Origin of the sequence: Streptomyces sp. NPDC045470, from assembly GCF_040646595.1 — a bacterium.
GTDB lineage: Bacteria > Actinomycetota > Actinomycetes > Streptomycetales > Streptomycetaceae > Streptomyces.
Genome location: NZ_JBEZAN010000011.1, coordinates 1 through 115343 on the forward strand (window position 1 = coordinate 1; position 115343 = coordinate 115343).

The window sequence follows — 115343 nt, forward strand, 5'->3', positions numbered from 1 at the left end:
GTCGGATACGCCCGCCGACCGGTCATCCCCGCCTCCCCGAAGTGCAGGAACTACCAAGTCACCTGCCCTGAACGGGGCTTCTCAGACACCCTCTAGAAGGCATCCTCGTCATGGACGACGGATCATCGCGCTGCGGTCCTTCATCGTCGTAACGGCCGTGCCCGTCGGCTTCATCATGCTCCCGCCCCTGTGGACTGCCCTGCGTGTGGCTCAAGGACATGGCCCGCGAACAAGGCCTGACGCCGGCCGGACCGTCGCCGACCGCTACGGAGTTGGCCCCTCCGACGGCGGGCGGGGGCAAAGAGCCCCGCCGGTCGCTGTCCGGCCGGTTCAGGACACGGCCCCGGCCTTCATGAAAGGATCCTTCGTGCTGCTGCAACCAGGATGCGGGGAGGAACCCACGGATATGCGGAACCTGATTGGACAAGCGTTTTCGGAACTTGGGCAGGCGCTCTTCGGCATCGTTCTGTTCCTCTGGTGGGTGGGCGGTCCCGGGGTGACAGCGATCGTCTGGAGTCAGGGTGAGAAGACTCTGGCGTTGCAGTTCTTCGCCATGTGGGCGGTCGTCACGGCTCTGTACATCGCCGTACGCATGGTGATACGCCGAGCCCGCCGCAGGTGATCCCATCCGGCGCAGATGCCGTTGAAATGCCAGTCAGCCCCGGCGACGAGCCCGGAATCGAGTTCCTCGGGGCGTTGACGGCCCGAGCCGCCAGGCCTCACGTGTGAACGGTCACGTCCGCGCTACGAGGGCTGCGCGGTGGCCTTCGGGGCTTCCGGCGGCTACGGTACATCCGGTCACTTCGGCGGCGCCCGGCCCGGTGGCCGCCCAGCGCACCAGGCGTGCGACGGTGTTCGGCGTGCCCTCGAAGATGGCTTCCACATCGCCGTTGTGCATATTGCGGACCCATCCGGTCACGCCAGTCTGCTCTGCTGACAATGGATCACCGGCTGGGCTTCACAGTCTCTCGTCGTAGCCGAGCATCACCGCCCACACCAGGCCCGGGCATCAGCGCGCAACCCTTAACCGCGGTGGGTGGCGAGAGAGCCCGGCGACTGGCCCTCCTCCGAAAGAGCCTCGCACTCGACCGACTGAGCATCAGTGCTCAGTGCGACCGGGCCACCCACCGTACCGGAGAGGTACGGCCTCGCATACAAGGGCAGCCATCTGGTCCAGTCGTCGTACGTCGGGAAGACGGCTACCCAGCCCGAGCATCTATTGCGCGTTCCGTGGCAGCCGCCGACTCGGCGAGTGCACGCACGACGAGCAGCGCCGTCCCCTCGTCACCAATGCCCGTCGCCCCCGCCTGCTCCACGATCAACGCAGCGGCCATCTCCGCCGTGGCACGCGCCATCCGGTACTCGCCCAAGACCAGGTCTCGTCCGACGATCTCGATGACGTTGACGAGTCCGGGGACGATGTCGTACAGGGTCTCGCCATCGGCCCACAGCGCTTCTCGTTCTCTCGGTTCTTCGGTCATGATGAGATCTTCTCAAGGACCACGGGGGTGCACGAACCTGCCGACTAGGCCGTCTGACCTGCGCGCTCAACCGTGCGAGTCATCTCGCGGGGGACCTTGAAGCCGTTGTTCTCCCGGTAGTGCGGGGCGCCGTCGTGGGAGTCGGGCTCCACGTTGCCGCGTGCGGGGGTGAGGACGGACAGCGTGGGCGAGAAGCTCGGGCCGGAGCCGGTGCGCTGCTGGCCGCAGGCGGACAGGGCCAAGACGGCGCCCGCAGCAAGGGAACGGGACCGGGATCTGTGCATGAGGAGGACTCTGCCACGGCATCACCACGGGCAACGCCGGCGCCGGGCTGGACTGCGGTGGCGGGCGAGATGATCCGAGCGGTGGCGAGGGCGGTCACTACGGCGGGGCAGCGGCCGCCGACAGGGGCCACACGGAAGGCCGGGCCGGAGGCCATCTGCTCGCGTACCGCGGAAGGGCCTGGGCCGTCAGCATCCCGGCCCCTGAACCTCGCACCCCTCGGTCCAGGTCTTGCGCACGCGCTCGCGTCCGTCTGCCTCCTTGATCAACCGGATCACCACGCGCAGGTCGGATCCATACAACCCGGCCCACTCCGTATACCGAGTGCTGGCGGTCCGCGGGACGTACACTCACTCCTCGCCGCACCACAAGAGGACGGTGACCATGGCGCGTTGCGGTCGGTGCCTCGGTGCCGGCTGTTCTGTTCCTCCGCGCCCGTGGCTACTGTCGCCTGCCTCATCGGGAGCTACCGGAATGGCAGGAGTGACCCATGACGGATGGACAGCACGGACACCGGGACCCGGCCGGGAGAGCGGCCCAGGGCCCCGGCCGCAGGCAGGTGTTGCGGTACGGAGCGGCCACGGCGGGTGTCCTGGGCGTTGCGGCGCTTCCCGACGCCGTGCCGGCGGTCGCGGCCGGGCGCCGCCAGGGCTGGTCGGTGGCCGTACTGGGCGCCGGCGTCGGCGGGCTGACCGCCGCACACGAACTGGCCGAGCGCGGCTTCCAGGTGACGGTGTACGAGCGCAAGGCGCTGGGCGGCAAGGCGCGCAGCATCCCCGTACCCGGCACCGGCACCGGCGGGCGGCGTGACCTGCCGGGCGAGCACGGGCACCGCGGGGTGTTCGGCTTCTACCACAACCTCCCGGACACCCTGCGGCGCATCCCGTACCCGGGCAACGTCCACGGCGTCCACGACAACCTCACCTCCGTTCCCTGGATCGCCTTCGCCCGCGACGACGGACGGGCCGACCTGCCGATCCCCACCACTCCGTTCGAGGGGCGGACGCTCGACGTGGACGCCCTGCGGCGCATGCTGGTCGGTGCCGTGCAGCAGCTCTTCCATCTGCCGTTACACGAGGCCGCCTTCTTCGCCCGCCAACTGGCCATCCTGATGACCAGCAGCAGGGAGCGCGCGTTCGGGCAGTGGGAACACGTCAAGTGGCTGGATTTCCTCGCCGTCGAAGGCAAGTCCACGGAGTACGAGAAGCTGTTCGGCGGCGGCGCCCAGGTCATCCAGGCGCTCAAACCCGAGGACGCCAGCAGCCGCACCTGCGGGCAGGGTGTGGAGGCGATCCTCTTCTCCCTGCTCCAGCGCGGTACGGACGGCCCCTCCAACAGGATCTTCAACGGTCCGACCAGCGAGGCGTGGATCGACCCGTGGGCGCGGCATCTGCGCAGCCTCGGGGTGCGCTTCGCGATGGACCACACCGTGGACGCCCTTGAGCTGAGCGGCGGGCGTATCACGGCGGCCCGCGCCGCCACGCCCGCCGGTCCGGTCCGTATCGAGGCGGACTGGTTCGTGGCGGCCGTACCGGCCGAACGCGCGCGGGCGCTGTGGAGCGCGCCGATCCGCGCGGCGGACCGGCGGCTCGCCGGCATGGACCGCCTGCGTACCACGTGGTCGCACGGCATCCAGTACTTCCTGCGCCGTCCCGTCCCGGTGGTGCAGGGGCACGTGGCGTACATCGACTCGCCCTGGTCGCTGGTGTCGGTCAGCCAGTCACAGTTCTGGCGGAGCGACTTCCCGCGCACCTGGGGCGACGGGCAGGCGCGGGACTCGTTCTCCGTCGTGGTCTCCGACTGGGACGCCCCGGGCGCCCTGTACGGCAAGCCCGCCAAGCGGTGCACCCGCCAGGAGATCGCGGCCGAGGTGTGGGCGCAGATGAAGGCGGCCCTGGAGGACACCGGGCGCACCTACCTGCCGGACGACGTCCTGCACTCGTGGTTCCTTGACCCGGCCGTCTCCGGGACCGGCGGGCCCGAACCGGCCAACGACGAGCCGTACCTGCTCAACGACGCCGGGTCCTGGGAGCACCGCCCCGACGCGGCGACCGCGATCCCGAATCTGTTCCTGGCCGCCGACTACGTGCGGACGTACAGCAATGTCGACTTCACGTCGATGGAGACCGCGAACGAGGCCGGTCGGCGTGCCGCGAACGCGCTACTGGACGCCGCCGGCTCGGACGCCGGCCGCGTCCGGCTGTTCGCCGGGTACCGGCCGCCGGAGTTCGAGGCGGCCAAACTGCTGGACGCGACCCGTTACCGGCTCGGCCTGCCGCACATTCTGGACACTCCATGGCCGTTGCCGTAACGGCGCCGACGTTGGCCTCTCGTGGCCCGCCCCCAGAGCTCGCCGCGGCTGTCCGTATCGGGGACGGGCCCGTCAGCGCAGGCGGCCGAGCTGGCTCACGCTGATGCGAACCTGCTGATCACTGATCTCGTAGAGGCGGTTGATACCGACGTGGATGCGCAGGACGTCGGTGCTGCCGAACGCGCCCTCGGGCCTCGGCTCGTCGGCGAGGCGGTCGGCGGTGGTCGACGGCGATGAAACCCTGCCGTACGCACCGCGGGTCGGTCCTTGGCGAACCGCTCCGCCTGGGCGAGGGCCTCGGACTCCCAGATGATCTTGCAGCTCACGCCTCGGCGCCGCCGAAGACGAGGCGGTACGCCTCATCGTGGGGCGCCGGCGTTCTCGCCGCGGGCCTCGCGGGCGCGGTGGGCGGCCAGCGCCCGCATCTCCTGCCGGGCCAGCGCGTCGGCGGGGCTGACCAGTATGGCGATGGCCATGAACGTGCAGTCGCCACGCGGCGCGCCATCCTGACCGCGGCCGCCGAGGTGAGCATCGAGCGCGGGTACGGCGGCGCGTCCGTCTCGCAGATCACCGCCCGGGCCGGCGTGGCGGCCGGGGCGGTGTACTTCCACTTCCGCAGCAAGGAAGGCATTGCTCACAGCCTGCTCGGCCTCGACCTCCTGGAGGGCCTGCCCCCGCACCGCGGCCCAGCTCTGCAGGAGTGGTTCGATCTCGCTCTGCTGGGCCCGCCTCCTCGATGCCGACCGAAGGACCGGGCTGCGTCGTACCTGGCCGCGCTCGCCGACAGCCAGGGCGGCTGGACGTCGCCCTGGCCCGCCTGGCGAGCCACGGCGGCCCGCCCGTTGCACGCCGCCGCCGGGGAGGGCGAGCTCCAGGCGCACGTGCGGCCCGACGCCGTCACCGAGGGCTGCGGCCGCAAGGGGGGAACAGCAGGGAAGGGCGGGCAGCAGTCTGCGGCGGTTCAGGGTGAGCCCAGGCCATGTCTGACAGGAAAGGTAGACTTTTCCGGACAAACTAGTGACTCTTGGGGGCAAATGAAGAGCCGTGCCGCCTGCATGTCGGTGGTGGGTGCCCTGGCCCTGGGTGGGTGTGCCGATTCGGGGCAGCCCCTGAAATTCGGCGAGCAGGCGACCGTCGCCGGGGACCGGACTGGTTCCGTCGGAGTGACCGTGGTGCGTGTGGACAAGGGCACTCACACCGGCCTCTCCCGGCTCAAGGGTGCCTGGAAGTTCAAGCGAACGACTCCGCACTACCTCCGTTTCCAACTCACGAAGACGGCCGAAGGGAACGACAATGACGAGACCTCGCATTTCGATGTCTGAAGCGACGGCAAGCAGTTGCAGGATGCGAATCCTGTGGGAGTCCATCCAGGCCGAGCACCACCAGTGGCCCTGTAGTCCACGGACCGAACCGCGCAAGTGGGGCGGCAGGCGCTCACCCAGGCCGAGCGGCCGCTGCATGAATGTGCAGGCACGGCGAACAACAACCTGGCTACGTCAGGCTGCTGGCTGGCGCAGGATCGGAAGATGCGCCTTCAAGCATGCAGCGGGGGTGGCCACGCTCAGGAGCACATAGCGCCACGTTGCGACCCCGCGTGTTATCGATCATAGGGGTTGACGATGCGCGCCCTCCTGCCAGCGGGCCTTCGCGGAGAAGGGACGAACGGCCCGGTCTGGCGCGTTGCTGCGCCAAGCCGTCACCAAGCGGGGAACGCGAGCCCCGGCTGGCCGGGCCGATCGTGCGCCGGTCTGCGGCTCGGGGGGACTGTAGGCCCCGAGGCAGCAGCGGAGCCGGCACATGGCCGAGCGGCGGGTACCGGCTTCGCACGCAGGGCGGCCTGTCCGCCCCGGGCGACGCGACCGAAACGGGATAGCGGTTATGAGGAGCAGGCGGGCCGGGCCGGGTCGTCACTGGCATCTGCCGCCTCCGGCCCCGCACCCGCCGCCTTTTTCGCGCGCCTTCTCCGGGGGCACAGCAGGCCGACCCTGCCCACCAGCGCGCCGGGGCGAACCTGCGAGTAGTTCGAACGACTCTGAGCTGAAGCACGGCGGGCTCTCAGCAATTCAGCCTGACCTAGAGGGTTAGGGCTCGTAGAAGGTTTCGTAACGGAGCCTCGCGAAGAGGACGTCAGTCCGCAGTCCGGTGAGCCAGAGCAGAGCCTGGGGGTGGCGCTTGCCTTGCACGGCCCTGCTCGCAGCGTTCGCCGCTGAGCGTTTCCTCCGTGCGGACACGCCGGGAGTTGAGTGCCGAAAGCGTCTCGAATCACCCACGCGCGAAGCGCAACGGTCCCCCAAAACTCCCTCTTCGTTACATCCCTCCAAAATCCGCCATATCGGCATTGCTATCCCTCCGCTTTACTGGCAAAGTGTTCGCTCGTCCGGCATAGGCCGGACGAAACGAGGGAAAGGCGCATCACCTTGCGTAAGTTCAAGATTCTGGGAACGCTCGCCGTAGCAGCGCTGGCCGCGGGAACGCTTTCGACCCCCGCGAACGCCGCCTCCAACAGCGACGTCTCGCTGCGCAGCATCAAGCGCGGCAGCGTCACATGCTTCAATTACTCGTGGAACCCTGCTGGCATCGCGACTTACACCGTGTACTACCACAACACGTGCAAGGGTCGGCACGGTCTCTATGTGACGACCAATTCCGGTCTCTCTCACGAGTGCATATCGGTTGCAGGGAACGCCAAGGGGCACAAGGCGTTCTTCACGAAGCCCATCAAGTTCGCGTACAAGAAGAGCTGCTGAGCGTCGGCGAATCCGTCTGACCGATCAAGCGGTCACCTACGTGAGAGCACTCCCGCGCGGCCGGCTGCGAAGGCCAGGCCGCGCGCCTCTGTCTCTCGGGCCTGTGACCAAGGTGACCGGGGCCCGGGGCGCTGGCTGCCGGACGAATACGCGGGGTCCCGCTACGAAAGGCCGTGGGCCATTCGCGCGGGGACGGTTCGCGAGAATGTCGGCAGAAGGCCAGTTAGCCGCCATGCGGCTGTGCGCGAAGGCGTTCCGTAACTCGGACCCGCAGCGGACGCGGCGTATCTGACCGGCCCGCACACCGGCGCCCCGCGCCGCCAGCCTCGTCGCTGCCGCTACAGGCTGCGCTGAAACCGACGCGGCGGGCGCACGGAGCCGGGGCCGGAGTCAGCTTCTTACTGCGCCTTGCGGCCCCGGGTCCGCCACTTGAGCGCGACGCGATCCGCATCGGGTGTTCACAAGAGCATGTGGCCAGGCACAACGCCTGTCCCCGGTGATCGTTTCCCAGATGGCGGGAGATCGCTGCCCGGAACCTTGGCTGTCCTGTTGCTTCCGCTGTCCTGTTGCTTCACTGCTCGGGTCCAGCTACGTCTGCTCCAGCGAGATCTATCAGCCCCATCGCCCCGGCCAGTTCGACGGCGCTCAGGTCCGGTGTGGCGGCTGCCCGGAGGGCTTCCGATGTCCTCGACTCGCTGAACGGCACCCTGTACGAGGCCGTGGCCGGGCACGCCCTGGCGGGCTGGCACACCGGCGGCACCTACAGCACGGCAAGGCCGCCGTGTGGGCAGTGCACGACCTTGCGCACCGGCCAGGTCCGGGCCCGTATGACCTGCGTCTACGACGTGCCCGGTGACACCATCCCCGACCTCGACTACTCGGTGGTCACCTCGTCGAACGGCCGGTACCCGGCCGCCGACCCGCTTGCCATGACAAGGCGAAGGGCTTCCACAGCACAGACCGCGCACTGATCAGGGTCGGCGTTCCAAGGGTCGCTGAACCTCCCTTGGTACAACCCCTCTCCTCAACGACGACAGCTACCTCCTGCGCCAGACGCGCTATCTCAATCACCTGAACAGCCTCCGACCAAAGGTGCATTCGACCTGCGGCATGCCACCGCGATATCCTCGAAGTCCGGGGCAAGGCCACCACCTCAAGTGGTACGGGTGCGGTTCGGTTGCACATAATGCATTCCGGGAATTCCCATACCTGACTGCACCGTTAGGGACATCAGAGTCCGGGTTCACCGCCGAGGCGGCCAGCAACGAAGCGGCTGCCTCGGCTAGATTACCTCGCAGTCCTCCACCGGGGCTGAAACGACGACGGAGCCTTCTCCGGCGGGGCCGCTGACCAGATCTCAGGGGAGTTCGAGCGGATCCACCACGAACTAGGGGCCTGCCTAGTGTGGTTTCGTCGCCTGCCCGACTGAGGACGATACTCCAGCATCTGACCAAGACACTGCGGCGCCGGGGGTGCTGAACCTCGCCCGGCTCGTCCGTGCGCTCTACGAGCGACGCGACCACCTGCGCGCCGAAACCTCGCCCAGCCTCACCATTTCGTGACCTGCCGCGGTGCGCCGTTCAGCAGACCGTGCAGGCTGCACCTGGCGCATAGGCGCCCAGCAGGGCCAGGGTAGCGACCGCCGCGCACGACGAGGAGCGGGCCTCCTGCCGGGCCCGCCGCCTTGTCCTTACGTCCCGGCCGTCAGCGGCGACGTCACGAATAGGCTGCGGCTCAACCACTGCCGATGCCCGGCCCTGCGCTCAGCATCCCAGCATGCCGCGCTGCCATAACACTCCCCGTGCCCCCGTGTGAGGCGTGCGGGCACAGCGCGCTCTCCGCACACCGACAAGGGCGGTTCTCGCCTCCCGGGCCATCACGCCGATCAGACTGCGTCGGTAATCAGTGCTGCGGACCGTCGATTGCGCGCCGCAGCGAGTCGATGAAGGTCGTGAGCCTAGAGGCCGGGATCACAGCGGCAGGTGACGCGAAGGCCCCGGCGTCAGGCTCCGTGCCGGGCGCGAGTTCGGGCAGCCCGGTGGCGAAGAATCCGCCCTGGACCGGGCTGTCCGGAGCGACGTAGCGGCCGGTCATCTTTGGTTAGTAGGAAACTTTTCGTGCGTAGGACAGCAGCAGTTCGGGAGCGGCCCCGGTCCACGCACCCAAAACGTGCAGCCGGGAGAACGTGATCGCGACGAAGTGGGCTGTGCTGGTCTTGGCCTGGTGGCCGTGGCCGCATCGGTCCGGGAGCGGTCGGGTGCCCACGATCTGGGGCACGGACAGGGGGCGGGGGCTGGGGGGGCAGGGTCTTCGACGCAGGTGGTGAAGAACGTCTGCATCGCGCACCATCCGGCGTGGGGGATACAGCCTCCGAACATGGGGGCGGCACGCCGTCCGGGCCGGCGGGGGAATTCGTCAACGCGTCGCGCCAGGGCCCTGGACCACACGCACACCCCGGTTCCAGGGAGGTGCGCGAAAACCAGGGCTCCGCCTTCGGCGGTGGGAACGGTCAGGCAGCGGGCAGTACACCATCGCGTTGCTTCGTTGCTTCGCATCCGCTGCTGCGACGAATCCCGCCGCTTCTACGACCGCAAACGCGCCGAAGGCAAACGGCACAGCCAGGCCGTCATGGCCTTCGCCCGCCGCAAGGTCAACGTCTTGCGGGGTCTTCTGCGTGACGGACGGTGCTAAGAAAGCATACCGTCCGTCACACTGACCGATTGGCAACTTCGTTAGGAATCGGCGTCAGGCCCAAGGGCTGCACGCGACGACAGTGTTGCTGCTGTTGACGGTGCACGCGCGCACCTTGAGGCCCTTGATGTTCACTCCCGCCTTGGAGTGGGCGTTGCTGTTCTTCGAGTCACCATTGCCGCCTTCGGCCTTGCCGAAGATGCGGGTGGTCCACTTCCAGGCCGTCCCGTCCTGCCAGTTGTAGCCGACCTCCACCCGCACCCCGTAGCCGTCGGCGGCCTTGTCCCACCCGGTGCCGGACAGGCTCACCTTGTAGCCCTCCCATTCCACGGCCACGGCGGCAAGGGCCCCCTTGAAGGCCGGGTCGGTCTCGGCGTAGCGGGAATTCGGGTAGTGCACGTAACCGTTGTCCCAGTGGTCAGGCCTCTCCTCTGCTAGCGCTGGTGACACCGCCGTCACCAGGGTCAATCCGGCGCCGAGCGTCGCGGCAGCGATCGAGGTGATCAAGCGGGTCCTCACGTACTCTCCCCCTTATCTGCGGATACCATTGAGCAGGCGTGCTTTCGGGAGATGCCGCGGTTCAGAAGGGCAGCACCCGCGCCTTGTAAATCCGCTTCATGCCTACCTGGCCATCAAAATTCGGGACCTTCACGGGCTTGTTGTTCTCGGTGGGCCACATGAAGTTAACCTCGTCGTTTCCGTACTGGTCCGGGCCGCTTGCGCTCGGGGCCACCGTCCAGACGGAGCGGCCGGAAGAGTGCCGGGAGAAGGACTTCATCTTGGCTATCGGGTACCGCTCGTCCACGCGCGGCTTGTTCGAGGACTTGTTGATTTTCAGCAGTTGCGTGCTGCTCGATACCCAGAGGATGTTCCCCTCGGTGCTGACCGGGTCCGCGCTCAGGTCGTGACCGTTCTCGAAGAGCTTGGGTTCCGGCTCTGGGAAGGTCACCGTCGGCTTGATGCTGGCGCTCGTGGATGTGACGTGGACTTCGTAGCCAACGAGTTTATGACCGCCGAACATCCACAACAAGCCGCCTTGCCACACCACGCCGTGCGCCTGCCGGAAGGGCCCCTCCGCGATCTTGACGAGCTGCCCAGGCGTGCTGCCCGGAGCCTTGTAGACCTGCCAGGTCCCGCCGAGCGTGGCACCAGGGTTGTAATCCGGTACGGAACTCGGGTCGTCCAGGCCGCGGGTTCCCACTACGACGATCACGTTTTTCTGGGGAACGTACTCCAAGGAGTGCGGGAAGATCTTGAGCTCACTGATCCAGCCCAAGGCAGCCGCATCACTGCTGCGGTGGATGGTCACGTGCCCGTTGTCAGGTTTGCCCCCGCAGACCATAAACACGGTCTCTTTGCTGTCGAGCGTACGGACCTTGCACTCCAGCGGCTGCCAGACGCCGGTCGGAAATTTGGCCCACGGTGGCTTGCTGAAAGCATTATTCCTGATGTCCGCCGTGTTGTAGTTCTCGACGACATTGTGGGTGGTATTGAGCAGAGCCACATTGAAGCCCGCGGCACGCGGGACTGCAGGCACCGCCGCCGACGCGTTGTCGGCGGTGAGGACCATCCCTGTCGACAGCCCCCAAAGGGTGGCTCCCGCACCTGCGGCAAGCGACCCGCGCAGCAGTTGACGCCGGTCTAAGACCACGGTGTCCTTCCTGGAGCATGCGCCCTGCACACCCCGCGGGACGGCACTACCGTCGAGCAGTCCCGCATGGTCGCACGCTCATACCGCTGCTCGCGGCGGAACCGCATCGCGCCCTTCACGCAGGTGCTCGTCACCTGCGCTCCCCGCCACGCCGGACGAGCCTAGAACCAACACTCGAAGTTGCACAGAGAGTGTGTCGAAGCAACTTCCGAAGCGGTTGTCAGGTGGCTCAACTACGGTGCGGCCAAGGACCCGGCCCGGCACCGCATCGCGGCCCGACGGAACCTGTCCGTACAAGGGATCGGTGGTACGCCGGCCAGCACCGAGACCGCTGCAGGCAACGCCCGCAGGGAGTCGGCCGCTGCGGTGCCCGCAGCGGGACGTTTTTGGTCCCGGTTGCTCGGCGGGCCGCGTTACGGCGACGGCGGGCCTGGGTGCTGCCAGGGTCCGGCGCCGGACTGCTGCGGGTGAACGCCGGGCTGCTGCGGCGGGAAGTAACCAGGTCCGCCGGGCCCCCGAAGCCGCCGCCGGGAGGCGGGCCGTTGCGCTTGTTCTCCTCTTCTTCACCACGAGGGCGACGATGCCGCCGATGACCGTCAAGGCGATGAGCGAGAAGGCGGCGATGCCCAGGGCGGCCTTGGCGTTGCTGTTGTCCTCCCAAGGCGGCTGCGCGTTGCCGTCCGCGGGCTGCTCCTGAGCCGGGGCCTGCGGAGCAGCGAGCGGCCCGGTCTTCGGCCCGGCCGGAATGTCCTTGTTGAGGGCGTCCAGGGGTCGGATGACGCCGTAGCCGTAGTAGGCGTCCGGAACGCCGCCCGACGGGCCGGACGGCCACTGCGCCGTGGCGGTGAGGCGGTTGGCGATCTGCCCGGCGGACAGCTGCGGGTACTTGGCCCGCGGCAGGGCCGCCACCTCCGAGACGTAGGCCGTGGAGTCCGAGGGGCCGCTGGTGTATCGGTAGGTGTGTCCCGGTGACCGATGCGAGCATGGACAGAATGAACCGCTTCCGGGCCGAGGCGATATCCCAAGGTTTGGCGTCGGAGGAGGTGGAGGAGTGGATACGTGGCACCCTGCCGGCGGTGTACCTGGCCGAGGGCGGTGACGGCCCCCTGGTGGCCCGGGTCGGCGGCAACCCCCTGCTGCCGCACGGCGTGGTCAAGCCGTCCGACCCCTTCGTGGCCTCCGTCGACCTCGCGGCCCTCCCGCCGGGTGCGACCAGCCTTCCACTGCCCGCCGACGGCCACCTGCTCTTCTTCTCCGGCACCGATGTGCAAGGCATCGAGGGACAGGTGCCCGACGCGGTGCTGTACGTCCCCGCCGGGACCCCTGTCACCCCGACCTTCCTCGAACACAGCCGGCGCGAGCCGTACCGGCCGCGTGAACTGCGCACGCTCTGGCACCAGCCGAGCGCGCAGATGCCGGAGAGCTTCGCCCTCGACAGATGGGGCGACATCCCCGAGGACGAGCAGTTCGAGCTCGCCGACGAACTCAGCGACGCCTGGGCACACGTGGGCGGCTACCGCCCTTCCTGGGTCCTGCAGATCGGCGGCCATCCCGTCTCGCCCCAGAACGACCCCGTCCACTACGCCCGTACGCCCGAGGAGACCGGCCCCTGCGAGCAGGGCGGTACGGCCCCTGAAGAGGACGCCGGCGACTGGGCGCTCCTGGCCACCTGGAGGTGCGGTGACGACGTCACGGAACTGGACTCCGGCGTGGCCCACTGGGTGATCCGCCACCGGGACCTGGCGGCCCGGCGCTTCGACCGGGCCCACCGCTACGTCGAAATGGCCTGACCCCGCGGGGCGGAGACGACCCGCCACCTGACGCTCATCAGCCACCCTCCCCGCCCACGCCCCCGGTCCGTGCCGCCACCACGACGAGCGGTCCGGCCGGAACGGTGCCGCGCCCTCGCTGCCCGGCCCACCTCGCCCTGCGGAGCGGAAGGGATACGGGCGTAGTCCCGTGGGCGCTGCCGCGCCCTGCTGAACGTCGCTGGGTGCTCCCCCGGGCCGCGGCAACGGCCGTAGGGGGGCGGGCTGGTCAGCGGTCGCCGGATCGCGGGGCCCACCCGCCGCAGCCCGGGGACTCAGCGGAGCAGCAGGTCGCGGATCGCCCCCGTGATCTCGTCGGGCGCCTCCTCGGCCATGAAGTGCCCCGCGCCGGTCAGCCGGTGGTCCAGGTCCGGCGCCCACGCGTGCCAGAGTGCGGCGGCGTCGTAGCCCAGCCGCGCCCCCCAGTCCTGCTGGACGACCGTCACGGGCATGGCCAGCTGGGAACCGGCGTCCTGGTCCGCCTGGTCATGGATGACGTCGATGCCCGCCGAAGCCCGGTAGTCCGCGACGATCGACGGCACGGCCGCGGCGCTCGCCCGCAGGTACACGGCCCGGACCGGTTCCGGAACGGCGGCCGGGTTCCTGGCCCAGGCGTCGAGGAAGGAGCCGAAGAAGGCATCGGCGCTGTTGGCGATCATCGTCTCCGGCAGCCCCGGCGGCTGCGCCATGAGGAACAGGTGGTAGCCGACCGCCGCCGGGACACCGTGCAGGACATTCCACATGTCCAGGGTCGGTACGACATCGAGAATGCCCAGGTGCGTGAGGGTCTCGGGATGGTCCAGACCCGCCCGGAAGGCGACCAGGGCGCCCCGGTCGTGGCCGACCAGGGCGAAGCGCTCATGGCCGAGCGCCGCCGCCAGGGCGACGACATCGGCGGCCATGGTGCGCTTGGAGTACACCTCGGGGCCGGTGGCCGCCGGCTTGTCGCTGGCGCCGTAGCCGCGCAGGTCGGGACAGATCACCGTGTGCTCGCCGGCGAGCCGCTCGGCGACGTGCCGCCACATCAGGTGGGTCTGGGGGAAGCCGTGCAGGAGCACGACCGGGCTGCCGCTGCCGCCGACGGCGGCGGCCAGTTCCACTCCGTCGGCGCCGGGCAGGCGGACGTGGTCGAAACCGGGGATGGTGAGCGTCATGAAAGGCCCCTTCCTGGGGTCGGAGACCGGCGAAAGCCTTGGTCCGAGGACTGACGGGATCAGCGTCGGCGACGGCGATCAGCAGCCGATCAGTACGCTTCGACGCGCGGACCCCCGGCACGGAAAATGGAGGGCATGCGAATCGACGTACTCGGTGCCGTGCGGGCCCTCCGCGACGACGGCACCCCGCTCGACCTGGGCGGACCCCGCCACCGCGAGGTGCTCGCCCGGCTCGTCGCCGCCGGCGGACGGATGGTCCCCACCGACACCCTCGTGGACGACCTGTGGGCCGAGCCGCCGGTGCGCGCCGTGGGCGCGTTGCGTACGTTCGTCGCCGCGCTGCGCCGCGCCATCGAGCCTGGTCGGCCACCCCGTACCCCGCCGCGCGTGCTCGTCACGGAAGGCCCCGGCTACGCGCTGCGCCTGCCGCGCGACACCGTGGACGTCCACCGGTTCGAGGACGTCCTGGCCCGCGCCAGGCGTACCCCCGGTGCGCTGACCGACCTCGACGCGGCCCTCGCGGCCTGGCGCGGTCCCGCCTACGCCGACGTGACCGGCTCCGCGTGGGCCCAGCGTGAACGGACCCGGCTGGAGGAGCTGAGGCTGGAGGGGGTGGAACTGCGCGCCCGCCTCCTCCTCGACTCCGGTTCAGGAGCCGAGCTGGTCGCCGAACTGGGCGCCCACGTCGCCGAACACCCCTGGCGCGAGCCGGCCTGGGGGCTGCTGGCCCGCGCACTGCACCGGGCAGGCCGTCAAGCGGACGCACTGGCCACCCTCCGCCGCGCCCGCACGATGCTCGCGGACCAACTCGGGCTCGACCCCGGTGCCGGCCTCCAGCACCTGGAGACGGACATTCTCCGCGGAGCTGCGACCCTCCAGCCCCCACCTACCGTGTGGACCGCAGGCGTACGACTCGGCCCGCGCACCACCGTCGAACTGGCCCGCACCCTGGCCCTGGCGGGTGGTGACGCTCTCATGCACTCGCGGCGCGATCGCCTCGCCGCCGTCCAGGCGGCGGAACGCACCGGCGACATCGCCCTGACCGCCCGCGTCATCGGCGCCTACGACGTGCCCGCCCTCTGGAGCCGGGCCGACGACCCCGAGCAGTCCCGCGCGGTCGTCGCGGCGGCCGAGCGTACACTCACCGCGCTCGGCACCGAGGGTCCCGCCGACCTGCGCGCCCGCCTGCTGGCCACCGTCGCGGTCGAGAGCCGCAGCGCCGATCTGTCCGCCACCGAACGCAGGCGCGCCGGGCAGGCGGCACGCCAGGCCGAGGCGCTGGCCCGGGAGCTGGGCGACCCCGCCCTGCTGGTGTTCGCCCTCAACGGCGTGTTCCTCCAGTCCTTCACCCGGCCCGGTCTCGCGGCGGCGCGGGACATGACCGGCGCCGAGATCCTCGGCCTGGCCGCCCGGCACGAGCTGCCGGACTTCGCCGTGCTCGGCCGCCTCATCCGCCTGCAGTCCGCCTCCGCTCTCGGCGACCTCGATGCCGCGGCCGCACATGCCGAGGCCGCCGAGCAGCTCGCCGTCAGCACCGAGGCCTCTCTCGTGCCCGTACTCACCGGCTGGGCCCGGGCCCGGATCATGGCCGCACGGAGCACCGAACCGGGCGGACCGGCCGCCGCCACGGCCGCGGCGCATTACCGCGCCGCCGAACACGCCCTAGCCGAGACAGCAGGTATGCCGGGGCTGCACCGCGGCCTGTTCGCCCTCGCTCTCCTGGGCCTGCGCCTCCTGCACGACCGTCCCGCGCCCACCGATCCTGCCCTCGACTGGGGCCCGTACCGCCCCTGGACGCACCCCTTGGTGCTGCTCGCCCGCAACCGGACCGAGGAGGCCCGCACCGCCCTGGCCAGGGCACCCGAACCACCCCTTGATCACATGCAGGAGGCACTCTGGTGCCTGACCGCCCACGCCGCCGCCCGCCTCGGCGAGCGCCCGGCCGCCGCCCGCGCCGCAACGGCCCTGTCGGCTGCCCGCACCGAACACGCGGGCGGGGCGAGCGGGCTGCTGACGCTGGGACCGGTGGCGCGGTACCTGGCGGAGGCGGAGGCATGCGCCGGCATGAGATGACCGGCATCGTCCACGTGCCCGCTCCCCCCACCTGCCCGCCCCGCCCTGGCCGGGGCAAGGGGCCCCTCGGACCGGCCAAGCCATACGTGCCGAAGTGAGCCGTTCCGGTCGAGACGAGCTGAGATCCGCGCTTCGGTACGCCGACTCGGCGTCCTGGTCCGCCAGAGCAGCCGCCGCCTGGCCGGCGCGGCGGGCATCCCGGAGACAGCGCCGGCTCTCCACCGGCTCCTGCTGGACGAAAGCACTCCTTCTCCTGTGCAGAGCCCGCGGCCGTCATGCGCGAAGAGGGGCTTGCATACCTTCACCGAGCGCAACGGTCAGGGGTTCCGGTCGCTCACGAAGAAGTGCAGGTCACGCCCGCAGCCCGTCCACCGCCGTGTCGATCGCCGCCAGGGCCGCCGTCTTGTCGAGCCCCCCCCTCGATACGAGAGAGAGACCCTGGGCGACGTAGAGCAGGAGCTGCGCCTGGGCCTCGGGGGGGCGGGTGTCCGTGACCTCTCCGGCGGCCTGTGCGCGGCGGAGCGCACCGGCGACGATGTCGGTGAACCGGCGGTACGAGCGGGTGACGATCTCCGTGGCTTCGCTGTCCTGGGGGACGAGTTCGGCGGTCGTGTTGCCGACCAGGCAACCCTGCGGCACGCCCACGTCGGAGATCAGTTCGTCCAGCCGCGCGGGGTGAGTCAGGATCACACGCAGAGCGGGCAGGAGCGGGCTGGTGTCGAGTGCGGTGACCAGGTGCCGCTCGTACACCTCCCAGTAGAGCCTGACGGCTTCGAGGTAGAAGCGGCGCTTGTCACCGAAAGCACCGTAGAGGCTGCCGCGCTCGACGCCCAGCGCATCGACCAGGTCCTGGAGCGACGTCGCCCCGTACCCCCGGGACCAGAACAGTTCGAGTGCGCGCTCCAGCGTCTGTTGCCTGTCGAACTCGCGGGGGCGTCCGGTGCGTGCCATGGGCTCGATCCTACGACTTCTTGACTGGGCGTTCAAGAAGTCGTAGTTTCCGCTGCGACACTTCTTGAACGCTTGCACAGAAGTCGGTCGCCCACTGGCCGACGAAGGGTGAACCCATGGAATTCGCAGGCAAGACGGCACTCGTCACCGGTTCCGGCGCGATCGGCGGACTCGGGCACGCTACGGCCAGGGGGCTGGCCGCCGGCGGAGCCGGCCTGGTCCTGACCGGCACCGATCCGCAGCGCGGCGCCCGGGTCGTCCAAGACCTTCGCGCAGCCGGCGGCGAGTGCGCCGGGAGAACGCGTTTCGTCGCTGACGATCTGTCCGACTCGGCGGGCGTGCGCCAGCCGGCCGAGGACGCCGGGGCCGTCGACATCTTGATCAACAACGCGAGCGCGCGGCGCTCGAATCACTGCCCCACACCTGGGCGGCGGAATTCGCCGAGTCGAACGTGCGGGTCAACGCGGTCGCTCCGGGCCCGATGCACACCTCCAAGGTGGTCGCGGCGATGGGCCCGGACCTGGGCGGCATGGGCCTGGCCACCGCACTCAAGCGCACATCCGACCCGGCCGAGGTGGCCCACGTCATCGCCTTTCTCGCGGCGGTGACCGGGCCAGTTACACGACCGAGGAGATCGCGGCTTCCGACGGTGGCCGCACCGCAATCTGAAGAGAGACAGGACAATGGATCGTCTTGCGGGAAAGCACGCACTCATCACCGGAGGAACGAGCGGCATCGGCCTGGAAACGGCCCGCGCATTCCTCACCGAGGGAGCAACTGTCGCCATCACCGGCCGCTCGCAGGAAAAACTGGACGAGGCAGCCCGGCAATTGGACGGCCCGCTGCTGACCATCGCCAGTGACGCCGGCGACGTACCCGGCCAGGCGGCGCTCGCGGCGCGGCTCCGGGAGGAATGGCCGAAGCTCGACATCCTGATGAGCAACGCCGCCGACATCACCCACCTCCCGATCGAGGCATGGACCGAAGAGGCGTTCGACAGGCTCCTCGCGACCAATCTCAAGTCGCCGTTCTTCCTGATCAGGGACCTGCTGCCGCTCTTCTCGCAGCAGTCCTCGGTCATCCTCGTCGGCTCGGTGTCCGCGTACATCGGGCACGAGAACGCGACGGTCTACGGCGCGGCCAAGGCGGGCCTGCTGTCCTACACGCGCGGACTGACCTATGAGCTGAAGGACCGCGGCATCCGCGTCAACGGACTGAGCCCGGGCCCGACGATCACCAACGCGTTCGCGCCTCTCGGCCCCGAGCGCCAGGCCGCCCTCTACGAAGAACTCCGGCAGACCGCACCTCTCCATCGCCTGGGAACAGCGGCCGAGCTGGCAAAGGCGGCGGTCTATCTCGCCTCGGACGAATCCGCCTACACCGCAGGGACCGTGCTGCGCGTTGATGGGGGCATCGGGCAGCTCGCGTACTAGGGTCCGCCGTCAACGGATCTTGCCCAGAGCAAAGCAGTGGCAACAAACTTACCCATATGGCGACTACCGTGCTGCGGCTCAGGAATACGTTTCTAGCAGGCCGAGAATTCGTCCGGGCCAGAACCGAACCCTCTGCTTCCGAAACGTGTGTGAAATCCTTACGCAGGCCGGCGGCGCCGGTGCGCCATTCCGTGAAATACGACTCGGCGATGGCCTCAGCGATGATCGGATGCAGGTCTTCCTCCGTCGCACCGGCCTCCTGGAGGCCGGGGATCCGCTTCGCACGGATGGGCGAGATCGCCGTGGTGATGCCGCGCTCGCGGCCGTCGTCCGAGCTGCCCTTGCAGACGAATCCGAAGTGGGCCGCCGCGTCCACCATCATGCCGCTGGTGGTGGACGTCGGCGCTCGTGCCTGCGCCCTGGCCTGCGGTTGCCACTCAGATTCGGCCTCTTCCGCCAAGGCGGCCCGGAGACGCTTCCGTGGCGTCGTCAAATCCCTGCGCGGTAACGCCTCACGGTGCGGCGGGAGGTGACCGGCCCGCTCCGCCAGATCCTCAGCCGACTCCTTCGTGCGCGTGAGGAGGAATTTCCCCCTGTGCTCTCGCGGATTTCGGTGCGGGCCGGGGGAAGACCTTCCGCTCCGCCCGCACGAGGGCGTCCAGGACCTTGCCACAGTGCGGGGCCGACTGCTGCTCGCGATCGTTCACCCCCAGCGATCATGGATCGCTGGGGACAAGGGCAGCCGTTCGAACGATTCCCCTGTGGCGGGTTGACGTGACAGATCGGTACGGCTCGGGTGATGGCCCGTCGCGAGGAAGGGGGACCTGCGACCCGGGTTGAGCTTGCCGACCGGCTGCCGCAACGCTCGCGCTGCCGCGGGGACCTGATCACCAGTGTGGTGATGCCCAGGATGACGAGAACGGACAGCCGATCCACCTGGAGCTGTGCGCGGCATGCTTTGCGGACAAGCCCGCGGCCGGTGCTCTGATCCGGTTCTTCGCCGACGGCGGCGGCCACGATGCCGACCGGCCGCGGGAATGCGCACGGCTGCTGATGGAGTGGACGAAGGAGGCCATGGCCGTTCCACGGCTGGGGACGGCAGGCGCCGCCACCCGGCCGGCAGTGAGCCGTACGCGGCGGGTCGTTGTCAGTGGCGGCTGCCACCATCCGGTCATGCCCATCAGCCGGGAACATGCACGCTCCCCCCACGCGGACCTCACGCAGAACGCCATGGTCCCCCTGGACCCTGACGAGCTCCTGCGCCAGCCCGACCTGCCGTCGCACGGGTACGTCTTCTTCGGCGCCATAGAGGTGCGCCGCTACGAGCACAAGGCGCCCTGGGCGTACGACGAGCGGGACATCCGCCGCGTCGGCCAGGCCCTCGCGCAGCTGCGCCTGGCCCCGGACGACGGCGCCGCTGCGAAGCTGCCCGCCTACCGCGACAACAGGCACCGCGCCCCGGAAGACCGCTACCCCGGCTGGCGGCAGCAGCTCGTGTCGTGGATGTTCGCCCAGACCCGGTACAAGGCCCTGGACGGGCACCCGTACGAGGAGCGGGACGATTCCCGGAGGAAGGCTGGGGCAAACGGGCTGCCCGGAGACCTGACATGCGGGAAGTTCGTCGCGGCCGGCAGCCGGTTCCGGCACACGCAGAACCACCTCAGCACCCGACCGCTGCAACCGCTGACCTGGTCCGGGAAGAGGTCGCGTCTCCCCCGGGCCTGCACCGGTCTTCTTGACCGTGCGGGGCGGCGGGAGGAGGAAATTCGCTCAACCGGGCCCGAATCTGCTGCTCCTGCAACACCCAGGGCCCGCGCTGGGGCGGCTGGCGGACGCCGGCCGAACCCGGCTGAGCCACCAGGTGCCCGCCCTGCTCCGGATCGGTCTTCCGCCCGTACACCGGCCACCTGCACGGTATCCGGTACGACTCGCATCGCGGGCGCAGCACGCGATGCGACGAGTAGCTGTGCCGGCTGTACCAGGCGGCACAGGCCTCGCCGGGATGGGATCACTGCCACGACCACGGCTACGTCCGAGGGCCGCTCTGCGGCAGCTGCAACACCTACGAGGACAAAGGTCACCCGCACGGCTTCCTCCAGGCGAAAGGTGGCATTCTGCCACTCCTGGAATGCCGCGGGTGCCTCGACAAGCAGACACTGCCGCGCCGGTACCACTCCGCCGTGCTCCGCGCCCACCTGGAGCAGATCGAGCGCCACGGCCGCTGCCAGCAGCAACACGCGTGCGAGGTCGACTTCGTGCACGGCGTGTACCGCTGCGAACTGCGCTGCTGGGCAACGACCGACCCGTCGACGAAAGACGTCACGGTGCCCAAGACGGCCGTGCTCACGCAGGCCTTCGTCAATGCGGCGCTCGCCGCGCAGCAAGGTCAGCCGTCCCCCGGCGCTGCACCGGGCGCAGGGTGACCGGCGCGTCGCGCCGTCATTGAGCACCGCTTCACGTGCAGGAACAACCGCCCCGCGGAAGCACGAGCGGCCCTGAACCATGCCGGTCCAGGTGTGACTGAGTGCTTCAGTTGGCGGGCGAGCGCGCGAGTCGGCGGCTGGAGCGTGCAGCGTCGACGGCTCGGGGGAGCTGAACGGCGTAGATGTCGAGAAGAGGCCAGGGGCAGTCGCCCGCCCCAGCCCCGGTCTCCGGTCGAGGGCTGAGCGGCGCCGGTCATGCCGCGGCGAAGGCGGTGATCAGGCCGGACAGGGCCTGCGGCGCCTCCATCGGTACCTGGTGGCCGCAGTCGATGGACGCGATCGTGACGTTGGTCAGGTGGGGCACCGTCAGCTTCTTCTGCATCTCCAGGCCCCAGGTCGGGTCGCCGTCCGCGACGATCAGCAGGGTCTCGACGTCGTTCGGTGCGGCGCGCTCGGTCCAGTCCTCGTAAATCCCTTCCTTCAGCCAGGCGTCCCAGGCCTTGCGGTTCATCCGCGCGTAGTCTTCGCAGGCACGGTCGAACACTTCCGGCTCCAGCGGCAGCGCGGTGCGGTCCAGCACGAACTTCCTGGCGTCTGTGCGGTCCCTGCGGCTCTCGAACAGTTCGCGCGGCAGGTCCTCGCCGCCGACCTCTTGCCCGAGCGGCGTGGGGGTGATCAGCACGAGCTTCGCCGGTGGATGCGCGAGCCCCAGCCCGGCGCCGGCCCGGCTGGCAAGGATCTGCATGACCTTGCCGGTCATCGAGTGACCGACCAACACGTAATCGGTCAAGCCGAGTTCGTTGATCGTGGCGGCGAACGCGGCGGCCATCTCGGCCATCGTGTAGCCCGGGACCGCGTGCGCCTCGCCGTGGCCGGGTGCGTCCACCGCCACGACCCGGAACTGCTCCGACAGCGGCGCGCTCGCCTCGATCCACTCACGGCGGGCGAAGCTGAACGAATGCGAGGTCACCAGGGTGCGCCCGGGATGCTTGGCATGGGGCTGCTGGGGAGTGTCGGTGAGGGGAAGCATGGTTCTAACCTCCGGTTGCCGTCGGTGGGGGCGGGGTGGTCGGCCGGGTGAGGAGCAGGCCCTGTACGGCGGTGCGGGCCAGGTGCACGCAGGAGTCCACGTCGACGGGCTGGTGGCCGAGCAGCAGGCGGAACGCCACCGGGCCGAACAGCAGGTCGATCGCCGCGTCAGGCTCGACGTGCGGGTCGAGCTCGCCGCGCGCGACCCCGCACTCCCACAGCGCCCGGAGCGCCGCGCGGCGTGGGGCGAAGAACCGGGCGTTGAGCAGCTCGGCGGTGCCGGGTTCCAGCACGGCGGCGGCGACGAGCTGGGCGAAGACGACGCCGTCGCGGCCTTGGTAGTACTCGGCCAGGTGGGCGACGGCCTGGACCAGGTCGTGCGCGCTGTCGCCGGTTTCGACCAGCGGCACCAGGCGGTCGATGTGCGCGGCGAAGGCCTCGATCGCCAGCGCGGTGCGGTGCGGCCAGCGCCGGTAGATCGCGGGCTTGCTCACCCCGCTGCGGCGGCTCGCCGCCTCGACCGTGCACGCGGCGACGCCGCCTTTCAGGAGCAGTTGCGCTGCGGCGGTGAGTACGCGCTCTTCGTGCGCGGCCTCGCGAGGCCGTCCCCGCCCGCGGGCCTGCGGGCCGGTCACAGCTGAGCCCGGGATCGGACAGCCAGCAACGGGCCGTGCCGCTCACCGGACACTTCCCGGGCGAGCGGATCGAGTCGCGTCAGTACCGCTTCGTCCAGCGGGATCGTAAGCGCGGCCAGGTTCACAGCCACATGCTCCGGGCTGCCCGGGACCTGAAGCGTTCCGAGCGGGGTATGGCGCATCTCCGCCTCCTTTACGTTACGACACGTAATGTAAAGGCGATTCCGCCGACCCGCAACACCCGGCCCTCGGGACGAGCGGTACAGCGCCGCCTTCCGTGGAAGCCCCTCCGGGCACCGAGACTCGGTCCAGGCGAAGCATGCGCCGAGCGGGCCCGCCATACCGTCGGGGTACGCCTGGTGGATGGTGCCGCGCTTGCCGTGGCGCATGCCCCGGGTGAGCTCGTGGCGGAACTCCTGCACGGTGAGCTGCCGGTTCAACCGCCGCCGGCTCAAACCGCTTCCTGCCACCTACACCGTCCAGCTCCCCCGAGCCGTCGACGCCGCCCCCTTCAGTTGCCAACTCGCGCGCTCACTCGCCAACTGAAGCACTCAGTCACGTCACATCCGGGGCCCGCTCGCTGTTCGAGGCACGGCTACAGCTCGAAGTCCAGATGGATCACATCGTTGATCTGCACCTCCTGCAGGGATCCGGCGCGGCTGCCGCCGTCCTGGAAGTACACCTCCTTGAGGGCTTCGGCGGTCAGCTCGCGCAGCCGGTCGTCGCCGGCGCCCTGCTGCTGGGCGTCGAAGAGGCGGGCAGCATGCTCGGGCGGCAGGGCGACGGTCAGGTGCCGGATAGGGTCCTCGTCCGTCGCGCCGATCGGCGCCCCGGCATACCCGAGGCGGGCGTGGACGTCGATGACGATGCCGTCGGTCGTCACCGCCTTCTGCCGAGCCTTGGCCCGGATCTGCGGCTGCCGGGCGTTCGTCTCGCGCTCCAGGCGCGCGGCCAGGTCCGCTCGCGGCTTTTTGATCTGGTCCTTGACGTACCACTCGACGGTGCGCTGGGAGATACGCAGCAGATGGGCGACCGCCTTGGTGCCTTGAGCTGCTTGACAGATACCGCATCTGCGCGCCCGCGCTCTTGGGCGCCGTGCGGGTGAACGGCTTGTGTACCGCGGCGTCCAGGCCGTCCCCGAACCTGTTCATCGTCTGCCTACTCCCCGTTGTCGACGCTGGTGACGGTGCCGTCCTTGATGTACCGGGCGAGGTTGAGCGCCGGGGTGTCGAACTGCTCCCGTATGCCCTCGCCCCACAGGTCGCTCTGCGCGCCCTCGCGCTTGACCAGGCCCGGGTTCACGCCGAGTTGGAAGCCGCCCGGCAGCGGCTTGCCGTTCCGGTAGGGCAGGAAGTCCAGCGGACTGTCGCCGCCGACCGCGTAGACGACGCGGTCAGACAGGATCGCGACCGGGTACTGGCCGGTGAATGCCGCGTGCTTGACGATCTCGCGGTGGAAGTTGATGCGGGTGCGAGAGATGACAGCCGCGCGGATGTCGGGGCGCCAGGTCGGCCGGGCCAGGGCCCGCCACGGCTCGCCCGGCTTCCAGCCCTCGCCGCGGGGGCGCTCGCGCGGCTTGCCGAGGCCGCCCTTGACCGTCGCCTTGATCGCGGAGACGACGATCGCCATCTGCGGATCACAGCCGCGGTAGCCGTCCATCGCGGCCAGGAAGCCGGCCGGCGACAGGTCCGCGTCGACGCCGAGGCCGGCCATCGTGGCCAGGTAGGCGTCGTGCGGCCGGGTATACCAGCCGCCCGGATAGCGGCCGTTGCCGTACCGGACGTACGCCTCGATCGGCGCGACCTCGTAGCCGAGCTCCACTGCGTAGGCAACGGTCGGCGTGGCGTACCAGGCCGGACCCTCGGGGCGCTCTCCCGTCGGCGTGAACGGACTGGGCAGCAGATCCGCGTCCAGCTGCGCCCACCGGTCCTTGGCGACCTTCACCCGGGACAGATCGACGTGCGACAGGTCGACCAGCCACGAACCCGGCAGCTTCGCATCGAAGACCGGGTTCTTGACATGGGCGGGCGCGCCGCGACCGAGGATCAGGCCGTTGACGCCGGCGGCGAAGACCATGTTGACGTCCAGGCCCACGAAGTTGCAGCGCAGGCACTCGGCGTCGGTCATCGGCCGCGCCCAGTCGTACGCCTCCTCGAACAGCTTCTCCGCCGGGCCGCGTACATGGAAGCGGGGCAGGTCCGCCAGGAGCGGGTGCCCGTCGGGTGCCTCGCACGGTGCGCAGTCGACCGGGTCCTTGCCCAGCGAGCCGGGATGGTGCCCGGAGTGCCGCTTGCCGTCGGCGTCCTGCTCGAAGGCCCGGGGCGCCGGATGCAGCGCGGTCATCAGTTCCAGGCCGGTCACGGCCGTCGATCCACGCGGCGTCATCACCCGGGACGCGTAGACGCCCAGGAGCCGTGCGAGTTCAGCCGGGGCCAGCTGCCCGGCCGCGCCCCAGTGCCGGGTGTCCAGCGCGTTCCACGACGGGATGCACAGCTGCACGCAGGCCCGCTCCGAGCCCTGCGCAGAGCGGTAGATCCGCGCCCACGGCCCGAACCCGCGCTTGGTCAGCTGCCACTGCGCGCGGGTCAGCTGCTTGATGACCTTGTGGCCCTCCGGGATGCGCCCGGCGATCCGCTCTTGCTCCGTGAGCGTGGCCGGGAGGCCGTAGCGCTCCAGCGCGGCCTCGGTGAGCACGAGCAGCGGGTCGGCGTCCTTGCCGGGACCGGAGAGCTTCGGCCGACCGAGCGTGGCCTCCTTGAGCGTCCAGTCCACCAGGGACGGCAGGGACTTGGCGGGCACGTCCACGACCAGGCCGCCGGTGCGGTACGTCCCCCCTTACAGGCGCGTCGACAGCTCGCTCCGAAGTCCGGGAGAACACCACTGCGGTGAGCAAGTACGGATCAACCTTTTCGGTGAAGCTCCTCCTGGCCCAAGCGGAGACTGAGCTGGCTTCCCAGCTCACGGAACCCCAGCGCCCGTGCGACACTACGGGAGGCCGTCGTACGGGCACGCCACTGCGGCAGCAGACCGTCGGCGAGTGCCTGCGCCACCGCCGCGGAAGCGACCTGCCGTGCCAGCCCGCGGCCTCTTTCCCCTGGTGCGGTGAGCACGCACAGGTGAGCAACTGCCGCAGGCCAAGCCTGGAATCCTGCCGCAGCCACCACGTCCGCGCCCTTGCGCACGACGAACGCAGCGGAGGTGATCTCGTCCATCGCACTCTCACCGGCGTCCTCGGGCGGCACCGACTCCACCAACGCCGTCAGGTTCTGATGCCCGGGGGCGAGCCGTTCAACGGCCCGGCCGGCCGGTACCGGGCGGAAGCCGTCACGGCACACGTAACCCAAGGCCGCCGGCCCCAACACCTCATGCACAGGCAGTACGGCCGCAACCGCTTCTGGAGACGTCAGCGAGCTGACCGGCATCCCGGCCAGTCCCCGGCGCAGAACCTGCGCAGCCCTATCGGTCGGTGCCGTGATGATCGCCGAGTCACCCAGCACCACTATCCCGGCCCACGACGGCAAAGCCACCTGCGAGGCGGGCGACGTGACCACGTTCAAGCCCCCCGCCGGGGGAAACGACACCAACGCAGCAGCCAGCGTTTCCCATACTCCCTGGGCCTGCTCCAGCAACGGATCAACAGTCATCAGCCGATCCTGCCATCCCGAGGCCACAGGCACCGGGCGATTACGCCGGCCGTCCCATGACAAGAAGTCCCAGGTGATCTCGCCGCAAGCCATTCCCCGGGGCCACCACTCGGCCATCTGGCTCGGCTCGGTGGGATGCCCGGTCTCGACAAGCACCGGCGCGCCGCACGCGGGCACCATAAGTCCAGCTTCCTCAGGTCCGTCGATGACGAACATGGTGAGCTTGGCGATAATGCTCCAGCCGTCACACTGCGGCACCACTCCGTCTGGGCCTTCCTCTCACTGGATGGGGGCAGCGGGTGCCACAACTGTGCGCGCCTACGTGTCCCTGCACGACAGCAACGGCGTCAGACAGCTGAGGTGTGCCGACCGGCGTCGGCAATAGATAGCCGACGCCGCGCGTCAGCTCGTGCGGCAGGAGGATCCGCTACCGTCACCAGATGTCTGAAGCCGCTGAGAAGTCCGACGCCGCCATGTCCGCCTGGAAACAGTGGCAGGAGGCTCCTTGGGGTCGGCTGCGCTACGCGATCGCCGAGGCGAACCTTGTACGGCACTTCGGCGACCTGGCAGACGAGCCGCTGTGTGTCCTTGACCTGGCTGGAGGCAACGGCAGCGACGCCCTGCGCCTGGCTGCGCGGGGACACCGTGTCACGATCGTCGACTACGCACCCGCGATGCTCGCCTCAGCGGCAGAGCGGGCTGATGCGGTCGGCCTGACGGATCTGATCGACTGCGTCGAGGCCGATGTGCACGCGCTGCCCGCCGACATCGCCGGCGGGGAGTTCGACGTGGTGCTGTGCCACAACCTCCTTCCCTACGTGGACGATGTCCACCACACACTCACGGCGTCCCTGGCACCTCTGCGACCCGGCGGCCTGTTCTCGGTAATGGCGGTCAACCGGTATGCGGCGCCGTTGACCGTTGCCGTCCGTGAGATGGATCTGGCCGCCGCGGCAGCCGCACTCGACACCGACCAGGCCTGGACACAGACATTCGGCTCGCCGCTGACGCTGCACACGGCGGAGGAGATTGCCCGTCATCTGTCCGCCCTGGGCTGTCAGGACCTGCACCACTACGGCATCCGCAGCGTCTGCGACTACATCACCGACGATGCGCGCAAGCACGACCCCGCGTTCTACCAGGACCTCGAACGCCTCGAACTCGCCCTGACCGCCCGCCACCCCTACATGCACACGGCCCGCCTCTTCCAGCTGACTGCCCGCAAGTAGGAGAAGTGACGACGCCTGTGGCGGGCGACAGTGGGGCCATCGTCGCGGGGCAAGCAGACGGTGCCGTGGACGGTGATGGTGGCGGCGGGACAGGGTGGGGCGGCGCCAGGGCTCCGTCGGCGCACGGCTCTTGTTCGTAGTCGCCGGCCGCTGTCCGGAAGGCGTACGCATACGAGCCCTGGGCAATGTCCCGGGACCCGGCGGCCCGGGCCCATCACGTGCGATCGCGGGCGTGTACTGGTGTGAAGGGGGTGGCGAGGCGTTTGACCTCGTGCAGGGTGGGAGCGGTGTCAATGCTGTGGATGCCTGGCAGGGTGCCGAGATTCTGGTCGATGTAGGCGTACAAGTCGGCCGGGGTGCGGAAGATGCCGTTGGCGACCAGATTGGCGGGGCCGGTGACGGCGGCGGTGAAGGCGATGTCGGGGTGGGCGGCAAGGGCCTCGCCGACGCTGCGCAGGCGGGCGGGGGCCACCGTCAGCCACAGTTGGGTGCTCATGTGGTGGCCGAGCAGTTGGGGTGCGAAGTCGACGAAGAGGTCGAGCGCGCCGTGGTGCCGGAGGCGGTCGAGGTGGCGCTGGATGCTGGAGGGTGAGCGAGCGGCGGCCTTGCTCAGCGCGGGCAGGGTGGCGCGGCCGTCGCGGGCGAGTTCGGTGAGCAAGATGTGGTCGGTGGCATCGAGGCCACACGGGACGACGGTGTCGGGAAAGGGCGCCGAAGGAAAAGGCGAAGGAGTAGAGGCGGGAGTGGAGACTGAAGCAGGGTCGGGGGTGGTGAAGCGGGTGGCGTGCCAGGTGGTGGTGGCGCCCTTGAAGATGTGCAGCATGCAGTGGGCAGTGACGGACATGAGGTTCGGGGTGCGGGGCAGCGCGGTCAGCAGCAGGGCGTTGCGTTCGTCTGTGGTGCGGGCATCGAGGGCACAGTAGAGGTCGGTGCCGCCGGCGGTGAGGGTGACCCAACTGGTGTCGGGGCGGCGGGCGAGGCTGTCGGCGAGGGGGCGGGCCGTGTCGGGGGCGCAGCGCAGGCGCAGCAGCCAGCGAGTGTGCCCCAGACGGTGCGGGTTGGTGCGGCCGGTGATGCGCAGGCCGAGGTCGCGCAGGCGGTGATAGCGGCGGGCGGCGGTGTGCTCGCTGATGCCCAGGGTGCGGGCGAGGCGACTGTAGGGGGCGCGTCCGTCGAGCTGGAGGGCATGCAGCAAGCGCTGGTCGAGGTCGTCCGGGCCGCCGGAATCCACCGCGTTCCCCCGTTTCGTTGCCGGTTCCTGCCGTGTCCGAGCCTACGGCTTCCGTCCGGTCGGCCGGCGACGAAAAAGTGCCCGGGAGCGGCCGGAGCGCCCGGCCTTCGCTTCCGCGCTCCGGTGCGGGGAGGGAGCAGTTCGCCGTGCACCGTCCGGATATTTGCGTCATTGATCTGTCCTGGTGGTCCGAGGGCCGGGAGTCCCGGGAGCGGCTCGCGTCCGCGGTCGACCGGTCCTTGCGGGCCAGTGGGTTCCTGCTCGTGCGCGGTCACGGCCTCGACCCGCAGCTGCCTGTCCGGCTGCGGGCGGCGGCCCGCGCGTTCTTCGCGCTGCCTGCCGAGGTCAAGGCCCGCTACGCCCAGCAGGATCGCCGGGGCGGCTGGTTCGGCCGCGGCCAGGTGAGCACAGCCGCATCCGAGGGCACCGTGACCCCGCCCGACCTGAAGGAATCCTGGGCTGCCGCCTTCGAGACCCGCACCGCCCGCACGGAGCTGCTGCCCGCCCGCTGGCCGGCCCACGTACCGCTGCTGCGCCCGTACGTGACGGAGTTCGCCGACCATATGCGCGCGCTGTCCGACACGCTGCTGCAGATCATGGCCACCGCGCTGGGGCAGCCCGAGGACTTCTTCACCCGGCACACCACCCGCCCGAACGGAAACGTGCTGATCAACTGGTACCCGCCGCGGCACACCACCGGACCCGCCCGGCCCGGACAGTTCCGCATCGGAGCGCACACCGACTTCGGCCTCCTGACCTTGCTGGACCGGCAGAACGGCCAAGGCGGGCTGCAAGTCCATGACGATGCGACCGGCTGGCAGGACGCCCCGTGGCAGCCGGGCACCCTGACGCTCAACATCGGTGACCTGATGCAGCGTTGGAGCGGCGACCGCTGGCACTCCGGGCGCCACCGTGTCCTGCCACCGCCCCCCGAAGCCCCGGCCGAGGAATTGACCTCCCTGGTCTACTTCCACACCTGCGCCCCCGACATCCGCATCACCTCACTGCCCGCAGTCACCGGACACAGACCGTACGAAACAGTGCTCGCCGGCGACTGGCTCCACGACAAACTGCGGACCATCAGCCCCTGAGAAGCTGCCGACAATCGGCCTGACCCGCTGCCAGGCTCCGCCTCACGCCTGGGCCGGTATGCGGAGGCGATTTTGAGGTCCACTCTCTGCGTCGTGGTCGCCTCCGCAGCGGCGAAGACGCCGTACGAGACCAGCCGTCCGCCGGGACGCCGGCGTCGAAGCGCGGGGGCTCTTCGACCCCGAGGGTGCCGACGAATCCACGATCAGGCACCAGTCCGACCCGGCCGTCACATGGGTGGAATCCTCGGCGCTGTCGATCAGCCACACGTCCAGCGGGCCGGACGGGGCTTCCGTACCGTACAGGTGCCACGACGCGACCACCCGTTCAAGACGCCGCCCGACCAGGCGGTCAGGGCGCATGCCAGCACCGTGCAACAGGCACTCGTTCAACCTCTTCGACACCACCCGGCGACCGTACCGCCAGGCAAAGCCCCAGCTCACCTCCTCAGGAGCCCTCGCAGAACGACCGCCGTGCGACACGGTGGAGGAATTGGTGATGTCGTTCCTCGGGGGTGTCGACCACTCCCGGGCTCCGTACCTCCTGGGGTGCGCTGCCCGAAGCCGCCGTTCCTCCGGAAGGCCGAGCCGATACCGATACACGGTCTACCAGACACTGACGGACCGCCCGCCCAAGCCCTGCCGCCACCCCTTGCGGTGATGTACGAGGAGATCAGCGGGGCGAAGCGACGAGCATGACCTCGGTTGCCAGCTCGCTGAGGCGGGTGTCCGTATACATGGTGGCCTCGCCAGCAGCAGAGGTGCGGCCCGCTGCGCTTATTGCCGCGCCGGACTGCTCGGGCACCACCTTCTGCAACACCCGTCAGGAACGGGTGGCGGTCGCGCAGCCGTTGCCCGCGGCCGTCGTTCTGTCGCTCGTGTCGATCGGCTTGCTGCGGTCGTACGGATCGACCTGGCGAGCTGTGTCGGCGGACTGCTTTTCGGCTATGCCGAAGGGTGGTTCGAAGAAGCCCGTGGGGCCGGAACAGCCGCCGTTGGTCATGTCGAGCGCGTACGAGACGAGGGACATCGTGCCCGGTTCGGTGATGACCTCGGCCGGGTCGTCCCAGCTCATCACGACCTTGCGCCGTACGATCGTACGGATGACCTCGGCGTCCTGCCCCGCGTCGCCCGCTGCCGGGGTGACCGGGTACACGAAGGTGACGTCCGCTGTCACCTCGACCGCTCCCCGCTTGCCCTCGCGGTACGTGAGCCGGCCGCGTGTCTTGACAACATCACCGACCAGCCGGGCCCGCTCCGGCCGGAAACGGCTGAACAACCGCAGCGGGTCGGTATCGGAAGTCGGCGCCGTCGACGACAGGGCGCTCCGGAGATACTCCTGGACGTCCTTCTGGTGCGGGTTAAGCAACGCGATCGCCTTCGTGGGCCGCTCGCCGCGCAGTACGTGGGAGTCGAGCCCTGCGGCCGCCATGAAGGCACGGCTTTTCTGCAGGGCCTGCTCGACCTGGGCGGTGTCCATCCAGCCGGTCGCCCTGGCCTCCGGCACCGCGATCCCGGCCGTTCCGTCGGCCCAGCGAGCGGCGGGCGAACCCCGGAAGGGTTCGGCCAGGGTGGGGCGCAGGCTCGGCTCAGCGCCGGGTGCCTGCCGCGGGTTCTGGGACTCCGCGGCCAACGGCGTCCCATCCTGCCCGCCCTCGTCGCCGAACCAACCGACGAGCTGCTGCGGAAAGAGCGCTACGGCCAAGAGAGCCACGGCCGCCAGTCCTGCCGCGTACCAACCTGTCCTGCGCCGGGGCCGGCCGGGCGAGTACGAACGCCAGCCCTCCGGCTGCCCGGGGCGTTCCCGCAGCCGCCGCCCCACCTCACGGGCGCGCGCCGACGGCTCCACGGGAGCTCCGGGCGCACCTGCCACCGACTCGCGCAGGAACCGTTCCCACTCCTCGTCGGACACGGACGAACCGCCCTGTCCCCCAGCCCCGCTCACAACGCTCTCCAGTTTCCCGCTCGATCGCTCGACATCTGTTGCGCGAGCCCCCGACCGCCTGCCCAGCAGCTCGGCTGTGCGCCGAACCATCCACCACAATGCACGCATGATCGCATAAACAGGGGCCCGGGCCGGCGGCGGCCAGACGCCGGTGACGGCTACCGGCCCTGCCCGGTCCAGTCCGGTTCGGTCCAGTCCAGGGCGCCTACGCTCTGTCCGGTACCCCAGCGGGGACCTCAGTCGCTGGGGGTGGCCGGCTCGGGAGCGGCGTCGAGCGCGTCGAGCACTGCGTCGCCGTTCGCCCTCGCCCACTCGGTCAGCACGTGGATCGGACCGGTCAGTGTCTCCCCGAGCGGGGTGAGTTCGTACTCGACCCGGGGCGGCGCCTCGGCGTAGGTGTGGCGGCGGACGAGGCCGTGCGCCTCAAGGCGTCGGAGCGTCTGGGTGAGCATCTTGCGGGAGATGCCGCCGATCAGCTCGATCAGCTCGCCATGGCGCACCGGGCCCCTGCTGAGGCCGTAGAGCACGACCACCGTCCACTTGTCGGCGATCAGCTCGACCGCCAGACGCGCCGGGCAGTCGGAGAGAAAGGGATCGCCGGGACCGAAACCGCTCATGACGCCAAAGGTACCTGCGGGTTCCTATCGGAAACCTAGCCTGGGATCTCTTCCCCTTTCGAAGCCAGGAGAGTCATGCGAGTCATCACCCAGCAGGCGTTAGGCGGTCCCGAGGTGCTCACCATCGTGGACGCGCCCGACCCTCAGCCGCTGCCGACCGAGGTTCTCGTCCGCGTCAAGGCGATCGGGCTGAACCCGTTGGAGGCGCGCTTGCGCGCCGGCGAGTTCCCGCTGATCGGTCGGCCGCCGTTCATCCTCGGCTGGGACATCAGCGGCGTGGTCGGCGAGGGGCCGCAGACGTGGCGGTTCAGGCCCGGCGACGAGGTGTTCGGGATGCCGTTGTTCCCGCGAGCGGCGGGCGCGTACGCCGAGGTCGTGTCGGCTCCGGCGCTGCACCTGGCACGCAAGCCGGCGGCACTTTCGCATGTCGAGGCGGCTGCGCTGCCGATCGTCGGGTTGACGGCGTGGCAGGGCCTCGTCGACCTCGGCGGTGTGACCGAGGGCGACCGCGTCCTGGTCCACGGCGGTGGAGGCGGGGTCGGCCACGTTGCGATCCAGGTAGCAAAAGCGCTCGGCGCGCATGTGGTTGCGACTGCCAGCGGGAGCAAACGGGAGTTCGTCGAAGAGTGCGGCGCCGACGAGGTGATCGACTACACGGCGGTCGACTTCGACGAGGTGGCCCACGACATCGACGTCGTACTCGACACGATCGGCGGTGACACCGTCGAGCGGTCGCTCGCCGTGCTCCGCCCAGGTGGTCACCTGGTGACGGCGGTCGCCGAGCAGGACGCGGAGCTCGCCGCCAAGTACGAGGCGGCCGGCATGCGCTTCAGCGGCATCGCGGTCGACCCCGATCCGGCCGCCCTGCGAGGTCTCGTCGAACTCGTCCAACAAGGCAGGCTCCGGGTCCACGTGCAGGAGACGTTCCCGTTCGAGCGCGTCGCCGAGGCGCACCGGCTGCTGGAGAGCGGTCACCTGCGGGGCAAGATCGTCCTCACCGTCTGATGTGGCGAGCGGTATTCGCCAGGGCGCGGATTTCCGTAGTGACTGTTTGCCATACGGGTTCGGGAATCTCGTGTCCGACTTCAGGCAGGAGGACCAGGCGCGCGCCGGGAATCCGGGAGGCGACCGCCCGTCCCGCCCTGGGCTTGATGAGCGGGTCGTCCTGCCCGTGGAGTACGAGGGTGGGCCGGCTGATGGCGCTGATCTTCTGGCCGTGCCACTGCGCGCCGATCTGACGGCTCTGCGCCTGCTGGTCGTGCACACCGCTGTCAAGGTTGCGCGCGGCGGCCTCTCGGGCTGCCGACTCGTCGAAGGGACGTTTCGGCGAGGCGAGGAGGCGGGTGACGGCGACGCCGGCCGCGAGGTCCCCCTCAGGGGTGTCGGGGAACTTCAGGCCGGCGAACTTCGCCAGGGTCCTCAGCCGGACGTATTGCAGTGACCGCAGGCCCGCGGCGTCTCCGGGGACGGCGGCCATGGTCGTGAGGGTCCGGACGCGGTCCGGGTGCCGTAGCGCGACGCGTTGTGCGACGGCACCGCCGAGCGAGACACCCAGCAGATGTGCCGACGGCCATCCCAGGGCATCCATGACCGCGACGGCGTCGTCTGCCATGTCCTCGGCGGTGTAGGCGTCTCCGCGCTTCTTGAACAGCGCGGAGATGGGGTTGCGGGTGACGGTGGGCGGCAGGTGGGTCGACTCCCCGCCGTCGCGCTGGTCGTAACGGGCGACCGCGAAACCGTGCGTCGCCAGCATCCGGCACAGCCCGTCCGGAAACCATTTGCGGTTCGCGCCCAGCCCTGTGGTCAACAGGAGGGGTTCCCCGGCCACCTGCTCGTTCCACTGGTCGAAAGCAAGCCGGACCGCACCGTTCTCGGCCCAGCGGACCGGGCTCCACGGACTGGCAGATGACGACGACATGAGCACCTCCGATAACTGCGATCACCGTTCGCGGTTTAGCATAGGGCAGCGGCACGACGATGGCGAGGCCGGACGGAAGAGAGAGGTGACCGACGTGGCGGAGCAGTCCGAACCCGACTCGGCGAAGGAACACGTGACGGTCTGGGCGCGCCCCGAACGCGGCACCCGCGGCCCCGCGGCCGTGCACAGCCGCGCGGATCTGACCGCTGTCGCCGTCGAACTGGCCGACCAGGGCGGCTTGGCGGCTGTGTCCACGCGCCAGGTGGCCAAGGCGCTGGGCACCGGCCAGGCATCCCTCTACCGCTACATCTCCAGCCGCGACGACCTGCTGGACCTGATGACGGACGCGGTGGCGGGAGAGGTCGACCTCGACGTGCCGTTGGGCGGCGATCCCGTGGAGGACCTGGTCGGCCTCGCCTCCCGGACCAAGACGGTCCACCTGCGGCACCCCTGGCTGCCCGACGTTCCGCCGGAGCCTCTCCGGCTGGGCCCCCGCGGCCTGGACTACCTGGAATACGCACTGCGGGCGATGGCACCCGTGGCACTGCCGGGACGGACCAAGATGGAGATCGTCGGCCTGATGAACGCCCTTGTCGCCCAGTTCGCCCGGACAGAACTCCAACTGAGCCGCGGAAACACCGGCCGCCGGACGGCGCAGACCGCTTACCTGAGCGAAACAGTCGCCCAGGGGAAGCATCCGCAGGTCGCTGCGGCGCTGGCCACTCCCACCGAAGCAGACCCGGCTCAGGACCCGCAGGCCCTGTTCGAGCGGGCGATGCACCGGGTGCTCACCGGCCTTGTCGCGTCCGCCCCTCCCTCTTGAGGGTCAGCTCGGCAAGGAATCACCGCCGGCTCACACATCTTCCACGGGGCAAGGCACGGTAGAGCATCACGGGACAGCGAAGGCCCGGCGTCGAATTCAAGCCCGCATCAGCCAGTACGAGCGACGCGGACACCGCTCAGACAACTGCCCAGCAGGCCGTTTCCGCCTTGAAGGTGCCGCCGTTCCGGATCAGAAGCGCTGTTCCGGCCGGGCCGCGGTCGCAGGCGCGGCGATGCCTGGCAGACAGCAGTCGAGGAACGTCCGCATCTGCGCCTGGGCGGTGCCGGGGGTGCGATGGCCGGCCATCCCGGCCCATGCGCTGATCAGCAGCTCGGCGACGGCCTCGGGCTGCACGTGCGCTTGGAGCTCACCTTCGCGCTGGGCGGCGTGCAGCGGTCGGGCGACCGTGGCTCGCCAGGCCGGCCAGGGGGAGGTCCAGCCGTCATGGGTGTCGGCGAGTGCGGCCAGGTACGGTGCGGCCCGGACTTTCGGGTCGGTGTCGAGGCGCCGGGCCATCAGCAGCGCGAGTTCGCTCCAGTACTGCAGGGCCGGGCCGCGGCGCGGAGGCAGGCCCTCCAGGAGGTCGAGGCCGAGCAGCGCGTGGGCTATGCCTTCCTTGCTGCGGAAGTGGAAGTACACCGCTCCCGCGGCGACGCCCGCCCGGGCGGTGATCTGCGAGATGGACGCTCCGCCGTAACCGCGCTCGATGATCACCTCGGCGGCTGTGGTCAGGATGGTGCGGCGTGTGGTGACTGCCCGGTCCTGCACGATGTCCCCCGTCCTAGCGAATACTTCACTTTAGTTGAACAGTGGAGCACTCCGGGACGGGGAGGTACGGAACCATGCCCGGACCCGCCGTCATGCGCCAGTACGATCCTGGCCGCTCGCCTGCCACCGCCATTGTGTCGAGACGGCTCCGCCGGTTCCAAACCCAGGCGGTACCAATGAACGCATACGTGGTGAAGGCTGGCGGCCGGTGGGCGCTGTGCACGTGTCGGGGGGATGGATGTCAGAGACATTCCGTGCAGATATCGCTTCTTCGTCAATTTCGCGACGAGTTCAGGACGTGGGCGGTCTGTGCTGCACGTGTCGGGCAAGGGAGGCTGGATGGTGGTGGCACCAGTGTCGGGGGCAGGGGTGCCATGGTCGTTGATGTCGGGGGTGGACGTGTACTTCGGTTCACCGTGCTCGGGCCGGTCGCGGTGTGGCGGGACGGGGAGCGGCTGGACGCTGGTTCACCGCAGCAGCGGGCGCTGCTGGCCGTGTTGCTGCTGCGGGGCGGGCGGGTCGCGTCGGTGGCCGAACTGATCGACGCGGTGTGGGGCGAGAACCCGCCGGCGAGCGCGGTGGCTGCGCTCCGGACGTATGCGTCCCGGCTGCGCAAGGCCCTGGGTCCGGACGCGGACATCGTGGTGAGCGACTCCGGTGGATATGCGCTGAAGGTCGGCGAAGAGAGCGTCGACCTGAGCGCTGCCGAGCGGCTGGCAAGCGAAGCCGAAGGGGCCCGCCGCCTCGGTCAGAGCGACCGGGCCCGCGAACTGCTGGGGCAGAGCTTGGATTTGTGGTCCGGCGAGACACTGGCCGACGTACCCGGTCCGTACTGCGCGGCACAGCGCGCCCGCATCGAAGAGCGCCGTCTCGCCCTGCTGGAAAACCGCCTCGACCTGGACCTGGCGACCGGCCGTCACGCACAGGCCGTGGTGGAGCTGAGCACGCTGACGGCCAGTCGCCTGCCCCCGACCGTTACCGGTTCCACAACCTTGTGCGCCTGTACGCGAGGACATGCGCCGAACGCGACGAGACGCCACAACAGCAGGACGCGGCACGGTCTCGGCTGTTGGACTTCTATCTGGCGACCACCGCACACATCCACGCGATGCAGCGGCCCGACGACACCACATGTGACCACCTTCAACCCACCCAGTGGCCCGGCTTGGCTTTCGACCATCCTGAGCCCGCACTGCAGTGGCTGTTCACCGAAGCCGAGACCCTCTTTGCGTGCGTCGGCGCCTCGGCCCACGGCCCGGCACTACGCCGCGCCGTCGACCTCATGTTCGTCGCCGAAGACCTGGTCGAATCCGGTTCGGCCGTCCAGCAGTACGCCCAGGTGAACGCCCGCCTTCTGGTCGCAGCCGAGCGAGCGGGCGACGCCCGGTCCACAGGCCGTCTGTACTGTCCGATGGTGCACCTCCATGTCATGGCCGGTCGATTGCCGGAAGCGGAACACGCAGCCCAGGCCGCCAGGAGGTTCCCACTGCGCTGCTCCGACCCGGTGCTTACGGCGCAGGCCCTCAACGAGAGCGGCATCCTCGCGAGCATGCAGCACCGCTACACCGAGGCAGAGCACTACTTGCTCCAGGCCCTCGACGCCTACCGCCGCTACGGCAACCGGAACGGATGCGCGAACATGCTCGGCAACCTGTCCCGCCTCTGCCTGGATACCGATCGCTTCACCGAAGCGGTGAGCCTGGCCGAGCAGTGCCTGGCCGCTCTCCGCTCCATCGGCGCGACACTGCGGCTGGCCAACGGCCATTACAGCCTGGGACTGGCGCTGGCGCAGGCCGGCCGCACGGACGACGCTCTGGAGCAACTGGCCCGAGCATGGCCCATCTACCAGAGCCACCGGCATCGTCTGTGGGAGGCGCTGACCTACTGGCGGATGGCGGACGTCCACCTCACCGCAGGAAGGAGGGCCTTGCCACGGCCGGCAGTGTCGTCGCCGTGGTCGCCACCGTGGGCGAGCATCCGAAGGAACCGCTGCCGGAGGAGCCGCGCCTCGGCCTCCGACTCGCCGTCGGCCGCGTCCGAGGGCGGCTTCCCCCCGCCCACGTCCTCTGCCTGACCCGTCCTGACCACGCTCTGGTGTTCAGCGTGTGGCCGGGTGGCGTCGGCGACGAGGCCGCCGTCGGCGCGGCCGAGGTCATGGCGGAAGCTCTCGTCCGACGGGTGGGTGCCGAGCTCCCCTCGGTTCCGCCGAGGGCGTTCCGGGCCGGAGTCGGCCGGGTTCGGCACCGGCTGGCGGAGGCGGCCGTCTCGTACGAGGAAGCCAGGCAGGCCGCGGAGGTGGCCCAGGCGACCGGAAGCGGCCAGGCGGTCACCGCTTACGCGCGGTTGGGCGTCTACGCGCTCCGGGCGAAACTGTCGTCCACGGATCTCGTCGAGAGCATGCACCCCGGTCTACGCGACCTGTTGCAGCCGGAAACCGGCGTCCCGGAACTCGTGGACGCCCTGAGCACCTACCTCGACGAAGCGGGCGACGTCCGCCGCACCGCGGCCCGGCTCCACATTCACCGCTCGACCCTCTGCAACCGCCTGCACCGCATCGAGAAGCTGACCGGCCTCTCCCTCGCCCGCGGCGACGACTGCCTGACGGCCCCCTCACTCTCAAGATCGCGCGACTACGCCATCCGGGCTGACCACGACGACAGTCAGGGCCACGGGCTGCATCCCACCATGTGGTTGTCGGTGTTGACGGTGCGGGCCTGGCCAGCACCTTGAGGTCCCTGACGTTCCCCGGCCTGTGAAGGGGCGGTGCTGGGCTCGGAGCCCCCATGCCGCTGCCGACTTCGGTCTTGCCGGGTCCTGCGGGCACTGGCTGGAGTCATGACCCTGCCTGCGCCTCTGAACGGTGGCGGTCACGGCCCGCCGGTACAGACCGTGGTCCCAGCGGTCCCAGCGTCTTGTGCGTACCCCGTGTCACCACGACCCTGGTGGGGTGACTCGCCTTGCTGAGTACGGTGCGGCGCCTGACGAAGCCGCGTCTGCGGTGCCAGGAGCACGGCCGGGCCGTGCCCACCGAACGAGAGGACGGTTCGCTCGTGTCATTACCAAACGGTCCCTACGTCGGCGCGTCGTTCTTGACGGTGGCCAACCCCGGGTTCGAGCAGGGTAGGCAGGGGTGGGTGTGGGATGACGGCACCGGTGTCGCCACCGGCGATCCGCATACCGGACGCTCCCACGCCCACCTGGACGCCGGACGAGGACGGCAGGTGCGGCAGGCGGTGACCGCAACCGGGAAGGGCACGTACGACGTGTCCGCGTGGATCGCCGCAGGCGGGCCGCGTGGCGCGTTCCTCGTACGGGTCAACGGCGCGCCGGCCGGTGAGGTCGCCGTCGCGAACCGCTCCTTCTACTCCCGCCACACCGTCTCCCGGGTCGCCCTGAGAAAAGGGGACCGGATGGAGATCGAGTTCACCTCCGGCGACGCCTGGGTCAACGTCGACGACATCATGCTGTCCCCCGCGGCCCCGGCCGATCCGCGGGTCACTTCCTCGGACCCCCTGCTGGTGGAGATGTTCGAGTGGGCCAAGCGCAAGGCCAACAGCTGGGTTCATCTGGCCGGCACCGTCGGGCCCCTCAACGTGGACGAGAGGCACCCCGGCGGGACCGGCTCCGCGGCCTATGCCCCGTCGTACTGGGCCGGTTACGCGCACCGGAGCGGCTACTACGCGCGCGACACCGCTCACCAGGTTGTCGGCGCCCAGATTCTGGGGCTGAGCGAAGAGAACAGGACCATGCTGGGCTCTTTCGCTGCCTCGGCGGTCGCCGCACACGCGTACTACCCCGTGTGGTCGTTCAACTTCGACGCACGGACGTACCTGAGCATCGACTACCGCGGCGTCGATGCGTTCGTGCGCGAGGTGCCCGCGCCCTTCGAGCTGGTGGAGAAGACGGAACAGGCCTACCGGTGGAGCGGCGATCCCTTCTACGTCGAGGACGACATGTGGGACTTCTGCCGTCATGCCACCACGGAATTCGTCAAGGAGCACGACCGGCTCAAGCCCAACGGCGTCGCCGAGGGCACAGGACAGGGCATTTTCGAGGGGGCTGCCAGCTACAACGAGGGCAGCGGCGAGCAACTGGTCGAGGCCGGCGACGCGTTCGCCTCCCAGTACCGGGCCTACCTGGCCGCTTCCGCCCTCGCGTCGGCCCGGGGTGAGAAGGAGCAGGCGGCCCGGTACGCCGGCCGGGCGGCGGAACTGCGCAGGTACTTCCATCACGGCTGGGTCGCGAACCAGGGGGCCGCGATGACACGCGCCTATTCCCTCTCCGGTGCCCCACTGTCCGGGTGGGGCAGGGAGAACAGCTGGTTCATGCCCATGAAGCGCCTCCTGCTGCCCGGACCGCGCAACGACGCCTACCTCGACTACATCGACGAGATGGCCGAGGGGGTGGGGAAACCGGTCAACATCGAGGCCATCACGTACCTGCCCGACACCTTCTTCGCCAACGACCGCGACCGGCAGGCGTGGAAGTGGATGCGCTACGTCTACGACCACCGCGACGACCGTCACCCTGTTGCTGCGCAGGGACTCAACGGCGACTACCCGGAAGTCGCGTTCACCCTCGTCTCACAGGCCGTCGAGGGACTGATGGGATTCCGCCCGGACGCCCCGCGCGCCAGGGTGACCACCCGCTCGCACCTGCCCCGGGGTGTCGACTGGGTACGCATCGACAGGATCCCCGTCGGCGGTGCCTGCTTCGACCTGCGGCACGACGGAACCCACAGGTCCGCACTCACCAACGGCACCTCGAAGGTGTATGTGTGGCAGGCCCGGTTCCCGGGCGACCACCGTGCTGTCAGGACCGACGGCAGGCCGTACGAGACCCAGCGGAGGACCCTTCACGGGAAGGTCCACACCTGCGTGAACGTACGGGTGCCGCCGGGCGAGACCGCGGTCGTCGAGATCGTCCGAGAGTGACCGGCTCGCCGCACCCCACTCCCCGCTCCCCGCTCCCCCGTGGTGCCCTCCAGCTCTGCCGCCGCTGTGGCGAGGCGCGCCGCGGCGGGCCAACCCCATGGGGGCTGCCGGGCCTGGGGCCTTCACGCCGGGTCCACCGGGTGAAGGCCCCCACCACGGTTGAAGGGTCAGGAGGGCTCAGAGGCCGTCGTGACTGTTCAGACCGAGTACTGGCCGCGCCCCGGACGCTTCAGCTGTCCTGCCTTGACGGCGCGTTCCAGGGTGTTGCGCAGCGATTCGCGCTGGCCGGCGGTGTCTTCCCGGCCCAGCGCGGTGTTGATGTCGGCAGGGCGCATCGCGGCTCCGTGCTTCTGCAGGACGGCGAGAGCCGCGGTCAGAAGCGGCGAAGCCACCTTCGCGGGCTCCTCGGCCGCCGGGGCGGCCGCGCGCGAACCGGCGGGGGCCTTCTTCTTGGCCGCCGGCTTGGTCGTCTTGGTCGTCCTCGGCTTCCTCGACGCTTCCTCGGCCTTGTCGGTGGCCGGCTTCTTCGCCGCCGCACCGGCCTTGTCCGTGGCCGGCTTCTTGCCGGCAGCAGCGGCCCGGGGAGTCTTTCCGGCGGTCTTCTTGGCGGGGGTGCGGGGCTGGGGCACCGTGGCGGCGGCTTCGTCGGCCGGAGCAGGTGCCTCAGGCTGTGCCTGCTGCGCCTCCTTCTCGGGCGCCGCGCCGGCCGGTTCCTGTTCCGGCTGCTTCTCGTGCCCCAAGGTCGTGGCGGGTCCAGGCTGGATGGTGCCAGTCAGTACCCGCAGGTGCTGGAGGGCCTGCCGGGCTGCTGACAGGCGCTGCTCGGCCTCCTGGAGTTCCTTGCGCAGCGACTCCTCACGTGCGGACAGTTCCGGCAACTGGCGTTCGAGGTCGTTGATGGCCTGCTGGAGAGCGGATGTTTCGACGGCAGAAGTCACCTGGTGTCCTTCGGTCGGTGCCTGACACTGATCCAGTCACCGTACGCGTCTTCCGCAACATTGGGATCCCACTGTGCGCATGTCGGATCTCGACGGTATCTGTTCCTGGGGCTCGGACGGAGGGTTGTCCCGCGCTCCCGGCGGCGGAACGCACGTGTCTGACAGGTGGGTGAAAGGGCCCCGTCGAGCGACGCCACAGGTTGACGCCGCCGGTGACATCGGTCTTCGCGCCGGTGATCCAGCGGGCATCGTCGGAGGCCGGAAAGGCGACCGCGTCGGCGATGTCCGGAACCTGGCCGATCCGGCCGAGGGCGGTGAGACCGATGTTGCGCTCCAGAGTCGCCGGATCGGTGAGCACTTGGGCAGTCATATCGGTACGGGTGAATCCGACTGCGACGGAGTTGACGGTGATGTTGCGGGGACCGAGGTGTTTGGCCAGGGTGTGGCTGAACACGTCGAGTACGCCCTTGGTGAGCGGACAGCCGATGCCGTGGGCCGAGGCGAGGCGGGTGGAGACGGAGGAGATGTCGACGATCCGGTCGCCGTCTCGTTGGTGCCGTAGGGCACGGCGACCAAAGCGCCGCACCGGCCCAGTCGTTCGCGACACAGTCTCCGCCGCGGAGTTGCGGAGCGACGAGTTCGACGACTTGGCGGGCGAGCGAGGGCTCGGTGCCGAGCCAGCCGTCGATCAGGGCGAAGTCGACCGGATCGCCGAGATCGCGCAAGGTGGTGCGCGCGTCCCCTTCGCGGATGTCCACGTACGCGGAGAGCCCGGTGGCGGCGAGGGCGCGCTCGGCGGTGGCCACCTTGGCCGGCACGATCTCCGATCCGATGACCGTGGCGCGCGAGCGGCGGCACAGCAGTAGTTCAAGTCACCCTGTTCGGGGAGAGCGAGAAACCGTACTCGCTGTATCCGTGCGGATCACGCTCCAACCGGGCGCGGGGGGCGCCGGGCGCAAACCGCCGCGCCGACGCAAGCCTGTCGATCACGGCATTCACAAGAGCATCGCGGAGGGGGTGGTGGGGGTGGCCTCGAACATGACTGGATGCCCTCTCTACACAAATGAGCCAAGGAACTGGACTGGTGTACCGCAAACCCGGTGCATTCAGCGATGCGTTCACCCGCGTCAGGGGCCAACCCGCAATCATGTGGCTGCCGCTGGGGGCGGCAGCTGAAATCTGTTCGAGCTGCCCCTCCCCTGCCGTCGTGACAGCGCCAGGTGGTCACTGAGCTCCGGCGAGGCGCCGCTGTTCGAGGTAGATGCCGGTGAAGACGGCGACCTTGGCCCGCAGGACCCAAGGGTCGAAGGGTTTGCCGATGTAGTCGACGGCGCCCGCGGCATAGCCGCGTGCGGAATGTTCGGGGTCGGTGCCCATGGCGGTGAGGAAGATGATGGGCACGTCACGGGTGCGGGGACGCCGTTTGATGTGGGCGGCGGTCTCGTAACCGTCCATGTCAGGCATCTGGACGTCCATGATGATCACGGCGAAGTCGTCCTGGTCGAGGAGGGCTTTGAGCGCTTCGCGGCCGGAGGAGGCGACGACCAGTTCCTGGTCGAGGGTGGACAGGACGGCGGTCATGGCCAGCAGGTTGTCCGGCTGGTCGTCCACGATGAGGACCTTGGGCATGGCCTGCGGGGCCGCCGGGGTCATGGCGGCTACGGCCTGGACCTGTTCGACTGCCTCAAGCTGCCGTTCCAGCAGCGTGCAGCGTTGTTCGGCTTCGTCCCGCCGTTGCTGCGCCTCTCCGAGCTGGGCGGACAGCCGGGTGACCTCGTCCTGCAACTGATCACGTTCCCGCAGCAGGTCGGTGACGTCCGGGCTGGCTGCGGCCAGGCGTTCGGCTCGTTCCCGTTCCGCGTTCCACTCCGCCTCCAACTGGTGCAGGCGTACCTCCAGGTCGGCGATACGGTGTTTGCGGTCCAGCAACGCGTCGTCCAGCGCGTCGCCGCGGGCGGTGGAACGGCGGGAGACACGGTCGGCCTCGGCGAGCTGCTGCTCCAGAACTTCCACGGCGTGGCGGGGCGAAGCGCTGGTCTCGACGGCTGCCCGGTGCAGACGGCGCACCAGGTCGATGGCCTCCGGGGTGGCGGCCATGCCACGGTGTTCGGCGACGTCGGTGAACAGGTCCATCACCACCTCCCACGGCGGGACGCGGGTGCCGTTGAGATAGCGGGAGAACGTGCCGGCATCGCGTACACGGCGGGCCGCATAGCGGCGGACCGAGACGCCCATGCTCTCGAACAGCTCTCGCAGCGCCATGGCCAGCGCACGCGACTCCGGTGTCAGCCCCTCGGCGAGAGGACGCAGCTCACCCACGGGCGCTCCCGCCCTTCGCACGCACCTCGCGCACGGCCGACCTGCCGCGGGCGGAGTCCGGGGCGATCACCTGGTTGACCACCGGCACCGCCCCGCCGGCAGCGGCGAGGCCGGCGAGCACACCGCCCACCACCCCGTTACCCGCCAGCACCGACAGCAGGCCGACGCACACACCGGCCAGCGCCGCCAGCAACAACACCAGCGCCGCCCTCACCGACACAAGCGAACGATCCATCGAACCGGCCCTTCCTCTCCCCTGCCGGACACCGGCTGGGACAGCGCGCCCCGGCTGGGCCCGCTGTGCGACGAGCCACACAATGGCGGCAGGCGAATCCGTTGCGCCAGGTATTCGGAGAACCGGCAACATTCCAGAGGTGTTGCCGCCTGCGCCCGGCAGCCCGCAACACTCGGGAGCCCAGGTCATGACTGGTGACTGGTGGCTGGTGCAGTGGCGGGTGTTGCGGCAACGCGGTGGCCGAAGGTGCCGAGCAGCACTGCGGGCACTGAATGCGCCGGGCAGCGCCGCGGGCGCTGAAGGTGCCGTGCAAGCCGGGGCGGCCATCTCGGCTTGCACGGCGTCCGCGGTGTCCGACGCCGACGCCGAGCAGGCTGCCGGTCAGATCCGCCAGGAGCGGATGCGGTCGGCCGCGTCGTAGCCGTCGGTGTGACCGGCGTGGAGGTCACGGGCGAGGTCGATCAGTGCGCCGTACGGCGGGTCGATCCCCTCCCCCGCGGCGTCCATGTACGACACGGCGACTGCGGAGCCGTACAGGGCGTTGCGGGCCGGGAGGGGGCGCAGCCGGATGATGGTGTGCATGAGGGCAGCCGCGCGCCAGGCGTTGTCGACGGCGACGCCGACCTGCGGAGTGTTGACGCGGTGCCGCGCGACCGCCGCCACGAGGCTGGAGAAGTCGTGGACCGAGGGGTGCTTGGGCAGCACCTCCGCCTGGCGTTCGAGCAGCCAGCGGAGGTCGATGTGAAGCTCCACCTCAGGCCGCCCGCCCCGGAGAATCGGCAGCGTCCGGACCGGCGGGGGCGTCGTCCGGGAAAGCCGCGTCGAACGCGTCGGCGTTCTGCGCGACGAACTGCCGGAAGAGGTCCGCGGCGCTTTCGAGGCGGGGGTCGCGGACCGCGTTGCGCGCGGCCTCGGTGATCAGCGCGGTCACCGTGGTGCCCTCGGCCTCGGCCCTTTCCTGCAACTGGGCGTGCAGTTCTTCGGGAACCCGGATGGTCACTGGCTTCGACATACCCCGACCGTACAGCAGGGCGTACAGCAAGGGAGCGGAACCAGTGGAACCAACCAGGCCGGCGCGGTCAGCCGCACAGCTTGGCGCTGTTCAGGCAGAAGCTACGCACCGGGCTTCTCCGTGTGCCCGATCGTCACTCCAGAATCTCGACGTACCCGTCGGTACCGTGCACACGGATCCGCTGCCCGTCCCTGATCAGCCGGGTGGCCTGCGCCACGCCCACGACGGCCGGCAAGCCGTACTCCCTGGCGATCACTGCGCCATGGGTCATGAGGCCGCCCACCTCCGTCACCAGGCCCGCGATGCCGACGAACAGCGGCGACCAGCTGGGGTCCGTGAACGCCGTGACCAGGATGTCGCCCGCTTCGAGTTCGGCGTCCGCCATGTCGAGGACGACGCGCGCCCTCCCCTCGACGGTCCCGGCGGAGACCGGGAGGCCGGTCAGGGCGCCGGCCGGCACGTCGTCGCGCCGGTAGGCGCCGGTGACCGCCTCGCCGTCCGAGGTGAGCACCCGGGGCGGGGTGAGCGCGTGGTACGACCGGAACGCTTCCTTGCGCTGCTGGATGAGCTGGTCGTCCACCTGGTTCGAGCGCACGGCGTCGTGGAACTCCTGGAACGTGAGGTAGAAGACGTCCTCCCGCTCAGCCAGCACCTTGGCCTGCACAAGGCGCTCCGCCTCCCCCAACAGGGCCTGCTTGTAGACGAAGTAGCGACTGATGATGCCGTACTTCGGGTACTCCCGGTACCCGATGAAGGTGCGGACCCGGTCGATCATCCGCTTGGTCTCGTCGGCTTTCCGGTCCCCGTCCGGCAGGGCCCGCAAGCGTGCCAGTACGTCCTGTTCCTTCTTCAGCGCCTTCTGCCGTCCTTCCTCGAAGCGCTGCCCGGCGGCGCCCGGCTCGAAGTTCCTGACGTTGTCGAGGATCACGGGAACGAGCGTGGCGGGGCGCTCGCGCCAGCGTGGCCTGGTGATGTCGATCTCGCCGACGCAGCGCATGCCGTACCGGTCGAGGTAGGCCTCGATGGCGTCGCGCGCTTCGGGGCCGCCCGCGCGCTTCGCCAGCTCGTCCAGGAAGTCCTCGTGACAGACGCCGTCGTGCCGGGCCCTCTCGTCCCCGGCCCCCTCCTGCCGGACGCCGTCCTCCTGCACACCCTGCAGAAACGCCACCACCTCCGGATACGGGCGGATCACATCCGCGACGTCGAGCAGCGCCAGTCCCATCTCCGACGTGATGTTGTCGGGGGCGGACAGCGTGAGCGTGTCAGCCACGTTCTTCTCGCCCAGCCACTCCTGCAGCTTGTCGTTGAGCCACCACGTGGCCTCCATCCCCGCCATGATCGCCTGCATGCTCACGGGGTCACCGAGGACTCGCTTGTGCTCCTCGAATGCCTCCAGCAGGAAGGCGAAGAGTGCCGGCCCGGTCTTCGTCCGGATGTCACGTTCCAGGGCGGCGACGGATGCCTGGCTGCGTTCGATCAGCTCGGTGACGACGGCCGGATCGGTGACGATCGGGGCGGGCGCAGCGCCGGTCGCCGGCTTGCCGGGGGCCGGGTCCGGGTCCGGGTCCGGGAGTGACGGGACGAAGTCGTCGCTGGCGAGGACGGTCTCCAAGGCGTCCCTGGTCAGCGGATCGCCCTTGCCGATGAGGTCCAGGAGGCCGGCGCGGCTCGCGGGCGACGCCAGGCGCTGGGTCACGTCGACGAACAGCCTCCCGCCGGCCGTGTGCATCGGCACCATGGCCGTCAACTGCCACGTGGAGAGTCCCAGGGGCTTCATGGGGTCCGTCATCATCTGCTGATGGCCGACGGAGACATAGACGTGGTTCTCCTGGTCGTCGGCCTCCGGTACGGGGAACAGCGTAGTGATCGGCCGGCTCTGGACGATGTGGAAGCCGTCATCGACCAGGCACCACTCGATGTCCTGCGGGCGGCCGAAGTGCGCTTCGATCCGCCGCCCGAGCTGCACGAGCCGTACGACCTGGGCGTCCGTCAGCGCGGGTTGTTCCTGCCGCTGCGCGTCGATCGCCGTTTCCCGCGTGCCGCCGGCCGCCAGGGCTTGAACGGCACGCTCCTTTGCGGCGATCTCCTTGGCGACGATTTCACCGTCCCGCACCTTGAAGACGTCCGGGTTGACCAGGCCGGAGACCAGTGCCTCGCCGAGGCCGAAGCCGGCGTCCACGGTGGCGACCTTCCGGTTGCCGGTGACGGGGTCGGCCGTGAACAGAATGCCGGACGCGTGCGGGAAGACCATCTGCTGCACGACCACAGCCATGTGGACCGTACGGTGGTCGATGCCGTTCCGCTGCCGGTAGGTGACGGCCCGCTCGGTGAACAGTGAGGCCCAGCACCGGCTGACGTGCTGGAGGACCGCCGTCGGCCCCACCACGTTCAGGTACGTGTCCTGCTGGCCGGCGAAGGAGGCCGTCGGCAGGTCCTCCGCCGTCGCGCTGGACCGGACGGCGCAGGCGGCCTGCTCGCCGAGCTGGGTGAGCGCGCCGGTGATCGCCGCCACGAGGTCACCCGGGACGGCAGTCTCTTCGATGGTCCGGCGGATCTGCGCGCTGAGCGTACGGATCGCCTCCCGGTCGTCCGGGCTCACACGCGACAGCTGATCGAGCCGATCATCGAGCGACGGCGCTTCCGCCACGATGCGCCGGAAGGCGTCCGTCGTCACGCAGAAGCCCGCCGGCACGCGGATGCCCTCGATCCGCGACAGCGCGCCCAGATGCGCGGCCTTGCCGCCCACCACCGCGGCCTGCGTCTCGTCGATCTCCGCCAAGTCCCGCACGTACTGCTCGATCATCGCGATGCCTCCGAGGCAGTCGTGTTCCGTTGCACTGCGCCTGCCGGTGGCATCACCGGCCCCACCACTGGGTTCGACGTCTCCACGTCCCCCATACGTCGACAACACACGCACGTAGTGCCCCTCATTTCCCCAGGTTGTGGCTTCAGCGGACGATTTTGCGCCATCCCCCGGGCCTTGCCGCAAGCCCCCCGGTGCGCTATATGTTAGGAGTGGCGAGGAGAGGGGTCTCCTTGCCTTTGTTTTTGCTCGGCGTGCCGGACAGATGTGTGCCACCGGGCTACCGGCTGCGGCATCTGCTGTCCGGTCATCTGGAACGGTCCGCCGCGAAGACGCCGTCACCGCCCTGGTGCGTGAGGCGCGGGAAGACCGGCGTCGTCATCGGCCCGGTGGACGTGCGGGCCGCCCCGTCCCGTGCACCATCGCAGCCCGGACGGGATTCGCGTCCCCTTCTGCCTCTGGACCGACCACTACAGGTGCGCCAGGGGCGGCTACGGCCCACGCCGCGTTCCCACCTTCTCCGTCCAGGCAAGCGGCCGTACTGGCCACCAGGCCCCGCACCGCTCATGGGGTATCCCCGCGCCGACCTCCACACCGCCTGACTGAAGACCGCCCACCCCTATGCCTGGGGCCGTTGGAGCAGTCCGCCCTCGCGAGGCTTGTTCAGCCCGGGACCTGTCCGTGCAGCAACCGGAAAAGCCACCCGGCTGTCGGCTGTCGGCTGTCGGCTGTCGGCTGTCGGCTGTCGGCTGTCGGCTGTCGGCACCACACTCAGCCGCGTCCGTTCCGATCGAATCCGTGGCCAACTCCACAACATTGCGGCTGAATGCGCGGGGTGGTGAACGTGTGCTCCCCCGACGGGAGAACGCGCTGATTGAACACCGTCACGGCCGGTACTCGCTTCCGTACGGAGGTTTCCAGCCAGACGCCTGCTGAGCTCCTCCGCCAACTCTCCGGGACGACCGAAAGGATGGATCATGATGTCCGGCCACACCTTCCGCACCGCGTCGGCAACCGACGGCGAACAGTTGTCGGGCAAGGCGCGCATCGCCATGCTGCGCAGCCGCATCGACGACCTGGACATCGCCGTGGCGGACCTCCTGAGCGAACGCGCTCAGCTCTCGGGCGCGGTCCAGCAGACACTGCTGGCCGACCGGGCCGCGCGCCTGGACTCCGGGCGGGAACACCGGGTGCGTCGGCGTTACACGAGCGTGTTGGGGCCACGGGGAGCCTGCGTCGCCGAAGCGGTCCTGGTGTTGTGCCGAGGCTCGCTGGGCCGCGACCGCAAGGAGCGCTGAGAGATGCCGGCCGGCAACGGTGCCCTTGACCGAGCGGCCATCGAAGAATGGCTGGACCGACCGGCCCGGCAACAGCCTGAATGGGAGGACGCACGGCGCGCACAGGCCTGCCGCCGTACTCTCTCCTCCTGGCCCGGACTGGTGGAAGCAGCCGACATCGACCGGTTACGCCGCCTGCTGGCCCAGTGCGCCGCAGGCGAGCGCAGCGTGGTGCAGGCGGGCGACTGCGCGGAGGCGCCTCAGGACTGCGCTCCTGAAGCGGTGCTGCGCAAGCTCGGACTGATCGACGCACTGGCGGGCCTGTGGCAGATGACGACTGCGACGCCGGTGGTGCGGGTGGGAAGGATCGCCGGCCAGTACGCCAAGCCCCGCTCCGCCCCGACCGAACACGTCGACGGACGGCCGCTCCCGGTCTACCGCGGGCACATGGTCAACCGGCCCGGAACCACCGAGGCCCAGCGGCGCCACCGCCCGGAGAACATGCTCGACTGCTACCGGAGTGCTGCCCGCACCCTCGGCGAGATGCGGCGGCTGACCGCGGACGCCGACGGCCGGCCCACCGTGTGGACCAGCCACGAGGCCCTGGTCCTCGACTACGAAGTGCCGCTGCTGCGCCGCGACGTACACGGGCGCCTGTTCCTCAGCTCCACCCACTGGCCGTGGATCGGCGAGCGGACCCGCGCGGTGGACGAGGCCCACATCCACCTGCTCGCCGCCGTCAGCAACCCCGTGGCCTGCAAACTCGGCCCCAGCGCCACCCCGCGAGAGGTGCTGGCACTGTGCACGGCCCTGGATCCGCAACGTGTCCCGGGCCGGTTGACCTTCCTCACCCGTATGGGGGCTGCGGCTGTGGCCGCCAAGCTGCCGGACCTGGTGCGCACGGTGCGCGAGGCGGGTCACCCCGTGCTCTGGATGTGCGATCCGATGCACGCCGACACGGTACGGACCGACAACGGCCTGAAGACGCGCACCATGGAAGCCGTCACCGCCGAACTCAGCCAGTTCCGGCACAGCGTGACCGCCGCCGGTGGCATCGCCGGCGGTGTCCATCTGGAAACCACCCCCGCCCCCGTGGCGGAGTGCGCCGGGGCCGGGGAGCAGCCCGACGGCGCACCGGACCGGTACACCACGCTGTGCGACCCGAGGCTGAACCCACGCCAGGCACTGACCGTCCTGGCCGACGCCGCGGAACCGCTCAACGGAGACGGCGAGCACGGCTCCAGCCGGACCTGATCCGGCGACCCATCCCGCGTTCTCCGCTCCGTCACTCTCCGGGAACTGTCATGACATCACCTTCCCCCCTGCCCGACCTCACCGTTCAGGAGACTCCTCGCAGCGGCGAAAAGGCTCGCGAAGACCTCACCGTCGTGCTGGACCTCGCCGCCCAGATGCGCCGCTCACGCGCCCACATGGTCGGCTTTCCGGTCAACCTCGAATTCGACTACCGGCCGCTCGCCGCCTACCTGGCCGTCCACGGCAACAACGCCGGCACTCCGTACGACAACAGTGAGTACCACCTCCACAGCAAACATTTCGAGCGGGCTGTCATCGGGTTCTTCGCCCGGCTGGCCGGAGTCCGGCCCGAGGACTGTTTCGGCTACCTCACCCACGGCGGCACCGAGAGCAACCTCTTCGGTGCCTGGGTCGGCCGCGAACGCCACCCCGACGCCGTCCTGTACGCCTCGGAGCAGGCGCACTACAGCATCCCGAAGATCGCCCGGCTGCTGCGGATGGACCACGAACCGGTCGCGGCCCAACCGGACGCCACCCTCGACCCCGACGCCCTGCACTGCGCACTGCGACGCAATCGAGAACGGTCCGCCCTGGTCGTCGCCACCATCGGCACCACCGGCCAGGGCGCCGTCGATGATCTCCCCGCCATTCGGCGTGCCCTGGACACGGCCGGCACCACGGGTCACCACCTCCACTGCGACGCCGCCTTCGGCGGTCTCATCGCCGCGCTCGGCCCCCTCCCCCGTCCCTGGAACTTCTGCGACGGAGCCGACAGCATCGCCATCAGCGGCCACAAGATGATCGGCTCACCCATACCCTGTGGCATCGTCCTGGCCCGCCCCGCTCACGTCGATGCCGTCCGCGCCCCCGGAGCCGCGGTGGGCACGGACGACGACACCATCAGCGGCTCACGTGATGCGCTCTCCCCCGTGCTGCTCTGGCGCGAACTGCGCAGGCTCGGCCGCCAGGGACTGCGCGAGCGCATCCACGACTGCGTACGGACCGCCGACTACGCCACCGAACGGCTACGGGGCTGCGGCTCCCACCCCTCCCATCTGCCCGGTACTAACACCGTCCTGTTCGACGCCCCCGAACCCGAAGTGTCCCGGCAGTGGAACCTGCTGGCTGTCGACGGCAGAGCTCACCTGATCACCATGCCGCACGTGACTCCCAGGCACATCGACCGCCTGTGCGCGGACATCGTCGAAGGGCGGCCCTCACCCTCGGCGCGGTGACTGGGTGGCAGCCGGTTGCGCTCCCAGAAGATCGCCAGAAGCCCGGTCCCCGCGATCAGAGCCGCCCAGCGCATGTCTGGCAGGCGATCCGCGTGCTGAGGATGACGCGCCACACGGGCCCGGGCCGGTTCGTGCTCACAACGTCACGTGGGTGAGGAAGGTGTCACGGCCGGGGCATGTGGTTCGCGAGAGGTAGAGCGCGTGGAGAGGCGCGTAGACCGGAGGTTCGAGGGCGAGAACGCGCGCTTTGCCGCCCGCGGCGGGGCCCGGTGCCGTGGTGACGAAGGCGATGTGGTGGGTGCTGATCACGGCGGTGACCGGGGGCGTGCCTTGGCGGTCGGTGCGCTCGGTGCGGGGTTCGAAACCGGCGTGGCGGCAATGGCCGATGAGGAGGTCGGTGTAGCCGGAGTTGCCGGGGGTTCCCCAGACCAGGAAGAGCTCGTCGGCGAGTTCGGGGAGGGTGACGGAGATTCGGGTGGCGAGGGGGTGACCGGAGGCGACGGCGATGTGCAGGCGCTGGTGGCCGAGGGTGGTGCGGGTCAGGCCGTGGGCCGGTGTGATGGCGCGGCACAGTCCGATGTCGAGGTCGCCCGCGAGGAGCGCGGCCGTCAGCTCGGAGGGGTAGCGCTGGTGGGCCTCGGGGGCGATGCCGGGGTGCGCGTCGGTCACGGGTGCGAGCAGGGTGACGACTTCGTCGCCGGTGACGGCGGGGGTGTAGCCGATGCGCAGCGTCTCGGTCTCGCCGCGCCCGATGCGCCGGGCGCGGCGCAGGGCGGAGCGGGCCATGCCGTTCAGCACGTGGGCGTCCTCAAGCAGGGCCGCTCCGGCGGGCAGGACGGTGACGCCGGCGCTGCCGCGCTCCAGCAGGGGCACACCGACTTCGCGTTCGAGGACCCGGAGGGAAGCGGACAGGGCTTGCTGGGACAGGTGCAGCCGGGCGGCGGCACGAGTGAGGCTGCCTTCCTCGGCGATGGCGACCAGGTGTTCGAGCTTGTTCAGGTCCAGTCGCACGTCGACATCCCTGGGGTCGGTAGTGGCGGACAGTGGTGATTCAGGCCGGGCCGGTCTCGAAGCGGCTGATGCGGCTGTCGATGACGGTGAAGGTTCACCGAGTGCGCATACTGCCCCATGTGGAGTCGGTGCAGGTAGCCGTCAGAGGCCGAGCGTCGGCCGAGGTGTCCTCGGCGCCCTGGGGCCCGTTCGCGGAGAAGGTTTCGTTGTCGGCCCACGCGGCAAGGGCGCGCTCGGTGCCGTCGTCGGACATGATCGAGTCGTCCGTCAGCGCGGCGAAGAACGCGTCCTTGTCACCCGTACCGACGGCGGTGACGAAGCCGGCCACCGCAGGATCGGTCGGGTGTGCAGGCAATCAGTGCCTCCAGGTGTTGTGGCCGGGGCACCAGTGCCGACGGGCCGCCCGGGCCGGGCCGCGGCCGGTGCGGCCCGCCGGGAAGGCACGAGGTCAGCGGGTGGTGTAGCCGCCGTTGGGGAACATGGTCTGGCCGGTGAACCACCCTCCTTCGGTGGCCAGGAACTTGATGATCGGGACGATGTCCTCGATGTGGGTGAGCTGGTTGCCCATCGCCTGCGACTTGTGGAACTCCACCCGCTCCGGGGTTTCCTGCGGGTAGAAGAACGGGGTGTCCATCGGGCCGGGCGCCACGGTGTTCACCGAGATGTGGCGGTCGGCGAACTCCTTGGCCGCCGCCCGGGTGAAGTGCTCCAGCGGCGCCTTGCCGCCGGCGTAGGTGGAGTAGCCGTCCGTGAAGGCGGCCAGCAACGACGTACCCAGGCTGATGATCTTGCCGTGGTCGTTCAGCCGGCGCCCGGCCTCCTGGATGAAGAAGTACGCCGCCTTGGCGTTGATGCCGAACATGCGGTCGTACTCTTCCTCGGTGGTCTCCAGGATCGGCTTGCGCAGCACCATCCCGGTGGTGTTCACCGCGATGTCGACGCCGCCGAAGGTGTCCACCGCCGTATCGAAGAGCCGCCGTACGTCCGCGACCTTGGTCAGGTCTCCCTGGGCGGAGACGGCCTGTCCCCCGGCCTCCTGGATCGCCGCCACCGTCTGCTCGGCCTCGTCCTGGGAGCTGTGGTAGTGCACGACCACCTTCGCCCCGGATTCCGCGAACGTCCGGCTGATCAGCCCGCCCAGGTTCTTCTCGCCCCCGCCGACGACCGCGATCTTGTCCCGCAGAGTGTTCTCCGTCATGTTCCGGGCTCCTCACGTGCTTCCCGGGTGACCGACTTGATCACCTTCACGGACGACACTAGACGGACATTTCGGTCACCGGGTAACAGAAGTTTCGAGTCGTTCCACAAACAACGTCGATACCCCCAGGCGGCAGACCGACGCCGCCGGAACCCGGCCGATCCCGGAAGGAGCCTGCTCGGGCAGATCCGACCAGGGGTGCTGCACCAGGCAGCACTCACCCCGACACCCGCCCCCCTTTCAGCGTTCCAGCATCCGGTCATCGACTTCTCACGATGTGAGCCGCTCGCCAGGATCCCGCCGAGTCGGGTTTCGGCAGGGAGGCAAGCGATGGTCGAGGCTGTGGCGCTTCCGGCGCCCTGGCAGGTCAGGTTCCAGGCGGGCGACAACGCGGGCGTCGCCGACACCCTCAAGGCCGGTACCGGCGGCTCGGCGGGAATGCGGCCGCACGAGCTGCTGGAGGCCTCCCTGGCCACCCGCACGACCATCTCGGCGCGGATGACACTGGCAGACCTGGGCATCACCGACGCCGAGGTGCGGGTGCGGGTACACCTGGAGCGCGAGGAGTCCACGACGCGGTTCCGCTACGCGCTGCTCCTTCCCCCGGAACTGGAGCACCATCGGCCTACGGTCGAGGAGCGCATCGCGCGCTCACCGGTACGTGCCACGCCGAGCAAGCCGCTGGCGTTCGAACCCGCCTGACCGGCCTCGCACGGCGACGCGTACACACCCCATCGAGCCAGGCAAGAGCAGACCGCTCGACACCACCTCCCGCCCTCTCGGCTTGACATGCAACCTCATGGTTGCCAATCTGAAGGTGAGGGGGTTGGACGGCATGGACGAGGTGTTCAAGGCGCTCGCGGACGTGAGCCGCAGGCGGTTGCTGGACCGGCTGAACGAGCGGTCCGGGCAGAGCCTGCGCGAGCTGTGCGCGGGGCTGGACATGACCAGACAGGCGGTGTCCAAGCACCTGGCGGTGCTGGAGGGCGCGGGCCTGGTCACGGCGGTCCGGCACGGCCGGGAGAGATGGCACTACCTCAACCCCGTCCCCATCCACGATCTCGCCGACCGCTGGATCGGCCAGTACGAGCGAGGCCGGATGACCGCGCTCAGCAACCTGAAGCACGCCCTGGAAGGAACGGCGATGAGCAAGCCCGAGTTCGTCTACACGATCTACATCCACACCACGACCGAGAAGCTCTGGGAGGGGCTGACCAGCCCGGAATTCCTGAAGCAGTACCACGGTGACTGGGCGCCCTCCTCCGACTGGAAGGTCGGCTCGAAGGTGCTGTGGCCGGTCGAGGCCGGCGGTGAGCCGCAGGACCTCGGCCAGGTCGTCACCGAGGCGGAGCCCGGCAAACGGCTCGCCTACACCTGGCACACGCTGCAGCCGATGCACCAGAAGATGTTCGGCATGAGCGACGCGGAGTTCGCGGAGGCCGTCAAGGAGCGCTCGAAGGTCTCCTTCGACATCGAGCCGGCCGAGGAACCGGAGCTGGGCATGAAGCTGACCATCACCCACGACGGCTTCACCTCGGCCGACTCCAAGATGCTCGAAGGCGTCAGCGGCGGCTGGACCATGATGCTGTCGGAGCTCAAGACGATCCTCGAAAAGGGCTGACCCCCTTCCCGGCGGGCCTGGCCGCCCCCGGCCGGCCGTCGCGGACGGCCAGGTCGGACACGTGCGGCATCGCCCGAACGGTCCGACCGGTCTCCCGTACGCCGTACCGGGCGCTCGCCACCGTGCGTAAGGTACGAGGCGAGACGGCGCGACGGGTGGGGTGGGGCAGCGTGACGGATCCGCGGCAACGGCAGACCGGGATCATCGAATACTGGCGGGCGGTGGAGCTGTTCAGTCCGCAGAAGGTTCCGGCGGTCTCGGTACGGGACCGGGTCTGCTCGGTGACCGCGGACGGCCCGCTGCCGTGGGAAGAGGGGCATCCGCTGCGGTCGGTGCCACTGGATCCCGGTTACGCGTGGCAGCACGTGGTGTACGGCGGTACGTACCGGCTGCGGGCGGTGCGCGACACGCTGCTCGCCGTGTTCGGCGAGAGCGAGGAGGACCACGACGGGCGGATGGACGGCGAGAGTGCCCTGTTCGCCTTGACCGTCACCGACGAGGGACGGCTGGTGCTGGACTCCCCCGTGCTGTCCACCTGCGCCTGGGCCACCGGCCGGGCACTGGCCCCGGGGCCGGGCCGAAGGGGCTGGCTGGACGGCTTCGACGACGAGGCGGCCGACTGGCTCGCCCGGGCCGCCGACCTCGGCGACGTACCCGTAGGTGATCCGCCGGGGGCCGGCCGCAGGGGCGACGGCCTCACGGACGAGAGCCTCACGGACGAGGGTCTCGTGGGCGGGGACCTTGAGAGCGGGGACCTCGCGGACGGGAGCTCCGGGGACGGGACGGGCAGCGGGGACGCCGCGGATGCCACGACGGGAGCGCACCGTCTCACGGCGAAGGACCTGCTCGGCTTCGTCCACGACCTGACCGCGGCCTGGGGGCTCGAGCAGACCTTGGCGCCCAGCGAGGTGCGCGTACGCAGCACGGCTGTACGCGTCCGGCGGACGGCCGAAGCCGACCAGCAGGATTTCCTGAACAGTTTCATCGCCGGCGATCTGGGGCTGGTCGCAGATGCCCTGCGCGCGCGTGCGCCCGGCACGGCGCTGGCCTCCTACCTCACCCCGTCGCAGGACGTGAACACCGCTTGGAGAGTCGATCTGCGCCGCCGGCCGCAGGCGGCACTCGACGCCGTGGCGCCCTTTTCCACGCCACAGGGCCGATGGCCGACGGAGCCGGCGCATCCGCTCGCGCTGAGCCAGCAGTTCGCCGTGAACAGCCTCTGGTCCCAACTCGGCACCTCCAGTGGGCTGTTCGCGGTGAACGGGCCGCCGGGTACCGGCAAGACCACGATGCTGCGGGACTGCTTCAGCGCTGTGATCGTGGAGCGTGCCCGAAGGCTGGCACAGTTGCGCCTGCCGTCCCAGGCTTTCGCCGACCACAAGCCGTACACCTGGAAGAGCGGCGACTACACCCGCACCGTCACACCGCTGCAAGCGGAGTTCACCGGCTTCGAGATGGTGGTCACCTCCGCCAACAACGGGGCGGTGGAGAACATTTCCACGGAGATTCCCGCCCGTACCGCGCTCGGCGCACCATGGCGCGAGGAGGCGGACTATTTCGCCGAGCAGGCCACCCGGCTTCTGAAGGGGACGCCTGCGTGGGGTGCGGTCGCGGCCCGGCTGGGCAACAAGAAGAACCGTATGGAGTTCGTCAACCGGCTCTGGCACGGCAAGTACAAGATCACAGACTTGGGTGCGCCGCCGCCCGCTCCGGGCAGGTCACCGCGTCGGCGTGACGCCTGGATCGACAGTGAACGGGGTCTGTCCCAACTGTTCCGGGAGTGGATGAGTACGCCGCAGAGCGGGGTGTGGCGGCAGGCCAAGGAGCGTTTCCAAGCGTCGCTCAGCGAGGTGGAGCGGCTGCGGACCGACCGTGCGGCGGCCGCGGGCGCCCTGGCACGGCTTCCGGAACTCCGATCCAGGGCGGCCCAGGCACAGCAGGCGATCGAGGAAGCAGCCGAGCAGGAGGAATGCCGCCGACAGGCGCTCCCGGCAGCAGACAGTGCCTTGGCGCGGGCGCAGGCGCGGCTGCGGCAGGCGGAGGAGGACCGGGACAGGCACTTCGCACGGCGGCCGGGCTTCCTGGTGAGCCTGTCCACGCTGGGGCGGGCCGGGCGGGACTGGCATCAAAGGGACCAGGAACTGACGGCTCACGTGGAAGAAGCACAGGCTGCCGGTGTCGCCGCGCAGACCGCGTGCGACGGGGCACGCGAAGCCGTTGCCCGGGCTGCCGCCGAGCACGTGGCGCGCCGGCAGGCAGGGGAGGCGGCGGATGCCGAGCTGGCCGCACAGCAGGACGTGGTCGACCGGGCCCGGGCAGCGTGGGGCCCGCATGTGCCGGAGCAGGCGTGGCTGTCCGACGACGCGACGCGGGAGCTGGCTGCCCCGTGGGGGGACGAGGAGATCAGCCGGGCCCGGAGCGAAGTGTTCCTGGCGGCGCTCGGCCTGCACGAGGCGTTCCTGCGCTGCACCGCACGCACCATGTACGCGAATGTGATGGCCGCCATGGACGCGGTGGCCGGCAACGTGCCCAAGACCGTGGCGCAAGAGCCTCTCCGGGCTGCCTGGCAGAGCCTGTTCCTGCTCGTTCCCGTCGTCTCGACCACCTTCGCGTCGTTGGACCGTGTCTTCGGGCGGCTGGGGCAGGAGTCCCTGGGCTGGCTGTTCATCGACGAAGCCGGCCAGGCGACGGGGCAGATGGCTGTCGGTGGCATGTGGCGCGCCGCGCGCACCGTGGTCGTCGGCGACCCGCTCCAGCTCGAACCCGTGGTGGTCCTGCCGTGGACCGCCCAGCGGGCGCTGGGCCGGGAGTTCGGCGTGGACGAACAGTGGGCGCCCAGCCGTACGTCGGTCCAGCAGCTCGCCGACCGTACCAACCGCTACGGCACCTGGCTGCCGGCCGAACTCCCCGACGGTCAGCAGGAGGCGTGGGTGGGCAGCCCGCTGCGCGTCCACCGCCGCTGCGACGACCCGATGTTCACCGTCAGCAACGCCATCGCCTATGACAACCTCATGGTCCACGGCACCCCGGAGCGCGGCGACTACCGCTATCGGCCCCGCAGTTGCTGGGTGCATGTCAGTGCGGGCGAGGCGGACGGGCACTGGATCGCCGAAGAGGGCCGTGCGCTGCGCGCCGTCGTGGGGAAGCTCCGCGACGAGGGTGTCGATCTCGCGGAGGACGTGTACGTCATCAGTCCTTTCCGGGCCGTGGTCCACGGCGCTCAGCGGGCCTGTCGCGGGCTGCTGCCCGAAGGGCGCGTCGGCACCATTCACACCACCCAGGGCAAGGAGGCCGACGTGGTGATCGTGGTGCTGGGCAGTGATCCGCGCCGGCCCGGTGCACGGAGCTGGGCAGCCGCACGCCCCAACCTCCTGAACGTCGCCGTCAGCCGCGCCAAGCGTCGCCTGTTCGTCATCGGCGACCGCGACGCCTGGCGCGACCAGCGCTTCTTCGCCACGCTTGCCGATGCGCTCCCGGCGCACACCTGGCAGCGGTGAGCCCGCGTCGTCGGCGTGACCTCAGTGCAGTGTCTGGGTCAGTTCGCTGCGGATCGCGGTGTGCACGACTCGGCCGTGTGCCCCGTTGACGAGGGGCAGGTACGGCGGCACATGTCCGCACTCGACATCGGCGATGATCGGTACGTTCAAGGGGCCGAGCGCGTCGAGAACGGCTTGGTGCTGTGTGAGTGAGTCGTTGTCAGGTGCCGAGGTGCGGCCGACGAGGACCGCGTTCGCCGTGTCGAAGAAGCCGGCCAGTCGCATCCCGTGCAGGTTCCGGCAGATGGTGAAGGCGTCGTCGCCGGACGCTTCGACATGGACGAGGAGCCCCTGCGGGGACTCGGCTCGCGCGAAGGCGAAAACGTCAAGGTAGGCGGTTCCCGTGAGGTTGCAGAGGGTTTCGATACAGCCCCCGATCAGGCGTCCTTCGGCCTCCACGTCTCCGTCGGCGTCCAGTCTGGTCCACCTGCCGGGCGTGTCGAGCGGGTACTCGCGTACCTCGGGTTGGGCGCGGAAGTCGTCCCAGCCGGTGGATCGGTAGCGGTCGGGCGGGGTCTGTGTGTAGCGGTGCCCTTGCGGAGCAGCGACGATGTCGAGCCACGACAGGAGTCCCTCGGGCACCCGGTACGGCGTGTCCATCAGGTTGTTGCCGTGCACGGTCGCCGTTCCCGTGAGGAGGGTCAGCGGCGTCATGAGGGTCGACATGTCGGAGAACCCGACGAGCCAGGTCGGCTCGGCGTCACGCAGTCGGTCCCAGTCGAGCAGGGGGAGCAGGTCGATCGCCGTCTCGCCGCCCCAGGGCGGCACCACCGCTCTGATGCCGGGGTCCGTCAGCATCGACATCAATTCACCGGCGCGGTCGGCCGCCGGGGCACTGAGATGACCGGCTCCGTCCATGCAACGGCCGACAACGACCTCGTATCCCCGGGCCTCCACATCGCGGACGGCCACGTCGAGGCGCGGACGCAGCTCTTTCGCGACTCCGCTCGAAGGGGAGGTGATGCCGACGCAGTCACCGGGACGCAAGGGGCGAGGGTATCGAACCGGCATGCGCCGGATTCTGGCACGTTGCCACGGCCGCACACTACTGACTTCCGCAGCAGGCCGGGGTTCATCAAGTACGGGTTCGTGCCACCGGGATCGGCCCGGACGTCCGGCACCTGATGACGGGCCGGCCCTACTGGGCCCGCCTCGTCCTCGGGCTGCGCCGGCCCGGCGCGGACGCCACCGCAGCCTGCGGGTCCGGCGCGGCCGTCTTCGTCCGCTCTCCGGGCGAGAAGGGCGGCATCTCTCCCGTCGTCGACAGCACGTATCCCCTGGCCGAGGCCCGGCCGCCGTCCGCCATCCGGAGAAGGGCCGCCCCCGAGGCAAGATCGTCCTCACCGTGAGGCCCGACGTCCGAGCGGTTCGGGCAGCCGGTCGCGTGTCCGTGGCCGGTTCTGGAAATACGGAAGCGTCACACGAGCGGCTGCGGAACGCGTGGGCACCAAGGCGCTCAGGCAGGCGCTCAGGCCCAGTGCTTCACGAAGTCGATGGCCGCGGAGTCGACCTCCGCGGGGTTCGAGGCGCTCAGGAAGTGCTGCCCACCCTCGATGATCTCCACGCGCGCCTCCGGGGAGCGGGTGAACATCCGAATCTCCTCGTGGGCGTTGGCCACGGAGTACACCTGGTCCGCGGTGCCGTGCAGCCACAGGACGGGGCAGCGGACATCGTCCAGCCGACCGTGGAGCCCGTCGCGGTCCCGCAGGTTCACCGTGCTCAGGCGCAGGCGGTGGCGTCCGGTGTCCCCGTTGTAGTTGGCGCGGTAGACGGCGAGCCAGAACGCGCGTTCCTGGGCCGTCAGGCCGCCCATGGCCGTGTCGAACACGGCGTCCACGACGTCGTCCGGCACCACCCAGTCCTCGCCGACCGGCTCGGCGAGCGCATCGATGAGCGGCGTGTTGAACCCGATCCCGTCCCAGCACCCCAGTGCGCGGCTGCGCTCGCTCTCGGAGTCCATCGACGTGCCGAGGGTGATCAGCCCCTTCACGATGTCCGGGGCGAGCAGCGCCATGCGGACCGCCACCCAGCCGCCCTGCGAGGTTCCCAGCACGAAAGCCTGGCGGATCCCGAGGGCCGCGAGGGCCTGCAGGTTCGCGACCGCGCTGTCCCAGTAGGTGAAGTGCCGGTACGAGGCCCGCGTGCGGCCGTGCCCGTACGGCTCCAGGGCCAGCAGGTTGACCGCGGACCCGAGCAACGGATCGGCGAACTGCGGCCGGTACAGCTCGGCCGAGGTGGTGTACGAGTTGATCAGGACCAGTGTCGGGAGCGCGGGGTCGTAGGGCCTGGCGAAGGTGTATCCGACTCGGGACCCGCCGAGGTGGGGAATCTCGACGGTCTGCTCGATCTTGCTCACTGTGACTCCTCCATCGGTGCGCGGCGGAAAGTCCCCGGGACCGGACGTCGGATCGACAGCCCGGATCCCGGAGACGCCCAGCAGTCACTGGTTCCGCTCCAGGGCGCCCCGGTCGCTCACGTCGCCGGCGCCACCGCGTCCAACATCATCTGCCCGGAGGGATATTCCGGCGGAGGCGGTGCGGGGGCCAGGGGCGCGTGCCCGTCCGCCGCCGACCGTCTGCGGGGCGACGGCTCCGGCACGTCCTGGCCGCAGTCACCTCGGCACCGTCCACCGGAATGCGTCGCACCCGACCCGGGCCCTGTGGAAAAGGCCCGCCGTCGGAGATCGCGGCTACCATGGCAGGCCGGGAAGGCCGGCTCAACGTCCATGATCAGCAAGCTATTTGACGGAGCAGCAGAGGGGTTGTCGAGTGTACCTGAGTGTCCCCTTCGAGGACGGCGAGGTCTTCGTCGTCGAGGTGTCCGACGAGCAGGGTGCCGGGGTGGTCCGGGCGCGTCGCGGCGACGAGCTCTTCGAGCTGTCCGCCGACACGTTCGAGTCGGGCATGGCCCGGGTGCAGCGGGTGGCCGCGACGATGCTGGAGCGGCTGACGGACCTGCCGCGCAGTCCTGACCACGTCCGTGCGGAGTTCGGACTGCGGGTGACGGCGCAGGCGGGTCTGGTCGTGGCGAAGGGGTCCGGGGACGCGCACATCAAGCTGGAACTGGAGTGGAGCCGCCCCGAGGGCGGCAGGTGAGGCCGGCGGGCGAGTCGGGCTCCGGGTGGGAGCGTGGGACCGCCCGGGTGCTTCATGACGGTCGCCCGGTCGGGGTGGCGTTCCTGATCCCCGACCGCCTGCTGCTCACGTGTGCCCACGTCATCGCCTCCACCGCAGACCTCCCGGACGACGAACCGCTGCCGGACCTGCTTCCGGTCACCCTCGACTTCCCGCTGCTGCCCGGGCGTCCCGAGGTCACGGCCTCCGTCCACTTCAGTGTTCCGGTGGCCGGGGACAACAGCGGCGATGTGGCCGTCCTCCGACTGAGCGGCGAGCCCCCGCCGGGTGCGGCGCCCCTGCGGATCGTGGAGGCGGAGGACCTGGCCGGGCACCGCTGGCGGGCTTTCGGCTTCCCGCAGTACCCGGGGCGAGGTGGCGGCAAGGACGCCGGGATCTGGACCCGGGGCACCGTCGAGGGCCGCGAAGGTACCGGCTGGTGGCAGCTCACCTGCGCTGAAGAAGCGCCGTTTCCGCTGGCGGGCGGCTTCAGCGGGGCGCCGGTGTGGGACGAGGAGTACGGCGGCGTCATCGGGGTCGTCGTCGCCGTCGAGGCGGACCGGCGGCGCCGGACCGGCTACGCCCTCACCGTGGAGTCCCTGACACGGGAGTGGCCGCAGCTACGCAGAAGGCTGCTGGCGGACAGCCCGTACCGGGAGCTCCTGCCGTTCACCGAGCACGACCGCGCCGTCTTCCACGGCCGTACGAACGAGACGCAGCGGCTGATCGAACTCCTTGAACAGCATCAGGTGCCCGTCCTGCCGGTGCTCGGCCCCTCGGGCGTCGGCAAGTCCTCGCTGGTCGGCGCCGGCCTGCTCGGGTACCTCGACAGCGACCGGTACCTGATCGCCCGCCTGCCCCACGGGCTGCGCCTGACCGCCGAGGAACTGCTGGCCTGGGCCCTGGCCTCGGCGGGAGACCCGGACACCGTGCAGGCGGGGTGGTACGACCGCTGGTCGGCGCTGGCCCGGCAGCTCACCGACGAGCAGGGCATCCGTACCGCCGTGGAGCAGACGCTTTCCCGCCACGGCGGGCGGTGCCGGCTGGTCCTGGTGGCCGACCAGTTCGAGACGCTCCTCGCGGACGCGCCCGGCACCGCCCGCCGGCTGGACGCCATGCTCGGGGTCCTGACGGCTCGCCGCACGGACGGCAGCCGTCCCGCCCAGGCCGTGGTGGTCGTCCGGATCGACTTCCTCCGGCAGCTCGAACAGCTCCCCCATCTGCGTACGGCATGGGACGCCACCTCCATGGTGGTGCAGCCGATGATGCGGACGCAGCTACGGGAAGTGATCACCTGTCCATTGGAGGGGCACGCGGGGGTCCGGTTCGCCGACGGCCTGGTCGAGCAACTCTTGCGGGACGCCCCGCCCGGCCCGGCCGCGCTGCCGATGCTGGAGTTCGCCTTGAGCCGCCTGTGGGAGCGGCAGGAACGCGGGTGGCTGACCACCACCGCGTACCAGGAGCTCGGCGGCGTGGAGGGAGCCCTGGCGGGAGAGGCGGAGCACCGGCTGTGGGACTGGGCGGACGTGGCCGAGCGCCAGGCGCTGGAGCGGATCTTCATCCAGCTGGTCCGTCCCGGCGAGCAGCTCGACGCCGGGGAGCGCGGCCCGGACACCCGCCGGGTCGCCGCCCGCACGCAGTTCTCCGCGGGTGACTGGGCGTTGATCCACCGGCTGGCCAGTACGCGGCTGGTCGTGGTGACGCGTCGCCCGACCGGGCGGGACACCGCCGAGCTGGCGCACCAGACGCTGGTGGAGAAGTGGCCGCGGCTGCGGCGCTGGGTCGAGGAGAACCGGGAGTTCCGCGGCTGGCAGGAGGGGCTGCGCCGTTCCCTGCGGGCCTGGCAGGAGCAGGGCCGCCCGCGCGGACTGGTGCTCGGCCGGGAGCAGCTCGTGGAGGCTCGGCGGTGGATCGGCGCGCGCGGCACCGAAGTACCCGCCGAGGAGAGGGAGTTCTTCGAGGTCAGTGCCCAGGTGCAGCAGCATCTCGCCCGTCGGCGGCGCCTGGTCCGTACGGGCTTCGCCGTGCTCACCGCGCTCGTCCTCGTCGCCGCCGGTCTGGCCGCCCTCAACGCCCGCAGCAGCAGCGAGCAGCGGGCTCTGGCCGCCGCCCGGAGCCTGACGGAGCAGAGCCGGCAGCAGGCCAACGCCGACCCGGCCCTGGCGGCCCGTCTGGCCCTGGCCGCTCAGCGCGTCTCCCCCACCGCGGAGACGCGCGCTCAGCTCCTGTCCACGGTCTCCTCACCCCTGCGTGCCACGCTCGCCGGGCACACGGGAGAGGTGCGGTCGGTCGCCTTCAGCCCGGACGGCCGTACGCTCGTGAGCAGTGCGAACGACGGCACGGCCCGTCTGTGGGACACGGCGGGGCACCGGCGTCCTGCCGCACTCGACGGTCGTGGCAGTCAGGTGCACGGGGCGGCGTTCAGTCCCGACGGAAGGACGCTCGTCACCAGCCACAGTGGCTGGAAAGTGCGGCTCTGGGACGTGCGCACGCGGAAGCAGACCGCTGTCCTGGCCGCCGGGAGTCCGGCTGTCTTCAGCCCGGACGGAGGCACGATCGCCACCGGTGGACCGCGGGGCAAGGTGCTTCTCCGGGACGCCCGTACCCATCGGAGGACCGGTGAACTCCCGGTGTACCGCGACGACGACGGCGCCTGGCCCGCCCTCCTCGCGTACAGCCCGGACGGCAGGACCCTTGCCGTCACCGTCACAGGCCACGACACCAGTAGGAGCGCCAAGTCCGAGGTACAGCTCTGGGACGTACGGGAGAAGCGGCGTACCGCCACGTTGAAGGGCCACACGGGTGAGGTCCAGTCGCTGGCGTTCAGCCCGGACGGCACCACGCTGGCCACGGGCGCGAGCGACGCCACGACGCGCCTGTGGGACGTGCGCGGGCAGCGCTCACCCACCACACTCACCGGACACAGCGGCACCGTGTTCGCCCTGGCCTTCAGCCCCGACGGCCGGGTCCTGGCGAGTGGCGGCCAGGACCGCTCCGTACGGCTGTGGGACGTGCGGGTGCGCACCGGCGTGACCGTGCTGACCAGCCATACCGGGATGGTCAACGCACTCGCGTTCAGCCCGGACGGCGCCATGCTGGCCAGCGGGTCCGAGGACGCCACGGTCCGGCTGTGGGACATGCGGGCCGGGCTGCCGCGCGCCACCTTCGCCGGGCCGGGCGGTTCGGGAAGCCCGGCCTGGAGTCCCGACGGCCGTGTCCTCGCGACCGGTGACCGCAACGGGACCGTGCACCTGTACGACGCTCGTACGCGGCGCTCGCTGGGCCGCCTGACCGGGCACACCGGCAAGGTGAAGGCGGTGCGGTTCAGCCCGGACGGCCGGTACGCCGCCGCGAGCAGCGACGACGATCCGGCGGTCCTGCTGTGGGACGTACGAACCCACCGTCGCCTCGCCACCCTCGCCGGCCACCGCAAGCCCGTGCAGACCGTCCTCTTCAGTCCCGACGGGCAGACCCTCGCCACCACCAGCTACATCGACAGCACGACCCGCCTGTGGAGTGTGCGGACCCACCGGCAACTGGCGTCCTTCCCCATCACCATCATGGTCACCTGGACGGCCTTCAGCCCGGACGGAAAGATCCTCGCGACCGGCGGCCGCACGTCCTCGTCCGTGCAACTGTGGGACGCACGGACCCACCGGCACCTCGGCACTCTCGCCGGGCCCGGAAACACGGTCAGCTCCGTGGCCTTCAGCCCGGACGGCGGCACCCTGGCGACGGCGGGCTGGAACGGGCGGTTGTGGCTGTGGGACGTGCGACAGCGACGCCTGATCGCAACGCTGGCGGGCCACACCGGCGTCGTGCAGTCGGTGGCATTCACCCCGGACGGCAGGACCCTCGCCAGCAGCGGCCGGGACGCCGCGACCAGACTGTGGGACGTACGAACCCGTCGCCAACTCGCCACTCTCAGCGGCCATACGGGCACCGTCTCGTCAGCCGTCGTCAGCCCGGACGGCGAGACGCTGGCAACCATCGGTGACGACCGGACGGTCCGCCTGTGGGACCTCCGCACCCACCGGCAACTGGCCCTGTTCACCGGCCACACCGGCGCCCTGCGCTCGGCCGCCTTCGCCCCGGACGGGAACACCCTCGCCACCAGCGGTGAAGACGGAACCGTACGCCTGTGGGACACCGACGCCTTCAACGACTTCGCCACTCTCACCGCCGACGCCTGCACGATCGCGGTCCGGTCTTTGACCGAAAAGGAATGGCAGCGTTACGTTCCCGACGGAGTCGTGTATCGGCGGACCTGCGCTTGAGGTGTGGCCGAATGTGCATCTTTTCGAGCGGCCGGTCCGGGAAAGATCGACACCGGGTCGGCACTTACGCGGGGAACGTCGGAGAGCAGAGCATCTGACCGAGGGCCGATTTCCAGACGGAAACTCATAACAGGCCACCGCTCCGGGCAGTCGAATCCCCTTCGCCCGAACATCCGTTATCCCCGGCCGGCAGCGTCCGGGGCCGACCGGCGTCGGACTTCCCGCCACAGCGGCCCCGGTGAAGGGCGTCAACAAGCCACGCGCTCGGCCCAGGCGCCAACGCCGGGACGCCTCGGGCCATCGGCGCCGGCAGCCCGAAAACCGACTCTCTTAGCAGGTCACACAACATGCCCTCATGATCGGTGTGCCGTGGACGGGCACCGGCCGGTAGATCCAGTTCCGCAGCTTGAGCACAAATTGCACACATCCCCTTCTTCTTATCGGCGCCGATGCTCTAGATTGACCGTGCTTCAGGTGTTCGGGCCTGAGGCAACCAACTAATGATCCATGGTCCGGCGCCATGAACAGCCAGCTTTTGCGTCCCGGCGCCAGACGTGCGGTGATCAATTCTTGGTGCCCGATAGGGGTCCCGGGTGCGGGGAGCGCCCGGGGTTCCGACGGGTTTCCACATGCCCCGGAAGTACGGCAGGACCTGCGCGTCCGCAGCTCCCGGGTCGGGTTGTTCACACGTAGTACTCACACGGCCGGGACATTGCGCGGGGGACGGGGGTCCTCCGCGGGGGAGGAACAGTGCGGCGCGGGGGGCCGGGGGGCCTCCCGGGGGTGAGGAACAGGGCTGGGCGAACACGTCGAGCCACTGGCGACCGGGGGGAATCTGTGCAACAGGGGGGATTGGTCAACCCGTTTCCGTCGGCGCGCGGGCGTCTGGCGAGCGGGGCAAGCAGTGAGCCCGCACTCGACTGGGAGCAGCGGTACCGCCGTACCGTGATCACCAGCGACACCGTCGCCACCGCCTTCGTGGTGGCGGCCATCGGAATCTTCTTCGGGGCCCGGGACGCGGCCAACTGGCACGAGAAGTGGGGCATTCTCGCCTTCGGCACCGAGCTGCTGGTGCTGGGCTCGCTGGCGGTGAGCCGGGCGTGGGCTCCGGCCGTGCTCGGTCAGGGGGCGGAGGAATTCCGTCGGCTCGGCCGTTCACTGTTCACGGCCGCCGTCGTGCTGGCGCTCGGCGGGATCGCCCTGACCTCGCGCAACATCAAGCTCTGGATCTTCGTCGCGATCCCGGCGCTCGCCCTCGTCACCATGACCGTGCGGTACCTGCTGCGTCTGTGGCTGCACGGGCAGCGGAAGAAAGGACGGTGTCTGAGACCGGTGCTCGCCGCCGGGAGCCCGGACACCGTGCGCGACCTGATCGCCCGGGCCCGTAAGTTCCCGCACCTCGGGTGGCGGGTGGACGCCGTGTGCACGACGGACGGCCTCGGACTCGACGGTGGCCACCTGGACGGCGTACCGGTCGTCGGCCCACTGACGGATGTCGCCAACCACGTCCGACGCGACGGCTACCGGGTCGTCGCGATCACAGCGGACCCGCACTGGTCGCCGGACCGGCTGCAGCGGCTGGCGTGGAACCTCGAAGGCAGCGATGCCGAGATGGTCGTGGCCCCCGTGCTGATGGAGGTGGCCGGCCCGCGGCTGCACGTCGACGCGGTGCTCGGGATTCCGCTGCTGCGGGTCAGCATGCCGACGTTCACCGGGGGCCGGCGGGCCGTGAAGGGGGTCGTCGACCGATTGGGCGCGGCGGTCCTGCTGGTGCTGTTCGCGCCGCTGATGGTGCTCGTCGGGCTGCTCGTACTGATGGACAGTCCTGGTGGGGCGGTCTACCGCCAGCGCCGGGTCGGCAAGGACGGCCGCGAGTTCACCCTCTTCAAGTTCCGCACCATGGTCACCGGGGCCGACGCGGCACGTGCCGAGCTGATCCACCGCAACGAGGGGGCCGGGCTGCTGTTCAAGCTCCGCCGGGACCCGCGGGTGACCCGGGTGGGGGCGGCGCTGCGCCGGTACTCGATCGACGAACTCCCGCAGCTCTTCAACGTTCTGACCGGATCGATGTCGCTCGTCGGTCCGCGGCCTCCGCTGCCGGAGGAGTCCGCCGCGTACGGCCCGGACATCCGGCGGCGGCTGCTGGTCAAGCCCGGCCTCACCGGCCTGTGGCAGATCAGCGGACGCAGCGACCTGCCGTGGGAGGAGGCGGTCCGCCTCGACCTGCGGTACGTGGAGGACTGGTCGCTCGCGCTGGACGCAGTGATCTTGTGGAAGACGCTGCGGGCGGTGCTCTACGGGCAGGGGGCCTACTGATGCGCGGGGGGCTGCGACGAAACGGTCCTGCCGGCGTGCGGACCGCGGGCCGGCAGGGCCTGCCCGGGGGGAGGGACGAGTCATGAAGATCAGCGTTTTCGGGCTCGGCTACGTGGGCTGTGTGTCGGCCGCGTGCCTGGCCGGCCTGGGGCACGAGGTCATCGGGGTGGACGTGAACCGGGTGAAGGTCGACCTGGTCAACGACGGCAAGGCTCCGGTGGTCGAGGAGCGGATCGGCGAGCTGATCGCCGAGGTCGTGGGGACCGGAGCGTTACGCGCCACGGGTGACGTGCGCGAGGCGGTCCTGGGCAGCGAGGTGTCGTTGGTCTGCGTGGGCACGCCGTCGGAACCCAACGGCAGCCTGTGCACCACGTACCTGGAGCGGGTCGCCGAGCAGATCGGCGCCGTGCTGGCGGAGTGCGGCGGGCGGCACACGGTCGTGTTCCGCAGCACCATGCTCCCGGGCACCTGCCTGAACCTGCTGGTGCCGATCCTGGAGAAGCACGTCGGCGGTACGGCCGGGGCGGACTTCGGGGTCGCGGTGAACCCGGAGTTCTTGCGCGAGGGCACCAGCGTGCGGGACTTCTTCGACCCGCCCAAGACCGTCATCGGTGAGTTCGATCCGGCGAGCGGTGACGTGGTGGCGGCGCTGTACGAGGGTCTGCCCGGCGAGGTGTTCCGGGTGCCGGTCCCGACGGCCGAGGCGATCAAGTACGCGGACAACGCGTTCCACGGTCTCAAGATCGGCTTCGCGAACGAGCTGGGCGCGGTGTGCCAGGCGCTCGGAGTGGACTCGCACCAGGTGATGGACGTCTTCCTGGCCGACCGCAAGCTGAACATCAGCCCCGCCTACCTGCGGCCCGGCTTCGCCTTCGGCGGCTCCTGCCTGCCCAAGGATCTGCGCAGCCTGGTCCACGCGGCGCAGCGGGCCGACGTCTCGGTGCCCATCCTCGCCCATGTGCTGCCGTCCAACTCCGCGCACCTGCAACGGGCGGTGGAGCTGGTCGAGCGCACCGGCAAACGCCGGGCGGGCCTGCTCGGGCTGTCCTTCAAGCCCGGCACCGACGACCTCCGCGAGAGCCCGCTCGTCGAGCTGGCGGAGCGGCTGTTCGGCAAGGGGTACGACCTGAAGATCTACGACGCCAACGTGAGCCTGTCCCGGTTGCTCGGTGCGAACCGTGAGTACATCGAGACCCGGCTGCCGCACCTGGCGCAGCTGCTCGCGGACTCCGTCGGCGAGGTGCTCGAACACGCCGAGGTGTGCCTGGTCGGCACCAAGGACCCGGCCGTGCTGTCGGCGCTGCCCCCTGGCGGCGACGGCCCGGTGCTCATCGATCTCGTCCACCTTCCCGACGCCGCGGCGCGCCGGGCCGAACCGGGGTACGTGGGCCTTGCTTGGTGACACGACGTACGACGGCACATCGTCCGGCGACGCGGCGGGCGGCGGCCGGCCGGGCCGGCGCGCGCTGATCCTGGTGGAGAACCTGTCGGTGCCGTTCGACCGGCGGGTGTGGCAGGAGTGCACGACGCTGCGCGACGCGGGGTGGACGGTGGACGTCATCTGTCCCCGGGGGGAGCAGCGGGACACCGAGCCGGAGGCGGTGCTCGACGGCGTGCGGATCCACCGCTACCCGTTGCGCGCGGCCGCCGGAGGGCCGGCCGGCTATCTGCGGGAGTACGGATCGGCGTTGTGGCACACGGCGCGGCTGGCCCGCGCGGTCGGCCCGGTCGACGTGGTCCACGCCTGCAACCCGCCCGACCTGCTGTTCCTGCCGGCGCTGTGGCTGAAGCGGCGCGGCGCGCGGTTCGTCTTCGACCAGCACGACCTGGTACCCGAGCTGTACCTCTCCCGGTTCGGCCGCGGCGAAGACCTGCTCTACCGGGCCGTGTGCGCGCTGGAACGGCTGACCTACCGGGCCGCCGATGTCGTCCTGGCCACGAACGAGAGCTACCGGGACGTCGCGATACGCCGTGGCGGTCAATGGCCGGAGGACGTCTTCGTGGTGCGCAGCGCACCTCGGACCGACCGGTTCCAACCGGTTCCGCCCGAGCCGGAGCTGAAGCGCGGCAAGCCCCATCTGCTGTGCTATCTGGGCGTCATGGGTCCGCAGGACGGTGTCGACTACGCCTTGCGGGCGCTTGCGAAGCTGCGCGACGAGTGCGGGCGGACCGACTGGCACGCGGTGTTCGTCGGGGCAGGTGACGCCTTCGACGCGATGGTGGAGCTGTCCCGGCAGCTCGGGCTCGCCGGGCAGGTGGAGTTCACCGGGCGTATCCCGGACGCCGACCTGGTGCGCTGTCTGTCCACCGCGGACGTGTGCCTCTCCCCCGACCCGCGCAATCCGCTCAACGACGTGTCGACCATGAACAAGGTCCTGGAGTACATGGCGATGGGGCGGCCGATCGTCTCGTTCGATCTCCGGGAAGCGCGCGTCTCCGCCGGTGAGGCCGCTGTTTACGCGCCCGCCAACGACGAGGCCGCGTTCGCCGGGCTGATCGCGATGCTGCTGGACGATCCGGAGAAGCGGGCCCGGATGGGCAAGATCGGCCAGGAGCGGGTCGGCGGGGAGCTCTCCTGGCGGAACTCCCAGCGCTCGCTGCTCGCCGCCTACGCCGCCGCCTGCCGTGGCCGCACTCCGGTGCCGGCGGGCGGCCCGGCCCGGCGCCGGGCGGGGAGGAGGCGGCGCCCTTGAGCGACGACACGATACGCCTGGTCACGATCGGGCGGATGCTCCGTCGGCGCCGGCGGTTCCTCGCCGTCCTCGCCGTGGTGGGCGCACTCGTCGGCTACGGCGTCTCGGTGCTGTACCCGCCGCGTTACACGGCGTCGGCATCGGTACTGCTGCCGGGGCAGTGGGAGCAGCGCGAGCTGCTGACGCAGGTGGAGATCGCGGCCAGTTCGGCGGTGGTCGACCGCGCGGCCGCCGAACTCGGCTGGGCCGGCGTCAGCGGAGACGCGTTACGGGACCGGGTGAGCGCCGAGGCCGCCGACGGGAACATCATCGAGATCTCGGGTACGGCCGACACCCCGGAGCGCGCGCAGCAGCTCTCCGACCGGGTGGCCCAGCAGTTCGTCGCCTTCGCCGCACGGATCGCCGGCGGCACCGCCGACCCCGGAACGGCTGCCGGGCCCGAGGACCTGCGGCAGAAGGTGGCGGAGACCAACCGCCGCATCACCGACCTGGCCAATGCGGCCGATCCCGGGCGGACCGTGGAGAGCGTGCAGGCCCGCACGGCGCTGGAGAAGCTGCGCACCGCGCTGCAGGAGGCCATGAAGAAGCTGGACGAGGCCGACCCGGCGACCGGCAAGGCCGGCATGGTCGTCATGGGACCGGCGGCCCGGCCGACCGGCGCGGTGCCGCCGACGAGGATGCAGCTCATCGTCGCCGGGGCGCTGCTGTTCTTCCTGCTCGCGGTCGTCGGCCATCTCGCAGCCGCCCGGATGAACCGCCGGCTGCGCACCGAACCGGAGGTCGCCGCGGCACTGGGCACGACGCTGCTGGGGGCCGTCGACGTGCCGGGGGAAGGGCGGGCGCACCGGCCGGAAGACCGTGACCGGCGGGCCCGTATCCGCCGGCTGCTGGGCATCGACACCCGGTGGGACGTACCGGAGCCGCAGCGGTCCGGCGACGAGGCCGGCAGACGGGTCCGCTACCGGCGGGTGTGCGCTCGCCTCCGGGACCGGCTGCCGGCCCCCCGACGCGTGCTGGTCGTCGTACCGGAGGGCGACGAGATCGCCCGCCGGGCCGCCGGGCAGCTCGTCGCCGAGGCCGCGAGCGATCCTTCCCCCAGCTCTTCGAGCAGGGGAAACCCCACGCTGCGGGTGGTGGAGGTCTCGGTGTCCCGGCCGATGGTGCCGGACCGCGACACCGAGTCCGGCGCCCTGATCGTGCTCAGCGCGGGCAACTGGACCGCGGAGGAACTCGCCGGGATCGCGGCGGCGTGCGCGGACGCCCGGCACGAGGTCGTCGGCACCGTCGTCGCCGGCCCGGTGTGGACCCGTCCGACGCGGCCCACAGGCCGTCCCTCGCAGAACGCCGCCCTGTCGCTCGCGGTCCGCGGCCCCGCGACGGGAGGTTCCGTGTGACGACGAGCACGGCTCCGGAGCCGTCGGTGACCACTCCCCTGCTGGACCTCCAGGCGCTGGTGGCGGCGGTCCGCAGGCGCCGCCGCCTCTGGAGCTCCATGGCGCTGCTGGGGCTGCTGATCGGCGCGGCGGTGGCGGTCCTGCTGCCGCCCCCGCCGGCCGCGGTGACCACGGTGCTGGTCACCCATCAGGCGGACCAGCCGAACGACACCGGAACACTGATCCGTACCGATGTCGCGCTGCTGGGGACCACACGGATCGCCGCCCAGGCCCTGCGGACCCTCAAGTCTTCCGAAAAACCGGAAGACTTCCTGCGGGACTACCGGGGCACCGGCCTGACCAACAACCTGCTGCAGATCGATGTGACAGGTGCCAGCGACGCGGAGGCGGTGGCCCGGGCCGAGGCGCTGGCCGACGCGTTCGTCACGGACCATGTGCGGCGGATGCGGGAGTCCGCGCAGGCCGAGGCCAAGGCCCTGCGCGACCAGCGGGACCGTATGCGGGACGAGCTGGCCCAGGTCGACAAGGCGATCGGGAACCGGTCGCCGGAGAGCGACCCGAGGGCGTCGGCGAGCATCGAGTCGCTCTTCGCCCGCCGGGCCGAACTGACCTCGCGGATCGCCGATTTCGACCAGCGCGCCGAGGAGGCGCGCATGGGCACGCCCCGGCTCGTCGCCGGTACGCAGATCGTGGACGCACCGCGCGCGGTGCGGCACTCCCTGCCCAGAGCCGCTGCCACCAACGCCGCCATCGGGCTCGTCCTCGGGCTCGCCGTCGGGCTCGCGCTGGCCGCGGTCGGCGCGGTGGTGGCGGACCGCCCCGTACTGCGCCGGGAGATCGCGGCGAACCTGGGCGCCTCGGTCATCGCGGAGCTGCCACGCGCGCCCCGCCGGCCCACCGGTCCGTGGCAACGCCGCCGGACCCGGGCTGCGTACGAACGGCTCACCACGACCCTGGCCCGTGCCGTGCGCCACTCGGCGGAACCCGTGTCGCTGCTGGAGCTGGGCTGTGCGCGCAGTACGAGCGTGATCGCCCTGAACGTCGCCGGGGCCCTGGCGGCGGAGGGGCCGGTGGCGGTCATCGACGGCCTGCCCGGCCCGGAACTCGCCGACAGCCACCGGGAACCGGAGAACACGACCGTGGTCAGCGGCGAGCGTGCCGCGGCCGTGCCGGGACAGGTGCGCCGGCTCGGCGTCGGCTCGGTCGCGCCCGGCACGGCGTGGACCGACCTCCGGTACCTCGGCGGCCGGACCGTGCTCGTCGTGCGGGCCGGGCACGGCAGCGCCGCATGGCTGCACACCGTGGCGCGGCACCTCGCGGACCAGCGCGTTCCGGTGATCGGTGTGGTGCTGATCGATCCCGATCCGCGGGACCGGACCGACGGCACGTTGTGGGACGGGCCGCACACGGCGCTGCGCGGCCCTGATGAGCGGCCGGCCCAGCAGCACGGGACGGGCCTGCCGCGGACGGAACGGCTGGCCCGGCAGCACGGAACAGGCCCGTTGCGGACGGAGCGGCCGTCGATGTCGGCCGCGCGCGTCCCGGGCAGCGACCAGGAGGCTCGGTAGGACATGTGTGGCATCGCAGGTACGTACCGGTGGCCGGACGGGAAGGCCGTGACCGACCGGCTCACCGACATCCTCGCCCACCGCGGTCCGGACGGGGCGGGCCGTTACAGCCACCCCGCCGGTGACGGCGAAGTCCACCTGGGGCACCGTCGGCTGGCCATCATCGACCTGTCCGGGACCGGCGCCCAGCCGATGGTTTCGGACGGCCTCGCTCTCACGTACAACGGCGAGCTGTACAACGCGCCCGCACTGCGCGCCGAACTGTCGGCCTCCGGAGTGCGCTTCCGCGGCACCTCCGACACCGAGGTCCTGCTGGAGGCATGGCGGCGCTGGGGTACCGACTGCCTGCCGCGGCTGCGCGGCATGTTCGCGTTCGCGGTCTTCGACGAGCGGACCGGTGAGCTGGTGCTCGCCCGCGACCAGCTCGGCATCAAGCCGCTGTTCCTGCTGCGGCGCGGTGGGGGCCTGCTGTTCGCCTCCGAGCTGAAGGCGCTCGCCGCCGTGGCCGGCGGGTCGCTGCAGGTGGACCCTGCGGCGCTGGTGGCCTCGCTGCTGTACTACTGGGTGCCGGACTCGCGCTGTGCGTTCCGCGAGGCGGAGAAGCTGCCGCCGGGCAGTTGGCTGCGGTGCCGGCCCGACGGCCTGGTCGAGAGCGGCCGGTACTGGAACCTCAGGGACATCGCCGCCGAGGCCCGGGAGCAGGCCCGCAGCGGCGAGCAGCCGGACCTGGCCGCCATCGTCGAGGAGTCGACCCGCCGGCACCTGCTCTCCGACGTGCCGGTGGCGACCTTCCTCTCCGGCGGTCTCGACTCCAGCTACCTGACCGCGCTGGCGGCCCGCGACCGGCCCGGGATCTCGGCTTACACGATCGGGTTCCGCGCCGAGGACGCCAGGTTCGAGGCGATGCCGGACGACCTGCGCTACGCCCGGCAGGTGGCCGAGCGGTTCGGCGTCGACCTGCGGGAGATCGAGATCGCGCCGGACGTGCTCGACCTGCTGCCGCGGATGACGTACCACCTGGACGAGCCCATCGGCGACCCGGCCGCCATCAACACGTTCCTGATCTGCTCGGCGGCCCGGGAGGCCGGCGTCAAGGTGATGCTCTCGGGCATGGGGGCCGACGAGCTGTTCGCCGGGTACCGCAAGCACCTGGCCAACCTGCTCGCGCTGCGCTACCAGCGCGTCCCCCGGCCCCTGCGCAGCGGCCTGTCCGCGACCGTGGGCCGGCTGCCGGTCGCCACGTCCCGCCGCGGGTACCGGTCGGTGCGCTTCGCGAAGCGGTTCCTGTCCTTCGCCGAGCTGCCGGAGGAGACCGCCTTCCGGCGCAGCTACACCATGTACGACCAGGACGAGCTGCTCGCCCTGGTCCACCCGGACCTGGCCGGGACGGTCGAGGACGTACTGACCGAGCATGCGGACATCTACCAGGACAACGACCTCGACGACTTCGTCAACCGCATGTGCCTGGGCGACGCCCGGATGTTCCTGCCGGGCCTGAACCTCGCCTACACGGACCGGTCGAGCATGGCCGCGTCGACCGAGGTGCGGGTGCCGTACGTGGACGTCGAGGTGGTCAAGGCGGCGTTCGCGGTGCCCGGCGACCGCAAGATCGTCGGACGGCAGGGCAAGGCCGTCCTCAAGGAGGCGGCCGCCTCGGTCCTGCCCCGGGAGATCGTCTACCGGCCCAAGGGCCTGTTCAGCGCCCCGCTGCGGGCCTGGATGAGCCGGGACCTGGCACCACTGGTGCGCGAGGTGGTGCACGACGGTGTGCTCGTCGGTTCCGGGCTCCTGCGCCGTGACGCGCTGACCCGCATGGTCGCCGAGGACGCCGCCGGGCAGCGGGACTTCTCCAAGCATCTGTGGCATGTGCTGACCCTGGAGTACTGGTATCGCGGCGCGACCTCCGGCTCCGGCCGGAGCCGGGCGGCTTGACGGCGTGGACACAAGAGGAGCTCGGGTGAAACAGGTCGTGCAGAACTACAAGAGCGGCGAGCTGGCGGTGCTCGACGTGCCGGTTCCGGGGTGCAAGCCGGGTGGTGTGCTGGTCCGCAGCGCCTACTCGCTGATCTCCACCGGGACCGAACTGATGAAGGTGTCCGAGGCCGGCCTGTCGATGATGGGCAAGGCCCGCTCCCGTCCTGACCAGGTGGCCAAGGTCGTGCAGAGCGTGGCCGCCAACGGGGTGCCCGCCACCTACCGCAAGGTGATGGGCAAGCTGGACTCGTACACGCCGCTGGGTTACTCGCTGTGCGGGGTGGTCGAGCAGGTCGGCGCCGGGATCGACGATGTGACGGTCGGTGACCTGGTGGCCTGCGCCGGCAACGAGCACGCGTTGCACGCCGAGCTGAACTGGGTGCCGAAGAACCTCTACGCCCCGGTGCCGGACGGCCTCGCGCCGCGGCACGCGGCCTTCGGGACCGTCGGGTCGATCGCGTTGCAGGGCGTCCGCCAAGGCGAGTCACAGCTCGGCGACGTGGCGCTGGTCGTCGGCCTCGGGCTGATCGGACAACTGGTGGTGCAGTTGCTGGCCGCCTCGGGGGTCCGCGTCGTCGGGGCCGATCCGGACCCGGTGCGCTGCGCGCTCGCCGCGCGCCTGGGCGCCGCGGCCTGCGGCGATCCCGCGTCCGCCGCCGTGGAGACCGCCGTCGCCGAACTCACCGGCGGGCACGGCGTGGATCAGGTGTACCTGGCCGCCGGCGGCGGCAGCAACCAGCCCGTCGAGCTGGCCGCCCGGCTGAGCCGGGACCGCGGCCGGGTCGTCGACATCGGCAAGTGCCGCCTGGACCTGCCGTGGAACGCGTACTACGAGAAGGAGCTGGACGTCCGGTTCTCCCGGTCGTACGGCCCCGGGCGGTACGACCCGGAGTACGAACTCCAGGGGCGGGACTACCCGATCGGCTACGTGCGCTGGACCGAGCGCCGCAATCTGGCGTGCTTCCTCGATCTCGTCGCCCGCGGCCGCGTCGACGTGGAGCCCCTGGTCTCCCACACGGCCGACTTCGACGACGCCGTCGAGACGTACCGGCGTCTGAAGGACGGCGACCTGAAGGCCGTGGCGGTGCTGTTCCGGTACCCCGACCACGCGGGAAAACCGGAGGAAGCGCAGGCTCCGGTCGTGGCGGTGCCGCCGGTGAACGTACGGGCGTCCGCGCCGGGCCGGTCCGTCACGTCTCCGGTGCGGCTGGCGTTCGTCGGCGCGGGCAACTACGCGACGTCGATGTTGCTGCCGCACCTGGCGCGGCGCGACAGCGTCGCCTTGTCGGCCGTGGTCACCACGACGGCGCTGTCCGCGGCCAACGCGAAGCGGAAGTTCGGCTTCGCCGAGGCGACCACCGATCTCGACGCCGTGCTCGGCGACAAGTCGATCGACGCGGTGTTCGTCGTCACCCGGCACAGCTCGCACGCCGAACTGACCCGGAGGGCACTCCTCGCGGGCAAGGCGGTGTTCGTGGAGAAGCCCCTGGCCCTCACCGAGGACGACCTCGCAGGTGTGCTCGCCGCGGTGGAGGAGTCCGGCAACGACCGGCTCCAGGTGGGCTTCAACCGCCGGTTCGCGCCGCTGCTGCGGGAGGCCCGGCAGCGGTTCGGCGCCCGGAGCGGTCCGGCGAGCCTGCGCTACCTGGTCAACGCGGGCCGGCTGGAGCACGGCAGTTGGTACCTGCGGCAGGGCACCGAGGGCTCGCGGTTCGCCGGGGAGGGCGGGCACTTCATCGACACGGCGAGCTGGCTGCTCGGGGCCGACCCGGTCTCGGTGTACGCGGTCGCCACGTCCGGCAACCAGGACCTGCAGGCCGTGCTGCGCTACCCGGACGGATCCACGGCCACCATCAGCTACGTCACCACCGGACCGGCCGGCCTCCCCAAGGAGACGCTGGACCTGGTCGCGGACGGCAAGGCGCTGCGGCTCGACGACTTCGTCCGTGCCGCTGTCTACGACGGCCGGCACAAGCGCTGGGTCGGCTCCAGGCTCCCCAAGGCCCGGGACAAGGGGCAGAACGCCGAACTGGCGGCGTTCGTCAAGGCCGTACGGACCGGCGGGCCCATGCCGGTGCCGCTGGAGTCGCTGGTCACCACCACGGCGGCCACCCTCGCCGTACAGGCCGGCCTGGCCGCCGGCGCGCCGGTGACCCTGGCGAGGACACCGTGACCATCAACGCGGGCTGGTACCTGCGCCGTCTCTCCCGGATGGGGCCGCGGGAGGTCGGCGGCCGGGTGGGCGACGCGGTGCGCAGACGGCGGTGGCGTTCGGTACGGCCGGGGCACCCGGGCGTGACCGGCGCCCGGTTCACCGCGGTCCTGCCCGCCGGGACGCTCGCCGCGCTGCCGCCGGACGCCGTGAAACGTCTCCTCGCCGAGGCGGACCGGCTGCTGGCCGGGCACGTCGAGTACTTCGGGGTGGTCCGCGACGACCTGGCCGACCCGGACTGGTGGGGCGACCCGAAGACCGGGCGCCGGGCACCGGGGGGCTACGCCTTCGACGTGCCGTACCGGGACGAGGAGGTGACCGGGGACATCAAGCAGATCTGGGAGCTGTCCCGGCACCAGTACCTCACCGTGCTCGCCGCCGCCTACGCGGTCACCGGGGACGAGCGGTACGCCGAGCGGGTGGCGGGGCACCTGCGGTCGTGGTGGGCGGCCAACCCGCCGCTGCGGGGCGTGCACTGGATCAGCGGCATCGAGCTGGGCATCCGGCTGATCTCGTGGGTATGGATCCGCCGGCTGCTCCACGGCTGGCCCGGCGCGGCCGGGCTGTTCGAGGACAACCCGGTGGCGCTGCACCAGATCTGGCACCACCAGCGCTGGCTGGCCGCCTTCCCCAGCCGGGGGTCTTCGGCGAACAACCACGTCATCGCCGAGGCTGCCGGGCAGTTCGCGGCGGCCTGCGCGTTCGAGTGGTTCCCCGCCTCGGCGCGTTGGCGCGCGGGCGCGCTGCGGTCGCTGGAGCGGCACCTGCGCGGCAACACCTTCGGCTCCGGTCTCAACCGTGAGCTGGCCACCGAGTATCACGGGCTGGTGCTGGAGCTCGGCCTGGCCGCGGTGGCCGAGGCGGATGCCGCCGGTGTGCCGGTCCCGCCGTCCGTGCGGCTGGTGCTGCTGCGGATGACCGACGCGCTCGCGGCCGTCGTGGACAACCGGCTGCGGCCGCCGCGCCAGGGGGACGCGGACGACGGGCACGGTCTGGTCCTGGACGGCGCGGGCACCGGCCGCTGGGGCTCACTGCTGGCCACCGGGGACGCCGTCTTCGGCCGGCTCGCCTGGTGGCCGACGGTGACCGGCACCGATGTGCGCACCCCGCTGCTGGCCGCGCTCGTCCGGCCGTACGCGAAGCCGGGAACCGCCCCGGCCGTGGCCCGCCCGGCGAGCCGGCCCGGCCACTTCGCCGACGCGGGCATGACCATCCTGCGCGGTCCGGAGGAGATCTGGTGCCGCTGCGACGGCGGACCGCACGGTTTCCTGTCCATCGCCGCGCACGCCCACGCGGACGCGCTGTCCGTGGAGGTGCGGCACGACGGGGTCGACGTGCTCGCCGACCCGGGGACGTTCTGCTACCACGGGCAGCCCGAGTGGCGGCAGTACTTCCGCTCGACCCTCGCCCACAACACGCTGCAACGGGACGGCCGTGACCAGTCCGTCTCCGGTGGTCCGTTCCTGTGGACCCGGCACGCCCGCAGCCGCGTCCTGGTCGCTGACCCGTCCGGCGCGTCCGGCGGGGGTACGGCCCGCTGGTGCGCCGAGCACGACGGTTACCGGCGTTCCGTGCACCGGCGCCGGGTGGAGCTGACCGCCGCGCGCCGGGAACTGCGCGTGGTGGACGAGGTACGCGGCGATCGCGGGACCGTACGGCTGGCGTTCCATCTCGGCCCGGAGATCACTGCGGATCTGGCGGGGAACCGGGCGGCGCTCACCTGGACCCGGGACGGCGAGGACCGGTCCGCGGTGCTCGACCTGCCCGGGCGGCTGAGCTGGCGGGCGCATCGCGGCGAGACCGGTCCGCCACTGGGCTGGTACTCCCCCGGCTTCGGGCGCAAGGAACCCAGCACGACGCTGATCGGCACCGGTAGCGCCGACGGCACCGCGGAGTTCACCACCGTGCTCGGGTTCCGCGGCTAGGGGGGCGTGTGGGGATCAAGTGGCGGAATCGGGCATTGCCGGTGGCGGCACTGGCACTGCTGGCCTCCGGCTGCGTCGGCACGCCGGGCGCCGGGTCGAAGCCGGACGTCGCGCCTTCCACGTCCGGGGCCCGGTCGGCCGTGGCCAAGGTGTGCGCCCGGCCCGCTGCCGGGCCGGCGAAGGCACCGGCGGGCGCGGTGACGGTCGATCCCGCGGTGGTCGGCGACCTGGCGGCGAAGACCAGGAGCAACCCACCGGGCACCACGTTCTGGCTCCGGCCGGGCACGCACCGGCTCGATCCGGACCGCTACGCCCAGGTCGTCCCCAAGCAGGGCAACCGCTACCTCGGTGCTCCGGGCGCGGTGCTCGACGGCCGGAAGAAGAACCAGTACGCGTTCAGCGGTACGGCCCGCGACGTCACCGTCCGCCACCTGACCGTGCAGGGTTTCGTCGCGCCGCACGACGAGGGCGTGGTCAACCACGACTCGGCCGACGGGTGGGTGATCGAGCACACGACGATCCAGCGCAACTCCGGCGCCGGACTGATGGCCGGTGCCCGGCAGCGGGTCCGCGCCAACTGCCTGCGGGACAACGGGCAGTACGGCATGAACGCGTACAAGGACGACGGCCCCATCAGCGGCCTGGTGGTCGAGGGCAACGAGATCACGGCCAACAACACCGGTGACTGGGAGCGGCGGCGGCCGGGCTGCGGCTGCACCGGTGGCGTGAAGTTCTGGGCCGTCAACGGTGCCGACGTACGCGGCAACTGGGTGCACGGCAACCACGGAACCGGACTGTGGGCGGACACCAACAACAACGACTTCCGCATCGAGGACAACGTGCTGGAGGCCAACGACGGTGCCGCGCTGATCTACGAGACCAGTTACAACGCGGTCATCCGGAATAACACGATCCGGCGGAACAACTGGGTCGAGGGCCGGCGGTACGCCGACCGCGGTGACAGCTTCCCGTTCGCGACCGTCTACCTGTCCGAGTCCGGCGGCGAACCGCGCATCACAGCCCGCACCGACAAGATCGAGGTCTACCGGAACGTACTGGAGAACAACTGGTCCGGAATCACCCTGTGGGAGAACGCCGACCGGTTCTGCAACAGCCCGGCCAACACGTCCTCCGGTGACTGTACGTTGCTGGTGCGGCAGGCCGACCGCTGTACGCGTCCGGCGATCGCCACCGCGCCGCTCTACGCCGACTGCCGGTGGAAGACCCAGCGGGTGGACATCCACGACAACCGCTTCGTGCTGGACAAGTCCGTCGTCGGGTGCACGGCGAAGTGCGACCGGATGGCCGTGCTCGCCAACTACGGCACCTACCCGGACTGGTCGCCGTACCAGGGTGAGCGGGTGGCCGAGGCGATCACCCTCAAGCAGCACAACCGCTGGCACGACAACACCTACGTCGGCCCCTGGACCTTCGTCGCCCACGACCCGAGCCGGGTGCTCGACTTCCGGCAGTGGCAGGGCGCTCCCTACGAGCAGGACGCGGGCAGCACCCTCGCCCCAGGGGCCGGTGACTGAGATGGGCGGGGACCTGCGGCACGGTGGGCTGCCGGGCGGTACGGACACGGACAGCATCCGGACCGGCGCCGAAGCGCGCACGGCCGGCCCGCCGAAGGCCGTGGGGGTCGTCTGGGGACTGCTGATCCTCAACACGCTCGGCTCCGCCGGGGCGAAGACCATCATCCCGCTGCCCCGCTCCCTCATCCAGCTCGTCACCATGGGCGCGCTGGTCGCCGCGTTCACGCTGGCGCTCGCGCTCAACCTCCGGCTGCGCATCCGGGCCAGCGCCTTCCTGCTCCTGCTCACCCTGCTCCTCGTACCGAGCGTGCTCTCCAGCCTGCAACTGGAGTCCGGGCTCGGCGCGCTGTTCCGCTGCGCCCGGCTGGCCCTGTTCATCGGCACGCTGTGGCTGCTCAGCCGCTGGTGGGGCGGTCTGACGTTCGTACGGCACCACATCCGCATGTACTTCGCGGTGCTCGGATCGGTCGCCGTCGGCCTGGCCGTCTCGCCGGGCGCGGCCCTGCCCGAACTCTACGGCGGGCGCCTGGTCGGCGCGTTGTGGCCGCTCACCCCGCCGCAGATCGGGCAGTACGCCGCAGTGATCATCGGGCTCACCGTGCTGCTCGTCCTGGGCCGCCGTACCGACCGGGCGAGCGCGGCGGTCGTCATCGTGCCCGCCGGGGCCCTGCTCGCGTTGACCCATACCCGGACGGCCACGCTCGGCCTGCTCGTCGGGCTGACGCTGGCGATCGGCTCACTCGTCCTGACCAGCGCCGCCGCCCGCCGGTTCTTCACCTGGGCGGTGCTGTGCGCCGCGGTGGCGGCGGCGGGGTTCGCCTCCGCGCTACGGACGTGGTTCCTGCGGGGCCAGAGCCAGGAGTACCTGACCAGCCTCACCGGCCGGGCCACGGTCTGGGACGCCCTGCTGGCGGCGCCCCGGACGACCGTGGAGACGCTGTTCGGCGTGGGGCTGGGCGACAAGTCGTTCGGCGGGCTGCCGATCGACAACAGTTGGCTGGCCGTCTACCACGAGCAGGGGCTGACCGGCGTCACCCTGGTGGCGGCGATGATCCTCGTACTGGGCGGCGTCGCGTTGCTGCGACCGCCGTCGCTGCCGAGGGCCTGCGCGATCTTCCTGATCAGCTACTGTGCGATCGCGTCGTACACCGAGGCCGGACTGGGCGACGCCTCGCCGTACCTGCTGCACCTGACCTTGGCCGCCGCGCTGCTGGCGGCGCCTGCCACGGCCACGCCGCTCCCGGCGCCCGAACCCCCCAGACGACATGTCCCGCGGTGGGCCCGGGACCGGAGGTGACCCCGCACATGCACGTTCTCGTGGTGCACAACCGCTACTCCTCGGCGCAGCCGAGCGGGGAGAACAACGTGGTCGACCAGGAGGTGGAGCTGCTGCGCGCGGCGGGCCACCGGGTCGAGGTGTTCGAGCGGCGCAGCGACGACATCGCCGGCCGGTCCCTGCCGGGCAAGGCCGCGGTGCCACTGCTGGTGCCGTGGAACCCGGCGGTGCGCACGGAGCTGGCCGCCCGGCTCCGCGCCGAACGGCCGGACGTGGTGCACGTCCACAACGTCTTCCCGCTGCTGTCCCCCGCGGTGCTGGCCGCCTGCGCCGACGTCGGTGTGCCCGTCGTCGCCACGCTGCACAACTACACCCAGGTCTGCCCGCCCGGCACCTTGCAACGGGACGGCCGGCCGTGCACCGAGTGCGTCGGGGCGGCGCCGCTGCCCGCCGTCCGGCACGGCTGCTACCGCGGTTCCCGGCTGGCGACGGTGCCGCTCGCGGTCAGCCTGTCGGTCAACCGGCGGCGGTGGTGGACCGGCGTGGACCGGTTCTTCTGCATCTCCGCGGCGCAGCGCGACGTCCTGGTGCGGGCCGGCATGCCGGCCGAGCGGCTGGCGGTGAAGCACAATTTCGTGCCGGAGCCGGGCATCCGCCGGTCGGGCGACGGCGAGCAGCTGCTCTACCTCGGCCGGCTCGCGGAGGCCAAGGGCGTGCGGCTGCTCATCGCCGCGTGGGACGAGATCGCCGCGGACGGCGGGGTGGGCGTGCCGCTCGTGATCGCGGGGGCGGGGCCGCTGGAGCGGGAGGTGCGGGCCTGGGCAGCGGGCCGGGACGACGTGCGGTACGCCGGGCTGTACGACCCGGCGCGGTGCCGGCAGGCCGTCGCGCGGTCGGTCGCCGTGGTGGCTCCCTCGACGTGGCTGGAGGCGTTCGGCCTGGTGGTCGTGGAGGCGATGGCGGCCGGGGTCCCGGCGGTCGCCGCCGGTCACGGCGCCTTCGTCGAACTCGTCGAGGACGGGGTGACCGGGCTGCTGCACCGGCCCGGCGAGTCCGCCTCGCTCGCGGACCGCCTGCGCCGGATCACGGCCGAGCGGGCCCGCAACCGGGAGATGGGCCGGGCGGCCCGGGACCGTTACGAGCGGGGCTTCAGCCCGGCCGTCGGTCTTGAGCGCCTGGTGGAGGGGTACCGCACCGCGATCGCGGGTCGGTCGGGCGGCGGGGACGGCCCGCCGCCGGGGAACACAAGCACTGGCTCGCGGTGGGGGCACCGTGCGAGCAGAAATGGGGGCAGTACATGACACGATGCCGACTCTGCGGCTCGGCGGCGCTGGCCAGCGTCGTCGATCTCGGGGCGACCCCGCCGTGCGAGAGTTTTCTCGCCGCGGACCAGTTGGACGAGCCGGAGCCGACGTACCCGCTGCACCTGCGGGTCTGCACCGACTGCTGGCTCGCGCAGATCCCGCCGCTGATCACGCCGGAGGAGACGTTCACGCAGTACGCGTACTTCTCCTCCTACTCGACGTCCTGGGTGGAGCACGCGCGCGCGTTCGTCGCCGACGCCGTAGGGCGGGCGGGTCTCGGCCCGGACGCCTTCGTGGTCGAGGTCGCGAGCAACGACGGGTACCTGCTCAAACACGTGGTGGACCGCGGGATCCGCTGCCTCGGCATCGAGCCGTCGGTGAACGTCGGCGCCGCGGCACGGGAGGCGGGTGTGCCCACCGTCACGGAGTTCCTGGACCCCGCCACCGGCTCGGCCGTCCGCGCCGAGCACGGTCCGGCGGACCTGGTCGTGGCCAACAACGTGTACGCGCACATCCCCGACGTGACCGGGTTCACCCGGGGGCTGCGCGCCCTGGTCGCCGACGACGGCTGGGTCTCCATCGAGGTGCAGCACCTGCTGACCCTGATCGAGCAGAACCAGTACGACACGGTCTACCACGAGCACTTCCAGTACTACACGGTGGCGTCCGCGATCCGGGCGCTGGCGAGCGGCGGACTCGCGCTCGTGGACGTCGAGCTGCTGCCCACGCACGGCGGCTCCATCCGGCTGTGGGCCCGGCCGGAGGGAGCGGCCGGCGAGCCGTCCCGCCAGGTGGCCGACGTGCTGGAGCGGGAGAAGGCCGCCGGACTCCAGGAGCTGTCCGGGTACACCGAGTTCTCCGCCCGGGTGGCCAAGGTGCGCAGGGACCTCCTGCGGTTCCTCGTCGAGGCGGCCGAGCGCGGCGAGACGGTCGTCGGCTACGGCGCCCCGGGCAAGGGCAACACCCTGCTCAACCACTGCGGCATCCGGCCCGACCTGCTCCCGTACACCGTCGACCGCAACCCCTACAAGCACGGCCGTTTCACCCCGGGCACCCGCATCCCGATCCTGCCGCCCGAGCAGATCGCCGCCGACCGCCCGGACTACGTACTCGTCCTGCCCTGGAACCTGCGGGCCGAGCTGACCGAGCAGTTGTCCTTCGTGCACGCCTGGGGCGGCCGGCTGGTCTTTCCCATTCCGGAACTGAGCATCGTCGAGGTCTCGTCGTGAAAGAGGTCGCAGCATGAAGGTCGTACTGTTCTGCGGCGGTTACGGACTGCGGATGCGCGCCGGCGCGTCCGACGACGTGCCCAAGCCGATGGCGATGGTCGGCCCGCGGCCGCTCATCTGGCATGTCATGCGCTACTACGCGTACTTCGGGCACACGGACTTCATCCTGTGCCTCGGCTACGGGGCCGACCACATCAAGAATTTCTTCCTCACCTACGAGGAGACGGCGTCCAACGACTTCGTGCTGCGCAACGGGCGGGTCGAGCTGTTGTCCACCGACATCGCGGACTGGAACATCACGTTCGTGCAGACCGGCATCGAGTCACCGATCGGGGAACGGCTGCGCCGGGTGCGGCACCACCTGGACGGCGACGAGATGTTCCTCGCCAACTACGCGGACGTGCTCACCGACGCTCCGCTGCCGGAGATGATCGACCGGTTCGCCCGGCGCGACGCCGGCGCGTCGATGATGGTGGTGCCGCCGCAGTCCTCGTTCCACTGCGTGGACCTGGGCGAGGACGGCCTGGTGGGAGGCATCACCGAGGTGAGCGAACTGCCGCTGTGGGAGAACGGCGGCTACTTCGTGCTCCGCCAGGAAGTCTTCGACCACATCCCGGAGAACGGGGACCTGGTCGCCGACGGCTGCGCTCAACTGGCCAAACGGGGACGCCTGGTGGCGCACCGGCACCGCGGCTTCTGGAAGCCCACCGACACCGTGAAGGAGCGGGCCGCGCTCGACGCCGCCTACGCGCGGGGCGATCGCCCGTGGGCCGTGTGGGAGCGGGACAGCGCCGGAGTCCGGGCGTGATCCGGCTCGGGGCCGGGCGCCTGGAGCGGGTCGTCGCGGTGGGCGCGCACTGCGACGACATCGCCATCGGCGCCGGCGGCACACTGCTGACGGTATGTCAGGCGCGGCCGGGTGTCCGCGTCGACGCGCTGGTGCTCTCCGGCGGCGGCAGCGAGCGGGAGCAGGAGGAGCAGGCCGCGCTCGCCGCCTTCTGCCCGGGCGCCGACCTGCGGCTGTCCGTGCTCAAGCTGCCGGACGGCCGGCTGCCCGCGCACTGGGACGAGGCCAAGGCCGCGGTCGAGGAGCTGCGCGGACAGAGCGAGCCGGACCTGGTGCTGGCCCCTCGTACCGAGGACGCCCACCAGGACCACCGCGGCCTGGCCAAGCTGATGACCACCGCGTTCCGCGACCACCTCGTACTCGGCTACGAGATCGCCAAGTGGGACGGCGACCTCGGCCGCCCGGCGGCGTACCAGCCACTGTCGCCGGAGGTCGCCGAAGAAAAGGTGCGGCTGCTCCAGGAGCACTACCCCTCGCAACGGCACCGGCCCTGGTACGACCGGGAGGCCTTCCTCGGGCTGGCGCGGATCCGCGGCATCGAATGCCACGCGCGCTACGCCGAGGCGTTCGCCGTCACCAAACTCACTCTCGATCTGGGGGACTGAAATTTGCGCGTGCTGCTGACCGGACACCAGGGCTACCTGGGCACCGTGATGGCCCCGGTCCTCGCGGCCGCCGGGCACGAGGTCGTCGGTCTCGACGCCGGCCTGTTCGCCGACTGTGTGCTGGGCCCGCCGCCCGCGGACCCGCCGGGGCACCGGGTGGATCTGCGCGACGTCACGGCCGAACACGTCGCCGGGGCGGACGCCGTGATCCACCTGGCCGCGCTGTCCAACGACCCCTTGGGGTCGCTGGCGCCGGAACTCACCTACGACATCAACCACCATGCGTCCGTACGGCTGGCCCGCCTGGCCCGCGACGCCGGGGTACGCCGCTTCTTGTACGCCTCCACCTGCTCGGTCTACGGTGCCGCCGGCGGCAGCGACCTGGTGACCGAGGACGCCCCGCTGCGCCCGGTCACCCCGTACGCGGAGTCCAAGGTGCGGGTGGAGGACGACCTGCACGCGCTGTCCGACGGCGACTTCAGCCCGGTGTTCATGCGCAATGCCACCGCCTTCGGCCACTCGCCCCGACTGCGGGCTGACATCGTGCTCAACAACCTGGTGGGCCACGCGCTGCTGTCCGGTGAGGTGCTGGTGCTCTCCGACGGCACGCCCTGGCGCCCGCTGGTGCACGCCGCCGACATCGCACGGGCCTTCACGGCCGCGCTGGCCGCGCCCCGGGAGGCGGTGCACGACCGGGCGTTCAACATCGGCAGCGAGACCAACAACGTCACGGTCGCCGAGATCGCCGAGCAGGTCGCCGAGGCGGTGTCCGGCTCGAAGGTGGTGATCACCGGGGAGACCGGTGCCGATCCGCGGTCGTACCGGGTGGACTTCTCCCGGTTCCGCGCCGCGGTGCCCGGCTTCGACTGCGAGTGGACGGTGAAGCAGGGCGCGCTCGAACTCGCCGACGCCTACCGGAAACACGGGCTGACCCGGGAGGACTTCGAGCAACGCTTCACCCGGCTGGCCGTGCTGCGCGCGGCGTCCGACGCCGGTGCCGTCGACGACACCCTGCGGTGGCGCCGATGACCGCAGTCGGTGAGGAGATGCACGCACTGGTGGAGCGGCTGTACCCGCTCTGCCGGAGCATCACCGGCGACGGTGTGCGGGCCACCCTGGAGATCGTCGGCGAGTACGTTCCGCTCCAGGTGCACGAGGTGCCGACCGGGACGCAGGTGCTCGACTGGACGGTACCGCAGGAGTGGAACATCCGGGACGCGTACATCGCCGACAGCACCGGGCGCCGGGTCGTCGACTTCGCGGCGTCCAGCCTGCACGTGCTCGGCTACAGCGTGCCGGTGTCGGCGACCATGCCGCTCGCCGAGCTGCGCGGCCACCTGCACACCCTGCCGGAGCACCCGGCCTGGGTGCCGTACCGCACCAGCTACTACCAGCCGGAGTGGGGGTTCTGCCTGGCCCAGGAGACCTTGGACGCGCTGCCGGACGGCGACTACGAGGTGCGCGTCGACTCCACCCTCACGGACGGCCACCTCACCTACGCCGAGCACGTGGTCCCCGGGCAGGTGCCCGACGAGGTGATCGTCTCCTGCCATGTCTGCCACCCGTCGCTGGCCAACGACAACCTGGCCGGCATCGCGGTGGCGACGTTCCTGGCCCGCGCGCTGGCGCGGGAGACGCCGTACCACACCTACCGGTTCATCTACGCGCCCGGCACCATCGGGGCGATCACCTGGCTGGCCCGCAACGCGGAGCGGATCGACCGCGTGCGGCACGGCCTGGTGCTGGCCTGCGCGGGCGATGTGGGCCACCTGACGTACAAGCAGAGCAGGCGCGGCGACGCGGAGATCGACCGAGTACTGCGGCACGTACTGTCCGCCTCCGAACGTCCGCACCGCATCACCGAATTCACTCCGTACGGTTACGACGAGCGGCAGTACTGCTCCCCCGGATTCGATCTCGGCGTGGGCTCGCTCAGCCGGACCCCGTACGCCGGCTACCCCGAATACCACACCTCGGCGGACAACCCGGACTTCGTCTCCCCGGACGCGATGGCGGACACGCTCGCCGTCTGCCGCGAGGCGTTCTCCGTGCTGGACCGCAACCGCCGGTACGTCAACCTCAGCCCTTACGGCGAACCTCAGTTGGGCCGTCGCGGCCTGTACGACGCGCTCGGCGGCCGCAGCGACACCCAGCAGGCCCAACTGGCCATGCTCTGGGTGCTCAGCCTCTCCGACGGCGCGCACAGTCTGCTGGACGTCGCCGAGCGGTCCGGACTGCCGTTCGACACCGTCGCCACCGCGGCCGATGCCCTGCGCGGCGCCGGACTGATCAAGGCATGACGCCGGTGGCTGCGGAGCGGGAGGAGCGGACCGCCAAGCGGGCCGTCGTCGGCCGGCTGTCCTGGGGGCTGGCCGACCAGGCGGCCTCCAGCATGACCAACTTCGCCGTGGGGATCTACGTGGCGCGCTCGCTGGGGCTGACCGCGTTCGGCGTGTTCAGCCTGGCCTGGGTGACCTACGGCGTGGTGCTCAACGTCTCCCGCGGAGTGGCCACCGACCCGCTCATGGTGCGCTTCAGCGGCGTGCCGGACGCGTGCTGGCGCGCGGCGGTGGCCCGGTCGTCGGGTACCGCGCTCGGCGTCGGTGGCGCCCTCGGCGCGGCATGTCTGGTGGCCGGGCTGGGGCTGGGCGGCAGTGTGGGGTCCGCCTTCGCCTGCCTCGGCGTCGTCCTGCCGTTGCTGCTGTTGCAGGACGCCTGGCGGTTCGCGTTCTTCGCCGCCGGCGCCGGGCGCAAGGCGTTCGCCAACGACCTCGTCTGGGGTGTCGCGCTCGTGCCGGCCATGGTGGTGGCGGCCCACGTGGGCAGCGTGACCGCCTTCGTGCTCGCCTGGGGCGGGTCCGCCGCGGTCGCCGCGGGGTACGGCTGTTTCCAGTCCGGCATCCGGCCGCGCCCGACCGGAGTGCGCGCATGGCTGGGCGAGCACCGCGACCTCGGCTACCGGTACCTGGTCGAGAACGTCAGCAACAGCGGCGCGAGCCAGCTCCGGGCGTACGGGCTCGGCGCGATCGTCGGGGTCGGTGCGGTGGGGGTGATCCGGGGCGCCGAACTCCTGCTCGGCCCGTTCCTCGCCCTGCTGATGGGGCTGTCGCTGGTCACCGTGGCGGAAGCGGCCCGGGTGCTGCGGCGGGTCCCGCACCGGCTGGGGGCGTTCTGCCTCCTGCTGGGCGGCGGGCAGGCCGTCGCCGCGCTGCTCTGGGGCGGAGCGCTGCTGCTGATGCCGGACCGGTTCGGCGCACTCGTGCTCGGCGGGGTCTGGCACTCCGCCTCCGAGCTGGTCGTGCCGGTCACGCTCGGCGTCGCGGGCGCCGGACTCGGCACCGGCGCGGCGGCCGGGCTGCGCGCACTCGCCGCGGCCCGGCGCAGCCTGCGCAGCCAGCTGATCGCCTCCGCCTGCTACGTCGTCGGCGGGCTCGGCGGAGCGGCCCTGGCCGGCACGGCCGGCTCGGCCTGGGGCGTCGCCGCCGCGACCCTCGGCAGCTCGGCCGTGTGGTGGCTGCAGTTGCGGTCCGCCCTGCGCGAGCGCCGCCACCACCCCCTCCCCGAAGTGAGGACGTCATGACTGCGTTTCGGAGCATTCCCCGGCTGAGCATCGGCCTGCCCGTGTACAACGGCGAGGAGTACCTCGCCGAGTCGCTCGACGCCCTGCTCGGCCAGACCTACGAGGAGTTCGAACTGGTCATCTCCGACAACGCCTCGACCGACGGCACCCAGGACATCTGCCGCGCGTACGCGGCGAAGGACTCGCGCATCCGGTACATCCGGCTGCTGCGGAACGTCGGCGCCGCACCGAACCACAACTACGTGTTCACCCAGTGCCGCGGCGAGCTGTTCAAGTGGGCCTCGCACGACGACCTGTACGCCAGGGACCTGCTGCGCCGCTGTGTGGAGGCGCTGGACGAGCGGCCGGACGTGATCCTCGCGCACTCCGGCCAGGCGGTCATCGACGGCGACGGCAAGGTCAAGGTCCCGTACGAGTACCGGCTCGCCACCGACTCGCCGCGCGCGCCGGAGCGCTTCCGCAGCCTGCTGTTCGAGCCCGGCGGTGACGACTTCTACGGGGTGATGCGCGCCGACGTACTGCGCCGGGTGAAGCCGCACGACAGCTACCACCACGCGGACCGCACGTTCGTCGCCGAGCTCACCCTGCACGGTCCGTTCCACCAGGTGCCGGAGCTGCTGTACTTCCGCCGCGACCACCCCACCCGCGCCGAGCGGGCGAACCCGTCCAAGCGCTCCCGGTGCGTCAACCTGGACCCGCGCCGGGCAGGCCCGCTGCACCCGACGCCCCGGCTGCTCGCCGAGTACGTCTGGGGCTTCGTCACGGCGATCCGGCGGGCGCCGTTGTCCCCGGCCGACCGGCGCGCCTGCTACCGCCACCTGGGCGCCTGGATGACCAGCCGGACCCGGCCCGGCGCCGGCGAACGGGTCGAGGACCGCGCGCCGGCCGGCCCGGGGCCGTCCACCGTCTCCGTGGACGACCTCGTCGCGGGACGTGAAGGGCGACAGACATGAGGTCCACGGGCAACGCCCGGGCACGCGTGGGGGTGTTCGGCCTGCTCGGCTCCGGCAACCTCGGCAACGACGGCTCGCTGGAAGCCGTGCTCGGTTACCTCCGCGCCGAGCGTCCGGAGGCGGTCGTGGACGCGCTGTGCGGCGGTCCGGAGGTCGTCGCGGCCCGGTACGGCATCCCCGCGACGCGGCTGCACCGGTACCGCGGGGAGTACCGGACCGCCTCACGTGCGGGCGCGATCGCGGCGAAGGGCCTGGGCAAACTGGCCGACGCCGTCCGCACCGCTGCCTGGGTCCGCCGGCACGACGTGGTGATCGTGCCGGGCATGGGCGTCCTGGAGGCCACGCTGCCGCTGCGGCCGTGGGGCTTCCCGTACGCATTGTTCCTGCTCTGCGCGTCCGGCAGGCTGTTCGGCACCCGGGTCGCGCTGGTCGGCGTCGGCGCGGCCCCGATCGGCAACCGGGCGACCCGTGCCCTGGTCCGCTGGTCGGCACGGCTTGCCACGTACCGCTCGTACCGGGACAGCCCGTCCCGCGACGCGATGCGGGCGATGGGCGTGGACACCGCGCGCGACGAGGTCCACCCGGACCTCGCCTTCGCCCTGCCGACGCCGCAGGCGGACACGCCCCCGGGCCCTCCGGGGACGGTCTGTGTCGGCGTCATGGCCTTCCACGGCGGCGACGACGACCGCGCCCGCGCCGACGCGATCCACCGGCGCTACCTCGACGGGACAACCCGCTTCGTCCGTACGTTGGTTGCGGAGGGGCGGCCGGTCCGGCTGCTCACCGGCGACGCGTGCGACGCACCGGTGGTCGCCGCGATCCTCGACGCGGTGGACTCGCCGCTGGTCACCGCGGCCGAAGCGGCCTCCCTTTCCGACCTGATGAAAGAGACGGCGGCCGCCGGCACCGTCGTGGCGACCCGGTACCACAACCTGATCTGCGCCTTGAAAACCGGCACGCCGACGCTCGCGCTCAGCTATGCGGCGAAGAGCGACGCGCTCATGGCGCAGATGGGCCTTGCCGCGTACTGCCATCCGGCTCGCGAGGTCGACACCGACTGGCTGCTCGCCCAGTTCCGGGAGCTGGAGCGGCGGTCGGCGGAGCTACGGCAGACCCTCACCGAGCGGAACCTGACCGCTGCTCAACGCCTGGAGCACCATTTCACCGCCTTGACCGCGGCGCTGTTCCCGACGACCGGCCACACGCACCACGACGTCCCCGCCCACGCCCCCGCCCACGCGCAGCAGGAGAACCCATGAAAGCGACCGAAGTCCCGGCGATCGACGGCGCGTACCTCTTCGAGCCGACGCCGTACGCCGACGAGCGCGGCTTCTTCTGCCGTACCTTCGACGCCGACGTGGTCCGCTCGGTGGGCCTCGACCCGGAAGCCTTCGTCCAGGACAGCCTGTCCCGTTCGGCCCGGGGCGTGCTGCGCGGCCTGCATCTGCGCTCCGGCGACGGTGAGGCGAAGCTGGTGCGGTGCTCGTACGGGAGGATCTTCGATGTCGTCGTGGACCTGCGGACGGGCTCCCCGACCTACCGCAACGTGGCGTCCTTCGAGCTGTCCGGCGAGACGCAGGTGACCCTGTACGTCCCGGCGGGGTGTGCGCACGGCTTCCAGGCGTTGTCCGGGACCGCCGACACCGCTTACCGGATCGACCGCCCGCACGATCCGGCCGAAGACGTGACGATCGCGTTCGACGACCCGGAGCTGGCCATTCCGTGGCCGCTCCCGGTCACCTCGATGTCACAGCGGGACCGGGAGGCGCCGAGCCTCGCCAAGGCCCTGTCCCACCAGGAGAGCTGAGGTCGGCGTGGACAGTGAAGAGTTCCCCCTCCCCCTGTCGCGGCTGGCGAACGAGCGGCTGCACGCCATGGTCCCCGGAGGCGCGCACACCTACGCCAAGGGCGACGACCAGTACCCCGAGAACCTGGCGCCGGTCATCAGCCACGGCCAGGGTGCCCACGTGTGGGACATCGACGGCAACCGCTACCTCGAATACGGCTCCGGCCTGCGGTCGGTCAGCCTCGGCCATGCCCACCCCCGCGTGATCGAGGCGGTACGGCGGGAACTGGACCGCGGCAGCAACTTCGTCCGGCCGTCCGTCGTGGAGGTCGAGGCGGCGGAACGCTTCCTGGCCACCGTGCCGACCGCCGAGATGGTGAAGTTCGCGAAGAACGGCTCCGACGCCACCACCGCCGCGGTACGCCTCGCCCGCGCCGTCACCGGGCGCCCGCGGGTGGCCGTCTGCGGCGACCACCCGTTCTTCTCCGTCGACGACTGGTTCATCGGCACCACGCCGATGGCCGCGGGTATTCCGGCGGCGACCACCGACCTCACCGTGGCGTTCCCTTACGGGGACCTGCCCGTTACGGAGGAACTGCTCACCCGCCACCAGGGCGAGGTCGCCTGCCTGATCCTCGAACCCGCCACCCACACCGAGCCCCCGCCCGGGTATCTCAAGGGCCTGCGCGACCTGGCCGACCGGCACGGCTGCGTACTGGTCTTCGACGAGATGATCACCGGCCTGCGCTGGTCCGAGGCGGGCGCCCAGGGCCTGTACGGCGTCGTGCCCGACCTCTCCACGTTCGGCAAGGCGCTGGGCAACGGGTTCGCCGTCTCCGCACTGGCCGGGCGCCGCGATCTGATGGAGCGGGGCGGGCTGCGCCACTCCGGTGACCGGGTGTTCCTGCTGTCCACCACGCACGGCGCGGAGACACACTCCCTGGCGGCCGCGATGGCTGTACTCACCACCTACGTCGAGGAGGGCATCACCGCGCGGCTGCACGCCCTCGGTGAACGGTTGGCCGCCGGGGTCCGCGACGCCGCGGACAGCATGGGAGTCGGCGACCACCTCGTCGTCCGGGGCCGGGCCAGCAACCTGGTCTTCGCCACCCTCGACGGGAACCTGCAGCCGTCACAGCAGTACCGCACCCTGTTCCTGCGCAGACTCATCGCGGGCGGAATCCTCGCCCCGTCGTTCGTGGTGAGCAGCGCGCTGGACGATGCCGACATCGACCGCACCGTCGAGGTGGTGGCCCAGGCATGTGCGGTGTACCGGAAGGCACTGGACGCCGGGGATCCCACCCCCTGGCTGGCCGGCCGACCGGTGAAGCCGGTCTTCCGGCGCTTGGCGTGAGGTTAGGTGACGTGTCGTCAGCTAGGCTCCTGGCGATCGGTTTCCGGCCGTCCGAGCGCCCGGCCGGTCGCCCACCCGGTCGGCCGCCCGATCGACCAGCCACGCGGTCGCCGGAATCACCGCCAGCGCGGTGCACCAGCCGCCGAGGACGTCGGTCGGATAATGCGCGCCCAGCGCGACCTGCGCCCAGCCCATGGCGGCGCCGGCAACCACCGCCGCGCCGAGCACCAGTAACGTGCCGCCCGCCCTGCCGAGGCCGAGCCTGCCGGCCGTGAGCAGCGCCACCACGACGGCGAGCGCGGTGACGAAGGCGGTGTGCCCACTCGGGTAGGACAGGTTGTCACCGTGGATGGTGCGTCCCACCAGGAACTTGAGCAGCGTCGCCGTCCCCACGGCGACGCCGGCCCCGGCAACGGCCAACACCGCCGCACGAGGACACCGGAGCAGCAGACAGCCCACCACGGCGACCACCACCAGCGCCACCGCTCCCCCGGGCTCCCCCAGGAAGTCCGTGGCCAGCGCCACGCCCCGCCACGGCGGCCGCACGCTGTCCGCCGTCGGCGGGACGAGCCACCCGTCCACCGTGCCCGGCCGGCTGTGACCGGCGTACAGAACCCCGAACACGACCACCGTCAGCGCGGCGAGAGCCGCGATCGAGCCGAGCCACGCGCGCAGCAACGGGGGCAGCACCGCAGGCACCGGCCGTCCGGTCACACGCTCACCCCGTACGGTCGGCCTGCGGCAGCTCGCACGGTGGCTTGCCGCGTCCGGTAGCTGGTCTTCCGGATCTTTGGCCAACACCGGGTCAGTGTACGTTCCGAGGTGCCGCGGACGGCAGTGTTCTTCCTCCCCGAAGCGGAGCCGTACGGGATGCGACGACGTATCAGCGCATGCCGCGTCAGGCGGTGATGCGTGCCGCTGTGGCGGCCGAGGAGCGCCGCGGGAACACCTGATGTCGCCCCGTACGGCAATGAGAGCTTCACCTTCTTCGCCGCTCACCCCCCTTGAAACCAATACAATACAGAGCTGTGCTGTATCGTATTGGTGTGAAGCTTGAAGACGATCCCGAAGAGCACCCCCTCGCCACGTCTGCCCCGCCGACGAGAGCCCCCGGCCGGCCGCGCAGCCGGGAGGCCGACGAGGCGATCCTCGCGGCCGCGCTCGATCTGCTCGTCGAGCGCGGCGTCGGCTGGGCGAGCATCGAGCAGGTGGCGCGCCGCGCCGGAGTCACCCGTGCCACCGTGTACCGGCGCTTCCCGACCCTGACCGAGCTGCTGGTGTGCGCGGTCGAGTGGGAATACCGGGACGTGGATCCCGGCTCGATGGACTGGCCGGACATCGACAGCATGGTCACGGCCTGGGCCGAGCACCTCGGCAGACCCCGCGCACGCAGGCTGATCCGCCGCCTCTACGGCACGGTCGACGACCTCCCCGAACTCCTGCACGCCTACCACAAGGCGCACGGCAGCCACCGTGGCCTCGCGGTGCGTACCACTCTGGAGCGGGCTCGCGCGGCCGGGCAACTCCCTCCGGACAGCGACCCGGAGATCCTTCAGCAGATGCTCAGTGGCGCGGCTCTGCACCACCTTGCCGCGTACCCCGACACCACCGGCGCAGAAGAGGTCAAGTCCTACTTCCTCGCCGTGCTGGGACAGGCCGGGCTGCAGACCGCCCCCGTACCCCGAAGGAGCACCGCACGATGACCGAGACCATGGCATGGCTCGGGCGGGACGCCCGCAGGGCCCGCAAGGAGGGAATGCCTGCCGTCACACGGCGGCAGCGCGACCGGCTGGCCGACATGGTCGCCCACGCCCGGGCCGCCTCCCCGTACTACCGCGGTCTCTACCGCGGCCTGCCCGAGCGGGTCGAGGACCCGGCGCTGCTGCCGGTCACCGACAAGAAGAAGCTGATGGGGCACTTCGACGACTGGGTGGCCGACCGTGCCGTCACGTACGAGAAGGTGCGTGCCTTCAGCGACGACCCCGACCGGATCGGGCAGCGGTTCCGCGGGAAGTACATGGTGGCCACGACCTCGGGCACCAGCGGCCGACGCGGGCTCTTCCTCCTGGACGACCGGTACATGGACGTGGGCGCCGCGCTCACCTCCCGGGCACTCGCCTCGTGGCTGGGCCCCGCCGGGCTCCTCCGGGCAGCCACCCAGGGCGGCCGCTTCGCCCAGCTCGTGGCCACCGGTGGGCACTACGTCGGCTTCGCGGCCTATTCCCGCACGCTCCGAGCGGGCGGATGGCGCAGCAAACTGCTCCGGGCGTTCCCGGTACACACCCCGATGGCGCAGCTGGTGGCCGAACTCAACGAGTACCGCCCCGCCTTCGTCATCGGTTACGCCAGTACGATCATGCTCCTCACCGCCGAGCAGGAAGCCGGCCGCCTGCGCATCAACCCGGTGCTGGTCCAGCCGGCCGGCGAGACGATGAGCACGGACGACACCGCCAGGATCGCCCGCGCCTTCCGCACCACGGTCCGCGCGATGTACAGCGCGACCGAGTGCACCTACCTCAGTCACAGCTGCGCCCACGGCTGGTACCACGTCAACAGTGACTGGGCCGTGCTCGAACCGGTCGACGCCGATCACCGGCCCACCCCGCCCGGCCAGTACTCGCACACCGTACTGATCAGCAACCTCGCCAACCGCGTGCAGCCGTTCCTGCGCTACGACCTCGGTGACAGCGTCATGCTCCGGCCCGACCCGTGCCCGTGCGGCAACCCGCTGCCCGCACTCCGCGTCCAGGGCCGCTCAGGTGACATCCTCACCTTCCCCACCCGAAGCGGCGACCCCGTCCAGCTCGCTCCCCTGGCCTTCGGCACCCTCTTCGACCGCACTCCTGGAGTCGAGCTGTTCCAGGTCGAGCAGACCGCACCGGCAACCCTGCGGGTACGCCTGCTGCCGGCCGCCGACGCCGACCCGGACCGCGTGTGGCAGGCGGCCCACTTGGAACTGACCCGTCTTCTCGCCGACAACGAGCTGGGCCACGTCACGGTCCAGCGCGCCGAAGACCCTCCTCGGCAGACAGCCGGCGGCAAGTACCGCACGGTCATTCCCTTCGACCGGTCGGGCGCTCGTCCCTGACGCGGCAGGGCGACGGCCGGGCGTCTCGGAGCTACGTATTCGGCCCGCCCGGACATCGCTCCCCGGGAAGGGCGTTGCCGTCCAGGAGGAGGTCGAGGTGCTGGCGCAGCCGGGTGAGCTGTTCGGCCAGAGCCACGGCTGTGGCCGTCTCGCCGACCGGGGCGCGTGGTGAGGGGAGTTGGGCGAACAGGTCGCGGGCGCTGTCCTCGACGGTCTGCAGCCGGGCGTCCAACTCTGCCAGCACCGGGCTCGCCGCCTCTGGCATCGCCGCCGGCCGCTCACCGCTGCTGCGGCACAAATCCTCGGCCTTCAGCGAACCTTCGGCCTGCAACAGGGCGTTCTGGTCGTGCAGACGCCGGTTGACGCGGTAGAGGTCGACGAAGACGTTGACCTTGGCGCGCAGCGCCCACGGGTCGAACGGCTTGACCATGTAGTCGGAGGCGCCGGCCGCGTAGCCGCGGAAGGCGTGGTGCGGGCCATGGCTCGCGGCCGTCAGGAAGATGATGGGTACGTGGCGGGTACGGGCGCGCCGCTTGATGTGGGCCGCGGTCTCGAACCCGTCCATGCGCGGCATCTGCACGTCCAGCAGTATCAACGCGAACTCCTCGACGAGCAGGGCCTTGAGGGCCTGCTCGCCGGAGGTGGCGCGCACCAGGTCGTAGCCCAGGGGCGCGAGGACGGCCTCCAGGGCCAGCAGGTTCTCCACCCGGTCGTCGACCAGCAGGACGCTGACCGGTCCGGTGCGCTCCGGTCCCGGGGCTGTCCCGGTACGGACGGCCGCGGGTGCGGAGGTCTCCGGATTTGCGGGGGACTCCGGGGGTGCGGAGGTCTCCAGGGGTGCGGAGGGGGCGGGGATCGAGGCCGTGTAGGGCGCTGGGGCCGGGGCAGCCGCAGTACGCCGTCGGGCCGCACTGTGGTGCACGGCGCTGGTGGTTTCTGGCATGGCCGACGCTGCCTTTCCCTGCACTTCCCGAACCGGGGGTTGGTGGTGCCGTATTACTGATAAGGCCGCAATGGTGCGGCTGCCGTTCCACGGGGGCTTTTCCCACTGTGTTTCACGGGTTCCCCGCGTGCCACAGCTAAACGGCCACCACACGGCTTCGCGGCCCTGACCGTGGCGCACTGCGGGCTCACGGTGTGAATGTCATGTGAAGTCACTGGTACGGAGCGCGCATCGACTCACGATCGGGTGAAATGCCGTACGGATGTCGCATCGGCCTTGTGCACCCAGGCCGAGCCCTCGGGCCATGCCCATGTGGTGAGCCTCCTCGCCGAGGCAGGCTCGGGTCTGGAATGTGCGGTGGGGGCGTACCGGGAGACCACACCGCTGTGCCTGGCAGCGGCCTGGGGACAAACCGCGGTCGTCAGCGCTCTCCCTGATGCCCGCGTTCAGAGCAGGACGCTCATACCCGCCCTGCCTCTGGAGCCCCCAGGGCCTGACTCACCGGGTCGGCCGACCGGCCCCCGGCCCCTTTCATCTTCGACCGCTTCTCCTACCCCCACGACTACCGGAACCGGGAGTTTCTCCGGCACCGAGCAGTTCGGCCAGAGCCTGCACACGATCACCGGATCCCGCTCGCATACGCGCAGTGGGAGGAGAAGGCGCCGTCCGATGCGCAGGAAGAGCCCAGCACATCGAGCCCTGGCGGTACTTCCCGCCCAAACTGGAGCACAAGCAGAAGTCGCGGCCCTGAGCGCGGCACCGCGTCGCTTCCCTCCTCGGGGCTTCTTCGGGCCTCCTGGACTACCGGTTGCGACATCGCCACCTGCCGGCCCTTCCCGATGGCTGTGCGGACCCGTGCCGTCGGCGAGCACTATCCACCGGCCGTCGCCGAGGGCGCAGGTAACGACGGTCCGGGGTCCCGTGGCGCATTGTGAAACGAAACGACGGACATCACCAGAGCCGCGATCACAAGAGCCACCGGCACGAGGAGGACCACAAGGACTCCGATCAAAACCTTGCTCCCCCACGGGAGCGGTTCCTTCGCCGCCATCGTCTTCTCCCCACTCCTTCTCCCCCGTTCCTTTTCTCCCCTCCTTCTATCTCCTCTTCGCCCCGCGCGCTACGCTCACGCCGCGCTCCGGAGCCCGTCCGGTGTCCACTGTCCTGCCGCTGTGAGCCACTCTGGAGCGAGCTCCGGGAGGTGTGCCGCCAGCGGATCACAGGGCACTGTCAGTGGTGGATGGCAGCATCGGACGCATGACGCATACGACAGCATTCAACTGGCGGCCGTTCCTGCTCAGATGGAGCGGGGAATGGGCGGGTTCCCTGCCCGATGACGCGACACGAAGTGAGGAGGACGAAGCCGCCCGGCAAACGCGATGGCTGGGATTCCCGCCCGCGTCCGAGGAGCGGATCGCAGCCATGGAGGAGCGTCTCGGCCGACGGATGCCCCCTTCGTACCGGGAGTTCCTCGCGGTCAGCGACGGATGGCAGCACGCCGGCGGGTTCGTCCGGCTCTTGGCCGGGACCGCGGACGCATGCTGGCACAACAACGAGTCCGGACTCGCTGACATCTTCGAGGAGTACCTGGACGACGATGCCGGACCCGACGAGCGGCGGGAGGCGGACATCTGGCGGCGCGGGCTCCAGCTCGACGTCGAGTCCGACATCACCTACGTCCTGCTGGACCCCGAGGACGTGGACGAGGACGGTGAGTGGGCCGTGTACATGTGGGCGAGCTGGCGAGCCGCCGCACCCGGACGGTACGCGAACTTCGCCGAATTCATGCAGGCCATGTACCAGGAGTTCCACAGCCTACGGGCGAGCCCGGCCGACGGGGAGCCGGAGTTCGTCAACGACACGACGCGAGAGCTGGACGCCCTGGTGGAGCAAGCCCGGCTGGAGGCGCTGCGCGGCGACTGGGAACGGGCCGAGCACGCGCTGGACGAGGCGAAGAAGTACGGCAGACCGCGGGCCGCCGGGCTGGGAGACCAGATACGCCGCCTTTTCGGGCGGACTTACATGGTGTATTTCGAGGGCTTGGTGATCGACCCACGGTACGCACCCGAGCTCCTGCCCTCGCTGGTCGCCGAACACGCGGCGCACTCGTACAGGGACGACTCCACGTTGCAGTTCCACCTGCGGGGAGCTGGTGACGACGTGGTGTCGCTGGCCCACGCGACGCTGGAGCAGGTGCGCAACGGCACGTACCGGTACGCGGCGGCCGGACCGTTCGGCGCGGCGGTCGAGCGGGCGCGGGAGCTGGCGCGGTGGGGCGACACCGACGGGGCATGGCGGACGCTGATGGACGCTCTGCCGGCCTGGCAGCCGCCGGGACCCGGCCTCCTGGCACCGCTGGGTTGGGTGGCCGACCCCTTGCTCGGTCCCTTGCTGACCCCGGAACGGGGCCGCGAGCTGCTCTCCACCCCCAGGGGCGGAGAGGCGGGTGAGGCACCGAGCCGGGTGGCCGGCCTCGACCCGGGCGGCCTGGCATGGCTCGCGGACCCGGACGGCCACGAGCCTCACACGTCCTACCGGTTCGTCCTGGTCGAAGCTGTGGAACCGGAGGACCTGCCCGGACGCCTCGCGGACGCGGACGAGGCGACGCTGAACGATCCCATGACCACCGACGAAGCACGCCACCGCTTGCTCAGCGGACAGCGGGAGTTCTCGTCCTACGACGACAAAGCCCCCGTGGCGGTCGGCCGGGCCGGCCGTGGTTGGAGCTTCGCCTTCGACGGCGGTCCCGCGCCCTTCGACCCGCAGCGATTCATCTCCCCGGCCGCGGCCGCGAGCGCGGGCACCCGCGCGGTGGTCGTGTGGAGCGGCCTGAGAGCCCACCACGGGCAACCGTTCTTCCACCTCTCCGTAGCGCAGGACGGCACCGAGCAGTACGCCTTCACGTACGTGGATGGCGAGACACATCGCACCGGACGGATACCGAGGGCACTGGACCCGGACCGGTTCTTCGCCTCCCGGGAGGAAGCCACCGAGGCGGAGCGGCCGCTGCTGGAGGCCGTGGCCGACGAGTTCGGTGCCCGCCTGCCGCGTCACGCGATCACGAACGGACGGCTGCACACCTTCACCACCCGTTCATGGACACGGCCGCCGGAAAACGGGGAGACCTACGCCGTGATCAGCTTGGGTGGGGGCGCGGGGCACTGACTGGCACAGCCTCCGTAGCCCCTCCGTACCGCCACTGCCCCATTGCCGTCCCATCTCTCTGGCCGCTGTGACCGACACAATGGGCGGTGCGCTGCCGTTCTACGAGAAGACCACGCAGCGGATCAGCAAGCGCACCGCAGACCAGCAGCACGACAAGCAGTGCCCGATGCGGGCCACGCGGTACCAGGATGTCGACGGGGACCGGAAGGACGATCTGATCGTCGGGCCCGGAGCGGCCAGCCCCGATCGCTCCCTCAAGGCCCGGAACGGTGTGATCCGACCTCCGCCCTTCCGCTTCAGCCACTCACGGCCGTCCCCCCACCCGCCGGCCCCGAAACCCGGGCGCGTCATACCCGTCCGGACAGCATGCGGGCACCGGAACGGGCGCGGCGGACACCCAGTCGGGTACTCCGGGCACCGGCGCGGGCGGCCGAGCCGCCCCATGGCAGGTCAGCGTACTGAGCGGGCGCGAGCAGCCTCTCGGACTCGGGCGCGCTGCCCGCCCACACGGGCTCCGCCCTCGGGCTCTCTCGGCGATACAACGTCTTCAGGGGCGCGTTCGCCTCGCGCCCAGCGCAGACACCTCAGCTCAGAGGCACTTGTGAGGAGACGCAACGTGAAGACATCGCCGACGCCGGCCGGGCGCGCCATGCATTCCCGTACCGCACCGGGCCGTTCGGCGCAGCAGGCCGACGGGTTCCTCGGGGCTCTGTACGAGCGTCACGGGTCGGTCTTGTTGAGGTTCGCGGCCCGGCTGCTGGACGGCGACTGGCACCGTGCGGAGGACATCGTGCAGGAGGTGGCTTTCCGTGCTTGGCAACGCGCCGACGAACTCGATCCCACAACGAATGCACTGCGTCCATGGCTGTTCACTGTCGTCCGCAACCTGGTCATCGATGTTCATCGCTCGCGCAAGGCCCGGCCCCCGGAGGCCGATGCCGCGGACATTCCCCTTTCGCCCGTTCCCGACGGAGTCGACCGTACGCTGACCCGGCAGGTGGTGGTCGCAGCCATGCGGGAGCTGGCGCCGTGCCATCGCGAGGTCCTGGTCCACGTGTACTACATGGGCCGCAGCCTGCCCCAGACGGCGAGGCTGCTGGGGGTGCCGCCAGGCACGGTCAAGTCGCGCATGTACCACGCGACACGTGCACTCCGCGAGGGGCTCAACAGCCGTGGGCTGACAGCGGCGTGACCACTCATGTCCCCACGTCACCAGGTTCTGCTCGCCCGCCCGGCCGCTTCACGGCTCCGCCGCCGTGTGCCGCCGTACTTCCCGTACACCGCCGTACGCTGCTCCGCATGCCGTCATCAGACGCGCAGGACCTGCGGGCCCAGCAGGGAGTAACGGTGTGCCTCGCTCTGCGGCAGCCGGGTGTCGGTGACGATGGCCTCGAAGTCCGCCGCCTCGGCGAAGCGGCACAGGCTCACCGCGCCGAACTTGGTGTACACGCCCGAGAAGATCCGGCGTCGGGACGCTCGTACCGCCTGCTGCTTGACCTGACTGACCGCCGGGTCAGGGGTGGTGAGGCCGTACTCCCGGGAGATGCCGTTGGCGCCGATGTATGCCAGGTCGACGACGAATTCGGACAGCATGCCCGCCGTCCAGTGGTCAGCCGTGGCCACGGTGCCACCCCGCACCCGGCCGCCCAGGAGCACCACCGTGACGTGGTCCCTGGCGGCCAGCAACGCCGCGGTGGCCAACGAGGCCGTGATCGCGGTGAGCGGACGGTCGGCAGGCAGTGCCGCAGCGATGAGCTGAGGCGTGTACCCCTCGTCGATGAAGACGCTCTCCGCATCGCCGAACAGCGCCGCCGCGGCCTCCGCGATCCGCAACTTCTCCGGCAGGTGCATGGTGGTCCGGAACGCCAGGGTGGACTCGTAACCCGCGCTCTCCACCGGATACGCGCCCCCGTGCGTACGCCGCACCAGTCCGTGCTCCTCCAGCACGCGCAGATCCCGCCGTACGGTCTCCTTGGCCGCACCCAGGTCCGCGGCGAGCTTGCCGACCTCCACCGATCCCCCCTGGCGAGCGGCCTCCACGATGCGGCGCCGGCGCTCCTCGGCCTCCACTGCACACCCACCCCGATCCCGGATGCCGGCGACACGGCGGTGATCATCCATCCCGGCTGATCAACCGCCGTTCAGCGACCGCCATTCATCACGCCCGCACGGTCCTCGGTACCCTTTCTTACCGCCGCCCGGGCCGAGTGGCCAAGCCCGGCACATCACACCACGCATCGTGACCGCGCTACCTCGATCCCGTCCGGCCAGGACTTCTGCTCAGCACCATGCACCATTTCGACATGCCGCTGCACGGCGCTGACGTGGAGAATTCGGCAGGACTGCTCGCGGTCGCCCCGGCCCTGGCCGAGAGGAATTCTCCCCCTCCCGACAGGCATTCACCCGGGGCGCAGACGCTTGCGCAGATTGCCTCATGTCGGGAGTAGGCCCCGGACGACCGCCGGCAGCTACCGCTTGGCACTCGCGTCCCACTGACCGTTTTCAACAGTGCGCGGCATAACGGATGCACCCGGGCGGGGTATGGCTGCTATCCCACTGGTGCTGCACGATCAACAACACTCCGCCGGCCAGGAGAGCCACCAACAGGTGCGCGATCGCCATCCAGCGGGCACGGAATACACCCGCGAGAGCCGCCATGACGAATGCGGCAATCAGCAGCACCTGCACCCGCCCGATGTGCGCGAGAGCAGCCGCGTCAATCCGGTCCTGCTTGCCTTGCGCTGCCCATACCTCCAGGCCGAGGCCGAGCATCCAGTCCAATACGAGCCACGCGGTCTCCAGGAGGAACAGCGGGATCGCAATGGCCAGATCCACGCCCCAATGTGCCGGCTGCGCCCAGGGGCGCCAGCGCTTCGGTTTCGGAGCGATGTTCGTCATGGCCGCAGGGTGCCGAGCCTGACCGTGCGTGTGCATGAGTACGCGTACTCAACTGTGGCCTCAAACTGAGCTGAGCCTCGATGGCGACTCCAAATCGGGCCACTGAGCCGCTTCGCTCGGCAGCGCGCGTCGGTCGCCATGGCAGTCGAGGCCATGAGTCCCCTGAGCGAGCCGCGCCGCTGAGTTTCCGGCCGGACGCATCTCCATCTGACCCGGCCCCCCGCCGACCGACAATGCAGCCCAACCGCCCCGACTTGACGCAGTAGTGAAGTGGCCGGACCGAACTCTTCTCCAGCGCAAGCTCTCATCGGATGATCGGTCCTATGGCGCTCCTCTCCTCCCCCGTCCGGCTATGGCTGCTCCCCAATGCCGCCCTGCTCCTCGCGATGACGATCTGGGGCGCGCTGCGCTATCCACACCTACCGGGGCGGATACCGGAGCACATCGGGGACGGTGGAGTGGATGCCTGGACGGACAAGTCGATCGGCAGCGCGTTCTTGCTGGTCTTCGTGTACGTAGGTGTGACGGTGCTGATGGCCGGCTCCGCAGAGCTGACGTTGCGGCAGACACCACGTGATGAGCTGGCGAACACCGATGCCACGCCGTTCGCTGCCGCCCGGGTGACGTCCCTGACGAACAGGCCAGGCAGCCGAGCCTCGGCACGCCGGCTCGCACGCGCCCTGCTACTGCTCAACACCTGCACAGGCATCTCTCTTCTTGTGGGCTGCGGAATACTTTGGCGTGCCACGCCGGACCCGAACCTGCCGGCATGGCTCCTTCCGGCGATGATCCTGCCGTTCCTCGCCGGTACAGCGGTGACAATCGCTGCGGCAGTGAAGGACCGGAAGCGGTGAATCAACGCGGGCGGACGCGGACGCCGGGTCGGCCGCATCACAGTCGTCACATCGGCGCGGGACGTCCGCTGGGCCCAGACAGTGACTCAGCCTGAGTGACGACAACTTGCCGCCGGCCGTGTGAGGCATCCTTCGTGTGGCCCACACCGTGGCGTACCGCCAGCACGGAAGTGGCGCTGGGACAACGATGCCTTCGGCAGGCTCCATGCCGTGGTCCTGGCCGGCGGTGTCGTCCCGCTGGAAACGGGAAGCGGAACATCGCTCTCCGGAGCCGCCCGGGCAGAAGGGCTCTCCCGGCGAAGACGAAACCTACGCCCAACAGACAGCCTCCGAAGCGGCGCGGCCTGAGCGATCTTGTTCTCATCGGCCAGTCTGCTGTGCCCGCGGCGAAAAAGAAGCCCAGCAGGCAGACCGTGCTGATCAAGGCGTACCACCATCGAGGAACCACCGGTCACCTCTGCATGCGCTGTGAGGTGGCCGCGACCGCCTGCCATTTCGGACGTTGGCAGCGAAGATCGTGTTCGGCCCTCGTCCGCCGTGCTTCCCCTGCTGAGCCCGGCCATGCCGGCGGGCGCGTTCTCGGTGGTGGGCTGTCCACCCGTCGTCCGTTTCGTGCGCTGACCGAACCTCCGCCCGTGACATCTTCATGCAACGATGGGCACGCCTGTCCGCCTACCGCTCGGGGAGTGCCGCCTGTGACCAACCGTAGAGTCCCGCGCGCCTCAAGCGCCCACTCCCCCGCCGCCGTGGTGCTCGGCGGCGGCCTCACCGGCATGCTGGCCGCCGCCGTCCTGGCGGATCACGCCGAGGTTCAGATCGTCGAACGCGACCTGCTGGCCACAGCCCCTCGCTCCCCGCTCCCCGCTCCCCGCAAGGGCCTGCCTCAAGCCCAGCACGCACACCTGCTGTGGTCCGGCGGCGCCCGCACCGTCGAAAGCCTGCTACCCGGCATCACACAGCGATGGCTGGCGGCGGGCGCCCGCCGCATCCCTCTGCCCACCGGGCTGGTGTCTCTCACCGCGGCGGGCTGGCTGCGCCGGTGGCCCGAAATGCAGTACTTGATTGCCTGTTCCCGCGACCTGCTCGACTGGGGCGTACGCCGGCAAGTCCTGGCGCACCCGCGCATCCACGTACTGTCCGGCACCGAACCCGTCGGGCTGTCCGGCAGCGCCGACCACGTCACCGGTGTCGAGGTGCGCGACACGGCCACCCGGGACGTACGTCAGCTCGATGCCGACCTGATGATCGATGCCACCGGCCGTGGCTCCGCAGCGGCCGCCTGGTGGGCCGCACTCGGCCTGCCGCCCATGCCGGAGGAGCACGTGTACTCCGGCCTGGCCTACGCCACCGGTATCTTCCGCGCGCCCGCCGGTACGGCGCACTGGCCCATCGTCAACGTCCAGTCCGACGCGCGCCTGCCCGTCCCCGGCCAGACGGCGACCCTCGTTCCCATCGAAGGCGCGCGCTGGCTGGTGACTCCGTCCGGCACCCGCGGTGGCCAGCCGACCAGAGAAGCCAGTGCCTTCCTGCCGTTCGCCCGCAGCGTCCGGCACCCCGTCGTGGCCGACCTCATCGCCGACGCCGAACCGCTCACCGACGTCCGTCTCTCCCGCGGCGGGCCCCGCCGTTTCATGGTCCAGTAGCACGAGGAAGTGCCATGTCTCCACATTCCGCACCCGTCCTGGTCACCGGCGCCACCGGCAGGCAGGGCGGGGCCACCGCCCGCGCACTGCTCGCGGAAGGCGTTCCCGTCCGCGCCCTGGTGCGCGACCCAACCGCCGACCGGGCCAAGGCCGTCGAAGCAACCGGCGTCGAACTGGTCACCGGCGACCTTCACGACCGCGACTCCGTGATCCGGGCCGCAGAGGGCGCTCGCGCCGTTTTCTCCGTGCAGATGCCCGGCATCACCTCGGAAGGCTTCGATTTCGAAGGTGAGGTGGCTCAGGGCGTCAACCTCATCGAGGGCGCGAAAGCCGCCGGAGTGCCACAGTTCGTGCACACATCTGTCAGCGGCGCCGGTCGGCACACCAGGACTCCCGGCTGGTCCGAAGGCCGCTGGGCTTCGATGGAACCCACCCTGGGCGCCAAGAGCGCGATCCAGGACCGGGTCCGTACGGCAGGCTTCCGCCATTGGACGCTTCTCAAGCCGGGATTTTTCATGGAGAACTTCCTCCCGTCCATGGCGTTTCTGTTTCCGCGAGGCATAGAGGGCGGCCTGGTGAGCGTCCTGAACCCCGGGACGAGGCTGTCCCTGGCCGCAGTGGACGACATCGGCAGGGCCGCCGCCGCGGCCATCACCGCGCCGGAGCGGTTCGACGGGGTCGAACTGGAGTTGGCGAGCGACCACCTGTCGATGACGGAGATCGCCGAGGTCATCTCCCGCGCTCTGGGGACGCACCTGTCCGCGCCAGAAATGACCGAGGACGAAGCCATCGCCGCCGGGATGCCCGCGATGGGCGCCAGCCACGAGTGGCTGAACGTGGCCGGCCAGCCGGCCCGCCCGCAGTACGCGAGGGACCTCGGCATCCCGCTCACCAGCTTCGAGGAATGGGCGCAGAAACACCTGCGGCCCACCGCCTGAGCGTCCACACAATTCGGGGCGATTCCGCCAGCGCCACCGCACAGGAGACACTCGGCGGCCGTACGCATAAAGAGTGACCAGAAATCATCTCGGCTGCCACCATCAGCCACGAAAACGGACCGACACAACGCACAACACACCACGGCGCGTCACTGAAATACTCGAACAGCCGCACAGCACGGATCCGCCACCGTCGTAGGCTGAGATTCCGTGCGTGAGGACAGGAGGCCGAAAGTGGCCGATACGGTGTTGGCTGAGGTGATGGCCGAGCTGGCCGCGCTTGAAGACCCCAGAACGCGCGCCGTGAACGAGAAGTACGGTGACGATCACGGTGTGAACCTCGGTAAACTTCGCGCACTCGCGAAGCGGCTCAAGACGCAGCAGGAACTGGCCTGCCGGCTCTGGGAGACGGGTGACACCGCAGCAAAGCTGCTGGCCACCCTGATCTGCCGACCGAAGGCGTTCGGCCGTGACGAGTTGGACGTCATGTTGCGCTCAGCGCGCACACCCAAGGTGCACGACTGGCTCGTGAACTATGTGGTGAAGAGGAATCCGTATGCAGAAGAGCTGCGCCTGGCCTGGTCCACCGACCCTGATCCCGTGGTCGCGAGTGCCGGCTGGGCGCTGACCTCCGAACGCGTGGCGAAGAAGCCCGAGGACCTCGACCTCACGGAACTGCTCAACACCATCGAGGCGAAGATGAAGGACGCCCCCGCTCGCCTGCAGTGGGCGATGAACCAATGCCTGGCCCAGATCGGAATCGAGCACGCCGAGCACCGCTCCCGCGCCATCGACATCGGCGAGCGCCTGCAGGTTCTCAAGGACTACCCGACTTCGCCCGGCTGCACGTCCCCGTTCGCGCCCGTCTGGATCACCGAGATGGTGCGACGCAAGGAGCGTACGTAGGAATTCCGCGAGTACGTTCACGCCGCTCCTGCCTCAAGATCCGGCACCTGGTACACACCGCAGCCGGAGGCCCATTCAGAGGCCCACGGGGAACGCGCGGTCAGGTGGGGGCGGCGAATGCTGCATTCCCACTTGCGCGGCATGGTTCAGCCGTGGACACCCCACCCCGTGTCAGGACTTTGACATGACGTTGACGCACACCTAGCGTGACCCATGTCAGATGCCTGACATCAAAGGAACGAGTGACGCCATGCCGAAGTCCCCCACCGAGGGCCCCGAGGGCTACTCACTCACCGCACACGGAGGCTGACCGTCTCCCTCATCCCCACCGGCCCCTTCTCGCTCGCCTCCAGCGTGCGGTTCCTGATGAGCTTCACGCCCGCGAGCTACAACCACGCACCGGACGGCATCCTCCGCCTGGCCTTCCCCGCCGACGACGCGACATCGGTGCTCGCGGCCACCGTCCGACGGGAGAGGGGAGCAGACGGCGTGCCGGGCGCAGTGCAGGCCGAACTCACTGTCCAATCCGGCGCTCCGGCCCCGGAGAAGCCGGCCGCCGCCGGGCCTGCGATCGACACGGCCGGGCGTGCCCAACTCGCCCGTATCCTCTCCCTCGATGTCGACGGCTCCGGATTCCCGGCTCTTGGCAAGGATCCCGTGATGGCCGGGCTCATGGCGGACTACCCGGGGCTGCGCCCGGTGTGCTTCCACTCGCCTTACGAAGCCGCCGCCTGGGCCGTCATCGGGAACCGGATCCGCAAGTCCCAGGCAGCCGCCGTCAAGGCCCGCATCGCCCGTGAATACGGCCAGCGCATCCATGTCGCAGGCCAAATTCTGCATGCCTTCCCCACGCCCACCGTCCTGCGCGCCATCCCCACGTTCCCGGCCTGACCAGCCTCAAGGTCCAGCGGCTGCACGCGCTGGCCGATGCAGCCCTCGACGGGCAACTCGACGCCACCCGTTTGCGCGGCCTGCCTGCCGACCACGCCCTCGCCGAACTACGCGCTCTGCCAGGCATCGGCCCCTTCTCCGCCGAGCTCATCCTCATCCGGGGAGCCGGCCACCCCGATGTCTTCCCCCGCCACGAACCTCGGGTCCACCAAGCCATCGCCGCCGCATACGGGCTCTCCGCAGTATCAGCCGCCGACATCACCCAACTGTCCAAGGTTGCCGATCGGTGGAAGCCCTACCGCAGTTGGGCAGCCTTCCTGCTGCGCGTCCGGCTCGGAGACGCGCTCCCGCGGGGCGTCGCGCCCCAGCAGCGTTCAAGGCACATCGCCCCACCAGACGTTCGCGAGCCCACTGAGCGGCACGCCAGGCTTCGGTCCGCTTCGCAGCTGATGCTCGGGCAGTGAGAAAGGCGCGCCACGCACAACCGGTTTGGACCACGGACAACGGACCTCATCGTGAAAGGACGGGAGGATGGCGTGGGAGGACAGCCCACGTAACAAGTCGGTGCGAGACAGCGGGCGGGCATGCTCTGATCGTGAGGGGCATGGCCGATCGGGCGGTCCTGGCGCATCCGTTGCTCACAGGCATCTCGGCGGGACACCTGGCGCGTCTGGTGGAGGAACTGGCCCATGTGTGGGCTGGTGGGGCCCGGAGCGCCGTACGGGGCGGTGCTGACCCGTTGTCGGATCGAGGGGACGTACGGCGCTGCCGGCCCTCGGCGAACTCGTCCAGGCCCTGGACGCCGCGGGTGTCGGCTCAACCTCCGAGGTCTGCTCCGGCACCGTCCACGGCTTCACGCCGTCCGGCACCGACGCCATCAGCCTGCCGCGTCGCAGCGCCATGGGGCTGCCCGTTGCCCCCGGCCAGCGCACCTTCACCCACAACTGAATGCCGGTGACCAGTACGGCCTGTCGCGAAAATGTGCGCGCAGGTGGTTCGGCCGTAGTACTCCTTGGGAGTTGCAGGAAGCCAACTGTTGCCACTGGGAGTCTTTCGATGGCCGTTCGCCGTGTCGTACCCAACGTCCAGTCAGTAGCTGTGCAGGAATGCCGGGACTTCTACGGCCTGCTCGGGTTCGAGGAGGTCATGAATCACGGCTGGATCATGACCCTCGCCTCCCCCACCGATCCCACCGCCCAGGTCAGCTTCATGGCCGAGGACCAGACCGCGCCCGTCACCCCGGACATGAGCGTCGAGGTCGATGACGTGGACGCGGCCTACGCACTGATGCGGGAGCGCGGTGCGGAGATCGTGCATCCCCTGCAGGACGAGGAGTGGGGTGTTCGGCGGTTCTTCGTCCGCGATCCCAACGGCCGAGTGGTGAATGTGCTGGGCCACCGCTGACACCGTCTCGGAGGCGCCGCTGGTCGCAGTCACTTTTCGGGAGCTGCGGCCGACGACGGCGGCTCCGGGTGGAGGACGTTCGGGAAGGCCCTCTGACATCGCGATGGGCATCGCGATGGGCTCGGTTGCCGAACCGAGGGCCCGAGGCCATGAGCCGCGGCAGCTCATCGGAACCCCGGGCCACAGCACGCCCCCACAACCCTGTATGACTTAGGAGTCCTTTCAGAATGCTCTGCGGGCGAGGTTCATGCAGGCGGTGAGCTGGAGGAAGGCGTCGTGTATGTCGTCGCGTGTTTCCCATCGGATGCGCAGGCGGCGTGGTCCGTGGAGGTGGGCGATGGCTGATTCGGCGACCCAGCGGATGCGGCCGAGTCCGGATCCGTGGCCGTGCCCACGGCGTGCGATCTGCGGGGTGATGTTCCGCTCACGCAGGCGTCGGCGGTAGATGTCGAAGTCGTAGCCACGATCGGCGTATACAGCCCGGGTCCTGTGCCGGGGGCGCCCACGCCGGCCTCTGACGTGCGGTACTGCATCCACCAGCGGCAAGAGCTGCGTGACGTCGTGGCGATGTCCGCCGGTCAACGACACCCGCAGCAGCGTGCCGTTCGCGTCGGTCAGGATGTGGTGCTTGGAGCCCGGCCGCCCCCGGTCAACTGGGCTCCGCCCGACTTTTGGGCGGCTTCGCCCCCGCTTGGCCTGCACATGCGAGGCATCGATGGTGGCGCGGGAGAAGTCCAGCCGGTCCGCCGCCCGCAACCGGTCCAGCAGAACCTGCTGGAGCTTCTCCCAGACGCCGGCTGCCTGCCATTCGGCCAGGCGCCGCCAGCAGGTCGGACCAGAGCCGAAGCCCAACTCCTGGGGCAAAAACTCCCACTGGACACCCGTATAGAGGACGAACAAAATCCCCTGCAGTGTCTTGCGGTCATCGATCCGCTTACGACCCGGATACCGGAAACGGCGCGGATGTTTTGGCAACAGCGGCTCGATCACCGCCCACAACTCGTCGCTGATCTCCCACGGCTTCGCGCGAGCCATCCTCACCCCCAACGAGCGCGATCACCTACCCCTCCACCGTGCCATACCAAGATCTTTCTGCAAGGACTCCTTATCCCTACCTAATGCAGTTCAACGGGGAAGGACCCATCATGCCCGTCATACCCGCTATGCCCACCCTCAACAGACGCACCCTCCTGGCCGCCGCGACGGCCACCGCCGCGACGCCCTTTCTCACCGGGCTCACCACGCAGAACGCCTACGCCGCGCCGGCCGCCGCGAGCAAGGACCACTGGCTGACCAACACCGCCCTGTACGCGGACCCCTCCGTCGTAGAGGGCACGGACTACGCCCGTCGCTACCGCCGCCACGCGATGCTCGACGACGACCGCGGCCGGCGCCACGACTTCGCCAGGTCGGTGATCCTCGCCCCGCACGGCGGCGGCATCGAGACCGGCACCTCCGAGCTGTGCCTCGCCATCGCCGGGTACCGCCCCAAGGACCTCGCACCCACCCCGGCCCAAGGCCCGGTCTACGACTACTGGATGTTCGAAGGCATCCTCAAGAAGGACAACGGCAAGCTCCACGTCACCTCCACCAACTGCGACGACCACGTCGCCCGCTCGCTGTGCGCCGGGAGCCTGAACGCCCTGAGCCTGCACGGCTGCAAGCCCGAACAGGCCGGGCTTCCGGCCGGCACACCGGCCGTCCTCGTCGGCGGTCTCCACGCCACGCTGCGGTCGTACCTGATCGCCGAGTTCAAGGCGGTGGGCATCCGCGCCCAGGACGCCACCGGCATCCCCGCCCTCTCGGGCACCGACCCGGACAACATCGTCAACCGTACGATGCTCGGCAAGGGCGCCCAGCTGGAGATCACCACCTCGCTGCGCGCGTCGATGTTCCAGGACAACTCCGCCACCGGTCGCCAGAAGGAGCAGACGGACATCTTCCGGAACTTCGTCAGCGCCGCCCGCACCGCCCTACAGCGCCTGGAAGCGGGCCAGAAGATCCTGTAGGCCCCGCACGCGCCCCGCTACGGCCGGCCCCTGCCCCGGGCGGCGCCCCACGCCCCGCTACGCCTCCTCCCACTCCGACTCCGAGTCCTCCGGGCGGTGCTCGGCGCTCGACAGGCGGGACGTTCCGGACGTCCGCTCCTGCTCCGCGCCTTCCTCCGTCTGCTCCAGGACCCGGCCGCGGAACTCGTAGCCCCGGGGCGCCGCTGCGGCCGCCACCTGCTGGAGGGCGGGGCCGGTCAGCCAGTCGGGCGCCCGCCAGCGGAACATCTCGCGGTGCGAGCCGGACGCCACCACGCGGTAGCCGTACTCCGCACCGAACGTGGCATTGGCCGCGTCGAACGCCATCTCGCAGGCGCCGCACGCCTTCTTGACGCCGCCCATCGACACGTCCTTGATCTGGCCCTCGCCCAGCGGCCACGGGTTCTTCCGCCAGTACGTGATCTGCTCGCCGAGCAGCGTCATCTCACCGTGTACGGAAGCTTCCTTCTTGTCGTGCACGGGGCCGCCGTTCCAGGTGCCCCGCGACGACCGCAGCGCCTCCGTGGTGCCCGGAAGGTCCGTGTCGTCCCGGTGCGCCGCTTCGTAGTCCCCGGAGCGCGCCGCGCGCAGCTTGATCTGGTCCTTGCGGCGGCGTGGGTCGTCCGACAGCGGCGCGGCCGGGTCCATGGCGGCGTCCACCGAAGCGAGTCCGTCGTTCTGTTTCGCCTCGGACAGCTTCTTCTGTCCCGAGTTGGAGGAGTACCGCAGTCCCTCGCCGGGGACATGCGCGACCGCCACGTGCGGCGTCTTCCGGGCGTTCGGTGCGTGCGCCTCCCGTGCCAGCCGGTCCTGCATCCGCAGGTTCGCCGACCTGGTGCCCTCCTCGCTCGGCTTCACCTGCCGGTAGCGCGGCCCGTCGTACTCCTTGTGGCCCGTGTGATCCTTGTCGTCCGCCGCCCGCTGCACCTGTGGCGCCTCGGCCTCGGTCGTCGCCTGCGGTCCGGGTGCCGCCTCGACCACCGGCGGGGCCTGCACCATCACCCGGGCAGCGTTCTCCTCGGCCTCGCGCTCGAAGCGGTCGCCGGGGTCCGACACCCGCAGCCCCGTGCCGTTGTCGGTGCCCGCCACCGGGCCCTGCCGCTGTTGGATCACATGCGTCAGTTCGTGCGCCAGGGTGTGCCTGTCGCCGCCGCCCTCACCGAGGACGACATGGTTGCCCGAGGTGTACGCGCGGGCCCCGATCTCCCCGGCCGAACGCCGCGCCGCCGCGTCCCGGTGCACCCGTACATCGGAGAAGTCGGCGCCCAGCCTCGCCTCCATCTCCTGCCGCAGCGGGCCCTCCAGCGGGCTGCCGGCCCCCCGCAGCACCTCGTGGACGG

93 protein-coding genes and 9 pseudogenes (1 of these 102 running past the window's edge) are annotated in these 115343 nt (G+C 70.5%); 64 read left to right on the forward strand and 38 right to left on the reverse strand.

Annotated elements, in window-relative coordinates; all coding sequences use genetic code 11:
* Positions 1 to 367 precede the first annotated feature (367 nt).
* Positions 368 to 622, forward strand: coding sequence for a hypothetical protein (locus AB0A97_RS26555; protein ID WP_361154634.1), 255 nt, complete (start codon positions 368 to 370; stop codon positions 620 to 622).
* Between the two features lie 111 nt (positions 623 to 733).
* On the opposite strand, the gene AB0A97_RS26560 is transcribed toward AB0A97_RS26555, so the two are convergent.
* The 3 genes from AB0A97_RS26560 to AB0A97_RS26570 all read right to left on the reverse strand — a co-directional run bounded on the left by AB0A97_RS26560 (position 734) and on the right by AB0A97_RS26570 (position 1765).
* Positions 734 to 940, reverse strand: a complete 207-nt coding sequence (locus AB0A97_RS26560) for an acylphosphatase (RefSeq protein WP_361154637.1) — start codon at positions 938 to 940, stop codon at positions 734 to 736.
* A 259-nt stretch (positions 941 to 1199) separates the two neighbouring features.
* On the reverse strand, positions 1200 to 1481 hold the full coding sequence (locus AB0A97_RS26565) for a hypothetical protein (protein WP_361154640.1): 282 nt from the start codon (positions 1479 to 1481) through the stop codon (positions 1200 to 1202).
* A 44-nt stretch (positions 1482 to 1525) separates the two neighbouring features.
* Complete coding sequence (locus tag AB0A97_RS26570; RefSeq protein ID WP_361154643.1) at positions 1526 to 1765, reverse strand: hypothetical protein; 240 nt, start codon at positions 1763 to 1765, stop codon at positions 1526 to 1528.
* Positions 1766 to 2253: 488 nt separating this feature from the next.
* Here AB0A97_RS26570 and AB0A97_RS26575 point away from each other — a divergent pair, with 488 nt between their 5' ends.
* From AB0A97_RS26575 to AB0A97_RS26590, 4 genes are all read left to right on the forward strand, one after another.
* A complete protein-coding gene (locus AB0A97_RS26575; RefSeq protein WP_361154646.1) occupies positions 2254 to 4074 on the forward strand; it encodes an FAD-dependent oxidoreductase in 1821 nt (606 codons plus the stop codon).
* Between the two features lie 428 nt (positions 4075 to 4502).
* Entirely contained in the window at positions 4503 to 5396 is an 894-nt protein-coding gene (locus AB0A97_RS26580; RefSeq protein WP_361154949.1) for a helix-turn-helix domain-containing protein, read from the forward strand.
* Between the two features lie 1095 nt (positions 5397 to 6491).
* Positions 6492 to 6821: a hypothetical protein gene (locus tag AB0A97_RS26585; RefSeq protein WP_361154649.1), complete on the forward strand. Its 330-nt coding sequence runs from the start codon at positions 6492 to 6494 to the stop codon at positions 6819 to 6821.
* Between the two features lie 656 nt (positions 6822 to 7477).
* Complete coding sequence (locus AB0A97_RS26590) at positions 7478 to 7792, forward strand: hypothetical protein (RefSeq protein WP_361154652.1); 315 nt, start codon at positions 7478 to 7480, stop codon at positions 7790 to 7792.
* A 931-nt stretch (positions 7793 to 8723) separates the two neighbouring features.
* Here AB0A97_RS26590 and AB0A97_RS26595 read toward each other — a convergent pair.
* From AB0A97_RS26595 to AB0A97_RS26610, 4 genes are all read right to left on the reverse strand, one after another.
* Complete coding sequence (locus AB0A97_RS26595; protein WP_361154655.1) at positions 8724 to 8915, reverse strand: hypothetical protein; 192 nt, start codon at positions 8913 to 8915, stop codon at positions 8724 to 8726.
* A 651-nt stretch (positions 8916 to 9566) separates the two neighbouring features.
* Positions 9567 to 10031 carry a hypothetical protein gene (locus AB0A97_RS26600; RefSeq protein WP_361154657.1) on the reverse strand — a complete coding sequence of 155 codons (465 nt, stop codon included), beginning with the start codon at positions 10029 to 10031 and terminating at the stop codon, positions 9567 to 9569.
* A 61-nt stretch (positions 10032 to 10092) separates the two neighbouring features.
* On the reverse strand, positions 10093 to 11163 hold the full coding sequence (locus tag AB0A97_RS26605; protein ID WP_361154659.1) for a twin-arginine translocation signal domain-containing protein: 1071 nt from the start codon (positions 11161 to 11163) through the stop codon (positions 10093 to 10095).
* A gap of 78 nt (positions 11164 to 11241) precedes the next feature.
* Entirely contained in the window at positions 11242 to 12183 is a 942-nt protein-coding gene (locus AB0A97_RS26610) for a S8 family serine peptidase (RefSeq protein WP_361154951.1), read from the reverse strand.
* Here AB0A97_RS26610 and AB0A97_RS26615 point away from each other — a divergent pair.
* Entirely contained in the window at positions 12147 to 12953 is an 807-nt protein-coding gene (locus AB0A97_RS26615; RefSeq protein WP_361154660.1) for a DUF1963 domain-containing protein, read from the forward strand. The genes AB0A97_RS26610 and AB0A97_RS26615 overlap by 37 nt on opposite strands.
* Positions 12954 to 13246: 293 nt before the next feature.
* On the opposite strand, the gene AB0A97_RS26620 is transcribed toward AB0A97_RS26615, so the two are convergent.
* Positions 13247 to 14125 carry an alpha/beta hydrolase gene (locus tag AB0A97_RS26620; RefSeq protein WP_361154661.1) on the reverse strand — a complete coding sequence of 293 codons (879 nt, stop codon included), beginning with the start codon at positions 14123 to 14125 and terminating at the stop codon, positions 13247 to 13249.
* Between the two features lie 135 nt (positions 14126 to 14260).
* Between AB0A97_RS26620 and AB0A97_RS26625 the strand changes: the two genes are divergently transcribed.
* Positions 14261 to 16198 (forward strand): AfsR/SARP family transcriptional regulator, encoded by a 1938-nt coding sequence (locus AB0A97_RS26625; protein ID WP_361154662.1) that lies wholly within the window; start codon positions 14261 to 14263, stop codon positions 16196 to 16198.
* A 351-nt stretch (positions 16199 to 16549) separates the two neighbouring features.
* Here the strand turns inward: AB0A97_RS26625 and AB0A97_RS26630 are convergent, their stop codons facing one another.
* Positions 16550 to 17149: a TetR/AcrR family transcriptional regulator gene (locus AB0A97_RS26630; RefSeq protein WP_361154664.1), complete on the reverse strand. Its 600-nt coding sequence runs from the start codon at positions 17147 to 17149 to the stop codon at positions 16550 to 16552.
* 116 nt (positions 17150 to 17265) lie between these two features.
* Between AB0A97_RS26630 and AB0A97_RS26635 the strand changes: the two are divergent.
* The 7 genes and pseudogenes from AB0A97_RS26635 to AB0A97_RS26665 form a co-directional block, all read left to right on the forward strand.
* Positions 17266 to 17493: pseudogene (locus AB0A97_RS26635) on the forward strand (SDR family NAD(P)-dependent oxidoreductase); the annotation flags it as partial.
* A gap of 107 nt (positions 17494 to 17600) precedes the next feature.
* Positions 17601 to 17690 (forward strand): annotated as a pseudogene (locus tag AB0A97_RS26640) (short-chain dehydrogenase); the annotation flags it as partial.
* A gap of 142 nt (positions 17691 to 17832) precedes the next feature.
* Complete coding sequence (locus tag AB0A97_RS26645; RefSeq protein WP_361154665.1) at positions 17833 to 18582, forward strand: SDR family oxidoreductase; 750 nt, start codon at positions 17833 to 17835, stop codon at positions 18580 to 18582.
* Between the two features lie 287 nt (positions 18583 to 18869).
* Positions 18870 to 19115 (forward strand): hypothetical protein, encoded by a 246-nt coding sequence (locus AB0A97_RS26650; RefSeq protein WP_361154666.1) that lies wholly within the window; start codon positions 18870 to 18872, stop codon positions 19113 to 19115.
* Positions 19116 to 19524: 409 nt separating this feature from the next.
* Positions 19525 to 19599, forward strand: a pseudogene (locus AB0A97_RS26655) (hypothetical protein); the annotation flags it as partial.
* A 956-nt stretch (positions 19600 to 20555) separates the two neighbouring features.
* Positions 20556 to 20603, forward strand: a pseudogene (locus tag AB0A97_RS26660) (hypothetical protein); the annotation flags it as partial.
* A gap of 159 nt (positions 20604 to 20762) precedes the next feature.
* The gene (locus AB0A97_RS26665; protein ID WP_361154668.1) at positions 20763 to 21005 is read left to right on the forward strand and encodes a hypothetical protein; all 243 of its coding nucleotides are present in this window, start codon (positions 20763 to 20765) and stop codon (positions 21003 to 21005) included.
* 253 nt (positions 21006 to 21258) lie between these two features.
* Here the strand turns inward: AB0A97_RS26665 and AB0A97_RS26670 are convergent, their stop codons facing one another.
* The 6 genes and pseudogenes from AB0A97_RS26670 to AB0A97_RS26695 form a co-directional block, all read right to left on the reverse strand.
* Complete coding sequence (locus AB0A97_RS26670) at positions 21259 to 22035, reverse strand: alpha/beta hydrolase (protein WP_361154670.1); 777 nt, start codon at positions 22033 to 22035, stop codon at positions 21259 to 21261.
* A 4-nt stretch (positions 22036 to 22039) separates the two neighbouring features.
* Positions 22040 to 22669, reverse strand: coding sequence for a TetR/AcrR family transcriptional regulator (locus tag AB0A97_RS26675; protein WP_361154671.1), 630 nt, complete (start codon positions 22667 to 22669; stop codon positions 22040 to 22042).
* Positions 22666 to 22851, reverse strand: a complete 186-nt coding sequence (locus AB0A97_RS26680) for a hypothetical protein (RefSeq protein ID WP_361154672.1) — start codon at positions 22849 to 22851, stop codon at positions 22666 to 22668. The genes AB0A97_RS26675 and AB0A97_RS26680 overlap by 4 nt, the downstream gene beginning before the upstream one ends.
* Positions 22852 to 23264: 413 nt before the next feature.
* Positions 23265 to 23820: pseudogene (locus AB0A97_RS26685) on the reverse strand (XRE family transcriptional regulator).
* A gap of 7 nt (positions 23821 to 23827) precedes the next feature.
* A pseudogene (locus AB0A97_RS26690) lies at positions 23828 to 25489 on the reverse strand (transcriptional regulator); the annotation flags it as partial.
* An 80-nt stretch (positions 25490 to 25569) separates the two neighbouring features.
* A complete protein-coding gene (locus AB0A97_RS26695) occupies positions 25570 to 26574 on the reverse strand; it encodes a GNAT family N-acetyltransferase (protein ID WP_361154673.1) in 1005 nt (334 codons plus the stop codon).
* Positions 26575 to 26753: 179 nt separating this feature from the next.
* Here AB0A97_RS26695 and AB0A97_RS26700 point away from each other — a divergent pair, with 179 nt between their 5' ends.
* Positions 26754 to 27542: a methyltransferase domain-containing protein gene (locus AB0A97_RS26700; RefSeq protein WP_361154675.1), complete on the forward strand. Its 789-nt coding sequence runs from the start codon at positions 26754 to 26756 to the stop codon at positions 27540 to 27542.
* 214 nt (positions 27543 to 27756) lie between these two features.
* Here the strand turns inward: AB0A97_RS26700 and AB0A97_RS26705 are convergent, their stop codons facing one another.
* Positions 27757 to 28773: an Lrp/AsnC family transcriptional regulator gene (locus AB0A97_RS26705; protein ID WP_361154676.1), complete on the reverse strand. Its 1017-nt coding sequence runs from the start codon at positions 28771 to 28773 to the stop codon at positions 27757 to 27759.
* Between the two features lie 146 nt (positions 28774 to 28919).
* Between AB0A97_RS26705 and AB0A97_RS26710 the strand changes: the two genes are divergently transcribed.
* Positions 28920 to 29864 carry a 2-oxoglutarate and iron-dependent oxygenase domain-containing protein gene (locus tag AB0A97_RS26710; protein ID WP_361154677.1) on the forward strand — a complete coding sequence of 315 codons (945 nt, stop codon included), beginning with the start codon at positions 28920 to 28922 and terminating at the stop codon, positions 29862 to 29864.
* 820 nt (positions 29865 to 30684) lie between these two features.
* Here the strand turns inward: AB0A97_RS26710 and AB0A97_RS26715 are convergent.
* Together AB0A97_RS26715 and AB0A97_RS26720 are read right to left on the reverse strand one after the other, a co-directional pair.
* Positions 30685 to 31773, reverse strand: a complete 1089-nt coding sequence (locus AB0A97_RS26715) for a hypothetical protein (protein ID WP_361154679.1) — start codon at positions 31771 to 31773, stop codon at positions 30685 to 30687.
* A gap of 269 nt (positions 31774 to 32042) precedes the next feature.
* On the reverse strand, positions 32043 to 32423 hold the full coding sequence (locus tag AB0A97_RS26720; protein WP_361154680.1) for a helix-turn-helix domain-containing protein: 381 nt from the start codon (positions 32421 to 32423) through the stop codon (positions 32043 to 32045).
* 75 nt (positions 32424 to 32498) lie between these two features.
* Between AB0A97_RS26720 and AB0A97_RS26725 the strand changes: the two genes are divergently transcribed.
* Positions 32499 to 33428 carry an NADP-dependent oxidoreductase gene (locus AB0A97_RS26725; protein WP_361154682.1) on the forward strand — a complete coding sequence of 310 codons (930 nt, stop codon included), beginning with the start codon at positions 32499 to 32501 and terminating at the stop codon, positions 33426 to 33428.
* On the opposite strand, the gene AB0A97_RS26730 is transcribed toward AB0A97_RS26725, so the two are convergent.
* Positions 33418 to 34341 carry an alpha/beta hydrolase gene (locus AB0A97_RS26730; RefSeq protein WP_361154683.1) on the reverse strand — a complete coding sequence of 308 codons (924 nt, stop codon included), beginning with the start codon at positions 34339 to 34341 and terminating at the stop codon, positions 33418 to 33420. The two genes, AB0A97_RS26725 and AB0A97_RS26730, sit on opposite strands and share 11 nt — an antisense overlap.
* A 94-nt stretch (positions 34342 to 34435) precedes the next feature.
* Between AB0A97_RS26730 and AB0A97_RS26735 the strand changes: the two genes are divergently transcribed.
* A complete protein-coding gene (locus tag AB0A97_RS26735; protein ID WP_361154685.1) occupies positions 34436 to 35164 on the forward strand; it encodes a TetR/AcrR family transcriptional regulator in 729 nt (242 codons plus the stop codon).
* A 189-nt stretch (positions 35165 to 35353) separates the two neighbouring features.
* Here the strand turns inward: AB0A97_RS26735 and AB0A97_RS26740 are convergent, their stop codons facing one another.
* Positions 35354 to 35932 (reverse strand): TetR family transcriptional regulator, encoded by a 579-nt coding sequence (locus AB0A97_RS26740; protein WP_361154686.1) that lies wholly within the window; start codon positions 35930 to 35932, stop codon positions 35354 to 35356.
* 374 nt (positions 35933 to 36306) lie between these two features.
* Between AB0A97_RS26740 and AB0A97_RS26745 the strand changes: the two are divergent.
* The 4 genes and pseudogenes from AB0A97_RS26745 to AB0A97_RS26760 form a co-directional block, all read left to right on the forward strand.
* A pseudogene (locus tag AB0A97_RS26745) lies at positions 36307 to 36828 on the forward strand (BTAD domain-containing putative transcriptional regulator); the annotation flags it as partial.
* A 173-nt stretch (positions 36829 to 37001) separates the two neighbouring features.
* Positions 37002 to 38006, forward strand: coding sequence for a tetratricopeptide repeat protein (locus AB0A97_RS26750; RefSeq protein WP_361154687.1), 1005 nt, complete (start codon positions 37002 to 37004; stop codon positions 38004 to 38006).
* Positions 37898 to 38662 (forward strand): helix-turn-helix domain-containing protein, encoded by a 765-nt coding sequence (locus AB0A97_RS26755; RefSeq protein ID WP_361154689.1) that lies wholly within the window; start codon positions 37898 to 37900, stop codon positions 38660 to 38662. Before AB0A97_RS26750 ends, AB0A97_RS26755 begins: the two co-directional genes overlap by 109 nt.
* Before the next feature lie 290 nt (positions 38663 to 38952).
* Positions 38953 to 40866 (forward strand): hypothetical protein, encoded by a 1914-nt coding sequence (locus tag AB0A97_RS26760; protein ID WP_361154690.1) that lies wholly within the window; start codon positions 38953 to 38955, stop codon positions 40864 to 40866.
* Between the two features lie 197 nt (positions 40867 to 41063).
* On the opposite strand, the gene AB0A97_RS26765 is transcribed toward AB0A97_RS26760, so the two are convergent.
* The 7 genes from AB0A97_RS26765 to rph all read right to left on the reverse strand — a co-directional run bounded on the left by AB0A97_RS26765 (position 41064) and on the right by rph (position 48173).
* Positions 41064 to 41804 (reverse strand): hypothetical protein, encoded by a 741-nt coding sequence (locus AB0A97_RS26765; RefSeq protein ID WP_361154691.1) that lies wholly within the window; start codon positions 41802 to 41804, stop codon positions 41064 to 41066.
* A complete protein-coding gene (locus AB0A97_RS26770) occupies positions 41722 to 42411 on the reverse strand; it encodes an SDR family oxidoreductase (protein ID WP_361154692.1) in 690 nt (229 codons plus the stop codon). Before AB0A97_RS26770 ends, AB0A97_RS26765 begins: the two co-directional genes overlap by 83 nt.
* 617 nt (positions 42412 to 43028) lie before the next feature.
* A complete protein-coding gene (locus tag AB0A97_RS26775) occupies positions 43029 to 44123 on the reverse strand; it encodes a response regulator (RefSeq protein ID WP_361154694.1) in 1095 nt (364 codons plus the stop codon).
* A complete protein-coding gene (locus AB0A97_RS26780; RefSeq protein ID WP_361154695.1) occupies positions 44116 to 44358 on the reverse strand; it encodes a hypothetical protein in 243 nt (80 codons plus the stop codon). Before AB0A97_RS26780 ends, AB0A97_RS26775 begins: the two co-directional genes overlap by 8 nt.
* A 381-nt stretch (positions 44359 to 44739) precedes the next feature.
* Positions 44740 to 45111 carry a toxin Doc gene (locus AB0A97_RS26785; RefSeq protein ID WP_361154696.1) on the reverse strand — a complete coding sequence of 124 codons (372 nt, stop codon included), beginning with the start codon at positions 45109 to 45111 and terminating at the stop codon, positions 44740 to 44742.
* Between the two features lies 1 nt (position 45112).
* A complete protein-coding gene (locus AB0A97_RS26790; RefSeq protein WP_361154697.1) occupies positions 45113 to 45370 on the reverse strand; it encodes a ribbon-helix-helix domain-containing protein in 258 nt (85 codons plus the stop codon).
* A 133-nt stretch (positions 45371 to 45503) separates the two neighbouring features.
* Positions 45504 to 48173, reverse strand: coding sequence for a rifamycin-inactivating phosphotransferase (gene rph / locus AB0A97_RS26795; protein ID WP_361154698.1), 2670 nt, complete (start codon positions 48171 to 48173; stop codon positions 45504 to 45506).
* A gap of 977 nt (positions 48174 to 49150) precedes the next feature.
* Here rph and AB0A97_RS26800 point away from each other — a divergent pair.
* The 3 genes from AB0A97_RS26800 to AB0A97_RS26810 are packed head-to-tail and all read left to right on the forward strand — an operon-like array spanning position 49151 to position 51939.
* Positions 49151 to 49471 carry a hypothetical protein gene (locus tag AB0A97_RS26800; protein ID WP_361154699.1) on the forward strand — a complete coding sequence of 107 codons (321 nt, stop codon included), beginning with the start codon at positions 49151 to 49153 and terminating at the stop codon, positions 49469 to 49471.
* Between the two features lie 3 nt (positions 49472 to 49474).
* Positions 49475 to 50704, forward strand: coding sequence for a 3-deoxy-7-phosphoheptulonate synthase (locus AB0A97_RS26805; RefSeq protein WP_361154701.1), 1230 nt, complete (start codon positions 49475 to 49477; stop codon positions 50702 to 50704).
* Between the two features lie 50 nt (positions 50705 to 50754).
* On the forward strand, positions 50755 to 51939 hold the full coding sequence (locus AB0A97_RS26810; RefSeq protein ID WP_361154702.1) for a histidine decarboxylase: 1185 nt from the start codon (positions 50755 to 50757) through the stop codon (positions 51937 to 51939).
* A gap of 135 nt (positions 51940 to 52074) precedes the next feature.
* Here the strand turns inward: AB0A97_RS26810 and AB0A97_RS26815 are convergent, their stop codons facing one another.
* The 3 genes from AB0A97_RS26815 to AB0A97_RS26825 form a co-directional block, all read right to left on the reverse strand.
* The gene (locus AB0A97_RS26815; protein ID WP_361154703.1) at positions 52075 to 52950 is read right to left on the reverse strand and encodes a LysR substrate-binding domain-containing protein; all 876 of its coding nucleotides are present in this window, start codon (positions 52948 to 52950) and stop codon (positions 52075 to 52077) included.
* A gap of 94 nt (positions 52951 to 53044) precedes the next feature.
* Entirely contained in the window at positions 53045 to 53305 is a 261-nt protein-coding gene (locus AB0A97_RS26820) for a nuclear transport factor 2 family protein (protein WP_361154704.1), read from the reverse strand.
* 93 nt (positions 53306 to 53398) lie between these two features.
* The gene (locus AB0A97_RS26825; protein ID WP_361154705.1) at positions 53399 to 54148 is read right to left on the reverse strand and encodes an SDR family oxidoreductase; all 750 of its coding nucleotides are present in this window, start codon (positions 54146 to 54148) and stop codon (positions 53399 to 53401) included.
* A gap of 330 nt (positions 54149 to 54478) precedes the next feature.
* Here AB0A97_RS26825 and AB0A97_RS26830 point away from each other — a divergent pair, with 330 nt between their 5' ends.
* The 3 genes from AB0A97_RS26830 (at position 54479) to AB0A97_RS26840 (ending at position 59266) form a co-directional block, all read left to right on the forward strand.
* The gene (locus tag AB0A97_RS26830; RefSeq protein ID WP_361154706.1) at positions 54479 to 54850 is read left to right on the forward strand and encodes a hypothetical protein; all 372 of its coding nucleotides are present in this window, start codon (positions 54479 to 54481) and stop codon (positions 54848 to 54850) included.
* Between the two features lie 133 nt (positions 54851 to 54983).
* On the forward strand, positions 54984 to 55769 hold the full coding sequence (locus AB0A97_RS26835) for a metalloregulator ArsR/SmtB family transcription factor (RefSeq protein ID WP_361154953.1): 786 nt from the start codon (positions 54984 to 54986) through the stop codon (positions 55767 to 55769).
* Between the two features lie 170 nt (positions 55770 to 55939).
* Positions 55940 to 59266: a DEAD/DEAH box helicase gene (locus AB0A97_RS26840; protein ID WP_361154708.1), complete on the forward strand. Its 3327-nt coding sequence runs from the start codon at positions 55940 to 55942 to the stop codon at positions 59264 to 59266.
* A 21-nt stretch (positions 59267 to 59287) separates the two neighbouring features.
* Here AB0A97_RS26840 and AB0A97_RS26845 read toward each other — a convergent pair whose 3' ends face one another.
* A complete protein-coding gene (locus AB0A97_RS26845; RefSeq protein ID WP_361154710.1) occupies positions 59288 to 60316 on the reverse strand; it encodes a S66 peptidase family protein in 1029 nt (342 codons plus the stop codon).
* A gap of 113 nt (positions 60317 to 60429) precedes the next feature.
* Here AB0A97_RS26845 and AB0A97_RS26850 point away from each other — a divergent pair, with 113 nt between their 5' ends.
* Positions 60430 to 60654 carry a hypothetical protein gene (locus tag AB0A97_RS26850; RefSeq protein ID WP_361154712.1) on the forward strand — a complete coding sequence of 75 codons (225 nt, stop codon included), beginning with the start codon at positions 60430 to 60432 and terminating at the stop codon, positions 60652 to 60654.
* Between the two features lie 119 nt (positions 60655 to 60773).
* Here the strand turns inward: AB0A97_RS26850 and AB0A97_RS26855 are convergent, their stop codons facing one another.
* Entirely contained in the window at positions 60774 to 61661 is an 888-nt protein-coding gene (locus tag AB0A97_RS26855; RefSeq protein ID WP_361154714.1) for an alpha/beta hydrolase, read from the reverse strand.
* 412 nt (positions 61662 to 62073) lie between these two features.
* On the opposite strand from AB0A97_RS26855, the gene AB0A97_RS26860 reads away from it, so the two are divergent.
* From AB0A97_RS26860 to AB0A97_RS26970, 23 genes are all read left to right on the forward strand, one after another.
* The gene (locus AB0A97_RS26860; protein ID WP_361154716.1) at positions 62074 to 62400 is read left to right on the forward strand and encodes a CU044_2847 family protein; all 327 of its coding nucleotides are present in this window, start codon (positions 62074 to 62076) and stop codon (positions 62398 to 62400) included.
* A gap of 47 nt (positions 62401 to 62447) precedes the next feature.
* Positions 62448 to 66695: a trypsin-like peptidase domain-containing protein gene (locus tag AB0A97_RS26865; RefSeq protein ID WP_361154717.1), complete on the forward strand. Its 4248-nt coding sequence runs from the start codon at positions 62448 to 62450 to the stop codon at positions 66693 to 66695.
* Between the two features lie 837 nt (positions 66696 to 67532).
* On the forward strand, positions 67533 to 69011 hold the full coding sequence (locus tag AB0A97_RS26870; RefSeq protein WP_361154718.1) for a sugar transferase: 1479 nt from the start codon (positions 67533 to 67535) through the stop codon (positions 69009 to 69011).
* A gap of 82 nt (positions 69012 to 69093) precedes the next feature.
* Entirely contained in the window at positions 69094 to 70413 is a 1320-nt protein-coding gene (locus AB0A97_RS26875) for a nucleotide sugar dehydrogenase (RefSeq protein WP_361154720.1), read from the forward strand.
* Entirely contained in the window at positions 70403 to 71704 is a 1302-nt protein-coding gene (locus AB0A97_RS26880) for a glycosyltransferase family 4 protein (RefSeq protein WP_361154722.1), read from the forward strand. Before AB0A97_RS26875 ends, AB0A97_RS26880 begins: the two co-directional genes overlap by 11 nt.
* Positions 71701 to 73098, forward strand: coding sequence for a Wzz/FepE/Etk N-terminal domain-containing protein (locus tag AB0A97_RS26885; protein WP_361154723.1), 1398 nt, complete (start codon positions 71701 to 71703; stop codon positions 73096 to 73098). The genes AB0A97_RS26880 and AB0A97_RS26885 overlap by 4 nt, the downstream gene beginning before the upstream one ends.
* Entirely contained in the window at positions 73095 to 74666 is a 1572-nt protein-coding gene (locus AB0A97_RS26890) for a Wzz/FepE/Etk N-terminal domain-containing protein (protein ID WP_361154725.1), read from the forward strand. Before AB0A97_RS26885 ends, AB0A97_RS26890 begins: the two co-directional genes overlap by 4 nt.
* Positions 74667 to 74669: 3 nt before the next feature.
* Positions 74670 to 76598, forward strand: coding sequence for an asparagine synthase (glutamine-hydrolyzing) (gene asnB, locus AB0A97_RS26895; protein WP_361154727.1), 1929 nt, complete (start codon positions 74670 to 74672; stop codon positions 76596 to 76598).
* A gap of 25 nt (positions 76599 to 76623) precedes the next feature.
* Positions 76624 to 78813 (forward strand): bi-domain-containing oxidoreductase, encoded by a 2190-nt coding sequence (locus AB0A97_RS26900; RefSeq protein ID WP_361154729.1) that lies wholly within the window; start codon positions 76624 to 76626, stop codon positions 78811 to 78813.
* Positions 78810 to 80777 (forward strand): alginate lyase family protein, encoded by a 1968-nt coding sequence (locus AB0A97_RS26905; RefSeq protein WP_361154730.1) that lies wholly within the window; start codon positions 78810 to 78812, stop codon positions 80775 to 80777. The genes AB0A97_RS26900 and AB0A97_RS26905 overlap by 4 nt, the downstream gene beginning before the upstream one ends.
* Positions 80778 to 80785: 8 nt before the next feature.
* On the forward strand, positions 80786 to 82312 hold the full coding sequence (locus AB0A97_RS26910; RefSeq protein WP_361154732.1) for a right-handed parallel beta-helix repeat-containing protein: 1527 nt from the start codon (positions 80786 to 80788) through the stop codon (positions 82310 to 82312).
* Between the two features lies 1 nt (position 82313).
* The gene (locus tag AB0A97_RS26915) at positions 82314 to 83609 is read left to right on the forward strand and encodes an O-antigen ligase domain-containing protein (protein WP_361154955.1); all 1296 of its coding nucleotides are present in this window, start codon (positions 82314 to 82316) and stop codon (positions 83607 to 83609) included.
* A gap of 8 nt (positions 83610 to 83617) precedes the next feature.
* Entirely contained in the window at positions 83618 to 84889 is a 1272-nt protein-coding gene (locus AB0A97_RS26920; protein ID WP_361154733.1) for a glycosyltransferase, read from the forward strand.
* A complete protein-coding gene (locus tag AB0A97_RS26925; RefSeq protein ID WP_361154734.1) occupies positions 84886 to 86121 on the forward strand; it encodes a class I SAM-dependent methyltransferase in 1236 nt (411 codons plus the stop codon). The genes AB0A97_RS26920 and AB0A97_RS26925 overlap by 4 nt, the downstream gene beginning before the upstream one ends.
* A 13-nt stretch (positions 86122 to 86134) precedes the next feature.
* Positions 86135 to 86929, forward strand: a complete 795-nt coding sequence (locus AB0A97_RS26930; RefSeq protein WP_361154735.1) for a glucose-1-phosphate cytidylyltransferase — start codon at positions 86135 to 86137, stop codon at positions 86927 to 86929.
* Entirely contained in the window at positions 86926 to 87573 is a 648-nt protein-coding gene (locus AB0A97_RS26935) for a PIG-L deacetylase family protein (RefSeq protein ID WP_361154737.1), read from the forward strand. The genes AB0A97_RS26930 and AB0A97_RS26935 overlap by 4 nt, the downstream gene beginning before the upstream one ends.
* Before the next feature lie 3 nt (positions 87574 to 87576).
* Entirely contained in the window at positions 87577 to 88602 is a 1026-nt protein-coding gene (locus tag AB0A97_RS26940; protein WP_361154739.1) for an SDR family oxidoreductase, read from the forward strand.
* Positions 88599 to 89873, forward strand: coding sequence for a DUF4910 domain-containing protein (locus AB0A97_RS26945; protein ID WP_361154740.1), 1275 nt, complete (start codon positions 88599 to 88601; stop codon positions 89871 to 89873). The genes AB0A97_RS26940 and AB0A97_RS26945 overlap by 4 nt, the downstream gene beginning before the upstream one ends.
* Positions 89870 to 91153 (forward strand): hypothetical protein, encoded by a 1284-nt coding sequence (locus AB0A97_RS26950; protein WP_361154741.1) that lies wholly within the window; start codon positions 89870 to 89872, stop codon positions 91151 to 91153. Before AB0A97_RS26945 ends, AB0A97_RS26950 begins: the two co-directional genes overlap by 4 nt.
* On the forward strand, positions 91150 to 92106 hold the full coding sequence (locus AB0A97_RS26955; RefSeq protein ID WP_361154743.1) for a glycosyltransferase family 2 protein: 957 nt from the start codon (positions 91150 to 91152) through the stop codon (positions 92104 to 92106). Before AB0A97_RS26950 ends, AB0A97_RS26955 begins: the two co-directional genes overlap by 4 nt.
* Positions 92103 to 93365: a polysaccharide pyruvyl transferase family protein gene (locus AB0A97_RS26960; RefSeq protein WP_361154745.1), complete on the forward strand. Its 1263-nt coding sequence runs from the start codon at positions 92103 to 92105 to the stop codon at positions 93363 to 93365. Before AB0A97_RS26955 ends, AB0A97_RS26960 begins: the two co-directional genes overlap by 4 nt.
* A complete protein-coding gene (gene rfbC / locus AB0A97_RS26965; protein ID WP_361154747.1) occupies positions 93362 to 93913 on the forward strand; it encodes a dTDP-4-dehydrorhamnose 3,5-epimerase in 552 nt (183 codons plus the stop codon). The genes AB0A97_RS26960 and rfbC overlap by 4 nt, the downstream gene beginning before the upstream one ends.
* Positions 93914 to 93920: 7 nt before the next feature.
* Positions 93921 to 95246, forward strand: a complete 1326-nt coding sequence (locus AB0A97_RS26970) for a glutamate-1-semialdehyde 2,1-aminomutase (protein ID WP_361154748.1) — start codon at positions 93921 to 93923, stop codon at positions 95244 to 95246.
* A gap of 21 nt (positions 95247 to 95267) precedes the next feature.
* On the opposite strand, the gene AB0A97_RS26975 is transcribed toward AB0A97_RS26970, so the two are convergent.
* Positions 95268 to 95960, reverse strand: a complete 693-nt coding sequence (locus tag AB0A97_RS26975; RefSeq protein WP_361154749.1) for a phosphatase PAP2 family protein — start codon at positions 95958 to 95960, stop codon at positions 95268 to 95270.
* A 332-nt stretch (positions 95961 to 96292) separates the two neighbouring features.
* Between AB0A97_RS26975 and AB0A97_RS26980 the strand changes: the two genes are divergently transcribed.
* Both AB0A97_RS26980 and AB0A97_RS26985 read left to right on the forward strand, forming a co-directional pair.
* Complete coding sequence (locus AB0A97_RS26980; protein WP_361154751.1) at positions 96293 to 96949, forward strand: TetR/AcrR family transcriptional regulator; 657 nt, start codon at positions 96293 to 96295, stop codon at positions 96947 to 96949.
* The gene (locus AB0A97_RS26985; RefSeq protein WP_361154752.1) at positions 96946 to 98334 is read left to right on the forward strand and encodes a phenylacetate--CoA ligase family protein; all 1389 of its coding nucleotides are present in this window, start codon (positions 96946 to 96948) and stop codon (positions 98332 to 98334) included. The genes AB0A97_RS26980 and AB0A97_RS26985 overlap by 4 nt, the downstream gene beginning before the upstream one ends.
* Before the next feature lie 31 nt (positions 98335 to 98365).
* Here AB0A97_RS26985 and AB0A97_RS26990 read toward each other — a convergent pair whose 3' ends face one another.
* A complete protein-coding gene (locus tag AB0A97_RS26990; RefSeq protein WP_361154957.1) occupies positions 98366 to 99058 on the reverse strand; it encodes a response regulator in 693 nt (230 codons plus the stop codon).
* A 1476-nt stretch (positions 99059 to 100534) separates the two neighbouring features.
* Here AB0A97_RS26990 and AB0A97_RS26995 point away from each other — a divergent pair.
* Positions 100535 to 102442: an SMI1/KNR4 family protein gene (locus AB0A97_RS26995; protein WP_361154753.1), complete on the forward strand. Its 1908-nt coding sequence runs from the start codon at positions 100535 to 100537 to the stop codon at positions 102440 to 102442.
* A 649-nt stretch (positions 102443 to 103091) separates the two neighbouring features.
* Complete coding sequence (locus AB0A97_RS27000) at positions 103092 to 103634, forward strand: sigma-70 family RNA polymerase sigma factor (RefSeq protein WP_361154959.1); 543 nt, start codon at positions 103092 to 103094, stop codon at positions 103632 to 103634.
* Positions 103635 to 103750: 116 nt separating this feature from the next.
* Here the strand turns inward: AB0A97_RS27000 and AB0A97_RS27005 are convergent, their stop codons facing one another.
* Both AB0A97_RS27005 and AB0A97_RS27010 read right to left on the reverse strand, forming a co-directional pair.
* The gene (locus tag AB0A97_RS27005; RefSeq protein WP_361154754.1) at positions 103751 to 104512 is read right to left on the reverse strand and encodes a DeoR/GlpR family DNA-binding transcription regulator; all 762 of its coding nucleotides are present in this window, start codon (positions 104510 to 104512) and stop codon (positions 103751 to 103753) included.
* A 432-nt stretch (positions 104513 to 104944) separates the two neighbouring features.
* The gene (locus tag AB0A97_RS27010) at positions 104945 to 105340 is read right to left on the reverse strand and encodes a DUF6234 family protein (RefSeq protein ID WP_361154756.1); all 396 of its coding nucleotides are present in this window, start codon (positions 105338 to 105340) and stop codon (positions 104945 to 104947) included.
* A 323-nt stretch (positions 105341 to 105663) separates the two neighbouring features.
* On the opposite strand from AB0A97_RS27010, the gene AB0A97_RS27015 reads away from it, so the two are divergent.
* The 7 genes and pseudogenes from AB0A97_RS27015 (at position 105664) to AB0A97_RS27045 (ending at position 111976) form a co-directional block, all read left to right on the forward strand.
* Positions 105664 to 106194 carry a DUF1648 domain-containing protein gene (locus AB0A97_RS27015; RefSeq protein WP_361154757.1) on the forward strand — a complete coding sequence of 177 codons (531 nt, stop codon included), beginning with the start codon at positions 105664 to 105666 and terminating at the stop codon, positions 106192 to 106194.
* Positions 106195 to 106889: 695 nt separating this feature from the next.
* On the forward strand, positions 106890 to 107837 hold the full coding sequence (locus tag AB0A97_RS27020; protein ID WP_361154758.1) for a hypothetical protein: 948 nt from the start codon (positions 106890 to 106892) through the stop codon (positions 107835 to 107837).
* Between the two features lie 14 nt (positions 107838 to 107851).
* Positions 107852 to 108775 (forward strand): NmrA family NAD(P)-binding protein, encoded by a 924-nt coding sequence (locus AB0A97_RS27025; RefSeq protein ID WP_361154760.1) that lies wholly within the window; start codon positions 107852 to 107854, stop codon positions 108773 to 108775.
* A 261-nt stretch (positions 108776 to 109036) separates the two neighbouring features.
* On the forward strand, positions 109037 to 109681 hold the full coding sequence (locus AB0A97_RS27030) for a DNA alkylation repair protein (protein ID WP_361154960.1): 645 nt from the start codon (positions 109037 to 109039) through the stop codon (positions 109679 to 109681).
* Positions 109682 to 109987: 306 nt separating this feature from the next.
* Positions 109988 to 110925 (forward strand): annotated as a pseudogene (locus AB0A97_RS27035) (DNA-3-methyladenine glycosylase 2 family protein); the annotation flags it as partial.
* Between the two features lie 418 nt (positions 110926 to 111343).
* Positions 111344 to 111448 (forward strand): annotated as a pseudogene (locus tag AB0A97_RS27040) (dienelactone hydrolase family protein); the annotation flags it as partial.
* 180 nt (positions 111449 to 111628) lie between these two features.
* Entirely contained in the window at positions 111629 to 111976 is a 348-nt protein-coding gene (locus AB0A97_RS27045) for a VOC family protein (RefSeq protein WP_361154762.1), read from the forward strand.
* Positions 111977 to 112198: 222 nt separating this feature from the next.
* On the opposite strand, the gene AB0A97_RS27050 is transcribed toward AB0A97_RS27045, so the two are convergent.
* Positions 112199 to 113011, reverse strand: coding sequence for an IS5 family transposase (locus AB0A97_RS27050; protein ID WP_361154763.1), 813 nt, complete (start codon positions 113009 to 113011; stop codon positions 112199 to 112201).
* A 110-nt stretch (positions 113012 to 113121) separates the two neighbouring features.
* Between AB0A97_RS27050 and AB0A97_RS27055 the strand changes: the two genes are divergently transcribed.
* Entirely contained in the window at positions 113122 to 113985 is an 864-nt protein-coding gene (locus AB0A97_RS27055) for a poly-gamma-glutamate hydrolase family protein (protein WP_361154765.1), read from the forward strand.
* 57 nt (positions 113986 to 114042) lie between these two features.
* Here the strand turns inward: AB0A97_RS27055 and AB0A97_RS27060 are convergent, their stop codons facing one another.
* Positions 114043 to 115343: the 3' portion of a DUF4157 domain-containing protein gene (locus AB0A97_RS27060; protein ID WP_361154766.1), read on the reverse strand. The gene runs 262 nt beyond the window's last position; 1301 of the gene's 1563 nt are visible here — the last part of the coding sequence; its start codon lies off the right edge, out of view; it ends in the stop codon at positions 114043 to 114045.

Excerpts from the sequence above, each read along its gene's own strand:
- AB0A97_RS26565 (WP_361154640.1), bottom strand. The coding sequence starts at position 1,481 with ATGACCGAAGAACCGAGAGAACGAGAAGCGCTGTGGGCCGATGGCGAG.
- AB0A97_RS26570 (WP_361154643.1), bottom strand. The coding sequence starts at position 1,765 with ATGCACAGATCCCGGTCCCGTTCCCTTGCTGCGGGCGCCGTCTTGGCC.
- AB0A97_RS26575 (WP_361154646.1), top strand. The coding sequence starts at position 2,254 with ATGACGGATGGACAGCACGGACACCGGGACCCGGCCGGGAGAGCGGCC.
- AB0A97_RS26595 (WP_361154655.1), bottom strand. The coding sequence starts at position 8,915 with ATGACCGGCCGCTACGTCGCTCCGGACAGCCCGGTCCAGGGCGGATTC.
- AB0A97_RS26615 (WP_361154660.1), top strand. The coding sequence starts at position 12,147 with ATGGACAGAATGAACCGCTTCCGGGCCGAGGCGATATCCCAAGGTTTG.
- AB0A97_RS26620 (WP_361154661.1), bottom strand. The coding sequence starts at position 14,125 with ATGACGCTCACCATCCCCGGTTTCGACCACGTCCGCCTGCCCGGCGCC.
- AB0A97_RS26625 (WP_361154662.1), top strand. The coding sequence starts at position 14,261 with ATGCGAATCGACGTACTCGGTGCCGTGCGGGCCCTCCGCGACGACGGC.
- AB0A97_RS26630 (WP_361154664.1), bottom strand. The coding sequence starts at position 17,149 with ATGGCACGCACCGGACGCCCCCGCGAGTTCGACAGGCAACAGACGCTG.
- AB0A97_RS26645 (WP_361154665.1), top strand. The coding sequence starts at position 17,833 with ATGGATCGTCTTGCGGGAAAGCACGCACTCATCACCGGAGGAACGAGC.
- AB0A97_RS26650 (WP_361154666.1), top strand. The coding sequence starts at position 18,870 with ATGGGCGAGATCGCCGTGGTGATGCCGCGCTCGCGGCCGTCGTCCGAG.
- AB0A97_RS26670 (WP_361154670.1), bottom strand. The coding sequence starts at position 22,035 with ATGCTTCCCCTCACCGACACTCCCCAGCAGCCCCATGCCAAGCATCCC.
- AB0A97_RS26680 (WP_361154672.1), bottom strand. The coding sequence starts at position 22,851 with ATGCGCCATACCCCGCTCGGAACGCTTCAGGTCCCGGGCAGCCCGGAG.
- AB0A97_RS26700 (WP_361154675.1), top strand. The coding sequence starts at position 26,754 with ATGTCTGAAGCCGCTGAGAAGTCCGACGCCGCCATGTCCGCCTGGAAA.
- AB0A97_RS26720 (WP_361154680.1), bottom strand. The coding sequence starts at position 32,423 with ATGAGCGGTTTCGGTCCCGGCGATCCCTTTCTCTCCGACTGCCCGGCG.
- AB0A97_RS26725 (WP_361154682.1), top strand. The coding sequence starts at position 32,499 with ATGCGAGTCATCACCCAGCAGGCGTTAGGCGGTCCCGAGGTGCTCACC.
- AB0A97_RS26730 (WP_361154683.1), bottom strand. The coding sequence starts at position 34,341 with ATGTCGTCGTCATCTGCCAGTCCGTGGAGCCCGGTCCGCTGGGCCGAG.
- AB0A97_RS26780 (WP_361154695.1), bottom strand. The coding sequence starts at position 44,358 with ATGGATCGTTCGCTTGTGTCGGTGAGGGCGGCGCTGGTGTTGTTGCTG.
- AB0A97_RS26790 (WP_361154697.1), bottom strand. The coding sequence starts at position 45,370 with ATGTCGAAGCCAGTGACCATCCGGGTTCCCGAAGAACTGCACGCCCAG.
- rph (WP_361154698.1), bottom strand. The coding sequence starts at position 48,173 with ATGATCGAGCAGTACGTGCGGGACTTGGCGGAGATCGACGAGACGCAG.
- AB0A97_RS26800 (WP_361154699.1), top strand. The coding sequence starts at position 49,151 with ATGATGTCCGGCCACACCTTCCGCACCGCGTCGGCAACCGACGGCGAA.
- AB0A97_RS26805 (WP_361154701.1), top strand. The coding sequence starts at position 49,475 with ATGCCGGCCGGCAACGGTGCCCTTGACCGAGCGGCCATCGAAGAATGG.
- AB0A97_RS26810 (WP_361154702.1), top strand. The coding sequence starts at position 50,755 with ATGACATCACCTTCCCCCCTGCCCGACCTCACCGTTCAGGAGACTCCT.
- AB0A97_RS26825 (WP_361154705.1), bottom strand. The coding sequence starts at position 54,148 with ATGACGGAGAACACTCTGCGGGACAAGATCGCGGTCGTCGGCGGGGGC.
- AB0A97_RS26830 (WP_361154706.1), top strand. The coding sequence starts at position 54,479 with ATGGTCGAGGCTGTGGCGCTTCCGGCGCCCTGGCAGGTCAGGTTCCAG.
- AB0A97_RS26835 (WP_361154953.1), top strand. The coding sequence starts at position 54,984 with ATGGACGAGGTGTTCAAGGCGCTCGCGGACGTGAGCCGCAGGCGGTTG.
- AB0A97_RS26845 (WP_361154710.1), bottom strand. The coding sequence starts at position 60,316 with ATGCCGGTTCGATACCCTCGCCCCTTGCGTCCCGGTGACTGCGTCGGC.
- AB0A97_RS26850 (WP_361154712.1), top strand. The coding sequence starts at position 60,430 with ATGACGGGCCGGCCCTACTGGGCCCGCCTCGTCCTCGGGCTGCGCCGG.
- AB0A97_RS26875 (WP_361154720.1), top strand. The coding sequence starts at position 69,094 with ATGAAGATCAGCGTTTTCGGGCTCGGCTACGTGGGCTGTGTGTCGGCC.
- asnB (WP_361154727.1), top strand. The coding sequence starts at position 74,670 with ATGTGTGGCATCGCAGGTACGTACCGGTGGCCGGACGGGAAGGCCGTG.
- AB0A97_RS26915 (WP_361154955.1), top strand. The coding sequence starts at position 82,314 with ATGGGCGGGGACCTGCGGCACGGTGGGCTGCCGGGCGGTACGGACACG.
- AB0A97_RS26920 (WP_361154733.1), top strand. The coding sequence starts at position 83,618 with ATGCACGTTCTCGTGGTGCACAACCGCTACTCCTCGGCGCAGCCGAGC.
- AB0A97_RS26925 (WP_361154734.1), top strand. The coding sequence starts at position 84,886 with ATGACACGATGCCGACTCTGCGGCTCGGCGGCGCTGGCCAGCGTCGTC.
- AB0A97_RS26930 (WP_361154735.1), top strand. The coding sequence starts at position 86,135 with ATGAAGGTCGTACTGTTCTGCGGCGGTTACGGACTGCGGATGCGCGCC.
- AB0A97_RS26945 (WP_361154740.1), top strand. The coding sequence starts at position 88,599 with ATGACCGCAGTCGGTGAGGAGATGCACGCACTGGTGGAGCGGCTGTAC.
- AB0A97_RS26950 (WP_361154741.1), top strand. The coding sequence starts at position 89,870 with ATGACGCCGGTGGCTGCGGAGCGGGAGGAGCGGACCGCCAAGCGGGCC.
- AB0A97_RS26955 (WP_361154743.1), top strand. The coding sequence starts at position 91,150 with ATGACTGCGTTTCGGAGCATTCCCCGGCTGAGCATCGGCCTGCCCGTG.
- AB0A97_RS26960 (WP_361154745.1), top strand. The coding sequence starts at position 92,103 with ATGAGGTCCACGGGCAACGCCCGGGCACGCGTGGGGGTGTTCGGCCTG.
- rfbC (WP_361154747.1), top strand. The coding sequence starts at position 93,362 with ATGAAAGCGACCGAAGTCCCGGCGATCGACGGCGCGTACCTCTTCGAG.
- AB0A97_RS26985 (WP_361154752.1), top strand. The coding sequence starts at position 96,946 with ATGACCGAGACCATGGCATGGCTCGGGCGGGACGCCCGCAGGGCCCGC.
- AB0A97_RS26995 (WP_361154753.1), top strand. The coding sequence starts at position 100,535 with ATGACGCATACGACAGCATTCAACTGGCGGCCGTTCCTGCTCAGATGG.
- AB0A97_RS27000 (WP_361154959.1), top strand. The coding sequence starts at position 103,092 with ATGCATTCCCGTACCGCACCGGGCCGTTCGGCGCAGCAGGCCGACGGG.
- AB0A97_RS27010 (WP_361154756.1), bottom strand. The coding sequence starts at position 105,340 with ATGACGAACATCGCTCCGAAACCGAAGCGCTGGCGCCCCTGGGCGCAG.
- AB0A97_RS27015 (WP_361154757.1), top strand. The coding sequence starts at position 105,664 with ATGGCGCTCCTCTCCTCCCCCGTCCGGCTATGGCTGCTCCCCAATGCC.
- AB0A97_RS27025 (WP_361154760.1), top strand. The coding sequence starts at position 107,852 with ATGTCTCCACATTCCGCACCCGTCCTGGTCACCGGCGCCACCGGCAGG.
- AB0A97_RS27030 (WP_361154960.1), top strand. The coding sequence starts at position 109,037 with ATGGCCGAGCTGGCCGCGCTTGAAGACCCCAGAACGCGCGCCGTGAAC.
- AB0A97_RS27045 (WP_361154762.1), top strand. The coding sequence starts at position 111,629 with ATGGCCGTTCGCCGTGTCGTACCCAACGTCCAGTCAGTAGCTGTGCAG.
- AB0A97_RS27050 (WP_361154763.1), bottom strand. The coding sequence starts at position 113,011 with ATGGCTCGCGCGAAGCCGTGGGAGATCAGCGACGAGTTGTGGGCGGTG.
- AB0A97_RS27055 (WP_361154765.1), top strand. The coding sequence starts at position 113,122 with ATGCCCGTCATACCCGCTATGCCCACCCTCAACAGACGCACCCTCCTG.